The 113,715-nt window shown below is 71.7% G+C and carries 103 protein-coding genes and 3 pseudogenes (2 of these 106 cut by a window edge); 66 read left to right on the top strand and 40 right to left on the bottom strand.

Features of this window, described 5'->3' with window-relative positions; translation table 11 throughout:
• Window positions 1-410, bottom strand: the start of a protein-coding gene (locus IE264_RS09735) for a cytochrome P450 (RefSeq protein WP_032756967.1). It extends 958 nt beyond the left edge of the window; 410 of the gene's 1,368 nt are visible here — the first part of the coding sequence; it begins with the start codon at window positions 408-410; its stop codon lies off the left edge, out of view.
• A 222-nt stretch (window positions 411-632) separates the two neighbouring features.
• On the opposite strand from IE264_RS09735, the gene IE264_RS09740 reads away from it, so the two are divergent.
• Window positions 633-1,361, top strand: coding sequence for a GNAT family N-acetyltransferase (locus IE264_RS09740; protein ID WP_032756966.1), 729 nt, complete (start codon window positions 633-635; stop codon window positions 1,359-1,361).
• 46 nt (window positions 1,362-1,407) lie between these two features.
• On the opposite strand, the gene IE264_RS09745 is transcribed toward IE264_RS09740, so the two are convergent.
• From IE264_RS09745 to xylB, 4 genes are all read right to left on the bottom strand, one after another.
• Complete coding sequence (locus tag IE264_RS09745; RefSeq protein ID WP_032756965.1) at window positions 1,408-2,988, bottom strand: aspartate:alanine exchanger family transporter; 1,581 nt, start codon at window positions 2,986-2,988, stop codon at window positions 1,408-1,410.
• Between the two features lie 80 nt (window positions 2,989-3,068).
• Window positions 3,069-3,905 carry a hypothetical protein gene (locus tag IE264_RS09750; protein ID WP_106973100.1) on the bottom strand — a complete coding sequence of 279 codons (837 nt, stop codon included), beginning with the start codon at window positions 3,903-3,905 and terminating at the stop codon, window positions 3,069-3,071.
• On the bottom strand, window positions 3,905-5,185 hold the full coding sequence (locus IE264_RS09755) for a VWA domain-containing protein (RefSeq protein ID WP_032756964.1): 1,281 nt from the start codon (window positions 5,183-5,185) through the stop codon (window positions 3,905-3,907). Before IE264_RS09755 ends, IE264_RS09750 begins: the two co-directional genes overlap by 1 nt.
• Window positions 5,186-5,255: 70 nt before the next feature.
• Window positions 5,256-6,737, bottom strand: coding sequence for a xylulokinase (gene xylB, locus IE264_RS09760; protein ID WP_032756963.1), 1,482 nt, complete (start codon window positions 6,735-6,737; stop codon window positions 5,256-5,258).
• Between the two features lie 245 nt (window positions 6,738-6,982).
• Here xylB and xylA point away from each other — a divergent pair, with 245 nt between their 5' ends.
• The gene (xylA, locus tag IE264_RS09765; protein ID WP_032756962.1) at window positions 6,983-8,149 is read left to right on the top strand and encodes a xylose isomerase; all 1,167 of its coding nucleotides are present in this window, start codon (window positions 6,983-6,985) and stop codon (window positions 8,147-8,149) included.
• A 43-nt stretch (window positions 8,150-8,192) separates the two neighbouring features.
• On the opposite strand, the gene IE264_RS09770 is transcribed toward xylA, so the two are convergent.
• The 4 genes from IE264_RS09770 to IE264_RS09785 all read right to left on the bottom strand — a co-directional run bounded on the left by IE264_RS09770 (window position 8,193) and on the right by IE264_RS09785 (window position 11,420).
• A complete protein-coding gene (locus IE264_RS09770; RefSeq protein ID WP_032756961.1) occupies window positions 8,193-9,440 on the bottom strand; it encodes an ROK family protein in 1,248 nt (415 codons plus the stop codon).
• A 117-nt stretch (window positions 9,441-9,557) separates the two neighbouring features.
• A complete protein-coding gene (locus IE264_RS09775) occupies window positions 9,558-10,175 on the bottom strand; it encodes a DUF305 domain-containing protein (RefSeq protein ID WP_032757076.1) in 618 nt (205 codons plus the stop codon).
• Between the two features lie 35 nt (window positions 10,176-10,210).
• Window positions 10,211-10,861: a thioredoxin-like domain-containing protein gene (locus IE264_RS09780; protein ID WP_032756960.1), complete on the bottom strand. Its 651-nt coding sequence runs from the start codon at window positions 10,859-10,861 to the stop codon at window positions 10,211-10,213.
• Window positions 10,862-10,991: 130 nt separating this feature from the next.
• The gene (locus tag IE264_RS09785; protein WP_015612603.1) at window positions 10,992-11,420 is read right to left on the bottom strand and encodes a hypothetical protein; all 429 of its coding nucleotides are present in this window, start codon (window positions 11,418-11,420) and stop codon (window positions 10,992-10,994) included.
• Window positions 11,421-11,493: 73 nt separating this feature from the next.
• Here IE264_RS09785 and IE264_RS09790 point away from each other — a divergent pair, with 73 nt between their 5' ends.
• From IE264_RS09790 to IE264_RS09800, 3 genes are all read left to right on the top strand, one after another.
• Window positions 11,494-12,321, top strand: a complete 828-nt coding sequence (locus IE264_RS09790; protein ID WP_032756959.1) for an LURP-one-related family protein — start codon at window positions 11,494-11,496, stop codon at window positions 12,319-12,321.
• Between the two features lie 111 nt (window positions 12,322-12,432).
• Window positions 12,433-14,169 (top strand): FUSC family protein, encoded by a 1,737-nt coding sequence (locus IE264_RS09795; protein ID WP_032756958.1) that lies wholly within the window; start codon window positions 12,433-12,435, stop codon window positions 14,167-14,169.
• Window positions 14,166-14,672: a MarR family winged helix-turn-helix transcriptional regulator gene (locus IE264_RS09800; RefSeq protein ID WP_032756957.1), complete on the top strand. Its 507-nt coding sequence runs from the start codon at window positions 14,166-14,168 to the stop codon at window positions 14,670-14,672. Before IE264_RS09795 ends, IE264_RS09800 begins: the two co-directional genes overlap by 4 nt.
• 19 nt (window positions 14,673-14,691) lie before the next feature.
• Here IE264_RS09800 and IE264_RS09805 read toward each other — a convergent pair whose 3' ends face one another.
• Window positions 14,692-15,456: an IclR family transcriptional regulator gene (locus IE264_RS09805; RefSeq protein ID WP_032756956.1), complete on the bottom strand. Its 765-nt coding sequence runs from the start codon at window positions 15,454-15,456 to the stop codon at window positions 14,692-14,694.
• A gap of 567 nt (window positions 15,457-16,023) precedes the next feature.
• On the opposite strand from IE264_RS09805, the gene IE264_RS09810 reads away from it, so the two are divergent.
• The 6 genes from IE264_RS09810 (at window position 16,024) to IE264_RS09835 (ending at window position 22,179) form a co-directional block, all read left to right on the top strand.
• Complete coding sequence (locus tag IE264_RS09810) at window positions 16,024-17,667, top strand: sensor histidine kinase (RefSeq protein ID WP_032756955.1); 1,644 nt, start codon at window positions 16,024-16,026, stop codon at window positions 17,665-17,667.
• Window positions 17,664-18,071, top strand: coding sequence for a roadblock/LC7 domain-containing protein (locus tag IE264_RS09815; RefSeq protein ID WP_006128841.1), 408 nt, complete (start codon window positions 17,664-17,666; stop codon window positions 18,069-18,071). The genes IE264_RS09810 and IE264_RS09815 overlap by 4 nt, the downstream gene beginning before the upstream one ends.
• Window positions 18,068-18,439 carry a DUF742 domain-containing protein gene (locus IE264_RS09820; protein WP_015612609.1) on the top strand — a complete coding sequence of 124 codons (372 nt, stop codon included), beginning with the start codon at window positions 18,068-18,070 and terminating at the stop codon, window positions 18,437-18,439. The genes IE264_RS09815 and IE264_RS09820 overlap by 4 nt, the downstream gene beginning before the upstream one ends.
• Window positions 18,420-19,034, top strand: coding sequence for a GTP-binding protein (locus IE264_RS09825; protein ID WP_003964952.1), 615 nt, complete (start codon window positions 18,420-18,422; stop codon window positions 19,032-19,034). Before IE264_RS09820 ends, IE264_RS09825 begins: the two co-directional genes overlap by 20 nt.
• Window positions 19,035-19,157: 123 nt before the next feature.
• Complete coding sequence (locus IE264_RS09830; protein WP_032756954.1) at window positions 19,158-20,729, top strand: cytochrome P450; 1,572 nt, start codon at window positions 19,158-19,160, stop codon at window positions 20,727-20,729.
• A 103-nt stretch (window positions 20,730-20,832) separates the two neighbouring features.
• Window positions 20,833-22,179 (top strand): 6-phospho-beta-glucosidase, encoded by a 1,347-nt coding sequence (locus IE264_RS09835; protein ID WP_032756953.1) that lies wholly within the window; start codon window positions 20,833-20,835, stop codon window positions 22,177-22,179.
• A 13-nt stretch (window positions 22,180-22,192) separates the two neighbouring features.
• Here IE264_RS09835 and IE264_RS09840 read toward each other — a convergent pair whose 3' ends face one another.
• Window positions 22,193-22,618 carry a hypothetical protein gene (locus IE264_RS09840; RefSeq protein ID WP_015612612.1) on the bottom strand — a complete coding sequence of 142 codons (426 nt, stop codon included), beginning with the start codon at window positions 22,616-22,618 and terminating at the stop codon, window positions 22,193-22,195.
• Entirely contained in the window at window positions 22,612-23,070 is a 459-nt protein-coding gene (locus IE264_RS09845; protein ID WP_032756952.1) for an ATP-binding protein, read from the bottom strand. Before IE264_RS09845 ends, IE264_RS09840 begins: the two co-directional genes overlap by 7 nt.
• Before the next feature lie 207 nt (window positions 23,071-23,277).
• Here IE264_RS09845 and IE264_RS09850 point away from each other — a divergent pair, with 207 nt between their 5' ends.
• From IE264_RS09850 to IE264_RS09860, 3 genes are all read left to right on the top strand, one after another.
• Window positions 23,278-24,138, top strand: coding sequence for a Sco1979 family transcriptional regulator (locus IE264_RS09850; RefSeq protein ID WP_190167616.1), 861 nt, complete (start codon window positions 23,278-23,280; stop codon window positions 24,136-24,138).
• On the top strand, window positions 24,138-24,374 hold the full coding sequence (locus IE264_RS09855) for a DUF397 domain-containing protein (protein WP_030573999.1): 237 nt from the start codon (window positions 24,138-24,140) through the stop codon (window positions 24,372-24,374). The genes IE264_RS09850 and IE264_RS09855 overlap by 1 nt, the downstream gene beginning before the upstream one ends.
• A 155-nt stretch (window positions 24,375-24,529) precedes the next feature.
• Window positions 24,530-25,339, top strand: coding sequence for an SAM-dependent methyltransferase (locus IE264_RS09860; protein ID WP_032756950.1), 810 nt, complete (start codon window positions 24,530-24,532; stop codon window positions 25,337-25,339).
• A gap of 10 nt (window positions 25,340-25,349) precedes the next feature.
• Here the strand turns inward: IE264_RS09860 and IE264_RS09865 are convergent, their stop codons facing one another.
• The gene (locus IE264_RS09865; RefSeq protein WP_032756949.1) at window positions 25,350-25,775 is read right to left on the bottom strand and encodes a cupin domain-containing protein; all 426 of its coding nucleotides are present in this window, start codon (window positions 25,773-25,775) and stop codon (window positions 25,350-25,352) included.
• Window positions 25,776-25,827: 52 nt separating this feature from the next.
• Here IE264_RS09865 and IE264_RS09870 point away from each other — a divergent pair, with 52 nt between their 5' ends.
• The 3 genes from IE264_RS09870 to IE264_RS09880 all read left to right on the top strand — a co-directional run bounded on the left by IE264_RS09870 (window position 25,828) and on the right by IE264_RS09880 (window position 28,024).
• Window positions 25,828-26,793 (top strand): GlxA family transcriptional regulator, encoded by a 966-nt coding sequence (locus IE264_RS09870; protein WP_032756948.1) that lies wholly within the window; start codon window positions 25,828-25,830, stop codon window positions 26,791-26,793.
• A gap of 125 nt (window positions 26,794-26,918) precedes the next feature.
• The gene (locus IE264_RS09875) at window positions 26,919-27,365 is read left to right on the top strand and encodes a YchJ family protein (RefSeq protein WP_032756947.1); all 447 of its coding nucleotides are present in this window, start codon (window positions 26,919-26,921) and stop codon (window positions 27,363-27,365) included.
• Window positions 27,366-27,433: 68 nt separating this feature from the next.
• On the top strand, window positions 27,434-28,024 hold the full coding sequence (locus IE264_RS09880) for a GNAT family N-acetyltransferase (RefSeq protein ID WP_032756946.1): 591 nt from the start codon (window positions 27,434-27,436) through the stop codon (window positions 28,022-28,024).
• A gap of 9 nt (window positions 28,025-28,033) precedes the next feature.
• On the opposite strand, the gene IE264_RS09885 is transcribed toward IE264_RS09880, so the two are convergent.
• From IE264_RS09885 to IE264_RS09900, 4 genes are all read right to left on the bottom strand, one after another.
• The gene (locus IE264_RS09885; RefSeq protein ID WP_015612621.1) at window positions 28,034-30,127 is read right to left on the bottom strand and encodes an MDR family MFS transporter; all 2,094 of its coding nucleotides are present in this window, start codon (window positions 30,125-30,127) and stop codon (window positions 28,034-28,036) included.
• A 57-nt stretch (window positions 30,128-30,184) separates the two neighbouring features.
• A complete protein-coding gene (locus IE264_RS09890; protein ID WP_051821813.1) occupies window positions 30,185-31,045 on the bottom strand; it encodes a hypothetical protein in 861 nt (286 codons plus the stop codon).
• A gap of 110 nt (window positions 31,046-31,155) precedes the next feature.
• Window positions 31,156-31,419, bottom strand: a complete 264-nt coding sequence (locus IE264_RS09895) for a hypothetical protein (RefSeq protein ID WP_015612623.1) — start codon at window positions 31,417-31,419, stop codon at window positions 31,156-31,158.
• Window positions 31,420-31,620: 201 nt separating this feature from the next.
• Window positions 31,621-32,835, bottom strand: coding sequence for a PucR family transcriptional regulator (locus IE264_RS09900; RefSeq protein WP_031123478.1), 1,215 nt, complete (start codon window positions 32,833-32,835; stop codon window positions 31,621-31,623).
• 631 nt (window positions 32,836-33,466) lie between these two features.
• On the opposite strand from IE264_RS09900, the gene IE264_RS09905 reads away from it, so the two are divergent.
• The 20 genes from IE264_RS09905 (at window position 33,467) to IE264_RS10000 (ending at window position 54,261) form a co-directional block, all read left to right on the top strand.
• Window positions 33,467-34,399: a hypothetical protein gene (locus IE264_RS09905; protein ID WP_032756945.1), complete on the top strand. Its 933-nt coding sequence runs from the start codon at window positions 33,467-33,469 to the stop codon at window positions 34,397-34,399.
• Window positions 34,400-34,598: 199 nt separating this feature from the next.
• The gene (locus IE264_RS09910; RefSeq protein WP_032756944.1) at window positions 34,599-35,255 is read left to right on the top strand and encodes a hypothetical protein; all 657 of its coding nucleotides are present in this window, start codon (window positions 34,599-34,601) and stop codon (window positions 35,253-35,255) included.
• A gap of 310 nt (window positions 35,256-35,565) precedes the next feature.
• Complete coding sequence (locus IE264_RS09915; RefSeq protein WP_032756943.1) at window positions 35,566-37,113, top strand: DUF6801 domain-containing protein; 1,548 nt, start codon at window positions 35,566-35,568, stop codon at window positions 37,111-37,113.
• Window positions 37,114-37,440: 327 nt separating this feature from the next.
• Window positions 37,441-38,439, top strand: a complete 999-nt coding sequence (locus IE264_RS09920; protein ID WP_032756942.1) for an ABC transporter ATP-binding protein — start codon at window positions 37,441-37,443, stop codon at window positions 38,437-38,439.
• The gene (locus IE264_RS09925) at window positions 38,436-39,290 is read left to right on the top strand and encodes an MlaE family ABC transporter permease (RefSeq protein ID WP_015612629.1); all 855 of its coding nucleotides are present in this window, start codon (window positions 38,436-38,438) and stop codon (window positions 39,288-39,290) included. Before IE264_RS09920 ends, IE264_RS09925 begins: the two co-directional genes overlap by 4 nt.
• A gap of 5 nt (window positions 39,291-39,295) precedes the next feature.
• Window positions 39,296-40,099: an MlaE family ABC transporter permease gene (locus IE264_RS09930; RefSeq protein ID WP_015612630.1), complete on the top strand. Its 804-nt coding sequence runs from the start codon at window positions 39,296-39,298 to the stop codon at window positions 40,097-40,099.
• Window positions 40,099-41,379 carry an MCE family protein gene (locus IE264_RS09935; RefSeq protein WP_032756941.1) on the top strand — a complete coding sequence of 427 codons (1,281 nt, stop codon included), beginning with the start codon at window positions 40,099-40,101 and terminating at the stop codon, window positions 41,377-41,379. Before IE264_RS09930 ends, IE264_RS09935 begins: the two co-directional genes overlap by 1 nt.
• Entirely contained in the window at window positions 41,376-42,407 is a 1,032-nt protein-coding gene (locus IE264_RS09940) for an MCE family protein (protein WP_031123486.1), read from the top strand. Before IE264_RS09935 ends, IE264_RS09940 begins: the two co-directional genes overlap by 4 nt.
• The gene (locus IE264_RS09945) at window positions 42,404-43,420 is read left to right on the top strand and encodes an MCE family protein (protein ID WP_032756940.1); all 1,017 of its coding nucleotides are present in this window, start codon (window positions 42,404-42,406) and stop codon (window positions 43,418-43,420) included. The genes IE264_RS09940 and IE264_RS09945 overlap by 4 nt, the downstream gene beginning before the upstream one ends.
• 1 nt (window position 43,421) lies before the next feature.
• Window positions 43,422-44,564 carry an MCE family protein gene (locus tag IE264_RS09950; RefSeq protein ID WP_015612634.1) on the top strand — a complete coding sequence of 381 codons (1,143 nt, stop codon included), beginning with the start codon at window positions 43,422-43,424 and terminating at the stop codon, window positions 44,562-44,564.
• Entirely contained in the window at window positions 44,561-45,751 is a 1,191-nt protein-coding gene (locus IE264_RS09955; RefSeq protein WP_032756939.1) for an MCE family protein, read from the top strand. The genes IE264_RS09950 and IE264_RS09955 overlap by 4 nt, the downstream gene beginning before the upstream one ends.
• Window positions 45,748-47,037 carry an MCE family protein gene (locus IE264_RS09960; RefSeq protein ID WP_032756938.1) on the top strand — a complete coding sequence of 430 codons (1,290 nt, stop codon included), beginning with the start codon at window positions 45,748-45,750 and terminating at the stop codon, window positions 47,035-47,037. The genes IE264_RS09955 and IE264_RS09960 overlap by 4 nt, the downstream gene beginning before the upstream one ends.
• A complete protein-coding gene (locus IE264_RS09965; RefSeq protein WP_032756937.1) occupies window positions 47,034-47,555 on the top strand; it encodes a hypothetical protein in 522 nt (173 codons plus the stop codon). The genes IE264_RS09960 and IE264_RS09965 overlap by 4 nt, the downstream gene beginning before the upstream one ends.
• Window positions 47,552-48,181 carry a hypothetical protein gene (locus tag IE264_RS09970; RefSeq protein WP_032756936.1) on the top strand — a complete coding sequence of 210 codons (630 nt, stop codon included), beginning with the start codon at window positions 47,552-47,554 and terminating at the stop codon, window positions 48,179-48,181. Before IE264_RS09965 ends, IE264_RS09970 begins: the two co-directional genes overlap by 4 nt.
• 20 nt (window positions 48,182-48,201) lie before the next feature.
• Window positions 48,202-48,732: an Rv1363c family protein gene (locus IE264_RS09975; RefSeq protein WP_015612639.1), complete on the top strand. Its 531-nt coding sequence runs from the start codon at window positions 48,202-48,204 to the stop codon at window positions 48,730-48,732.
• Between the two features lie 52 nt (window positions 48,733-48,784).
• Complete coding sequence (locus IE264_RS09980; RefSeq protein WP_032756935.1) at window positions 48,785-49,543, top strand: hypothetical protein; 759 nt, start codon at window positions 48,785-48,787, stop codon at window positions 49,541-49,543.
• 37 nt (window positions 49,544-49,580) lie between these two features.
• On the top strand, window positions 49,581-50,912 hold the full coding sequence (locus IE264_RS09985; protein ID WP_032756934.1) for a lytic transglycosylase domain-containing protein: 1,332 nt from the start codon (window positions 49,581-49,583) through the stop codon (window positions 50,910-50,912).
• A gap of 177 nt (window positions 50,913-51,089) precedes the next feature.
• Complete coding sequence (locus IE264_RS09990) at window positions 51,090-52,769, top strand: PP2C family protein-serine/threonine phosphatase (RefSeq protein ID WP_078657450.1); 1,680 nt, start codon at window positions 51,090-51,092, stop codon at window positions 52,767-52,769.
• Window positions 52,766-53,860: a cobalamin B12-binding domain-containing protein gene (locus tag IE264_RS09995; RefSeq protein WP_032756933.1), complete on the top strand. Its 1,095-nt coding sequence runs from the start codon at window positions 52,766-52,768 to the stop codon at window positions 53,858-53,860. Before IE264_RS09990 ends, IE264_RS09995 begins: the two co-directional genes overlap by 4 nt.
• Window positions 53,857-54,261: an STAS domain-containing protein gene (locus IE264_RS10000; protein WP_015612644.1), complete on the top strand. Its 405-nt coding sequence runs from the start codon at window positions 53,857-53,859 to the stop codon at window positions 54,259-54,261. Before IE264_RS09995 ends, IE264_RS10000 begins: the two co-directional genes overlap by 4 nt.
• A gap of 14 nt (window positions 54,262-54,275) precedes the next feature.
• Here the strand turns inward: IE264_RS10000 and IE264_RS10005 are convergent, their stop codons facing one another.
• From IE264_RS10005 to IE264_RS10015, 3 genes are all read right to left on the bottom strand, one after another.
• Window positions 54,276-54,710, bottom strand: coding sequence for an ATP-binding protein (locus tag IE264_RS10005; RefSeq protein ID WP_032756932.1), 435 nt, complete (start codon window positions 54,708-54,710; stop codon window positions 54,276-54,278).
• Between the two features lie 109 nt (window positions 54,711-54,819).
• Window positions 54,820-55,785 carry a polyphosphate kinase 2 gene (ppk2, locus tag IE264_RS10010; protein WP_032756931.1) on the bottom strand — a complete coding sequence of 322 codons (966 nt, stop codon included), beginning with the start codon at window positions 55,783-55,785 and terminating at the stop codon, window positions 54,820-54,822.
• Window positions 55,786-55,889: 104 nt separating this feature from the next.
• Window positions 55,890-56,954: an ATP-dependent DNA ligase gene (locus IE264_RS10015; RefSeq protein ID WP_032756930.1), complete on the bottom strand. Its 1,065-nt coding sequence runs from the start codon at window positions 56,952-56,954 to the stop codon at window positions 55,890-55,892.
• 76 nt (window positions 56,955-57,030) lie between these two features.
• Here IE264_RS10015 and ligD point away from each other — a divergent pair, with 76 nt between their 5' ends.
• Window positions 57,031-58,053: a non-homologous end-joining DNA ligase gene (ligD, locus tag IE264_RS10020; RefSeq protein ID WP_229887483.1), complete on the top strand. Its 1,023-nt coding sequence runs from the start codon at window positions 57,031-57,033 to the stop codon at window positions 58,051-58,053.
• A complete protein-coding gene (locus tag IE264_RS10025; RefSeq protein WP_032756929.1) occupies window positions 58,050-59,141 on the top strand; it encodes an ABC-2 transporter permease in 1,092 nt (363 codons plus the stop codon). The genes ligD and IE264_RS10025 overlap by 4 nt, the downstream gene beginning before the upstream one ends.
• A gap of 18 nt (window positions 59,142-59,159) precedes the next feature.
• Here IE264_RS10025 and IE264_RS10030 read toward each other — a convergent pair whose 3' ends face one another.
• Both IE264_RS10030 and IE264_RS10035 read right to left on the bottom strand, forming a co-directional pair.
• On the bottom strand, window positions 59,160-61,397 hold the full coding sequence (locus tag IE264_RS10030; protein WP_032756928.1) for an OmpL47-type beta-barrel domain-containing protein: 2,238 nt from the start codon (window positions 61,395-61,397) through the stop codon (window positions 59,160-59,162).
• Window positions 61,394-63,898, bottom strand: coding sequence for a ThuA domain-containing protein (locus tag IE264_RS10035; RefSeq protein WP_229887485.1), 2,505 nt, complete (start codon window positions 63,896-63,898; stop codon window positions 61,394-61,396). The genes IE264_RS10030 and IE264_RS10035 overlap by 4 nt, the downstream gene beginning before the upstream one ends.
• Before the next feature lie 305 nt (window positions 63,899-64,203).
• On the opposite strand from IE264_RS10035, the gene IE264_RS10040 reads away from it, so the two are divergent.
• Window positions 64,204-65,229 (top strand): multicopper oxidase domain-containing protein, encoded by a 1,026-nt coding sequence (locus IE264_RS10040; protein WP_032756926.1) that lies wholly within the window; start codon window positions 64,204-64,206, stop codon window positions 65,227-65,229.
• A gap of 22 nt (window positions 65,230-65,251) precedes the next feature.
• Here the strand turns inward: IE264_RS10040 and IE264_RS10045 are convergent, their stop codons facing one another.
• Complete coding sequence (locus IE264_RS10045) at window positions 65,252-67,435, bottom strand: DEAD/DEAH box helicase (protein WP_190167617.1); 2,184 nt, start codon at window positions 67,433-67,435, stop codon at window positions 65,252-65,254.
• Between the two features lie 126 nt (window positions 67,436-67,561).
• The gene (locus tag IE264_RS10050; RefSeq protein WP_015612654.1) at window positions 67,562-68,344 is read right to left on the bottom strand and encodes an IclR family transcriptional regulator; all 783 of its coding nucleotides are present in this window, start codon (window positions 68,342-68,344) and stop codon (window positions 67,562-67,564) included.
• A gap of 202 nt (window positions 68,345-68,546) precedes the next feature.
• Between IE264_RS10050 and IE264_RS38635 the strand changes: the two genes are divergently transcribed.
• From IE264_RS38635 to IE264_RS10095, 10 genes and pseudogenes are all read left to right on the top strand, one after another.
• Complete coding sequence (locus tag IE264_RS38635; protein WP_309544405.1) at window positions 68,547-68,663, top strand: putative leader peptide; 117 nt, start codon at window positions 68,547-68,549, stop codon at window positions 68,661-68,663.
• Between the two features lie 202 nt (window positions 68,664-68,865).
• The gene (locus tag IE264_RS10055; protein WP_032756924.1) at window positions 68,866-69,891 is read left to right on the top strand and encodes an ABC transporter substrate-binding protein; all 1,026 of its coding nucleotides are present in this window, start codon (window positions 68,866-68,868) and stop codon (window positions 69,889-69,891) included.
• Window positions 69,892-69,908: 17 nt separating this feature from the next.
• Window positions 69,909-70,936: pseudogene (locus IE264_RS10060) on the top strand (NrtA/SsuA/CpmA family ABC transporter substrate-binding protein).
• Window positions 70,933-71,784, top strand: a complete 852-nt coding sequence (locus tag IE264_RS10065; protein WP_032756923.1) for an ABC transporter permease — start codon at window positions 70,933-70,935, stop codon at window positions 71,782-71,784. Before IE264_RS10060 ends, IE264_RS10065 begins: the two are co-directional and overlap by 4 nt.
• The gene (locus tag IE264_RS10070) at window positions 71,781-72,539 is read left to right on the top strand and encodes an ABC transporter ATP-binding protein (protein ID WP_032756922.1); all 759 of its coding nucleotides are present in this window, start codon (window positions 71,781-71,783) and stop codon (window positions 72,537-72,539) included. The genes IE264_RS10065 and IE264_RS10070 overlap by 4 nt, the downstream gene beginning before the upstream one ends.
• The gene (locus IE264_RS10075; protein WP_032756921.1) at window positions 72,540-73,445 is read left to right on the top strand and encodes an ABC transporter substrate-binding protein; all 906 of its coding nucleotides are present in this window, start codon (window positions 72,540-72,542) and stop codon (window positions 73,443-73,445) included. It begins immediately after the preceding gene.
• Between the two features lie 5 nt (window positions 73,446-73,450).
• A pseudogene (locus tag IE264_RS10080) lies at window positions 73,451-74,522 on the top strand (LLM class flavin-dependent oxidoreductase).
• Window positions 74,523-74,665: 143 nt separating this feature from the next.
• Window positions 74,666-75,463: a VOC family protein gene (locus IE264_RS10085; RefSeq protein ID WP_032756920.1), complete on the top strand. Its 798-nt coding sequence runs from the start codon at window positions 74,666-74,668 to the stop codon at window positions 75,461-75,463.
• A gap of 80 nt (window positions 75,464-75,543) precedes the next feature.
• Window positions 75,544-75,798: a WhiB family transcriptional regulator gene (locus IE264_RS10090; protein WP_015612663.1), complete on the top strand. Its 255-nt coding sequence runs from the start codon at window positions 75,544-75,546 to the stop codon at window positions 75,796-75,798.
• Between the two features lie 67 nt (window positions 75,799-75,865).
• Window positions 75,866-76,264 (top strand): annotated as a pseudogene (locus IE264_RS10095) (GMC family oxidoreductase N-terminal domain-containing protein); the annotation flags it as partial.
• Window positions 76,265-76,337: 73 nt separating this feature from the next.
• Here IE264_RS10095 and IE264_RS10100 read toward each other — a convergent pair.
• The 5 genes from IE264_RS10100 to IE264_RS10120 all read right to left on the bottom strand — a co-directional run bounded on the left by IE264_RS10100 (window position 76,338) and on the right by IE264_RS10120 (window position 82,681).
• Entirely contained in the window at window positions 76,338-77,312 is a 975-nt protein-coding gene (locus tag IE264_RS10100; protein ID WP_032756918.1) for an acyl-ACP desaturase, read from the bottom strand.
• Between the two features lie 191 nt (window positions 77,313-77,503).
• Window positions 77,504-79,801, bottom strand: a complete 2,298-nt coding sequence (locus IE264_RS10105) for an ATP-binding cassette domain-containing protein (protein ID WP_032756917.1) — start codon at window positions 79,799-79,801, stop codon at window positions 77,504-77,506.
• Between the two features lie 66 nt (window positions 79,802-79,867).
• The gene (locus IE264_RS10110; RefSeq protein ID WP_032756916.1) at window positions 79,868-81,499 is read right to left on the bottom strand and encodes an ABC-F family ATP-binding cassette domain-containing protein; all 1,632 of its coding nucleotides are present in this window, start codon (window positions 81,497-81,499) and stop codon (window positions 79,868-79,870) included.
• 235 nt (window positions 81,500-81,734) lie between these two features.
• Window positions 81,735-82,151 (bottom strand): spore wall synthesis regulator SsgD, encoded by a 417-nt coding sequence (ssgD, locus tag IE264_RS10115; RefSeq protein WP_015612668.1) that lies wholly within the window; start codon window positions 82,149-82,151, stop codon window positions 81,735-81,737.
• Between the two features lie 227 nt (window positions 82,152-82,378).
• Complete coding sequence (locus tag IE264_RS10120; protein WP_032756915.1) at window positions 82,379-82,681, bottom strand: YciI family protein; 303 nt, start codon at window positions 82,679-82,681, stop codon at window positions 82,379-82,381.
• A gap of 53 nt (window positions 82,682-82,734) precedes the next feature.
• Here IE264_RS10120 and IE264_RS10125 point away from each other — a divergent pair, with 53 nt between their 5' ends.
• Both IE264_RS10125 and mmpA read left to right on the top strand, forming a co-directional pair.
• Complete coding sequence (locus IE264_RS10125; protein ID WP_015612670.1) at window positions 82,735-83,427, top strand: endonuclease V; 693 nt, start codon at window positions 82,735-82,737, stop codon at window positions 83,425-83,427.
• Window positions 83,428-83,505: 78 nt separating this feature from the next.
• A complete protein-coding gene (mmpA, locus tag IE264_RS10130; RefSeq protein WP_015612671.1) occupies window positions 83,506-83,649 on the top strand; it encodes a morphogenic membrane protein MmpA in 144 nt (47 codons plus the stop codon).
• Between the two features lie 25 nt (window positions 83,650-83,674).
• Here mmpA and IE264_RS10135 read toward each other — a convergent pair whose 3' ends face one another.
• A complete protein-coding gene (locus IE264_RS10135; protein ID WP_032756914.1) occupies window positions 83,675-84,865 on the bottom strand; it encodes a saccharopine dehydrogenase family protein in 1,191 nt (396 codons plus the stop codon).
• Window positions 84,866-85,102: 237 nt separating this feature from the next.
• On the opposite strand from IE264_RS10135, the gene IE264_RS10140 reads away from it, so the two are divergent.
• The 4 genes from IE264_RS10140 to IE264_RS10155 all read left to right on the top strand — a co-directional run bounded on the left by IE264_RS10140 (window position 85,103) and on the right by IE264_RS10155 (window position 91,074).
• Window positions 85,103-86,245 (top strand): CaiB/BaiF CoA transferase family protein, encoded by a 1,143-nt coding sequence (locus tag IE264_RS10140; protein WP_032756913.1) that lies wholly within the window; start codon window positions 85,103-85,105, stop codon window positions 86,243-86,245.
• A gap of 210 nt (window positions 86,246-86,455) precedes the next feature.
• The gene (locus tag IE264_RS10145; protein ID WP_032756912.1) at window positions 86,456-87,598 is read left to right on the top strand and encodes an acyl-CoA dehydrogenase family protein; all 1,143 of its coding nucleotides are present in this window, start codon (window positions 86,456-86,458) and stop codon (window positions 87,596-87,598) included.
• A gap of 44 nt (window positions 87,599-87,642) precedes the next feature.
• Window positions 87,643-88,857: an acetyl-CoA C-acetyltransferase gene (locus tag IE264_RS10150; RefSeq protein WP_015612675.1), complete on the top strand. Its 1,215-nt coding sequence runs from the start codon at window positions 87,643-87,645 to the stop codon at window positions 88,855-88,857.
• Window positions 88,858-88,899: 42 nt separating this feature from the next.
• On the top strand, window positions 88,900-91,074 hold the full coding sequence (locus IE264_RS10155; protein ID WP_032756911.1) for a 3-hydroxyacyl-CoA dehydrogenase NAD-binding domain-containing protein: 2,175 nt from the start codon (window positions 88,900-88,902) through the stop codon (window positions 91,072-91,074).
• A 24-nt stretch (window positions 91,075-91,098) separates the two neighbouring features.
• Here IE264_RS10155 and IE264_RS10160 read toward each other — a convergent pair whose 3' ends face one another.
• On the bottom strand, window positions 91,099-91,830 hold the full coding sequence (locus IE264_RS10160; protein ID WP_032756910.1) for a MerR family transcriptional regulator: 732 nt from the start codon (window positions 91,828-91,830) through the stop codon (window positions 91,099-91,101).
• Between the two features lie 130 nt (window positions 91,831-91,960).
• Between IE264_RS10160 and IE264_RS10165 the strand changes: the two genes are divergently transcribed.
• Window positions 91,961-92,437, top strand: coding sequence for a macro domain-containing protein (locus IE264_RS10165; protein ID WP_032756909.1), 477 nt, complete (start codon window positions 91,961-91,963; stop codon window positions 92,435-92,437).
• Window positions 92,438-92,549: 112 nt separating this feature from the next.
• Window positions 92,550-93,425 (top strand): oxygenase MpaB family protein, encoded by an 876-nt coding sequence (locus IE264_RS10170; RefSeq protein ID WP_032756908.1) that lies wholly within the window; start codon window positions 92,550-92,552, stop codon window positions 93,423-93,425.
• Window positions 93,426-93,467: 42 nt separating this feature from the next.
• Here the strand turns inward: IE264_RS10170 and IE264_RS10175 are convergent, their stop codons facing one another.
• Entirely contained in the window at window positions 93,468-95,036 is a 1,569-nt protein-coding gene (locus IE264_RS10175) for a M1 family metallopeptidase (protein WP_032756907.1), read from the bottom strand.
• Window positions 95,037-95,342: 306 nt separating this feature from the next.
• On the opposite strand from IE264_RS10175, the gene IE264_RS10180 reads away from it, so the two are divergent.
• On the top strand, window positions 95,343-96,731 hold the full coding sequence (locus IE264_RS10180) for a M14 family metallopeptidase (protein WP_032756906.1): 1,389 nt from the start codon (window positions 95,343-95,345) through the stop codon (window positions 96,729-96,731).
• A gap of 73 nt (window positions 96,732-96,804) precedes the next feature.
• A complete protein-coding gene (locus tag IE264_RS10185; RefSeq protein ID WP_015612682.1) occupies window positions 96,805-98,550 on the top strand; it encodes a BCCT family transporter in 1,746 nt (581 codons plus the stop codon).
• Between the two features lie 35 nt (window positions 98,551-98,585).
• Here IE264_RS10185 and IE264_RS10190 read toward each other — a convergent pair whose 3' ends face one another.
• Window positions 98,586-99,509, bottom strand: coding sequence for an FAD-dependent oxidoreductase (locus tag IE264_RS10190; protein WP_032756905.1), 924 nt, complete (start codon window positions 99,507-99,509; stop codon window positions 98,586-98,588).
• 159 nt (window positions 99,510-99,668) lie between these two features.
• Between IE264_RS10190 and IE264_RS10195 the strand changes: the two genes are divergently transcribed.
• Window positions 99,669-101,306: an ABC-F family ATP-binding cassette domain-containing protein gene (locus IE264_RS10195; RefSeq protein WP_032756904.1), complete on the top strand. Its 1,638-nt coding sequence runs from the start codon at window positions 99,669-99,671 to the stop codon at window positions 101,304-101,306.
• A gap of 61 nt (window positions 101,307-101,367) precedes the next feature.
• On the opposite strand, the gene IE264_RS10200 is transcribed toward IE264_RS10195, so the two are convergent.
• Both IE264_RS10200 and IE264_RS10205 read right to left on the bottom strand, forming a co-directional pair.
• Window positions 101,368-103,818 (bottom strand): Tex family protein, encoded by a 2,451-nt coding sequence (locus IE264_RS10200; protein ID WP_032756903.1) that lies wholly within the window; start codon window positions 103,816-103,818, stop codon window positions 101,368-101,370.
• A gap of 189 nt (window positions 103,819-104,007) precedes the next feature.
• Window positions 104,008-104,874 carry an SCO6745 family protein gene (locus tag IE264_RS10205; RefSeq protein WP_032756902.1) on the bottom strand — a complete coding sequence of 289 codons (867 nt, stop codon included), beginning with the start codon at window positions 104,872-104,874 and terminating at the stop codon, window positions 104,008-104,010.
• A gap of 133 nt (window positions 104,875-105,007) precedes the next feature.
• On the opposite strand from IE264_RS10205, the gene IE264_RS10210 reads away from it, so the two are divergent.
• Window positions 105,008-105,982 carry a GlxA family transcriptional regulator gene (locus IE264_RS10210; protein ID WP_032756901.1) on the top strand — a complete coding sequence of 325 codons (975 nt, stop codon included), beginning with the start codon at window positions 105,008-105,010 and terminating at the stop codon, window positions 105,980-105,982.
• Window positions 105,983-106,024: 42 nt separating this feature from the next.
• Window positions 106,025-106,660: a DJ-1/PfpI family protein gene (locus IE264_RS10215; protein ID WP_032756900.1), complete on the top strand. Its 636-nt coding sequence runs from the start codon at window positions 106,025-106,027 to the stop codon at window positions 106,658-106,660.
• On the opposite strand, the gene IE264_RS10220 is transcribed toward IE264_RS10215, so the two are convergent.
• Window positions 106,650-107,414: an enoyl-CoA hydratase/isomerase family protein gene (locus IE264_RS10220; protein WP_032756899.1), complete on the bottom strand. Its 765-nt coding sequence runs from the start codon at window positions 107,412-107,414 to the stop codon at window positions 106,650-106,652. The two genes, IE264_RS10215 and IE264_RS10220, sit on opposite strands and share 11 nt — an antisense overlap.
• A gap of 80 nt (window positions 107,415-107,494) precedes the next feature.
• Between IE264_RS10220 and IE264_RS10225 the strand changes: the two genes are divergently transcribed.
• Together IE264_RS10225 and IE264_RS10230 are read left to right on the top strand one after the other, a co-directional pair.
• Window positions 107,495-108,172, top strand: a complete 678-nt coding sequence (locus tag IE264_RS10225; protein WP_032756898.1) for an HdeD family acid-resistance protein — start codon at window positions 107,495-107,497, stop codon at window positions 108,170-108,172.
• Between the two features lie 146 nt (window positions 108,173-108,318).
• Window positions 108,319-108,774 (top strand): ATP-binding protein, encoded by a 456-nt coding sequence (locus IE264_RS10230; RefSeq protein ID WP_015612691.1) that lies wholly within the window; start codon window positions 108,319-108,321, stop codon window positions 108,772-108,774.
• Between the two features lie 27 nt (window positions 108,775-108,801).
• Here the strand turns inward: IE264_RS10230 and idi are convergent, their stop codons facing one another.
• From idi to galE, 4 genes are all read right to left on the bottom strand, one after another.
• Window positions 108,802-109,395: an isopentenyl-diphosphate Delta-isomerase gene (idi, locus tag IE264_RS10235; RefSeq protein WP_015612692.1), complete on the bottom strand. Its 594-nt coding sequence runs from the start codon at window positions 109,393-109,395 to the stop codon at window positions 108,802-108,804.
• A gap of 146 nt (window positions 109,396-109,541) precedes the next feature.
• A complete protein-coding gene (locus IE264_RS10240) occupies window positions 109,542-110,807 on the bottom strand; it encodes a bifunctional class I SAM-dependent methyltransferase/N-acetyltransferase (RefSeq protein ID WP_032756896.1) in 1,266 nt (421 codons plus the stop codon).
• A gap of 246 nt (window positions 110,808-111,053) precedes the next feature.
• A complete protein-coding gene (locus IE264_RS10245) occupies window positions 111,054-111,995 on the bottom strand; it encodes a cation diffusion facilitator family transporter (protein ID WP_015612694.1) in 942 nt (313 codons plus the stop codon).
• A gap of 192 nt (window positions 111,996-112,187) precedes the next feature.
• Entirely contained in the window at window positions 112,188-113,177 is a 990-nt protein-coding gene (galE, locus tag IE264_RS10250; protein ID WP_015612695.1) for a UDP-glucose 4-epimerase GalE, read from the bottom strand.
• Window positions 113,178-113,494: 317 nt separating this feature from the next.
• Here galE and IE264_RS10255 point away from each other — a divergent pair, with 317 nt between their 5' ends.
• Window positions 113,495-113,715, top strand: the beginning of a protein-coding gene (locus tag IE264_RS10255) for a DUF5941 domain-containing protein (RefSeq protein ID WP_032756895.1). It continues 1,534 nt past the right edge of the window; the window shows 221 of its 1,755 coding nt (coding positions 1-221); it begins with the start codon at window positions 113,495-113,497; its stop codon lies beyond the right edge, outside the window.

Below are 113,715 nucleotides of genomic sequence, written 5' to 3' on the forward strand. Positions count from 1 at the left end.
GCCAGCTCCACCGCGGAGCTCGCCATGGTGGCCGCGTACGACTTGACCTGCTTGGGCCGCACCGAGGGCTGCACCAGCGAACGTTTGCGCCGCCAGTCCCGGCCCCGCGCCACGATGATCCCGTTGCCCATCACCGCCCGGAACGCGACGCCGAGCCGGGGCTGGTCGAAGGTGCGCTCCGTCTCGGTGAGCAGCTCGCCTATGCACTCCGGGTCGGAGATGAACACGCACCGGTTGCGCCCGAACCGCCAGCGCACCATGTCCCCGTGCCCCCGCAGGAGTTCGAAGAAGGCGAGGGGGTTCTTCCCGAACTGCGGCAGGTTCCCGAGCAGCGGCAGCCCCCTGGGGCCCGGTACGAGCGCATGGCCGCGAGACGGGGTGTCGAGCTCCGGGCCGGTCTGCGTGGACATCGAAAGGACTCCGCTCCCTGGGGTGCGCCACGGGGTGGCGCGCAATCGTTCGAACCTCATCGAACGTGATGAGGACGGCACTCCGCCAGGGCGTCGGACCGGCGTGGCCGGAATCCGCCATCAGCCGTGCGGAGTACGCGAGTTGTCGAGCGTAGCCGTACCGGCCTTCGGATTCGAACAGGGTGCGGCGGCAGAATTTCCGCCGCATGTGACAATCCCGTCATGTCGATCGACTCGCCGGCGGGCCGCGCCCGCGCGCTGTGGCAGGAACAGGCAGCCGCACCGGACGCCGTCTTCGGAACCCCCGGCCGCCCGGCGGTCCTCGTCTCCCCGGCCTCGTCCCTGGCACCGCCGTCCTGGGTGGGCGTGGTGACCATCGGGGACACGGCCCTGATCACCGCCCCCACCACCCGGGCCGCCGACTCCGTGACGACCGCCCTGGCCGGCCTCCCCACCGACCGGCTCACCGACCCCGCGACGGTCACCGGACTGCTCCCGGTGGCCGACACCCTCGGCCCGGCGGTGCTGGCCTACCTGGCCCCCAACGCCCTCCGCCCACCCAGGGCCACCGGCACCCCGACCGGACGCCTGACCCCCGGTCACGCGGTGCTGCGGGCGCTGTCGGAGGAGGCGGGCGAGGAGGAGGCGGGCGAGAGCGGGCTGGAGGAGATCACCTCACCGGTCTTCGTCGTACGGGACGGCGGCGCGGGAGTCCTCGCCGCCGCCGGCTACGCCCACTGGCCGCGCGACACCGCCCACCTCTGCGTGCTGACCGCACCGGGGGCACGGGGCCGGGGGTTCGCCCGGCAGGTGGCCTCGGAGGCCACCGCACACGCCCTCGCCGCCGGCCTGCTCCCGCAGTGGCGGGCCCGTCCGGCCGCCTCCCGCCGGGTGGCGGCGGCACTGGGCTACCGGGAGCTGGGTGCTCAGCTGAGCGTACGGCTGGTCTGAACGCGGTCCGACAGGGCACGCCCGACCGGTCCGGACCGGCACGGGCTCACAGTCCCACGATCAGCTGGATGCAGACGATCTTGACCAGGATGGCCAGGGCGAACAGCGTCGAGTAGCCGTTGTTGATCCGGCTGTCGCTCGCCCGGCTGTTGGCGTACGCCACGATCGCCGGGTTGCCGACATAGCCCGACAGCAGCCCCATCGTCCGCTCCCGGCTCTGGCCGAGCCCCTTGGCGACCAGCACCAGCAGGGAGTAGCTGACCACCGCGCCGATCGCCAGCACGGCCACCAGCTTCAGCCCGAAGAGCGAGAAGGCGTTCTCGCGGAACGAGTAGCCGGAGGTGAGGCCCACCACGGCGAGGAAGAGCAGCAGGCCGATCTGGCGCAGGGTCAGGTTGGCCCGGGTCGGCAGCGTCCACACCAGGGGGCCTGTGCGGCGGCGCCAGCCCAGGATCATGCCCATCACCAGCGGCCCCGCGCCCATGCCCAGCGCCAGCGTGGTGGAGCCGAGGGTGAGGGAGGGGATGCCGATCAGAAAGCCCAGGGCGAGGCCGACGCCCAGGCTGACCGCGCTCACCTCACTGACCTTCGCCTCGGTGTCGCCCAGGTACGTGGTGACCTCGCTCGTCCGCTCGCGCGGCATCACCACCCGTACCCGGTCGTCGAGCTGGAGCAGCAGACCGTCGTGGGCGAGCATGTCGAAGTCACCGCGCCGGACCCGGCTGACCACGGCCCCGTACTTCTCGCCGAGCCCCAGTTCGGCGACCGTGTGCCCGGCCAGGTCGGGGTTGGTGAGCAGGACCCGCCGGTAGTCCACCGCGCTGCGGTCGTCCAGCAGGTGGCGCGGGGCGAGGGACCCGAGCGCCTCCGTCGCCGCCCGTACGTCGTTCTCGCCGCCGACCAGGACGACCTGGTCGCCGGGGGAGAGGCGGTCCAGCTCCCGGGCGACCCGGGTGACGCCGTCGGCGGGGCGGTACTCGCTGGCCAGTACCCGGTGCGCGGTCACTCCGGGGACGTCGGCCCAGCGGGTTTCCCGGGCCACCTCGACCGTACGGGTGATGAGGGTGGAGGGGAGGCCCGAGTCGGGGTCGCGGCGGGCGGTCCAGGTGCGGCGGGCCGCGACCGCCGAGACGAACATGATCGTGATGACGACGGCGAGCGGGTAGCCGATGGCGTACCCGACAGCGGGCTGCGTCGGGTCGGCGGAGGCGTCCTGGGCGGCGGCGAGCCCCGGGGTCGTCGTCCCGATGCCCGCGTAGCCGCCCGCGAGGAACGGGCCGCTGATACCGAACCCGTAGTATCCGACCAGGCCGACCACCACGGCCGTGACGACCAGGGCCACCACCGCCCCCGCCATCACCGGGAGCTGGCCGCGCAGTTCACGGAAGAACGAGGGGCCCGACTCCAGGCCGACCGTGTACACGTACAGGGCCAGGCCCAGCGCCGAGACCCCGGCGGGTACGGCGGCGGCGATGTCCTCGTCCAGCGCCCCCACGAAGAGGCCGACGAACAGGACACCGGCCGCCCCCAGCCGTACCGGGCCGAAGCGCACCAGGCCGAGCAGCGAGCCGAGCGCGATCACCGCGAACACGGTCACCCACGGGTTGTCCGCGAAGAACTGCCACACCGGCGCTGCCTCCCCGTCTCGAAGCGATCCCGTCCAGGATCTTCGAGGGGCGGGGAGGCTGCCACCCGGCCGTAGGCCCGTCAGACTCCGTGCGGCACGTGCGCCGGGCGGCCCCGGCCCCGCGTCAGCGAGTAGCCGAACACGGCCGCGAGCGCGGCGAGCACACCGCCGCCGACCGTCCACAGCCAGCGGGTCGTCCACCAGCCCGACGCCCAGCCGTCCTCCGGCTCACCGGCGGCGCGGGCCTGGGAGGTTCCCGACGCACCGGTCACCGAGATGCCCGGTACCAGCGGCTCGGCGAGCGCGCCGTCCACGTGGTGGGCGCCGCCCTGGTCCACCGAGTCGGCCCGCACCTCGGCCTCGAACGGCAGCCCGAGGTCGTCGGCCGGGAGGTTCACCACCGTCAGCCGCACGTAGTAGCTGCCCGGCAGCGGGTCGTTCGCCCACGGCTCGGACCAGGACCGTACGGTGCGCAGCACACAGGAGAGCTCGACCGCCGAGGCGTCGGGTGCCGCCTTCCTGGTCTGGTGCCCGTACTGGCACGCCTGGCGGCGGCGCAGCCCGTCGTACACGTCGATCTGCCAGGTGGAGGCCGAACGCTTCGCCTCGCCCTCCGGCAGCTTCACCGTCGCCTTGACGGTGGGGCGCTGGCCGGTGTCGGCGGGGAACACCCAGTACAGGTAGTCGCCCGCCGATGCCTGCGCGGTGCCAGCCTGCCCCTGCTGGAGCGCGGTCGCCGTGCGGAAGGTGGTGCCGGCCTCGGTGGGGCCCGAGCCCTCGTCGCCGGGGCTCGCGCTCGCCGACGGGTCGTCGGCCACGGCCGCGCCCGCCGAGGTGAACAGGGTCAGCCCGGCGAGGAGCGCCCCGGCGAACGCGCGCCGCGCGCCACGGGTGCGGCGGGATGTCGTCGTCACCATCAGTTGGTCCTCCATACGGCGATGCGCCAGCGCGTGATCCAGCCGGTCAGCAGACCCGCGACCAGTCCGGTGAGGACGAGGACGCCGAGCAGCCACCAGCCGCGGCCGAGCCCGAAGGCCGCCACGTCGGACGCCTGGTCAGGTCCGTCCACGAGGTCCACGGTCAGCTCGACCGGCAGTCCGGGGGTCCGCTTCACGGATGCGGGCGCGGAGAAGGCGTTGGAGAGCTGGAGGCAGACGGTCTCGGCGGCGGGCTTGCCGCTGCCGTCGTCGCCGTCCTCGATCTCGGGGCTCGGGTAGCGCAGGCCGGAGGAGATCACATCCGTACGTCCGGTGCCGGACTCCGAGCCCCGGACGATCTCGCGCCCGTGGACCGTCACCGCGCGCAGCAGTACGCCGTAGTCGTTGTCGACGGCGCGGTCCGCCGCCACGCTCACCGAGGCGCGCAACTCCTGACCGGGCAGCACATCGACCCGGTACCAGCGGTGTTCGCCGATCTTCTCGCGGTCGGTGTAGAGGCCCGGCTCCAGCTTGGGCGCGGCGGAGCAGCTGCCCGCTCCCTCGGTCGCCACCGGGGTGATGACCGGCTCGGCCGCCCGGTCCACCAACTGCGTGACACGGCGGGAGAGTTCGTCCTTGTGCTGGACGGCCGTGTACGTGCCGCCGGTGGCCTCGGCGATGCAGGTGAGCTGCTGGCGGATCTTGGCGTTGGGCACCAGACCGAGGGTGTCGATGACCAGATGGGTGCCGCGCGCGGCGATCTCGCGGGCCACCTCGCACGGGTCGAGCGGACCGCAGGTGTCCTCGCCGTCCGTGATGAGGACGATCCGGCGGGTGGCCTCGCCGCCTTCGAGGTCGTCGGCCGCGCCGAGCAGCGCCGGGCCGATCGGGGTCCAGCCGGTGGGGGCGAGGGTGGCGACGGCGGTCTTGGCCTCGGTGCGGTCCAGCGGGCCGACCGGGTAGAGCTGCTTGGTGTCCTTGCAGCCGACCTTGCGGTCGTCGCCCGGGTAGTCGGCGCCGAGCGTGCGGATGCCGAGGTGGACCTCTTCGGGCACCGCGTCCAGGACGTCGTTGAACGCCTGCTTGGCGGCGTTCATCCGGGACTGGCCGTCGATGTCGCGGGTGCGCATGGAGCCGCTGACATCGAGGACCAGCTCGACCTTGGGGGCGGGGGTGGCCGGTGGTTCGTCGGCGGCTGCGGGGAGCACGGAGCCGAGCCCGGCGGCCAGGGTGGCCAGCGCTATGCACACCCCGGCCGTCAGCCGATTTCTTGTGATCATCGCCGGATCTTATGGAAAATCAGTTCGTATTCCCAACCGGGGCCGCCAACGGCCGTCTCCGGCTCATCCGTCAGCCTCCGAGCAGCGGTTCCGAGGCGCGGTCCAGCACCGAGGCGACCCGCTGCCAGGTCTCCATGTCCCGCTCCTGGGCGTCGAGTTGACTGCCCGTTGTGCCCGCACCCCAGGAGGTCGCCAGGGCCACGGGGTCCCCGCCGCCCGCGGCGGACGCGGCGAGCGCGGCCGCCCCGAGGGCGACCAGCTCGCCGCCCGCCGGGATGACGAGCGGGCGTCCGGAGAGCCGGCGGACCGTCTCCACCCAGCCGCGCCCCTGCGCCCCGCCGCCGATCAGCCGCAGCGGGCGGGAGGCGACCTCGGGGGCGTCGGGGTCCAGGCCGCAGGCCCGTAGAAGCGTGTCCAGCGCCCGCAGGACGGTGACGGCCGCGCCCTCGTAGGCGGCGCCGAGCAGTTGCTGCGGGGTGGTGTCGTGGCGCAGGCCGGTGAGGAGCCCCGACGCGGTGGGCAGGTCGGGGGTGCGTTCGCCGTCGAGGTACGGGAGGAGTACGGCTTCGCCGCCGGGGGCCGTGTCCTCGCGGTGCAGGCCGAGCAGGGAGGCGACCTTGTCCACGGCGAGGGTGCAGTTGAGGGTGCAGGCCAGGGGGAGGTACGTACCGTCGGCGGCGGCGAACCCGGAGAGCGCGGAGTCGGTGGAGCGGGTGAGGGAGGCGGCGAAGACGACGCCCGAGGTGCCGAGGGAGAGGACCGGGTGGTCCAGCAGCCCGGCGCCGCCGAGACCGAGGCCCACGGCAGCGCTCATGTTGTCCCCGGTCCCCGCCGCGACCGCGATGCCGGGCGGCAGCCCCAGCGCCTCGGCCGCCGCGTCGGTGAGCGAGCCGATCCTGGCCGCCCCGGTGGGCGCGACCTCGGGGAGGAGTGCCGGGTCCAGGCCGAGCAGGTCCAGCAGTACGGGGTCGTAGGCGCCGGTGGCGGTGGCGTACCAGCCGGTGCCGGAGGCGTCCCCGGGGTCGGTCGCGGCGACGCCCGCGAGCCGCTCGGTGAGGAAGTCGTGCGGCAGCCGTACCCCCACGGCGGCCTTCGCCGCGTCGGGGTCGTTCTCGCGCAGCCACTGCCACTTGGAGGCGGTGATCGAGGCGACCGGCACGGAACCGGTCCGCGCGGTCCAGGCGTCGGGCCCGCCGAGCCCGGCGGTGAGGGCGGCGGCCTGCGGGGCGGATCGGGTGTCGTTCCACAGCAGGGCGGGCCGCAGCGGACGGCCCGTACGGTCCAGCACGACGAGCCCGTGCTGCTGTCCGGCCACCGCGATCCCGGTGACCGAGCGGGCGGGCAGCCCCGACTCCTTCAGTCCGGCCGCCACCGCGTCGCCCAGCGCCCGCCACCAGACCTCCGGGTCGCTCTCCCGGGCGCCGCCCTCCCCGGTGACGACGTGCGGGGCGCGCCCCACGGCGAGCTGTTCGCCGGTCACGGCGTCGATCACGGCGGCCTTGGTGGACTGGGTGGAGCTGTCCACGCCGATGACGACGGTACGGGACGACATGGGCGGCCTCTTTCGGCTGGCGGAGTGGGGCTCATGCTCTTGCGGCGGGTGGGGCTCATTCGGCTGTACCGCGAACAAATTACGTGATCCACGGCCCGGGGAACAGGCCTCCGGCGGACTCGCCACCGACCAGGGGGTTACGCCGGACGGGGACCGTGTGCATGATTAGTCATGACACTGAACAAATAGGGGTGCCGGGCCTGTGGCCCCGGCTCCCGACGGCAGGCGAAGGCGGTCGGACGACGATGACGGAACGCTTCACCCCCACCCCCGAGGACAAGTTCAGCTTCGGCCTGTGGACCGTGGGCTGGCAGGGCCGGGACCCCTTCGGCGACGCCACGCGCGCGGCCATCGACCCCGTCGAGTCCGTACAGCGGCTCGCCGAGCTGGGCGCCTGGGGCGTGACCTTCCACGACGACGACCTGATCCCCTTCGGCTCGACCGACACCGAGCGCGAGGCCGTCGTCAAGCGGTTCCGGCAGGCGGTCGACGCCAGCGGTCTCGTCGTCCCCATGGTGACGACGAACCTCTTCACCCACCCGGTCTTCAAGGACGGCGGGTTCACCGCCAACGACCGGGACGTACGCCGTTACGCGCTCCGCAAGACCCTGCGCAACATCGACCTCGCCGTCGAACTCGGCGCCACCACCTTCGTCGCCTGGGGCGGCCGCGAGGGGGCGGAGTCCGGCGGGGCCAAGGACGTACGCCTCGCCCTGCACCGGATGAAGGAGGCCTTCGACCTGCTGGGGGAGTACGTCACCGAGCAGGGTTACGACCTCCGCTTCGCCATCGAGCCCAAGCCGAACGAGCCGCGCGGCGACATCCTGCTGCCCACCATCGGCCACGCACTCGCCTTCATCGAGCGGCTGGAGCGCCCCGAACTGGTCGGCGTGAACCCGGAGACCGGGCACGAGCAGATGGCCGGGCTCAACTTCCCGCACGGCATCGCCCAGGCGATGTGGGCGGACAAGCTCTTCCACATCGACCTCAACGGCCAGTCCGGCATCAAGTACGACCAGGACCTCCGCTTCGGCGCGGGCGACCTGCGCCAGGCGTTCTGGCTTGTCGACCTGCTGGAGAGCGGCTACGAGGGCCCGCGCCACTTCGACTTCAAGCCCCCGCGCACCGAGGACTACGACGGCGTCTGGGCCTCGGCGGCCGGCTGTATGCGCAACTACCTGATCCTCAAGGAGCGCGCAGCGGCCTTCCGCGCCGACCCCGAGGTGCGGGCGGCGCTCCGGGCCTCCCGCCTGGACGAACTGGCACGCCCCACCGCCGGGGACGGCCTCGCGGGACTGCTCGCCGACCGCACGGCGTACGAGGAGTTCGACGTGGACGCCGCCGCCGAGCGCGGGATGGCCTTCGAGGCCCTGGACCAGCTGGCCATGGACCACCTGCTCGCGGTGCGCTGACCCGGCCGGTGAGCCGTGGGGGCAGGCCGTCCCGCTCCCCGGCTCACCCCCCGGACGGCTCCGCGTACGCCACCGGGTCGTCCAGCACGTCCTGCACCACCAGCGCCGCCGCGCCCCGCGCCGCGTCCCCCGCCACCGACGACGCGCGGAGCCGGCCGCTGCCCGGGGACCAGAGCCCCGACACCACCCGGCCGGTCAGCTCCTCGTCGGCGGGCGGCGACAGCCACGGCATCAGGCCCCGGTAGATCCCGCCGAGCACCACCGCGTCCGGGTCGACCAGGTTCACCGCCCCCGACACCACCCTGCCCAGCATCCGGCCCGCGTCGGCGATCGCCGCCACCGCACGCCGGTCCCCGGCCCGGGCGCGCCGCTCCAGTTCCAGTACTCCGGCGCCGCCCCCGGCGCCCTCGATCCCGGCCGCCCGCAGGAGCGCGGTCTGCCCGGCGTACTGCTCCAGGCAGCCCCGGGACCCGCACCGGCACTCCGGCCCCTCCGGGTCCACCACCACATGCCCGATCTCCCCGGCGAACCCGTGCGCACCGCGCAGCAGTTCGCCGCCCAGCACGAGCGCCCCGCCGACCCCGATCTCACCGGTCAGATACAGGAAGCTGCGTACGTCACCGAGGCCGCCGAACCACAGCTCGGCCAGCGCCGCGAGATTGGCCTCGTTCTCCGAGGCGACCGGCAGCACCCCCTGCCCGGGGCGGAGCGCGGCGAGCGCGTCGGCGAACAGATCCTGCGCCGGGACCTCGTTCCAGCCGAGGTTGGGCGCCTGCCGCACCGCTCCGCCGGAGACCAGTCCGGGCAGCGCCAGCGCGGCGCCCACCGGGCGCAGCTCCTGCTCGCGCGCCGAGTCCAGGGTCCGCGCGGCGATCGCGGCCGCGCGGGCGAGGACCTCCCCGGCGGGTGCGCCCCGGTTGTCCAGGTGCTCGGTCTGCCGGACCCGGCCGGTACCCGCCAGGTCGACGACGCAGACGGAGACGTAATCGATGTTGATCTCCACGCCGAGGCCGGCGGGGCCGGTGCGGGCCACCTTGAGCGCGGTGCCGGGGCGCCCGGCCTGCCCGCTGAACGTCTTGCCCGACTCGGTGAGGAACCCGCTGTCCATGAGCTGCTCGACCAGCGAGGAGACCGCGGCGCGGGTCAGTCCGACCCGGGCGGCCACCCCGGCGCGGGTCGCCTCCCCGCTCTCGCCCTCGTCCCGCACGGCTCGCAGTACCAGGCTCAGATTGTGCCGTCGCACGGTGTCCTTGTCGGCCTTGGGCCCCAGCGGAGTGAGGATGCTCTTCATATCGTCGCCGAGCCTATGCGATGGCGGACGCCGTGGTCAGCACGGCGGAGGCGGCCCCTTCCGGTTCCGGGAATCCTCCGGTTCCGGAAAGGTCCCGGCGGAAGGGGCCACCCGTGCTCAGGGCTTCGCGCCCCGGGCCTTCAGCATGTCCGCCATCAGTCCGATCTCGGACTGCTGGCCGCTGACCATGCCCTTCGCCAGATTGCGGATGACATCCGTCCCGGCGGCTTCGGCCCCGGCCCGCGCCATGTCCACACCGGCGCGGTGGTGCACGGTCATCAGCCGCAGGAAGAGCACCTCGGCCGCCTTGCCCTCGGCGGCCTCCAGCGCCGCCAGCTCGGCATCGGTGGCCATGCCCGGCATCAGCGAACCGTCGCCGGCCGGCTCGACGGCGTGTCCCATCCACGCCATCGGCGGCTTCGCCGAACTCTTGGGCAGGCCCCACATCTCCAGCCAGCCCAGCATCATGCCGCGCTGGTTGGCCTGGGTGTTGATGATGTCGTACGCCAGGCGCCGAACGTCCTCGTCATCGGTGCGGTCGCGCACGATGAACGACATCTCCACCGCCTGCTGATGGTGGATCGCCATGTCCCGGGCGAACCCCGCATCCGCGGACTCCTCCGCCGGAGCGGACAGCGCCGCCTTCGCGGAGGGGGACGCCGCGGACGGCGGCCCCACCATCAGCACCACCAGGCCCACCGCCAGCAGCAGCACGGCGGCGCCCGCGAGCACCATCCGGCGGGTGGAGGAGAACGGACTCGTCACGGAGGTCACTTGTCGAGTCCGCCGGTGCAGGCGGCACCGGGCTCAGGGGTCTGCGGGCCCTGGATGTACTTGGTCATGAACTGCGCGACCCGGTCGTCGGTGGCGTTCTTGACCGTGACCTGCTTGCCCCAGGCGCTGAGCATCAGCGGTTCCTTCTGGTCCTTGACGGGGCTGATGAAGGAGTACGGGGTGGACTTGACCTTCTCCGTGAGGGCCTTGACGTCCGCCTCCGGGGCCTTGTCGTTGTACGTGATCCAGACCGCGCCGTGCTCCAGGGAGTGGACGGCGTTCTCCTTCGGTATCTCGGCCGTGTAGACGTCCGCGTTGCAGTTCATCCAGACCTGGTTGTGGTCGCCGCCGACGGGCGGGTTCATCGGGTAGTCGACCTTCTGGGCCACGTGCTCCCGGCCCAGGTCGTCCCAGCTGCGCTCACCGGTGACGGGGGAGGTCTTGGCCTGCTGCTCCTTCTCCTCCTTCTCGTTCGCCTGGGACATCAGGTAGCCGCCCCCGGCGACCAGCGCGGCGACCACGGCGACCGACGCGCTGATGGTGATGATGCGGACCCGGCGCTCACGGGCGCGCTCCTTGCGGCGGGCCTCTTCGAGCTTGGCGCGACGTGCGTTGGCGGGGGAGTTCTGGTTCTTGGCGGAAGCCATGGAAGGTCCTCGTCGTTCAGCGGATGCGGGGGATGCAGACGGTCGTGCAGGAAAGCAAGGGAAAACAGGGCACACGGGCAGCCGCTCCCGGGCTCCGGCACGAGGCGCGGAGAGGGGAGCGGACCCGGCTCTAGATCCGTTGGACCTGAAGACGCAGCTGATCGACGGAGTGGGCACCGTCGTGGGAGGGCCCCCGGATGGCGGCCGCCCCGGTGAGCGGGGCGACGGGCGCGAGGGCCACGGGGGAGGGGAGCGCCACGGGTGCGGACGACACCGGCAGCACGATGGCCGCCGAGTGGGTCGAGCCGCCGTGGCACGAGGTTCCGAGCCCCCGGTCCGCGGGGGTGGCCATGACAACCGGCTCGATGGTCAGGCCGGGCACCGGTGTCAGCGTCCGCACGGGGGCCGGAGCCTCCACCGTCACGGGCACGGCGGCGGCGGCCGAGGTGGTGACCGAGCAGCAGAAGAGCAGGGACAGCAGGGCGAACACCCAGCCCAGCGAGGTGGGCACACGAGAGCGGCACCGCTGCCGGTCGGTCCGAGCGCTCACCCTGGTCATGGCCCGTCATCGTAGTAGCTGCATGAAGATTCAAAGAATATGGGTCACCGATTCCGCGGGATAGTGTGCCTCAGTGACCACGCAATCGAACATAGCCGCGGGCTGGTTCCCGGATCCTCATGGCGCACCCCAGTTGCTGCGCTACTGGGACGGCGCCCGCTGGACCGAGCACACGCATCCGGCCGACGGGCAGCAGACACCGGCCGCCGCGGGGATCCCCGCCCAGCAGGCCGCCCCTCAGCAGGCCGCCCCGCACCAGCAGGTCGCCCAGCAGCCCGCCGGTCAGCAGGCCGTCTCCGGTGGCTCGCTCTTCGACCAGCCGGTCCTGGTGGTGAACCAGAAGGCCAAGCTGATCGAGGTGACGAACGAGTACCGGGTGTTCGACCAGCACGGTGCGACCGTCGGTTCGGTCGTCCAGGTCGGCCAGAGCGCGCTGCGCAAGGTGCTCCGCTTCGTCTCCAGCATCGACCAGTACCTGACGCACCGGCTGGAGATCCGCGACGCGTACGGCCGGCCGCAGCTCCTGCTGACCCGCCCGGCGAAGTTCATCAAGTCCCGTGTCATCGTCCAGCGCCCGGACGGGCAGCCGGTCGGCGAGATCGTCCAGCAGAACGCGATCGGCAAGATCAATTTCGCGATGACGGCCGGGGGTGTGCAGATCGGCGCGATCAGGGCGGAGAACTGGCGCGCCTGGAACTTCGCGATCGTCGACCAGCACGGCACCGAGATCGCCCGGATCACCAAGACCTGGGAAGGCCTCGCGAAGACGATGTTCACGACGGCCGACAACTATGTGCTCCAGATCCACCAGCGGCTGCCCGAGCCGCTGCTCAGCCTCGTCGTGGCCACGGCCCTGACGGTGGACACCGCACTCAAGCAGGACGCCCGGGGCCTCGGCTGATCCGCGCACGCCCTCACGGCGCCGCCGCCTCTTCGGGGGTGGCGGCGCTGTGCTGTCCGGGACCCCCGCCGCCAAAACGTTTACAGGTGTAATACCTGTTAATGTATATGGGTGAGTGATACATCCACCCGGGCCCGCAGGCCCTTCGCCCGCGGCCTCCCCCTGGCCGCCCCACTCCGCCTCGGCCGCCCCTCGGACACCTGGTTCAAGCCCGCGCTGAGCGTGGTCGTCGCCTCCGCCGTACCGCATCTGACGCTGCTGGCCACCGGCCGGCTCGACCTCGTGATGTACACGATGGCCGGTTCGCTCTGTGCGCTGTACGGCCACGCCCTGCCGTACGCCCGGCGCGCCCGAACCGTGGCGGGCGTCGTGCTCTCCATGTCCGCCGGGCTCGCGACCGCCCTGGTCACCGCCTCGCTCACGCACTCCACCGCCGTGCTCGTCGCGGTCGGCGCGCTCCTCGCCGCCGCCCAGAAGGTCCTCTGCGACGCGACCCGGATCGGGCCGCCCGGCCATGTCATCCTCACCTTCGTCAGCTCCGCCGCGCTGTTCGCCCCGCAACGCCTGGGGCAGGTCCCGGCCCATCTCGCCCTGACCCTCGCCGCGGGGGCGGTCGCCTGGCTCGTCTGCGTGGGGCCCGCGCTGATCCGCCGTGAGGGACCCGAGCGCCGGGCCGTCGCCCGCGCCCTCGAAGCCGCCGCCGACTGCGCCGCCGATCCCGGACCCCGTACCCGCAACGGCGCGGCCGCCGCGGTGCACGCCGCCTGGCAGTGCCTGCTCGTCTCCGGCCGGCCCACCCCCGTACGACGCTCCCTGGAACGGCTGGTGGCGCACGCCGAACAGGCCCTCGCCGCTCCGTCTCCCGACCCCGACCGGTTGCGCGCACGGGCCGCCCTGGTCCGCGCCCGGGGGCCGGTCCCCGAACCGCCGCCCGCCCCCGGCACGGCCGACGCGCTGTACGGGACCGAGGCCGAGCGGGCCGCACTGTACGGCATCGACGCCGAACGCGCCGCGCTGCGCGCATCCGGCGGCCGCCGCGCCGCCCGCCGCACGCTGCTGCGGAGCCTGGGCCCCGGATCGCACCTGCTGCCCGTTGCCGCCCGCACGCTGATCGGCTGCGCGCTCGCCGGGTACCTCTGCGCCGCCCTCGGGGTCGGCCGCCCCTACTGGGCGATCGTCACCGCCGCCTCCCTCTACCAGGCCAATGTCACCCTGACCTGGAACCGGGCCCTCCAGCGCACCCTCGGCAACCTCCTGGGCGTCCTCGTCTTCGCCGCCGTCCTGCCGCTCTCCCGCACCGGCCCGCTCGCCCTCGTCCTGTGCTGCCTCTTCTTCAGCTTCGCCGCCGAGGCCCTGATCACCCGGAACTACTGGCTCGGCTCCGTCGCCGTCACCCCGATGGCTCTCCTGGTCCTGGAGTTCGGCGGCTCCCACCCGGCCGGGGAGCTGATCGGCGACCGGGTCCTGGACACCGTCCTCGGCGCGCTCGCCGGGTTCCTCGCCGCCACGCTCGTCACCAACCGCAGGGCGACGGGCCGCGTCGAGCGGGCCCTCGAAGCCACCGCCCGGGCCCGCACCGAAGCCGAGACGGCGTACGCCGCCCCCTCCGCCGAGCTCGACCGGGCGCGCCGCGCACTGACCGCCAGCCTCGTCGAACTGCGCGAGGCCGGTGACGCCGCGGCGGGGGAGTGGTGGCAACGCGCCCTGCCCGAGCAGGAGCTTCTCGCGGCCGAGCAGGCCGGACACCGTACGCTCGCCGCGACAGCACAACGGCTGGGCCCGGCGGCCCGCGCCCCGGAAAGAGGGCGCGGACGGGCGGCCCACGCCCTTTCGATCGGAGCGGAGTGACCGACGACATCGTTGCCTCGGTGGTACGGCAGTGGCAGGCCGTCAACCCCGGGCTCGACACCGGCCCGATGGAACTCATCGGCCGGATCAACCGCTGCGCCGCCCTGCTCCAGCAGGCGGAGGACGCCCCGCTGCGCGCCGCCGGACTGACCCGCGCGGAGTTCGACCTCCTCGGCGCCGTACGCCGTACCGACCGGGAACTCACCCCGGGGGAGCTCGCCCGGGAGACCTTCTCCTCCGGCGCCGCCGTCACCAAGCGGCTGCGGGCACTCCAGGAACGCGGTCTGATGGACCGCCGGGGCGACGAGCGCGACCGGCGGGTCGCCCACGTCCGCCTCACCGACGAGGGCCGGGCCCTGGTCGACCGGCTGCTGCCCGAACAGCTCGCGTACGAGCGGGCGGTCCTCTCGGGGCTCGACGACGAGCGACGCGGTGAACTCAGCTCCCGGCTCAGCGAGCTGCTGGTCCAGTTGGAGGGGCGGCTCGGCGGGGCGCGTCGCTGAGCGGGCCGTACGAACGAGGTCAGGACGGTTGCGCGGGACCCAGCAGCGCGGCCGACTCCCGCAGCCGCTCCGCCCGTTCGGCCAGTGCGGCGTCGCCGGACCGGTCCGCCGGAGCCGCGGCCACCAGGGCGAGCCGGTCCCGCCAGCTGGACCCGGCCAGGGAGACGGCGACCGTGGTCATGCCCGGGACGGACATGCCCCGGCCGACCGCGTGGCCCCTCCGCCGGATCAGCGCCAGCTCGTCCAGGAGGGCCGCCCGCGAGGTGAGCGTGGCCGGGGTGACCGGCTCCAGCTCCTCGTGCGGATAGAGCGCGCACACCTGGTCCGCCGTCATCCGGGAGAGCAGCAGCAGCCCGCCCGACCCCGCGTGGGCCGGACCGGTCCGCCCCAACTCCAGTGCCACGCGCACCGGATGGGGTGACTCGCGGCCGTCCGTGACGATGACCTGGTCGCCGATGAGCGCCACACTCCACACCGTCTCACCGGTCCGCCCGGCCGCGTCCTCCAGTACGGGCCCCAGCCGCTCGCGGGCCGCGCGGCCGAATCCCGCGGGCCGGCCCAGCCGCACCAGCTCCGGGCCCGCCGCGTAGCCGCGCCCCGACGTGTCCCGGATTGCGAACCCCCGGCTCTCCAGCGTGCTGAGCACCCGGTGCGCGGTGGACCGTCCGACGGAGAGCCGCTCGGCGGCCTCGGTGACGGTGAGGGTGTCATGGGTGAGGAAGAGCCGCATGGCGCGGAGACCCGTATCCAGCGAGGCGATCGTGTAGTCACCTGTCGCAGTCATGCTTCCGCCCGCTCCCTCTCGTCACTCCGGGTATGCCGCCGACGCCCCCGCAAGGCGGTGTCCACCGCCATGATCCCCGCTGCCGCACCGTCCGCGCCGGGCACTCCAGGGGCCCGTGAAAACTGCGGTCGTATACGCGTCAGCCCAGCGATTTTCCGGGTCACCCCTGGAGTGGTCAGGAATCTGTTCCTTTCGATCCGGTTCGATCATCTGTGCCTCTGTCCTGTTCTGCGGTACGAAATCGAGGCCAGGGCAGGTCAATTGATCGGTTATCAGCCTTTTGGGGACGCATTTCGTCCCGCTCTCCAGTACAAGGGAAGACGAAGACCGCCGATTTCCAGCCACCGTCACTCCATGCGCACACTCCACAGCGCTGAGTGCGAAAACTGGCGAGTGTATTCCTCTTCGCGGGCTCCCGCAGGGGGTTGGGTGAATATGCCGATCCCCTGTTCTGATCTGGCTAAGCTCACGCGCAGTGAAGTCGAGTTGATGCGAATTCGAGCACTTGTTCATGAGTCTCCGCTCACGTGCGTATACATCCCGGAATCAACCGCCAGAGGGTTTTAGATGGTCCGTGTTGAATCACCGCCGACCGACAGAGAAGTACCCGTCGTCCGCGTAGTCCTGCCGCCCGTGGTCCTGCTGGCCGGCGCCACCGCCGCCGGTGCGGTCCTGGTGGTCCCGGCCGCGCGGATACCAGTCGCCGTGTGCGGCGCGATCACCACGCTCGTGGTCGCCGTACTCACCGTGGCGCTGCACCGCCGCCGTCGCGCCATGGGCGCCCAGCGCGCGGAGTACGAACGGCGCATCGCCTACCTGGAGCACCGCATCCTCTCGCACGACTCCGAGACCGTGCGGCTCACCAAGGAGGTCATGCCCGCCGCCATCCGGCGTCTGCGGGTGGGCAATTCGCCCGAGGAGGTCATGCGCGACATCGTCGACGCGGATGCGGCCAACCGCCATCTGCCCAAGGCGCTGCGCGAGCAGATCTACCAGGTCCTCGAAGTCATCGACAACGAGGAGGCCCGGCGTGACTCCGCGCAGCGCGCCTTCGTCAGCGTCGCCCGCCGCGTCCAGGCGATCGTGCACCGCCAGGCCAGTGAGCTGCGGGAGATGGAGGACCACTACGGGCGCAACCCCGAGGTCTTCGACGACCTGCTCCGCATCGACCACGGCACCGCGCTGATCGGCCGGCTCGCCGACTCCATCGCCGTCCTCGGCGGTGCCCGCCCCAGTCGCCAGTGGCCCAAGCCCGTACCGCTGTTCAGCGTGCTGCGCGGTGCGATGTCCCGCATCCTGGAGTACCAGCGCGTCGATCTGCACTCGATCGCCAAGGTCGCCATCGTCGGTACCTCGGTCGAGCCGCTCATCCACGCCTGCGCCGAACTCCTCGACAACGCGACCCGCTACTCGCCGCCCCAGACCCGGGTGCACGTCACCGCGGTCGAGGTGCAGACCGGCATCGCCATCGAGATCGAGGACGGCGGCGTCAGCCTCAGCGAGGAGGCCCGCGCCCGCGCCGAGAACATGCTCGCCCAGGCCCAGGCCGGCATCAACATGAACGACCTCGGGGAGTCCCCGCGGCTCGGCATGGCCGTCGTCGGCCGGCTCTCGCGGATGTACCAGCTCCAGGTGTCCCTGCGTCAGTCGGCGTACGGCGGGGTCCGCGCGGTCCTGATCGTGCCGCGCGACATGATCACCACCGGGCCCGCCCCGGGCATCGCCCACGGCATCGGCGCCACCTCGCGGCCCACCAGCTCGCTGGACATGTCGCAGCTCCAGCACGTGGTGCCGCCGCCCGGCAAGCGCAAGCCCAAGCCCGCCGCCACCGGCCCCGTGCCCTCCGTGGTCGCACCGGCCCCCGCCGGGGCCCCTGCCGCGACCGCGCGTCCGGCGGTGCCCGTGGCGCCCATGGAGGACGACCTTCCGGTGGTCACCGAGTGGACCGAGAACGGACTGCCGCAGCGCCGCAGCCGGGGCCGCGCCCCGCTCGGCTCGCACAACCTGCCGCAGCAGCCCCCGCCGGCGCCCGCCCCCGCCAACGGGGGACTGCCGAACAGGGGAGGCGGGGCCCCCGACGCCGGACACGGCGGCGAGAAGCCCCCCGGCCTCTGGCTGGAGGCCTTCACCAAGGCCGTCAACGGCGTACCGCAGGAACCGAAGCACGGCGAAGACTCCGATGACGCGTGGGACAAGGGAGACCTCAAGTGATCCAGCAGCGGGGAAACATGGACTGGATGCTCAAGGAACTGGCCGACGACGTGCCGAGCATCCACCAGATCGTGGTGCTCTCGTCGGACGGGCTGCGCATCGCCATGCACGGCGGCGACCCCGACGTCGCCGACCGGCTGGCGGCGGCCTGCGCCGGGCTGCAGAGCCTGGCCGCCGCGGTGGCCACCGAAATCCCCTACAGCGACGGTCTGATGAAGCTGGTGGTCATCGAAGTCACCGGCGGCTTCTTCTACTTGATGGCGGCCGGGACCGGCGCCTATCTCGCCGTGCTGGCGGGCGAGACCGTCGACGCGGGTCTGGTCGGCGCCAGGATGCGGGACATGGTCGTGCGGATCGGCGCCCACCTGACCAGTCCGCCCCGCCACGGCGGGCAGTCCGGATGAGCGGACCCCGACGAGAACGCCGCAAGACCGATCCGGCGCTCAGCGACCCGGAACGGCTGTACGTGATCACCGGCGATCTCGACGGCAGCGAACGGGCCGCCCTCGACCTGGTCACGATGGTCGTGGCCCAGGCCGAGCCCTCGCCGACGTTCCAGCCGGAGCAGGCCGCGATCCTGCGGCTCTGCCAGGCCCCGTTGTCGGTCGCCGAGATCTCCGCCTACCTCAGCCTGCCGTTCAGCGTGGTCACCTCGCTCCTGAGCGATCTGCTCGCGACCGAACTCATCGAGTCGCGTGCGCCGATCGTCCGCGCCACACTCCCCGACAGGTCCCTTCTCGAAGCGGTGATGCATGGACTTCAGAAGCTCTGACACGATCACCGGACCCCGCAGTGAGGACGTCCTCCCCACCACGGCCACCGCCGCGGTGAAGGTCGTGATCGTCGGCGGGTTCGGGGTCGGCAAGACGACCATGGTCGGCTCGGTCAGCGAGATCCGGCCCCTGACCACCGAAGAGACCATGACCCAGGCCGGCGTCGGCGTGGACGACAACGCCGGGGTGGAGACGAAGACCGCCACCACCGTCGCGATGGACTTCGGCCGGATCAGCCTCAGCGAGGAGCTGATCCTCTACCTGTTCGGCACCCCCGGCCAGGAACGCTTCTGGTTCCTGTGGAACGGCCTCTTCGAAGGAGCCCTCGGCGCCGTCGTCCTCATCGACACCCGGCGGCTCGAAGTCAGCTTCGACGTCATCGGGCGGCTGGAGGAGCGCGGAGTGCCGTTCGTGGTGGCCGTCAACACCTTCCCCGACGCACCGCACCACCCGGTCGAGGCCCTGCGCAGAGCCCTCGACCTGCCCGACGAGGTCCCGATGATCGACTGCGACGCCCGGCTGCGGGCCTCCAGCCGCGATGTGCTGATGACCCTGATGCGCTATCTGCACAGCCTGGCCGTCCCGCTCGCCTGACGTCTTCGGGACGGTTCCCGGCCGTCCCGAAGGCGCGGGCGCACGCCGTTCCCCCGACGCGCGCCCCGTACACCCCTGCCCGCCTGTGCTCGATCCTTGGCCATCCTGATCCCTGGAGCCACTGTGACAACCCCCTTCCACCACGAACCCGGCGTCTCCCCGCCGCCCCAGTGCCCGGCCCACAACCTCGGCACCGGCCCCGGCGGCCTGCGCCGGCTCTACGGTCCCGAGGCGGAGAACGACCCCGCCGGCCTCTACGACAAGCTCCGCGCCGAACACGGCACGGTCGCCCCGGTCCTGCTCCACGGCGACGTACCCGCCTGGCTGGTCCTCGGCCACAGCGAGAACCTCCACCTCACCCGGACCCCGTCCCAGTTCTCCCGGGACTCCCGGCGCTGGCGGGCCCTCCAGGACGGCAGCGTCGCCCCGGACCACCCGCTCGCCCCGATCTTCACCTGGCAGCCCGTCTGCGTCTTCGCCGACGGCGCCAAGCACGAGCGGCAGCGCGGCGCGGTCACCGACAGCATGGAGCGCATCGACACCCGCGGCGTCCGCCGCCACATCAACCGCTTCAGCAACCGGCTGGTCAACGACTTCTCCGAGAAGGGCAGCGCCGACCTCGTCAGCCAGTTCGCGGAACATCTGCCGATGATGGTGATGTGCGCGATCTTCGGCATGCCCGAGGAGTACGACGAGCGGCTCGTCCAGGCGGCCCGCGACATGACCCGCGGCACCGAGACCGCCGTGGCCAGCAACGCCCACATCGTCTCCGTACTGACGCGGCTGGTGGAGCGCCGCCGCGCCGAACCCGCCCCCGACTTCGCCAGCTGGCTCGTCGAACACCCCGCCACGATGAGCGACATCGAGGTCGTCGAGCACCTGCGGCTCATCCTCATCGCCGCGTACGAGTCCACCGCCAACCTCATCGCCAACGTGCTGCGCATGGTCCTCACCGACCCGCGCTTCCGCGCCCGGCTCAGCGGCGGCCACATGACCGTGCCCGAAGCGGTGGAGCAGACCCTCTGGGACGAGCCGCCCTTCACCGCCGTCTTCGGCCGCTGGGCGGTCGGCGACACCGAGCTCGGCGGCCAGCAGATCAAGGCGGGCGACGCCCTGCTCGTGGGCATCGCCCCGGCCAACACCGACCCCACGGTGCGCCCGGACCTCACCGCCAACATGGAGGGCAACCGCGCCCACCTCGCGTTCAGCGGCGGCCCGCACGAGTGCCCCGGCCAGGACATCGGCCGAGCGATCGCCGACGTCGGCGTCGACGCCCTGCTGATGCGGCTGCCGGACCTGGAGCTCGGCACCGAGGAGAGCGAGCTGCGCTGGGTGGGCAACATCATGTCCCGCCACCTGGTCGAGCTGCCGGTGAAGTTCGCCCCCAGCCCGCAGCAGAAGCTGGACTCCGATCCGCTCTCGGTGATGGCCCGCGCCGTCCGCCCGACGGGCGACTGGGAGATCTCCTCCCCGGCCCGCCCGGTCCCCGAGCCCGCGCACTCCATCGCGGGGATGCAGCCCGCCCACGCTCCGGGCGCGGCGCCGCAGCACCGCCCGGCTGCCGCTCCCGCGGAGACCCCCGCCCCGGCGACCGCCGAGCCGGCCCCGGGTACGGCCGTGATCCCGCAGCAGCGCCGCCCGGCCGCGCCCGCCCGGCTCTGGCAGGCGGTCTCCCGCTGGTGGAACGGCTACTGACCCGGCCGACGGCCCCGGACCCGTACACGCGTGCGGGTTCCGGGGCCTCGCCGTGCGCGAGCCACCACAACCGCGCCGAGCCACCCCCGTACCATCGAGCAGCGTGAAGCTGACAATTCTTGGCGGTGGCGGATTCCGCGTGCCTCTCGTGTACGGGGCCCTGCTCGGCGATCACGCCGAGGGCCGCGTCTCCCGGGTCACCCTGTACGACACCGACGCCGACCGGCTCACCGCCGTCGCCCGCGTCCTCGGCGAACAGGCCGAAGGCGTCCCGGACGCGCCCGCCGTCGTCGCCACCACCGAGCTGGACGAGGCGCTGCGCGGCGCCGACTTCGTCTTCTCCGCGATCCGCGTCGGCGGCCTGGCGGGCCGGGCCGCCGACGAGCGGGTCGCCCTCGACCTGGGTGTGCTCGGCCAGGAGACGGTCGGCGCCGGAGGCATCGCGTACGGGCTGCGGACCGCCCCCGTCGCCGTCGAGCTGGCCCGGCGCATCGCCCGGCTCGCCCCGCACGCCTGGACCATCAACTTCACCAACCCGGCCGGGCTGGTCACCGAGGCGATGTCCCGGCACCTCGGTGACCGGGTCATCGGCATCTGCGACTCACCGGTCGGGCTCGGCCGCCGCATCGCCCGGGTCCTGGGCGCAGACCCGGAGCGGGCCTGGATCGACTACGCCGGACTCAACCACCTCGGCTGGGTGCGGGGCCTGTACGTCGACGGGCGGGACGAACTGCCCCGGCTGCTCGCCGACCCCGCCCTGCTCGGCTCCTTCGAGGAGGGCCGGCTCTTCGGCGCGGAACTGCTCCGGTCGCTGGGCGCGATCCCCAACGAGTACCTGCACTACTACTACTTCAACCGCGAAGCCGTCACCGCCTACCAGGAGGCCGAACAGACCCGGGGTGCCTTCCTCCGCGACCAGCAGGAGGGGTTCTACGCCCGGATGCGGGAGCCCGGCACCCCGCCCCTGGCCACCTGGGACCGCACCCGCGCCGAGCGCGAGGCCACCTACATGGCGGAGAACCGGGACGTCGCCGGGGCGGGGGAGCGGGAGGAGAGCGACCTGGAGTCCGGCGGCTACGAACAGGTCGCCCTCGCCCTGATGCGGGCCATCGCCCGCAACGAACGCACCTCGCTGATCCTCAACGTCCGCAACCGCACGGCCCTTTCGGCCCTGGATGCCGAAGCCGTCGTGGAGGTTCCCTGCCTCGTCGACGCCAACGGGGCCCATCCGGTGGCCGTTTCGCCACTCCCGTACCACGCCGTCGGTCTCGTCACGGCGGTGAAGGCCGTGGAGCGGGCGGTGCTGGAGGCGGCGGAGAGCGGGTCGCGGGCGGCGGCCGTGCAGGCCTTCGCACTGCACCCGCTGGTCGACTCCGTCACGGTCGCCCGGCGGCTGGTGGACGGGTACACCGAGGCCCACCCGCAGCTCGCCTACCTCGACAAGCCCTGAGGAAAAGCTCGGTTCAAGGGGCGGAGACGACGCTCCTGGCCCAGGTCGGGACGACCCCCGCTACCTGACACACCATCAGGAAGAGCGGGATGGGCGGAGTGTACGGGGTGAGGCTGTCCGGCGAATGGATCAGGCGGGGGCGCACGGCGGGGACGTCGGCGCCCCGTGCGTACATCACCTGCTCGGGCCAGTCCAGATCGAGGTCGGAGCCGGCCGGGACGATCCACCACCAGCGGTCCGCGTCGGCGAACACGCAGCCGGTGCGCGGGAGATGGGACATCAGGCGGAAGCCGTGCCGGGCGGGCACGCCGACCGCGTCGCAGCCCAGGCTGGCCGACATCGAGGGCGGCAGCGACAACTGCACCCGGCCACCGCGGCCGTCCTCGGACGGGCGCGACCTGTGCGCACCGCGCAGCCGGGACAGCGCGTTCCTCAGCATGGCTGCTCCATGCCGTGCGGGAGCTCCGCCCACACGATGCGGCCGGAGTCGTCCCCGGCGTCGTGGGATCCCCAGGAGCTGCTCATCGTGTCGACCAGCAGCAGACCTCGTCCGTGCTCGTCGTCGGAACAGCGGCGCAGCCGCGGGCCGCCGGGCTGGTGCCCCTGGTCCTGGACGGCTATCCGCAGACGTCTGCCGAGACAGCGCAGCTCGCACACCACACGGGTGCTCGCGGTGTGCACGACCGCGTTGGTGACCAGCTCGGACACGATGAGAACGGCCGCGTCGTACACATCGCCGCCCAGCTTCCAGGTCTCCAGCCTGGCCCGGGTCAACTGCCGTGCGCCGGCCACCGACTCCGGGTGCGCGGGCAGCGCGAAGCAGTATCGGAGCGCTTCCGTCCCGGGGCTGAGATCCATGAGCCGGGGGATGAGCGCACTGCCAGGTGCCACGACCGATTCCTCACAGTGGGGGCTGCGTCACGCTTCGTTCCCCGGTGTGCGAGGAGCGGTCATGACTGAGCGAACTGGTTCGACAACCAACTCTCCCCCTGCCGAGGACACTTGGCAAGGGGCACTCTGAAATTTTCAGAGTGGCTGTGTCGTTGGGGGCGCACGCGTGGCACACTGCTCGCAAAACAGCGCATGGGGAGGTCTGAAGTGAGCGAACCGCGGTCCGCCCCGACCGTGGGCCAGGTCGTGCTCGGCAAGCGCCTGCAGGATCTGCGGGAGCGCGTCGGCCTGACCCGGGACCAGGCGGCGAAGGTGCTCAGGGTCGCTCCTGCGACGATACGACGGATGGAGACGGCCGAGGTCGGCCTCAAGATCCCCTATGTCCAGCTGCTGCTGAAGGCGTACGGCATCGCCGACGACGAGGCCGAGGCCTTCGTCGAACTGGCCGAGGAGGCGAACAAGCCCGGCTGGTGGCAGCGGTTCCACGACGTCCTGCCCGACTGGTTCAGCATGTACGTCAGCCTGGAGGGCGCCGCGAGTCTGCTGCGCATGTACGAGCCGCACTTCGGCCCCGGGCTGCTCCAGACCGAGGACTACGCGCGCTCCGTGATGCGCACCGGAGCCGTCGGCCAGACCCGGCCCGAGGACATCGAACGCCATGTCGCCCTGCGTATGGAGCGCCAGGCCCTGCTCGCCAAGGACGACGCCCCCCGACTGTGGGTGATCATGGACGAGACCGTCCTGCGGCGGCCGGTGGGCAGCGCGCAGGTGATGCGCGCCCAGATCGACAAGCTGCTCGAAGCCACCGAGCTCTCCCACGTCACCCTGCAGATCGCGGAGTTCGCGACCGGCCACCACCCGGGTACCTACGGGCCGTTCGTCCTCTTCCGGTTCGCCGTACCCGAACTTCCGGACATGGTCTTCAGCGAGTACCTCACCGGAGCGGTCTACTTCGACGCCCGCCCCGAGGTGGCCTCGTACCTCGAAGTCATGGACCGCATGGCGGCTCAGGCCGCAACTGCACAACGCACGAAGGAAATCCTCCGGGACTTCCGCAAGGAGCTGTGATGAACCACATATACAACGGCATGCCGGCCGCCGACCTCGGCTCCGAAGGCTGGTACAAGCCCTGGAGCGGCGGGAACGGGGGCAACTGCATCGAGGCCATGAAGCTCGCGGACGGCCGGGTCGCGGTGCGTCAGTCCGCCGATCCGGACGGCCCCGCGCTCATCTACTCCAACGGCGAGATCGCCGCGTTCATCCAGGGTGCCAAGGCGGGCCAGGCGGATTTCCTTCTCACCTGACGCGCCACCACTTATCCTGTCCCGCACCGAAGGACCCGGCCTCTCGGAGCAGTTGGGCTCGTCCCAGCCGGTACCAGCGTTCTGTTCCTTCCCCTGACCGCCGGCCGATCGCCCGCTGATCGGCGGCCCTCGGACCACTACCCATGGAGTGCGCCATGACCGGGCAAGACCCCCAGAGCACCGAGATCGACACCAGCAAGCCGCATCCCGCCCGGATGTACGACTGGTTCCTCGGCGGCAAGGACAACTACCCGGTCGACGAACAGATGGCACGGGAGCTGCTCAAGCTGGACGCCCGGGGCGGGGACATGGCGCGGGTCAACCGGGCGTTCATGCACCGGGCCACCCGCTGGCTCGCCGAGAGGGGGGTGCGCCAGTTCCTGGACATCGGCACCGGCATACCCACCGAGCCGAACCTCCACCAGATCGTTCAGCAGACCGCCCGCGACGCACGGATCGTGTACTGCGACAACGACCCGATCGTCCTCGCCCACGCGGCGGCCCTGCTGCGCTCCACGCCCGAGGGCGCCACGGAGTACATCCAGGCCGACGCGCGCAAGCCCGAGACGATCCTGGCCGAGGCCGGGAAGGTCCTGGACTTCGAGCAGCCGATCGCTCTCTCCCTGCTGGCGCTGCTGCACTTCATCGACGACGAGGACGGCGCGGCCGACCTCGTCGACAGGCTGGTGGAGCAGCTCCCGTCCGGCAGCTACCTGGTGCTCTCGCACACCACCGGTGACTTCAACCCGGAGGGCGCGGCCCAGGCCCGGGCCATGTACAAGGAGCGCGGGATGACCCTGCGCCCCCGCTCGCGCGCCGAGCTGACCGCCTTCTTCGACGGCCTGGAACTGGTGGACCCGGGCGTCTCGCTCTCCGCCGACTGGCGTCCGGAGCTCGGCGAGGTCATCGACGTACCGGGTGACGAACCGATCCCCGGTTACGCGGGAGTCGCCCGCAAGCCCTGAACGGCCCGCCTCACCGGGTGAGCGCGTGGCCCGTCGTCGCGTCCACATGGTCGGGTACGGGGTCGTGGGCGTCGCCCACCGTCGACGTACCCGAGGGTTCGAAGAGCATCAGGGAGGCACCGTCCGCCGAGCGCGGGCGGTGCCACGTGCCTTGCGGCACGACGAAGACCGCGCCGCGGCGGAGTGTCACGGTCCGCTCGTCCTCCGGGGTCTCCCCGTCGCGCAGGGCGATGTCCAGCACCCCCTCCACCACCAGGAAGAACTCGTCCGTGTTCTCGTGCACATGCCAGACGTGCTCGCCGAGAACCTTGGCGACGCGTACGTCGTAGTCGTTGACGCGGGTCAGGATGCGCGGGCTCCACAGCGCGTCGAAGGAGCTCAGCGCATCGCCGAGCAGGATGGGTCCGGTGGCGGGTCGTGCCGTGTCCGTGGTCATGCCTCCACCCTGCGCGCTGGACCGCCACGCCCGTGAGTGCTACGAATCGCATATGGCGAAAGAATCCTCGCACCGGGTGGTCATGATCGTCTCGGCCGGCTCGAACCCCTTCGAGATGGGCGTGGCGACCGAACTCTTCGGCCTGCGCCGCCCCGAGCTGCCCGTCGACTGGTACAACTTCACGCTCTGCTCGCCCACCCCCACGGTCCGGATGCACGCGGGCTTCTTCCAGCTCTCGGACGTGTCCGGGCTCGACGCCGTGGACCGTGCCGACACCGTCATCGTCCCCAACCGGCCCGACCCGCTGGAGGACCCAGGACCGGAAGTCCTGGCGGCGATCCGGCGGGCCGCCGCGCGGGGCGCCAGGCTGGTCAGCTTCTGCACGGGGACGTTCACACTCGCAGCGGCGGGTGTCCTGGACGGCAGGCGCGCCACCACGCACTGGCGCTGGGCCTCGGCCTTCACCGCCCGGTACCCGCAGGTCGACCTCCAGCCCGACGTCCTCTTCGTCGACGACGGCCAGGTGATCACCGCCGCGGGCAGCGCCGCCGCCCTGGACACCGCCCTCCACCTCGTCCGCGCCGACCACGGGGCCGAGATCGCGGCGGCCGTCAGCCGAAGGCTGGTCCACCCCGCGCACCGGGACGGCGGCCAGCGCCAGTTCATCGAGCACCCGCTGCCCGAGGTCGCCGATGCCTCGCTCGCCCCGCTCCTGGACTGGGCCGCCGGACACCTGGCCGAGGGCCTGGACGTGTCCGGCCTCGCTGCCCGCGCGGCTGTCAGCCCCGCCACCCTCCACCGCCGCTTCCGGGCCCAGCTGGGCACGACCCCGCTGGCCTGGCTGACCGAGCAGCGCACCACCCTGGCCTGCCGCCTCATGGAACGCGGCGAGGACCGCCTGGACGTGATCGCCCGCACCAGCGGCCTCGGTACGGCGACCAATCTGCGCACCCAGCTCCGCCGCCGCACGGGGCTGACGCCCACGGAGTACCGCCGCCGGTTCGCCGCGGGGGGCTGAGGCGGGGCGGGGCCGCGGTGCGGGCGCCGGAGCACGGGGGCGCATGCGCCCGGCCCGCTGAACCGGACCCCCGGGGCACCCACGCCCCCCGGCCCCCTCCCTCGCCCCCGGGCCACAATGGACCCATGTCACGACGCACCTCCCGCCCCAGGCAGCCCGCCGCCGCCCCGCAGGCCCCCCGCATCACCCCCGCCTCGCCCTGCCCCTGCGGCCTCACCGCGACCTACGGGGAGTGCTGCGGCCGCTTCCACTCCGGCAGCGCCGCCGCCCCGACCTGCGAGGCCCTGATGCGCTCCCGGTACGCGGCCTTCGTCGTCCGGGACGCCGCGTACCTGCTGCGCACCTGGCACCCCGAGACCCGGCCGCCGGGCGTCGACTTCGACCCCGCGATGCGCTGGACCGGGCTGGAGATCCTGGCAACGACCGAGGGCAGCGCCTTCCACACCACGGGGACTGTCACCTTCCGCGCCCACTACACCGACGACGGGCGCCCCGACTCCCTCCACGAGCACAGCCGCTTCGTCCGCCACGAGGGCGCCTGGGTCTACGCGATGGCCGTCTTCGTGGACTGAGACCGGGTGCGCGCGTCGGGCCCGAAACCCCTTTCCCACCAGGGCGGAAGGCCCCGTACGATCCGCGCATGAACGAGGACGAAGCCGAAGCGCCGTACGCCGCGCGGGAACGATTCTGGCGCGGCGAGCACGTGGCCTTCACCCCCCTGGAGCCGGACGACGCCGAGCTGCTCCAGCACTGGCGCGCCGACCCGGTCGCCGCCCAGGAGATCGGGATCTGGCCGGGCCCGCTCCACGATCTCCGCGAACGGCTCGTCTCCTACGTCGAGGACCGCACCCGCGACGACTTCATCGTCCTGCTCCCGGACGACACCCCCATCGGCCACATAGCCCTCACCGACGAGGACTTCGTCGACGGCACCGCCGAGGCCTACCTCCTGCTCGCCCCCGAGCACCGGGGCAAGGGCCACGCCGCCGACGCCCTCGCCGCCCTGACCGACCTGGCCTTCGGTGAACTGCCCCTGCAGCGGGTCGAAGCCCTCACCCACACCGAGAACGCGGCCGCCCTCGCCACCCTGAAGGGAGCGGGGTTCACACAGGAGGGCGTACGCCGGTCCTCCTGCCTGCACCGGGGCCGCCGCCACGACAACGCGCTCCTCTCCCTGCTCCGTACGGAGTGGGAGGCGCAGACCCGCCCCCGGTCCTGGGACCACGTCTGACCCGAGGGGTCAGGCCGGTGCCCCCACCCGGGTCGAACCGCCCGGGTGGGGCGCCGGCGACAGCTCCTGGGCCAGGTCCTCCGCCAGGAGCCGCTTCGCGATCGTGTCCACGGCGACCCGGAGCCGGCCGTCGTCGGGCGGGGCCCCGTCCTCGGCGAGCCGTTCGTTGAGCCAGCGGCCCCAGGCGTCGGAGATCACCGTCGCCTCGCGCCGCCCCGCCGCCGTATGGGAGAAGATCCGGCCGTCCCCGGTGAGGTAGCCCTCCTCGATCATCCGGTCGAAGACCGGCACCAGGACCTCCGGTGGCAGGCGGTGCCGGGCCGCGATCAGTCTCAGGCCCGCGTGGCCGACCATCCGGGTGAAGAGGTCCACCTGCATCACCGCCCAGGCCCCGGCCATGTCGAGCCGGGTGTCGGACCCCGCGGTGATCCGCCGGGCGGTGTCCGGGCCGGCGCTGTGCAGGATCGTGGCCACCGCGATCTCCAGGAGCTTCTCGGAGTCGCCGCTGCCGGGCTGGGCGAAGCCGTCACCCATGTCCGTCGACGCGAGCCGGGCCGAGTCCCGCAGCTTCACCTCCTTGAGGAACAGCGCGACGACGAAGCCGATCAGCGCCACCGGAACCGTCCACAGGAACACGGTGTGCAGCGTCTGCGCGTACGCCTGTGCCAGCGGTTCCGCCTGGGCGGCGGGCAGCGCGTGCAGGGCCTGCGGGCTCTGGGAGGCCCGGGCCAGGACCGCCGGGTCACCGCCCGCGGCCACGGCCCGGCCGATCCCGTCGGCGAGGTTGGGCCCGAGCGCGTTGGCGTAGATCGTCCCGAAGACGGCCGTGCCGAAGGCGCTGCCGAGCGTACGGAAGAACGTCACGCCCGAGGTCGCCGTACCCAGGTCCGCGTACTCGACGGTGTTCTGCACGGCGATCGTCAGCACCTGCATCGCGAGCCCGATGCCGAGCCCCAGCACCACCATGTAGAGCGACTCCACCCACACCCCGGTGCCGGGCCCCATCCGGGAGAGGAGGAACAGCCCGGCCGCCATGACCAGCGTCCCGACGATGGGGAAGATGCGGTAGCGGCCCGTCTTGCTGACCACGTTGCCGCTGAAGATGGAGGCGACCAGCAGGCCCACCACCAGGGGCAGGGTCCGCACGCCCGAGAGGGTCGCCGAGTCCCCGTCCACGTACTGGAGGTAGGTCGGCAGGAAGATCATCGAGCCCAGCATCGCGAAACCGACGATGAAGCTGAGGATCGAGCAGACGGTGAACACCGGGTTCCGGAAGAGCCGCATCGGCAGCATCGGTTCCTTCGCCCGCGTCTCCACCCGGCGGAACAGCGCCAGGGCGACGATCCCGGCGACGAACAGCCCGATGATCATGGGCGAGCCCCAGGCGTACTCGTTCCCGCCCCAGCTCGTCGCGAGGATCAGCGCGCTCGCCCCGACGGCGACGAGCGCGATGCCGGTGTAGTCGATGACCGGCCGTCCGGCGGCCTTCACCGACGGGATGTTGCGGGCGGCGGCGATCACCACCACGATCGCGATCGGCACATTGACGTAGAACGCCCAGCGCCAGGTCAGATGGTCGGTGAACAGCCCGCCGAGCAGCGGCCCGATCACCGTCGAGATACCGAAGACCGCCCCGATCGCCCCCTGGTACTTGCCGCGCTCACGCAGCGGGATCACATCGGCGATCAGCGCCATCGACGTGACCATGAGGCCGCCCGCCCCGATGCCCTGCATACCGCGCCAGATGATCAGCAGCAGCATGTCCGAGGCGAGACCGCAGAGGAACGAGCCGGTGATGAAGACGATCGCCGAAATCTGGAAGATCAGCTTCCGTCCGAACAGGTCACCGAACTTGCCGACCAGGACGGTGGCGACCGTCTCGGCGAGCAGATACGAGGTGACCACCCACGACACATGCTCGGCGCCGCCCAGCTCCGAGACGATCGTCGGCAGGGCCGTCCCCACGATCGTCTGGTCCAGCGCCGCCAGCAGCATGCCGAGCACGATGGTGGCGAAGACGATGTTGCGTCGCCGCCGGTCGAGGAGGGGCGGCGGCGCGGCGGAACTCTGCGCGGCGGGGGCTTTCTCGCTGGCAGTGGTCACGTCTGCACCCTCACACCGCCCCCCGCCGCCCGCATGCGGGGGCAGTCCGGACGGGGGTCAGCCGGTCAGCGAGGCCAGCGACCTCTTGAGCCGCGCGACGAACGCCTCCCTGACCTCCTCGTCCACCCGGTCGAGCGAGAGATACGGATTGAGGTCCTCCAGCTCCACGAGCAGCAGCTCGCCCTCCGCCGTACGGCAGGCGTCGACCCGCTGGATGCCGTGCGCGAGGGAGTTCCACTCGATGAAGCGCCGGGCGAACGCCAGGTCCGCCGCGTCGGCCGCGTACGGCTCCAGCACCCACCGCCGCTCCGGGTCCGGCGCGTACAGCGCGTACTGGAAGTCGTGGTCGACGAAGTAGAAGGACACCTCGTAGCGGAAGTCGATCCGAGGCTGCACGAGCAGCGCCCCCGCACCCTCCCGCTCCACCTCGCCCGCGACCTCCGCCCCACCGACGAACCGCAGCCCCACCGAGTCCGCCCCCAGCTTCGGCTTGACCACGTACTCCCGGGCCTCCGGCAGCAGCCCCAGATCCGCCGCCCGGTCCACCGTCGGGATCACCGGGAACCCGTCCCGGCTCAGCTCCACCAGATACTCCTTGCCCGCCACGTCCCCGCGCCCGTCCAGCGGGTTGTAGACCGGCACCCGCAGCTCCAGGGCCCGTGCGCGGAACGCGTCGTACGCCTCCCGGTAGTGCAGGACGGGCCCGCTGTTGCGTACGAGGGCGATCTCGAAGCGGTCCAGCAGCGCGGCCGCGTCCCGGGGGTGGCAGAGCGCGACGTCGAACTCCTCGCGCAGCCGGGAGGCCAGGAAGATGTCCTCGTCGCAGTAGCGGCGCCCGCGCGCCTCGTAGGCGAGATCGGTGACGAGGAGGAGGGCGGGGCGGCGGCCTTCGCTGCCGGTCAGGAGCACGGGGGACATGGGGATCTCCGGGGTGGTCGGGGAGGGAGGATCACTATCCCTGACGGCCCCGCCCGGGCCCCCGCCGGGCCCGGCTCCGACACCGAGCGGTCCGGTGCGCCCACGTCCGGTCAGGAGAACGAGCCGGGACCCACCGCCAGCCTGGGGTGATGAGCGGCCAGGATCTTGTTGGCGCGGGCCAGTTCGGACAGGGCCTGTTCGCGGTCGGCCTGGTCCTCGATGCCCAGCCGGGGGCCCCGGAACCTGCGGACCTCGCGGGCCGCGCAGTCGGCCTCGAACTCCGCCTCCAGGATGTGCGGCGGGATGCACGAGCCGATCAGCGCGGCGACCCGGTCCGGGATCGGCACGGGGACGAGGAGGTGCGAGGCGGTCATGGGGTGTTCCCTCTCGGATGGTTGGCCAGGAGGCGGTACGTGAGTGCTGCCGCCGGATGAGCGGCAGACTCCTCCCTGTGTACGGGACGCGGTTCCGGATTTCTCGTCGGATACGTCTCCGTGTCGCAACCGTTTGGGACTGACCGTCTATTTCGCCTTACGCACGGGTAAGTTGACCTGTCGCGCCGAACGTGATCCGGATCAGGGGGATGTGCCGGACGGGCGGGCGCGCAACCGCAGCGCGCGCAGCACGGCCTCGGTGGCGAAACGGCTCTCCGGATCGACGAGTTGATCACCGAAAATGGTCTCCAGGCTGCGCATGCGGTAGCGCACGGTCTGTGGGTGCACATCGAGCAGTTCGCCCATCTGGGCCGCCGTGCCCCGGGTGTCGAGCCAGATCCGGAGCGTCTCGATCAGCCGCTCACGGCGGGTGGCGCTGATCCCCGCCACGGCGGCCAGTTCCCGCTGGGCGAGCTGGTCCAGCAGGGCGGGGTCGGAGAGCAGCCACAGGGTGATGAGGTGGTCCTCGCAGCGGATCAGCGGGGCGTCGTCGATCACGCCGGCGTCGACGAGTTCCAGCACCCGGCGGGCCCAGCGGATCGAGTCGCAGGCCAGGGCGGTCGGGACGGTGAGTCCGATCGCCGCGTGGCTGGCCGGCAGGGCCTGTTCCAGCATCGATCTTCGTGCGGTGTCCAGGGCACCGGGGATGAGTAAGTGCGGCTGCGGGTCGCTGAGATCGAGGAGGATGTCCCGGTCGGCGCTGAGCCGGTCCAGACCGGCCGGGGCGCGTACGGCGACCAGGGTGACCTCGTCGGGCAGCGCCCAGCCGGTCTGTTCGCACAGGTCGGCGATGGCGCTGCGGGGGGCGGGCCGCCCGGCGAGGATGAGATGGAGCAGACGGCGGCGCAGCGCCTCGCTCTGCTCCCCGGACTGCGACTGGACCTCCAGGAAGCCCTCGCGGGAGAGCGATTCCAGCTCGTCGACATAGGCGAAGAGCGCGTCGGCGAAGCTGAGCATCAGGGTGGGGGAGAGGTGGTAGCTCTGCCCCACCTTCTTCGCCCGCCGCAGCGCCACCCGCGCGCCGAGCCGGTAGGCGCCCTGGAGGGTGTCCATGGTCCGGCCCTCGTACGCCTCGAACCGCCCGAAGCGCCGGCACATGTCGTCCCGCAGCGTGGTGGGAGCGGTGGGCTCGGCCACCAGGTCGACGAACGAGGAAAGGCTCTGCTCCACGCCGACCCGGATGGCCTGGCCGTTCGGTCCGTCCAGCAGCCGGGCGTATTCCGGATAGGCGCGGGTGACCTCCACACCGATTTCCTTGATGAGACTGGGGAGTTCGGGCCGCATGATCGCGGCGAATTCCTGGGGGAGCGGCCCCAGGGGGTCATCGGTGTCCAACGGCTGTATGAGGTGTGCCATGCCATGTCCCCTCTGCTCTCGGCGCCCGGTGGTGGGGTGAGACGGTGGGGGAAAGCGCTCCCACGAACCGACAGGTGCGGACCAAGTCCGCGACGAAGATAGACCACGGAACAGGCACTGCACACCACTTGGACAAGATCGGAGTGCAGGGGGCACGCATCGTGTCCGTGCGGCGGGACTTCCGTGCAGGTCGGGCGGTACTACGCGCTTTCGGACAATGAATTTCGGCCGTCTGCTCCGCCGGTGACAAGGGCGCCGACGCGGGCCGGAGGGCGTTCCCGGTGGACGCGGGAGGCCGGGCTGCGGCAGCCGGCCCGTATTCCGGAGCCTCCGGATGCGCATTCCTTGATAAAGGGGTGACCCGCGGTTACTCATTTACGGATCAAAAACAGGGCTGCGCAAAAATTCTTGTACGGACGGATTGTGTCGCTGTGTTTCCCGCGAGTAACATCACGCTTCGTTCAATTCGGACATGAAATCTGCCCGAAATTTGACGCTCAGATCTTCCTCCCCCGGGTCCACCCCGCGGCTCCACCACTGCCGGCATCTGTGCCGCGGTGCGGGCATGCGTCGGAGAACCGGTCAACTTCGCGCACGAGGCCGCAACCCGGCGGCCACAAGAGGGGACGACATGAGATCCGTTTCCAACCGCACCCGCATAGGGCTGCTCGCCGCATTCACGGCGTTCAGCGCCGTGCTCTCCACCGGCTCGGCCGCCGCGGCGACCGAGCTCAACGGCGACTGGGCGCCGTTCGACCGCTGCCCGGTGGACGCGCCCGCCATGCTCGCGGCGGACGGCATCACCAACATCGCCACCTGCATCTCTTCGAGTTCGGTCACCGGCTCCATCACGCTCGGCAAGAGCGTGGTTCCCACCGGCAACAGCGATCTGCAGCTCGGCGTCATCCAGCACAACAACGGCACCAGCACGCTGGTGGCGCCCCCCGAGGGAGCCCTCACCGCCGATCCGGCCGTCGTTCCCGGGGGGCTGCTCGGGCTGATGTGCCCCAGCGCCATTCCCTTCGTCACCGCCATCTGCCGCCAGTTGACGGACAACAACCTCAACCGGATCACGGCCACCATCGAACCTGCGGGCGCGCCGAGAGACTTCAATATGGTGGCGGCCTTCTCCACCGGTGAGCCCATTCTCACCATTCCGGTCCGCATCCATCTCAGGAACCCGTTCCTCGGTGACAAGTGCTACATCGGCACCACGGCCAATCCCGTGCTTCTCAAGCCGCAGAATCTGAACGCCCCGAGCCTCTCGCTCCAGCGGTTCGCGGCCGACGGAACCCGCGACGACGAAGGGGAGATGGGCCGGTACACCTTCGCCGGCGCCGACCAGGGCGATGCCACGTTCGCCGTACCGGGGGCGAGCGGTTGCGGAGCCGGACTCCTGGACTGGGCGGTCAACCTCAAGACCGGTCTCCCGTCCGCCGCCGGCAAGAACAGCGTGAAGCTCAACGACACCTCGACCTATTTCGGCAGCCCCTACGACCCGGTCGGCCTGGCGCCGAACGAGGGCAGGAAGCTGTCCGAATTCTGGCACTCCGCGGTGCGGTAGCGGCCGATGCCCCCGAACCCCCCGAGGGCATTGCGGAACCGGAAGAAGGAGGTGGTGCGACAGCCGCCTGATCGCTCCTGACAGAAGGCGAACCGGAACGAGCCGCGCCTTCTCCGGTCCAGTTCGAAGCGTGCCGCCCGGATTCCCGGCGCGCACGTCCACTCGTATCCCCAACGGGACAAGAAAAGGGAGTAATTCCATGATCAAGCGATCCGGTGTACTGACCGCGATAGGTGCCGCTGTGGCATCCGTCGCCCTGGCCGTTCCGTCGGCCGTCGCCGCGCCGACCAGCTGGACCATCACGCCGACCGGTGCCTTCACCGGCAGCGCGGGCGTGACCGTCCTGACCGACAACAACGGCAACAAGATCCAGTGTGCGACCTCCGCGGCGTCGGGCTCCGCCCCCACCTCCCCGGTGGCCGGCTCCCCGGCGCAGCTCGCGTCCATCTCGGCGATCTCGTTCAACTCGCCGTGCACCGGGCCGTTCAGCTCGACGTGGACCGTGACCACCACGCCTCCGTGGCAGATCTGGGGTCTCGACTACACGGCGGGCGCCGGCACCAACTCCACCGGCCAGGTGACCGGTGAGATCCGGGCGATCAAGGCGAAGGTGACCGGGAGCAGCCTGCTGGGCCCCTGCACCTTCGACGTCACCGGCAAGGTGGCGGCCAAGTACAACAACCCGAGCACCGGCGGGAGCAACGGCACGCTCAACACGGCGGGCGGCGGTCTCACGCTGGCCATCGCCAACAAGGTCGGCGGCGGCTGCGGCATCGTCGGCACCACCGCCAGCTTCCAGGGCCTGTACACCATCGTGAACACGGCCTCCGGCAAGTCCCCGGTCATCAGCGGCTGATCCACGCCGGTGACGAGCGGCAGATGAGCGTGGTGCCCGGCCGTGCGCCCTCGGCGGCCGGGTACCACCACTTTTCTCCACTCACGCGATGACAACTCCGCAGGGCGGAATTGTCATCGCGTGCCAAAAACCTTGCTCCCGTGAAACGGCGGAATTCCCGGCTCTTCCCAGGTGCCCGATGGTGTGCGTAGCGTACCGGTCGGTAGGAGGATCATTCCGAGTCCGCCCGAAAGGCCGTTGCCGAGAAGTGGACCCCATTTCGCAGCCATCGAACCGATGGGCCCGCGCGCGCCGGAAGGACACCATCCGTATGACCGTCGATGCACGCGCCGCAGCGAGACGACCGCTCCATCTGGCCGTGGGCGGGGCGCTCGTCGTCGCCACCGCGCTCATTCCGAGCGCCGAATCGGTGGCGGCCGATCAGACGTCCGAGGTCACCATCCCCTATACGTGCCAATTTCCCTCCGGCGCGGAGAAGGCGGACGTCACGATCAAGGCGGTACTGCCGGTCTCGGCGGGGGCGGGGGAGGTGATCCGCCCCGCCGACGTCTCCGTCGAAGTGGGCCTGGAGCGGTCGGCGCTCGTCCGGTTCACCGCACTGGAGGCGACCACCCTGTCGGCCGTCGCCGAGCTGACCGTACGCAACTCCGTCGGCGAGCACGCCGCCGACGCCTCGTGGCAGCAGCTCGAAGCCCCCGCGGTCGACCTGCCGGCCGAGGACGAAGGGCAGGTGGACAGCCAGGGCGTAGGCGATGGTCAAGGCGCAGGTGGCGTCGTGCTGACCGCCACCGGAGACGTCCCCACCGTCGCGTTCGGCAGCCCCGGACGTGCCACGATCACGCCCGCCGGGCTGGGCCTCACCCTCGCCTCCTTCACCCAGGACGGCACCCCCACCTCGCCCCCGGAGCTCGCCGTCACCTGCGAGCCCGCCGACGACGAGGAACGCCCGCTCGCCCGCATCACCGTCCGCGACAGCACCGGCCCGGCGGCCCCTTCACCGAGCGACCCCGCCCCCGGTGAAGGTGCCTCGGAGCCTCCCGCGAAGCCCGACCGGCCGGCCCCCGGTGTCGACCCGGACGCCCACCGGAAGATCGACGACCTCACCGAGGCGCGGCTCGGAGCCCTCGACGACGAGGACCCCGGAAGCTGCCCGATCGAGATCCCGCCCGAGTGGGTGATGACCACCGCGGAGACGTACGCCGCCGGGTACGCCAACGCCGTGAAGCTGGACGGGGCAGCAGCGCTCGGGCCCGCGTTCATGAAGGTGGTCCTGAACAAGCGGTACATCAACGACTCCTGCGCCTCGACCGTCGACGTCACTTCCGAGGTGGAGTTCGAGTACGAGGGGAAACGGCAGCTCCCGCCGACGAAGGCGACCTTCCTCAGCTACGGGTTCATGCCGACCACCGCCACGATGGTGCTGGAACAGGTGGGGCCCCCGGCCGTCGTCCAGACCCACACGGTCACCAACACCCCGACCTACCCCGAGGAATCGACGGTCACCGCCCAGCTCTCCATGCGCCTGTACGACGTGAAGGTGAACGGCGTACCCCTGGACGTGGGCCCCGACTGCCGCACCGAACGGCCCTTCGAGCAGGTCCTGAAGGGGTACGGCCAGAGCTATCCGCCGGCCGGCTATCTCGTCGCGTACGGCGGAAACCTCACCGGCTACGCGCACATCCCGCCGTTCAAGGGGTGCGGGGTCGGCGAGGACCTCGACCCGCTCTTCACCTCGGCCATCTCCAGCGTCGGCAAGAAGGCCGACAACTACACCAAGATGACGCAGGCACCGCTCTGCGTGGCGACCAACCCCGAGGGCCCGGACTGCCCGCCGAAGGTGCCGAAGCCCGAGCGGTGACCGCGCCGGCGGTGAGGTGAACCGGCTCCCGCAGCCCTTCCGGTCGTCGTCCGACCGGGAGGGCTCCTTGGTGCGGAATGACACCGGCCACCGCGCCGGAACTCATCACCGATTAACAGGTTTGGCGCGCCGATCACTCACTCGGAAACAAGTAATCCGGACGCCGCGATCACGCCGCAGAAAGTTCTGTATCCAGTATTGCGAAGTCAGGTTACCGAGCCGTAGCGTCCCGGGTGAGCGGCCCGAAACCCTTCCGTACCTGCTTGTTTTCCGACAGCCGGAGCGCTGACAGATGACCAAAGTCACCACCACTTCGAAGGAGGGCCGATGGGAATCGAAGTAGTCGTCGAGGGCCTGACGAAGTCCTTCGGCAAGCAGAACATCTGGCAGGACGTCAGCCTCACCCTCCCCGCCGGTGAAGTGAGTGTCATGCTCGGTCCTTCCGGTACCGGAAAGACCGTGTTCCTGAAATCCATCATCGGACTGCTGAAGCCCGAACAGGGACGCGTCCTCATCAACGGCGTCGACATGGTGAACAGCTCCGAGCGCGACATCATGGAGACGCGGAAGCTCTTCGGCCTCATGTTCCAGGACGGGGCCCTCTTCGGCTCGATGTCCCTCTTCGACAACATCGCCTTCCCGCTGCGTGAGCACACCCGCAAGAAGGAGTCCGAGATCCGCCGCATCGTCATGGAGCGGATCGACATCGTCGGACTGCTCGGCGCCGAGGGGAAGCTCCCGGGCGAGATATCGGGCGGCATGCGCAAGCGGGCCGGCCTCGCCCGCGCCCTCGTCCTGGACCCGCAGATCATCCTCTGCGACGAACCGGACTCCGGACTGGACCCGGTGCGCACCGCGTACCTCTCGCAGCTCCTCATCGACCTCAACGCGCAGATCGACGCGACGATGCTGATCGTCACCCACAACCTCGACATCGCGGCGACCGTCCCCGACAACATGGGGATGCTGTTCTGCCGCAACCTCGTCACCTTCGGCCCGCGCGAGGTACTGCTCACCAGCGACACCCCGGTCGTCTCCCAGTTCCTCGCCGGACGCCGCGAGGGGCCCATCGGGATGTCCGAGGAGAAGGACGCCGCGACCCTCGCCGCCGAACAGCAGCTCAGCGACTCCCTCGGCGGATCCCGCACGATCGCCGCGCCCCGGACCGTCGTCCCGCAGCTGGAGCCCTCGCCCGGGATGCCCGTACGCCAGGGGGCGCTGCGCCGCCGCGAGCGGGTCATGGCGATGATGGGCCAGCTGCCGGAGGCCGCCCGTACGGCCATCCTCAACAGCTACGCCCCGGCCGCGGGGGGTGCGAGAGCGTGACCGCCCCGATGCCGGTGCGACCGCCCGAGCCGCCCGAGAAGCTCCCACCGGCCCCCTCCAAGGCCCCCGAACAGCGGCGCCCCAGTCGGCTGCTCGCCCCGCTCCGGGAGACCGGGAAGCTGTTCGCGCTCGGCATCGCGGTGGCCCGCGCCATCTTCCGCAGGCCCTTCCAGTTACGTGAGTTCATCGAGCAGTTCTGGTTCGTCGCCAGCGTCACGATCCTGCCCGCCGCCCTCGTCTCCATCCCGTTCGGCGCGGTCATCGCCCTCCAGGTCGGCTCGCTCACCCAACAGCTCGGCGCCCAGTCCTTCACCGGCGGCGCCAGCGTCCTCGCGGTGATCCAGCAGGCCAGCCCCATCATCGTGGCGCTGCTCATCTCCGGCGCCGCGGGCTCCGCGATCTGCGCCGACCTCGGCTCCCGCAAGATCCGCGAGGAGCTCGACGCGATGGAGGTCATGGGCGTCTCGCCCATCCAGCGCCTCGTCGTCCCCCGCGTCCTGGCCACCATGCTCGTCGCCGTCCTGCTCAACGGCCTGATCTCCGTGGTCGGCACCCTCGGCGGCTACTTCTTCAACGTGATCATGCAGGACGGCACCCCGGGCGCCTACCTCGCGAGCTTCTCCGCCCTCGCCCAGCTGCCCGACCTGTACGTCAGCGAGTTGAAGGCCCTCATCTTCGGCTTCATCGCGGGCATCGTCGCCGCCCACCGCGGCCTGAACCCGCGCGGCGGCCCCAAGGGCGTCGGCGACGCGGTCAACCAGTCCGTCGTCATCACCTTCATGCTGCTGTTCTTCGTGAACATGGTCCTCACGGCGATCTACCTCCAGATCGTCCCCGCGAAGGGGGGCTGAGGGAGATGGCGATGCTCAGCTGGCTCGACCGGTCCGGCGACCAACTCACCTTCTACGTCCGGGCCCTGGTCTGGATCCCGCGCACCCTGCGCCGCTACCTCAAGGAGGTGCAGCGGCTGCTGGCCGAGGTCGCCTTCGGCAGCGGCGGGCTCGGAGTCATCGGCGGCACCATCGGTGTGATGGTCGCGATGACCCTCTTCACCGGCACGGTCGTCGGCCTCCAGGGGTACGCGGCCCTCGACCAGATCGGCACCTCGGCGTTCACCGGGTTCATCTCCGCCTACTTCAACACCCGGGAGATCGCCCCGCTGGTCGCCGGGCTCGCCCTCTCCGCCACCGTCGGCGCCGGCTTCACCGCCCAGCTCGGCGCGATGCGGATCAACGAGGAGGTCGACGCCCTCGAAGCGATGGGCGTGCGGTCCATGCCCTACCTCGTCACCACGCGGATCATCGCCGGGGTCGTCGCGATCATCCCGCTGTACGCGATCGGGCTGCTCTCCTCGTACCTCGCCTCCCGCTACATCACCATCTTCTTCAACGGGCAGTCGGCGGGCACCTACGACCACTACTTCAATCTCTTCCTCTCCCCGACCGACGTGCTGCTGTCGGTGCTCAAAGTGCTGATCTTCAGCGTGCTGGTGATCCTCGCCCACTGCTACTACGGCTTCCACGCCACCGGCGGCCCCGCCGGAGTGGGCGTGGCCGTCGGCCGGTCGGTGCGCAACGCGATCGTCATCATCAGCGTCACCGACTTCTTCCTCTCGCTCGCCATCTGGGGCGCCACGACGACGGTGAAGGTGGCCGGCTGATGAGTCCACGCACCGCACGAACCGTCCGCCGCAGAGCCGCCGGAGTCGCCTTCCTCCTGGTCCCCGCCGTCCTGGTGTGGGTCTCGGTCTCCGTGTACGACAAGGACTTCACCGACGACGCCACCGTCACCGTGCGGACGGGCCCGGTCGGCAACGAGATGCACGACAACGCGGATGTGAAGCTGCGCGGAGTCGTCATCGGGCAGGTCCGCTCCATCGCCACCGACGGCGAAGGGGCCCGCCTCACCCTGGCCATCGACCCGGACAAGCTGGAGCACATCCCCGCCGACGTCACCGCGCAGATGCTGCCCACCACCCTCTTCGGCCAGCGGTTCGTCGCTCTCGTCCCGCCCCGCATCCCCTCCGCGCGGACCCTGAGCGCCGGAGCGGTGATCCCGCAGGACCGCTCCAGCAACGCCATCGAACTGGAAGAGGTGCTGGGCAACGTCCTGCCGCTGCTGACCGCCGTAAAGCCGGAGAAGCTCTCCGCCACCCTCGGCGCCGTCTCCCAGGCGCTCGAAGGGCGCGGCGAGAAGCTCGGCGAGACGCTGACCACGCTGGACGCCCACCTGAAGAAGTTCAACCCCCAACTCCCCACGCTCAACGAGGACATCAAGCAGCTCGTCAAGGTCAGCACGCTCTACGCGGACGCGGCCCCGGACGTGCTCGACGCCCTCACCGACGCCACCACCACGAGCTCCACCATCGCCGAACAGGAGGCGCAGCTCGCCGCGTTGTACGGCACCACCACCGCCTCCGCGCGCGATGTCACCTCCTTCCTGCGGGAGAACAAGGAGAACCTCATCCGGCTCTCCTCCACCGGCCGCCCCACGCTCGAACTCCTCGCGAAGTACGCCGATTCGTTCCCCTGCACGCTGCGTACGGTCGCCGGGTTCGTGCCCGCCATGGACAAGGCGCTCGGCAAGGGGACCGACGAGCCGGGGCTGCACGTCACGGTCAAGTCCGTGCCCGCCAAGGGGAAGTACGTCCCCGGCAAGGACACCCCGGTCTACGACGCCACCGGCGGCCCCCGCTGCTACTCGGTGCCGTACGTCGGCAAGGGAGTCCCGACCGCGGACTCCCGCAGGGCCGCCGACGTCACCGCACCGCCCCCCGCCGCCCAGGACACCGCCCTCGGCCTGCCCAACTCGCCCCAGGAGTCCCAGCTCGTCAACGAGCTGGTCGCCCCCTCACTGAAAGTCCAGCCGCAGACCCTGCCCGACTGGAGCAGCGTGCTCATCGGTCCGGCCTTCCGCGGTGCGGAGGTGAAGCTCAAGTGAAACGCCGCTCCCTCGCGGGACCGCTCACCAAGTCCCTCGTCTTCGTCCTGGTGACCGTCCTCGCCACCACCGTCCTCGGGCTCTCCATCGCCAACACGGGCGTGGGCGACACCACGACGTACAGGGCGCGGTTCACCGACGCCACCGGGCTCATCCCCGGCGACAGCGTCCGCATCGCCGGGGTGAAGGTCGGCCAGGTCGAGTCCGTGCGGGTCGCGGACCGCAGGGTCGCCGAGGTCACCTTCGGCGTACGCAAGGGGCGTACGCTCCCCGCCTCGGTGACGGCGTCCATCAAGTACCTCAACATGGTCGGCCAGCGCTATGTCGACCTGGACCGGGGCGCCGGGCCGGTCGGCCGGACCTTCGCCGCCGGGGCCACCATCCCGCTCTCCCGCACCACCCCGGCGCTCGACCTCACCCAGCTCTTCAACGGCTTCCAGCCCCTGTTCGAGGGGCTGTCCCCGCCCGACGTCAACCAGCTCGCCGGCTCCATCGTGCAGGTCCTCCAGGGCGAGGGCGGCACCGTCGACTCCATCCTGCGCCACGTCGGCTCGCTCACCACCACCGTCGCCGCGAAGGACAAGGTGATCGGTGAGGTGATCAAGAACCTCAACACGGTCCTCAAGACGGTCAACGACCGGGAGGCCGGATTCGACGACCTCGTCGTCACCCTGGAGAAGCTCGTGTCCGGCTTCTCCGGCGACCGCAAACCGCTCGGTGAGGCCGTGACGGCGATGGGCGCCCTGACCACGGTCACCGCGGACCTCTTCCAGGACGGCCGCAAGCCGCTCAAGGACGACATCCGCCAACTGGGGCGGCTCAGCGACCAGTTGGGGAAGAACACTCCGCAGATCGAGAACTTCCTGATCAAGACCCCGGCCAAGATGGCGGCGATCAGCCGCCTCACCTCCTACGGGTCCTGGCTCAACCTCTACCTCTGCGAGGCCAAGGTCGGCGGGGTGGCCACCGACGACGGCTCCACGCCCCCCACCGGCATCGCCATCACCCAGCCGAGGTGCCTGGCATGACCCTCACCCCCATCCGGGAACGCAACCCGGTCGCCGTCGCCCTCGTCGGACTCCTCGTCCTCACCCTCCTCGCCCTCACCGCCTGGCGCGCCGACTCCCTGCCCTTCATCGGCGGCGGCACCACGTACAGCGCCGACTTCACCGAATCCGCCGGGCTCTCCGACGGTGACGAGGTGAGGGTCGCCGGAGTGAAGGTCGGAGAGGTCACCGGGGTCTCCCTCGACGGCCCCCGGGTGAAGGTCGACTTCAAGGTCGAGGACGCCTGGATCGGCAACGCCTCCACCGTGGGCATCGCCATCAAGACCCTCCTCGGCGAGAAGTACCTCGCCGTCGACCCCCTCGGCAACGCCCCCCAGGACCCCGGCTCCCGCATCACCGCGAGCCGCACGACCTCCCCGTACGACGTCACCCAGGCGTTCGACGGGCTGGGGGAGACCATCGGGGAGATCGACACCGAGCAGCTCGCCAGGAGCTTCGAGACGATCTCCGCCACCTTCAAGGACTCCCCGCCCCACGTCCGCAGCGCCGCGGAAGGGCTCTCCGCCCTCTCCCGTACGGTGTCCGAGCGCGACGCCCAGCTCGCCACCCTGCTCCAGGGCAGCAAACGCCTCACGAAGACCCTCGCGGGGAAGAAGAGCAGCTTCGAGACCCTCCTGGAGGACGGGAACCTGCTGCTCGGCGAGATCAAGGCCCGCCGCGACGCCATCCACCTGCTGCTCACCGGCACCCGCGACCTCGGCACCCAGCTCACCGGTCTCGTCGAGGACAACGACCGGCAGCTGGGGCCGACGCTGGCCTCGCTCGGCCGGGTCACCGCCGTCCTTGTGAAGAACCGCAAGAGCCTGGACAAGGTGCTCGCGATGGCCGGCTCGTACAGCCGGCTCGTCGGCAACACCCTGGGCAACGGCCGCTGGTTCGACACGTACGCCTGCGGGGTCGTGCCCAGGAACTACCTCCCCGCCGGCACACCCCCGGCGACCGGATGCATGCCACCGAAGCAAGGCGGCCGCTGACATGAGACGCACACGCATCATCGGCATCGGCGCCGGACTCGCCGTCGTCGCCGTCGCCGCCACCACCGGGGTGAGCGCCCTGGAGGAGGACTCCAGGACCACCGTCACCGCCTACTTCGAACGGGCGACGGGCGTCTACGCCGGGTCCGACCTGCGGGTCCTCGGCGTCCGGGTCGGCACAGTCGCATCCGTCACCCCCAAGGGCGAGGAGGTCGAGGTCGTCCTCCGCCTGGACGAGGGCGTCAAGGTGCCCAAGAACGCGCACGCGGTCGTCGTCGCCCCCAGCCTCGTCGCCGACCGGTACATCCAGCTCGCCCCCGCCTACGACGGCGGACCGCTCCTCACGGACGGCGCCGAACTGCCCGCCGCGCGCAACGCCACCCCCGTCGAGGTCGACCAGCTGTACGCGTCGATCACCGAGATCACCACGGCGCTCGGCCCGAACGGGGCCAACGCCGACGGGGCACTGGCCCGGCTGCTGGAGACCGGGGCGAAGAACATGGACGGCAACGGGAAGGCCATCGGGGACTCCGTCGAACAGTTCGGCAAGGCCGCCAAGACCCTCGACAACAGCAGCGGCGACCTGTTCGACACGCTGGCCTACCTCCAGTCCTTCACCACCATGCTCAAGGAGAACGACAGCGAGGTCCGCACCGCCGAACAGCAGCTCAACTCGGTCACCTCGTTCCTCGCGGACGACAAGAAGAACCTCAGCGCGGCACTCAAGGAGCTCGGCGCCGCGCTCGGCCAGGTCAAGACGTTCATCGCGAAGAACCGGGGCGCGCTGAAGAAGAACGTCGACGCCCTGGTCCCCATCACCCAGGCCCTGGTCGACCAGCGGGCCTCGCTGGCCGAGGCGATGGACACCCTGCCGCTGGCGGCGGGCAACGTCCTGAACGCGTACGACCCGGCCAACCGGACCCTGAACGGCCGGGCCAACCTCAACGAACTCTCCATGGGCGGCCCCCTCGTCGACCCGGACGCGGCCTCCGGCCCGCCGCCCGGCCTCGCACCCGTCGACGCGAACCGCCGGAAGGCCCTGCCCGTCCTGCCGCTGCCGGAGGTCGGGACGGTCTTCGGGACCCCGGAGAGACAGCCCGCGGAGAAGAGTCCGAAGCAGCGGAAGAAGGGGGCGGGAAGATGAGCGGTTCCCTGCGCACCACCGGCGTCCGGGCGGCCACCGGAGCGGTCGCCCTGCTGGCCACCGGCGCCCTGATCGCCCTGGTCGTGGTCCGTCCCGACGGCCCCGCCTTCACCGGCATCGAGCAGATCCCGCTGCCCGGCGGCGCCGACCTCGGCGACCGCCCGTACGAGATCACCGCCGAGTTCGGCGACGTCCTCAGCCTGGCCCCGCAGTCCTCGGTCAAGGTCAACGACGTCTCCGTCGGGCGCGTCACCGGCATCGCCCTCGCCGCGGACGGCTGGAGCGCCCGGGTCACCATGCGGGTCAACGGGGACATCGACCTCCCCGCCAACGCCTACGCCCGCCTCGAACAGTCCAGCCTCCTCGGCGAGAAGTTCATCCAGCTCTCCCCGCCCGCCGAGGGCACCGCCCGCGGCTCCCTGGCGGAGGCCGGCCGCATCCCGCTCACCCGCACGAACCGCAACCCCGAGGTCGAGGAGGTCTTCGGCGCCCTGTCCCTGCTCCTCAACGGGGGCGGGGTCAACCAGCTGAAGACCATCACCACCGAGCTGAACAAGGCGCTCACCGGCCGCGAGCCGCAGATCCGCTCGATGCTGAACCGGGTCGACACCCTCGTCACCAACCTGGACACCAACAAGGGCGACATCACCCGGGCCCTCGACGGCGTCAACCGGCTCGCCGCCACCCTCGCCACCCGTAAGCAGGACGTCGGAACGGTCCTCACCGGGCTCAGCCCCGGACTCAAGGTCCTGGAGAAACAGCGCGGCTCACTGCTCACCATGCTGCGCTCCCTCGACACCCTCTCCACCGTGGCCGTCGACACCATCAACCGGAGCAAAGCCGACATGATCGCCGACCTCAAGGCGCTCGCCCCGACCCTCAAGGCGCTCGCCGACTCCGGCAAGGACCTCCCCGACGCCCTCCAGGCCTCGCTCACCTACCCCTTCACGGACGAGGTGCTGCGCGGGGTGAAGGGCGACTACCTGAACGTCTATCTGGACGTCACGGCCGCACCCGGCACCCGCATCATTCCTGCGCTCACCCCGGACGACCCGAACCAGCCCCCGCCGCCGCACGAGCCCGGCGCCGAGGGCGCGGCGGCGGCCCGCAACGCGCTTCCGCTCCCGCTGCCGGCCGTTTCGGGTACATCGGGGCCCCAGGCGCCGGAGAAGGGCGGCACCCCGTGATCACTCCCGCCATCCGGCTCAAGAACATCGCCTTCCTCGTCGTCGCCGTGCTGGTCCTCGGCTATCTGGGAGTGCGGTACGCCGGTCTCGGCCACTACGTCGGGCTGCGCAGCTACTACACCGTCACGGTCCAACTCCCGCAGACGGGCGGCCTCTACACCCACTCCAACGTCACCTACCGGGGCGTCTCGGTGGGCCGGGTCGGCCCCATCGAGCTGACCGGCGACGGCGTGGAGGCCGAGCTGCGGATCGAGAAGGACACCCCGCCCATCCCGGACAGCCTCCAGGCCGTCGTCGCCAACCTCTCGGCCGTCGGCGAGCAGTACGTCGACCTGCGCCCGACCCGCTCCGACGGCCCCTACCTGGGCAACGGTTCGGTGATCGACGAGGCCGACACCACCCTCCCGGCCCCGCCCACCACCGTCCTCACCAGCGTCAACGACTTCGCGAGCTCGGTCGACCTGGAACATCTGCGCACGGTCGTCGAGGAGTTCGGTACCGCCTTCGAAGGGCGCGGCGACGACCTCCAGGTGCTGCTGGACAGCGGATCCGAGTTCATCGGCGCGGCCGACCGGGCCCTGCCGGTGACCACCCGGCTGATGGCCGACGGTGAGACCGTGCTGCGCACCCAGGCCGAACAGGGTGCGGCGCTCAAGGGGTTCGCCTCCGGGGCCAAGGAACTGGCCGCCGAACTCAAGGGATCCGACGCGGACCTCCGGCGGCTGATCGCGACCACGCCGGACGCCGCCGTACAGATCAGCGGACTGTTGCGCGACCTCGACCCCGGCTTCGGCGTCGTCGTCGCCAACCTGCTCACCACATCGGAGGTCGCCGTCACCCGCCAACGAGGCCTGGAGGAGCTGCTGGTGAAGCTGCCGGCGGTGGTGGCGGCCGGATCGAGCGCGGTCGACGAGGACGGCGCCCGGTTCGGGATGTCCGTCACCTTCTTCGAGCCGCTGCCCTGCACCGCCGGGTACGGCGCCACGACGTATCGCAACGGACTCGATACCTCACCCGCACCCGCCCTCAACTCCGTTGCCCGGTGCGCCTCTTCACCCGGCACCGGCATCAACGTCCGGGGCAGCGCCAACGCCCCGAAGGGCGGCCCGGTCCCCGCACCCGCCAAGCCCGGCTCGATGCTGCTCGGCGACGACGGTGACGGCAGCGGCAGCGGCGACAGCGCGGATGCGAAGGGCCGGCTGCCCGGAGCGCTGGGCACCGCGCCCCGCACCGCACCGCCCGCCCCCGGCATGGCCGGGCTGCTCGGCCTGGGAGGCGGCTCATGACGCTCCGGACCCGGCACCTCGGCGGCTGGGCCGTCCTGCTCGCCGCCGCCCTCGTCTGCTCCCTCGGCACCTGGTCGTACGCGCAGGCCCGCAGCGACCGCACTCTCTCCTACGCCAAGGCACGCGACGCGGCCCTGGCGCAGGGCAAGCGGCACCTCGCCACGCTGAACAGCCTGGACGGCAAGGACGCCACCAGCGTGACCACCGGTCTGCGGGCGTGGCGCGACTCCTCCACCGGACCGCTCCACGACCAGCTGAAGCGGAGCTCGGCCACCGACGCGAGGACGCTCACCACGGCGGGCGACACCGCCCGTGGCAAGGTCACATCGGCGGCGCTCACCGCCCTGGACGACCGGACCGGCACGGCGGAGCTGATCGCCACCGTCGACGTCCGGGTCACCCCGCGCACCGGCACCCCGGGCATCCAGCGCAAGCGCTTCACGGCGACGCTCGCCCGCACCGGGCACGGCTGGAAGGTCAAGGCACTCACGGCGATGAGGGCGGGAGACGGCGGATGAACGAACGAACAGCGCTGGAGAGCAAGCCGGTTGAGGACGAGGACCGCGCAGACGACGCCGAACCGGACAGCCAGGAGAGCCCTGAAGGTCCCGAAGGCACCGACGGCACCGATGAGCACGGTCGCCGCCCGCGGTGGCCCCGCATCCTCGGCGCCCTCCTGACGGTCGCCCTGCTCGCGACCGGCGGGGCCCTCTTCGCCGAGGGGCAGCAGCTGCGCGACACCCCGGCCACCGCCAACCTCGCCCTCACAGACGCCGAGGCGACCACCCGGGTGACGGGCGACGTCAGCAACGCGCTCGGCAGGATCTTCTCGTACGGCCCCGACGCCACCGCCCTCACCAAGGACGCGGCGCGGCAGGTCCTCGCGGGCAAGGCGCTCCAGCAGTACGCGGCACTGTTCGGCCAGGTCGAGAAGCAGGCCGCCGACCAGAAGCTGACGCTCACCACCCACGTCGTACGGGCCGGAGTGACCCGGCTGACCGGCAGCAGCGCCCACCTCCTGGTCTTCCTCGACCAGGTCTACGAGCGCCGGGGCCGGCCCGCCACCACCGCCTCCGCACAGCTCTCCGTCACCGCCGAACTGCGGGACGGACAGTGGCGGATCGTCGAGATCGGCTCCATATGACGGCACGGGAGAGGCAGCGCATGGCACGCGCAGGAACGACGAGGAACCCGCTGGTGATCGCGGCGACTGCGCTCGCGGTCGTCGCCGCCGCGGCGGCGGGCTGGGGCGGCTGGGATCGCTATGACGCCTCCCACGACGACGCGGCCTCCTACGCCCAGGCGCGGGACGACGCCCTGGCGGCGGGGGAGCAGGCGGTGCAGAACATGAACACCCTGGACCACCGCACGCTGGAGAAGGGGCTCGACAGCTGGGAGGAGTCCACCACCGGCGACCTCCACCGCCAACTGGTCGAAGGCCGGGACGCGTTCGCGGAACAGATCGTGGCGGCGAAGACGGTCAGCACCGCGAAGGTCCTCTCCGGCGCGGTGACCGAACTCGACGAACGGGCGGGCCGGGCCGGGGTGATGGTGGCGCTGCGGGTCACCGTCGCCGCGCCCAAGGGCGAACCGGCGGTGAAGGAGAGCCGGATGCTCGGCACCCTCACCCGGACCGCCGAGGGGTGGAAGCTCAGCGCGCTCGGCCAGGCGCCCGTCGGCTCCACGGCCGGCTGAACCCGCGCCCCGGCCCCGCCCTCCCCGCCCCGCACCCGAGAGGACCCCTCGTATGTCGACGACCCGTCACCTCGTCAACCGCCGCCGCAGACTGGCCACTTCCCCGTCACGTGCGACGGCCGCCCCGGTAGCGGGTGAGGAGGTGGCGGAGGAGACCACCGCACCACCGGGCCTGCCGGAACCGGAAGCCGGACACGAAGCCGGACACGAGGCCGAACACGAGCCCGAGCGCGAGCCGGACCTCGTACCCGAGCCCGAGCCCGGAGCGGACGCCGTGACCACGTCCCCGGGGCGGCGCCTGCGCCCCCGGCTCCCCGCCGTCCTCTGCGTCCTCACCGTCCTCCTCGGAGCCTTCGCCGCCTGGGCGTTCGCCTCGGCCGCGAGCCTGCGCGACGAGCCCGCCCGGCAGAACACCGCGCTCACCGACATCGGGGCGACCAGCGAGGTGAAGGGGCGGATCAGCGAGGCGGTCGGCGCCGTGTTCTCGTACGACTACGCCTCGCCCGCCCGCTCCGACCGCGCGGCGAAGACCTATCTGACCGGCAGAGCGGTTCAGCAGCACAAGGACATGCTCGCCGAGGTACGGGCCCAGGCACCGAAGCAGAAGCTCGTCCTCACCACGACCGTGACCGGGAGCGGGGTGGAGTATCTGGACGGCGACCGCGCCCGGCTGCTGATCTTCGCCGACCAGAGCAACACCCGTACCGGCAAGGACGAGGAGACCACCTACGCGGCGGCCATGTTCGCCGTCGACGCCGTCCGCAACGGGGACACCTGGCGGATCGCCGCCATCGACACGTTCACCCGCTGAACCGTCGGGCCCGGACAACAGGGAGAGGGGACCACCTATGAGGTTCAACGGCACGGTACGCCGTCAGCTCACCGGCACGGTCACGGCGGTGGCCGCGATGGCCGCGCTCACCGCGTCCCAGGCGCCCGGCTTCGCGGACGCGGTGGCGGCCGCGCGGTCGGAGCGGGCCGCGTCGGACACGGACGACGTGGTGTGGAGCGAGGTGCCGGGCGACGACTCGTACCACACCGAACTGCCGCCGCTGGAGAGTCCGGAACCGCCGGCGCCGCTGAAGCCGCCACGCGCCGGGGCGGAACCGTCGCCCCCGCTGCTCGACCGTGTCCGCTCCGAGGCGGGCATCCCGGCGACCGTGCTCGCCGCGTACCGCAACGCCGAGCGGTCCTTGCGCCGCAGCGACCCCGGCTGCCGGCTCCCATGGCAACTTCTCGCCGCCATCGGCAAGGTCGAGTCCGGGCAGGCGGCGGGCGGTCGGGTCGACGCGCGGGGGACCACGCTCACCCCGATCCTGGGACCCGCGCTCGACGGCGTGGGCTTCGCGCTGATCCGGGACACCGACAACGGGGTGTACGACGGCGACCGCACGTACGACCGGGCCGTCGGGCCCATGCAGTTCATCCCGTCCACCTGGGTGAACTGGGCCAAGGACGGCAACGGCGACGGCCGCAAGGACCCGGACAACATCTACGACGCGGCCCTCGCCGCCGGGCACTACCTGTGCGCCGGAGGCCGGGATCTGGGCGTCCGGGCCGATCTGGACCGGGCGGTCCTCAGCTACAACCGCTCCGACGCCTACCTCCGTACGGTGCTGTCCTGGCTGGAGTTCTACCGCAAGGGCACCCACCCGGTCGCCGACGGCCAGGGCGTCCTGCCCACCAGCCCCGGACCGGGTGGCCCCGACCGCCCCAAGGCGCCGGTCGGCTCGGGCGCCCCCGCCGCACCGGGCAAGGGAGGTGGCGGCATCGTCATCGGGCCGCAGCCCACGCGCCCGCCGAGCCCCACGCCGACGCCGGGCCCCACGAAACCCGGTACACCGAGCCCGAGCCCCGACCCGACCGGCCCCACGGACCCTGGCCCGACTCCGACTCCGACCCCGACGGATCCCACCCCCGGCCCCAGCCCCGATCCCACCGACCCCGGTCCGACCGACCCGGGCCCCACCGATCCCGGCCCCACCCCGACACCCGACCCGACGGACCCGACGCCCGGCCCGAGCCCCGACCCCGGAACCACCGACCCCGGCTGCCCCGCCGGCGACCCCACCCCGCCCGAGCCCTCGACGGAAGCCGGGATCCGCGCCGCAGAGGCCGGAGGGTCCGCAGAGACCGGAGACGGCGATCCCTGTGCACCGGCCGGCGGAGAGGACGCTTGAGGCGATCATGTGAAGGCCTCGAAAGAGTGACGTGATCATCCTGTGCCACAGAGCACCCGCTCAGGGGACGAGGCCCGGATCGGGTTGATATTTCGGACGCCCTCCGAGATGTTTGCCTGAGGGAAACAGTTCGTCCAGCCGGAAGGTGGTGCGACTCGCCGCAGGCGGGTCACCCACATGGTTTCACCCGAAGGAAAGACCACCACGCCCACAAAGAACACGAGGGTCACGAAGGAGCGGTTCGCTCCGGCCTCCTGGGGCAGGCCACCGCACGCGGTGATCGTCGTCGACCCGGCCGGTACCGCCGCGCGGGTCGACGGGGAGACGAGCCTGCTCCCGGGCGTCGAACAGGGCATGCCGCTGCCGGACGGCCTCGCCTGGCTGGCCCGGGCGACGGCGGAGGCTGCGGCCGACGCCGTGCACCGGGGCGACCCGGAGCCTCCCGCCGTCGCAGGCGAGTTCCGGGGCCGCCGCTTCGAGGCCCATCCGACCCGGTGCGCGGACGGCTCCGTCGTGTGGTGGCTGGTCGACCACACCGCCCGGTACGCCGCCGAGGAGGCGCTGACCGCCGAACGGGAACGCACCACGTTCCTCGCCGAGGCCTCCAACGTCCTGCTGTCCTCGCTGAACGCGGAGCGGTGCATGGCCGCCACCGCCCGGCTGGCCTCCGGATTCCTCGCCGACGCGGCCGTCGTCGTGGCTCCCGCCGAGGGGCGCCAACTGCCCGTGACCCGTGCTGTGCGGGGCGGAGAGGCCGCGCAGGCCCTGATCGCGGCCGACCCCTCCACCGTGCCGGGCCTGGCCGAGGCGCTGAAGGGCTTCCCGCCCGTCCCGTCGCGGTGGATCGACCCCACGTCCCTGCCCGACTGGCTCGTCCCCGACGGTTTCGGCACCACGGTCGGCTCGGTCGTCGTCACCCCGCTGCCCGGTCACGGCGTGCCCGCCGGAGCGCTGATCCTGCTCCGTACGGACACCCGGCGCGGGTTCAGCGAGAACGAGGAGACGTTCGCCCGGCTGTTCGCGGCCCGCTCCGGAGCCGCCCTGTCGGCGGCCCGGCTCTACGCCGAGCAGCACAGCATCACCCGGACCCTGATGCGCGATCTCCTGCCGCCCCGTCTCCACCGGGTGCACGGAGTGGAGTTCGCGGGCAGCTACCGCTCCTCCGACGCCCGCGACCGGGTCGGCGGCGACTTCTACGACGTCCACCCCGGCCGCACGGCCTCCGAGCCGTCCCTGGTGGTGCTCGGGGACGTCTGCGGCAAGGGCCTGGACGCCGCCGTCCTCACCGGGAAGATCCGCAACACGCTCCAGGCCCTGATGCCGATGGCCGGTGACCACGAGCGGGTGCTGCAACTCCTCAACGGCGCCCTGCTGAACTCGGACAACACCCGGTTCGCGACGCTGGTCCTGGCCTCCGTCCGGCGCGCGGAGAACCAGGTGCACCTCCGGCTCACCTCGGCCGGCCATCCGGCGCCCCTCGTGGTGCGCAACGACGGCCGGGTGGAGGAGATCCCCACCCACGGCAGCCTCGTCGGGGCGCTGGAGCAGATCACCGCCCACACCGTCGGGACCACCCTGCTGCCCGGCGAGACGTGCCTGCTCTACACCGACGGGATCACCGAGGCGCGGGGCGGCCCGCTCGGCGGCGAACTCTTCGGCGATGAGCGGCTGAAGCGGGCCCTGGCCGAGTGCGGCGGCATGCCCGGTGAGGCGCTGGTGGAGCATGTCCGGATGCTCGCCTCGCAGTGGCTCCGGGACGGCGGCCACGACGATCTTGCGGTCGTCGCCATCACCGCGCCGCAGACCACCCATCTCAGTGCGGTGGACGGGCACACACGGGGCAGGTACACCTCATGACCACCACCACCGTCGACGCCACCGGTCTCGACACGCTGCGCGGTGACCTGTGGGCCGCGGTGACCGGCCGGGACGAGTTCCGGGCCGCGGACGTCGTGCTGCGCGCCCTGGACGCCGGGACCCCCGCCGAGACGGTCCTGCTCGACGTGATCGCCCCGGTCCAGTCGCGGGTCGGCCGCGCCTGGCAGGCCGACCGGCTGACCGTCGCCCAGGAGCACGCCGCGACCGCGATCGCCGAACGGGTCGTCGCCGCCCTCGCCCACCACTCCGCACACCGCCCCGAGCCCTACGGCGGCCGTATCACCGTCGCCTGTGTGGACCAGGAATGGCACGTGCTGCCCGCCCGCCTCCTCGCCGAAGTCCTCACCCTGCGCGGGTGGAAGGTCGACTTCCTCGGGGCCCAGGTGCCGACGCCGCACCTGGTGGCGCATCTGCACAGCACCGGTGCGGACGCGGTGGCCCTCTCGTCGTCCATCGCCACGCGGCTGCCCACCGCGCACACCGCGATCACCGCGTGCCAGGCCGTGGGCGTGCCCGTCCTGGCGGGCGGCGCGGCCTTCGGGGTGGACGGCCGCTACGCCCGCCTGCTGGGCGCCGACGCCTGGGCCCCCGACGCGCGCGCCGCGGCCCGGCGGCTGGCCGACGGCATCCCGGCCCCCGACCTGGCGGCGGGCCGCCGGGAGACCGACGGACTGGCGCACCTCGCCGACCAGGAATACACCCTCGTCGTACGGTCCAGGGCCCGGCTCGTCGGGGCGGTGCTGGCGTACCTGGAGAAGAACTTTCCGGCGATGGCGGAGTACTCCGCCCCGCAGCGCGAGCGCACGGCCGAGGACATCGCCCACATCGTGGAGTTCCTCGGCGTCGCCCTCTACACCGACAGCGACGACCTCTTCACCGACTTCGTCCGCTGGACCGCCGCCGTCCTGACGGCCCGCAAGGTCCCGGCCCGCTCACTGCGCCCCGCACTGGACGCCCTGGGCGTCGAGCTCAAGGACTTCCCGCGGGCCACCCGCATGCTCGGCCGTGCGTGCGGGCACCTGGACGAAGCAGTGCCCACCACCGATCAGCACCCCGGAGCTTCCGCATGACCGCCCTGCCGAGTCCGTTCTTCACCGTCACCGCCGAGGAGGGCCGGGGCTGGGTCCGGCTGCGGCTCACCGGCGACCTGGACTACGACACCAGCCACGAGCTCGTGGCGCGGGCGGCGGAACGGCTGGCCGACCGGCCGGACCTGCGCGACCTGTACCTGGACTGCGCGCAGCTGCGACTGTGCGACTCCATGGGCGTCTCCGCCCTGCTGCAGGTCCACCGGGACACGACGGCCCGGAGCGTGTGCCTGCACGTCGAGGACGCGCCGCCCTTCCTCGACCGGATCATGCGGATCACCGGAATCCAGCACCTCTTCGCCCGCCAGGAGGAGCAGCGGCCCGCCCGGGGCGCCGGCGAAGAGGCGGCGTCCGCCGAGCAGCGCCCGTCACCCGCTCCCTGAGCCCGGAGCCGACTTCAGTACAGGGACACCACGGCGACGATGCGCTTGCCGCTCCCATGAGACGTCACGGACAGCCGTGCGGTGAGCCGGTGGACCAGTGGCCAGCCGTAACCGCCCTCGCCGACCGACCCGGGGGCCGGCTCGTGCAGGACGGGATGCCGGGGGTCCGCGTCGTCGACGACGAGGCGGAGCCCGCCGTCGGTGACCCGGGCCGAGAAGCCGGTGAGGCCCCCGCCGTGCCGCAGTGCGTTGGTCACGATCTCCGAGGTCACCAGGAGGGCGTCCGCCACGACCACATTCGAGAGGATCTCGTCCGACAACTCGCTGAACTCCGCCGCCAGCAGCCGTGTCACGGCATCGCGTGCCTCGCCCGCGCTCCGCGGCACCGGCGCGGCCGCGCCGCCGGCCGGTGAGTTCTCCGCGTGACGTTCGGGAGGGGTGCTGTGCACGCCCGTACTTCCTTCCGTGCCGTCGGTGCTTTCTGTTCCCGTCGAAACCACCGCATTCCCGCTGTTGCCGGGTCCACACATGAAGCGGCTCGGGCGGGCCCGGGAGCGCTCAACTCCGCTCGGGGTGGTCGCCCGGACCGTGGGCCCGGGTGGCCAGCGGGGTGGGGGAGAGGTCCGCGGGTTCCTCGCCCGGCTCCAGCAGGGTGTCGGCGGGACCGACGATCAGCGGGTCCGGGGCGCCGACCGCCTTCTCGTCCTTGCTGTCGTAGCCGAACCGCCCCAGCAGGCTGCGCATCGCCTCCAGGCGGCCGCGCTTCTTGTCGTTGTTCTTCACCACGGTCCACGGGGCGTGTTCGGTGTCCGTGGACCGGAACATGTCGACCTTCGCCGCGGTGTAGTCGTCCCAGAGGTCGAGCGAGGCCAGGTCGGTCGGTGACAGCTTCCACTGGCGCACCGGGTCGACCTGCCGGATCGCGAACCGGGTCCGCTGTTCGTTGCGGGAGACCGAGAACCAGAACTTCACCAGCAGGACGCCGTCGTCCACCAGCATCTGTTCGAACTGCGGCGTCTGCTTCAGGAAGTGCGCGTGCTCCTCGGGCGTGCAGAAGCCCATCACCCGCTCCACCCCGGCCCGGTTGTACCAGGACCGGTCGAAGAAGACGATCTCGCCGGCGGTGGGCAGATGGCCCACGTACCGCTGGAAGTACCACTGCCCGGCTTCCCGCTCGGTCGGCTTCTCCAGGGCGACCACGCGCGCCCCGCGGGGGTTGAGGCGCTCCGTGAACCGCTGGATGGTCCCGCCCTTGCCCGCCGCGTCCCGGCCCTCGCAGAGGACGACCAGCCGCTGCCCACTCTCCCGGACCCAGCGCTGCATCTTCAGCAGCTCGATCTGGAGGATGCGTTTCTCCTGCTCGTACTCCCTGCGCCGCATCCGCCGCTCGTACGGATAGTTCTCCCGCCAGGTCTCCAGCGGGCGGCCCCGTTCGTCGAGCAGCACCGGCTGCTCGGGCCGCCGTCCGTCGACGGTCAGCCCCTTCAGCAACTCCGCCGGATCGTCCTGCGGACCGTCACTCATCGGTATGTCCCCCTTCTCCTCGCCATGTTCCCGCCCGCAGCCTGGTGCCCCCGTCGCCGCCTCCCATGTGCGCCGGAGCCGACGGCTGTCGCGGGGCCGTCGGTTCAGCCGCCCCCCGACAGCACCTCGGCCAGGTCGTAGGAGACGACCTCCTCCAGCTGCGCGTACGTGCAGCCGGCCGGGTCCCGGTCCGGGCGCCACCGCCGGAACTGTGTCGTATGGCGGAACCGGTCGCCCTCCATGTGGTCGTACGCCACCTCGCAGACCCGTTCCGGCCGCAGCGGCACCCACGACTGGTCCTTCTTGCCGGACCAGCGGTTCTGCGTCCCCGGCAGCCGGGAGGCCTCGTGCGCCGCCGCGTCCGCCCACGCCCCCCACGGGTGGTCGGCGAACTCGCACCGCAGCGGGGCGAGTTCCTCGGCCAGCTCGGCGCGCCGCTTCATGGGGAAGGCCGCGCAGACCCCGACGTGCTGGAGCACGCCCCCGGTGTCGTACAGGCCGAGCAGGAGCGAGCCGACGACCGGGCCGCTCTTGTGCTCCCGGTACCCCGCCACCACGACGTCGGCGGTCCGCTCGTGCTTGATCTTGTACATCACCCGGGTGTCGGGCCGGTACGGCAGATCCAGCGGCTTGGCCACGATCCCGTCGAGCCCCGCGCCCTCGTACCGCTCGAACCACTCCTGGGCGACCTCGATGTCCGTGGTGGACGGGGCGAGGAGTACGGGCGCGGAGGCGCCGGAGAGGGCGGCCGTCAGCACCGCCCGCCGGTCCACCTGCGGGGTGCTCAGGAGCGAGGTGTCGTCGACCGCGAGGATGTCGAAGGCGATGAGGCTCGCCGGGGTCCGCTCGGCGAGCATCCGCACCCGGGAGTCCGCCGGATGGATGCGCTCGCTGAGCCGGTCGAAGTCGAGCCGCCCGTCGTACGCGATGACGAGCTCGCCGTCGATCACGCAGCGCGGCGGCAGGTTCTCCCGTACGGCGTCGACCATCTCGGGGAAGTAGCGGGTCAGCGACTTGCCCGTACGGCTGCCGATCTCGACCTCGTCGCCGTCCCGGTAGACGATCGCGCGGAAGCCGTCCCACTTCGCCTCGTAACTCATGCCCGGCGGGATCTTGGACACCGACTTGGCGAGCATCGGCTTCACGGGCGGCATCACCGGCAGGTCCATGGCCCGATTCTGGCCCGCCGCCCCGCCCATGTCTCCCGATGTGCGGCATATGTGCGACCGGCCTACGGTGGCCGACATGGGAGCAGCGGTGGAGCTGGACGCGGGCGGACGAGCGGTGCGGCTGTCCAACCCGGACAAGGTGTACTTCCCGGAGAAGGGCTACACCAAGAGGGATGTGGCCGAGTACTTCCTGGCCGTGGGGCCCGGGATCACCCGCGCCCTGAACCACCGGCCGACCACCCTCCAGCGCTTCGTGGACGGGGTGGAGTTCTTCTACCAGAAGCGCGCCCCGAAGAACCTTCCCGAGTGGATCCCCACAGCCAGGATCGCCTTCCCCAGCGGCCGCCCCGCCGACGAGCTCTGCCCCACCGAGCTCGCCGCCGTGATCTGGGCGGCCAACCTCGGCACGCTCACCTTCCACCCCTGGCCGGTCCGCGCGGGGGACACCGACCACCCGGACGAGCTCCGCATCGACCTGGACCCGCAGCCCGGCACCGACTACGCCGACGCGGTCACCGCCGCCCACGAGCTGCGCTCGGTCCTGGAGGAGCACGGCGTACGAGGCTGGCCCAAGACCTCCGGCGGGCGCGGGATGCACGTCTTCGTCCCCATCGAGCCCGCCTGGACCTTCACCGAGGTCCGGCGCGCCGCCATCGCCGCCGGGCGCGAGCTGGAGCGCCGGATGCCGGAGCGGGTGACGACGGCCTGGTGGAAGGAGGAGCGCGGCGAGCGGATCTTCGTCGACTTCAACCAGACCGCCCGCGACCGCACGATCGCCTCCGCCTACTCCGTACGCCCCTTTCCGCACGCCCCGGTCTCGGCGCCGCTGCGCTGGGAGGAGATCGACGACGCGGAGCCGCGCGACTTCGACATCGTCACGCTCCCGGTGCGGTACGCCGAACTCGGTGACGTCCACGCCGACATGGACCAGGAGGCGTTCCGGCTCGACGGGCTGCTGGAGCTGGCCGACCGGGACGAGAAGGAGCGGGGGCTCGGGGACATGCCGTACCCGCCGGAGTACCCGAAGATGCCCGGCGAGCCCAAGCGCGTCCAGCCCAGCCGCGCCCGGCACGATGACGACGACGGCGAGATGGCGTGAGCGGGAGCGGGAGCGGCGAAAAGGGCGGGAGCAGCGAGAAGCACGGGGCTCATGGGCGGCCCCTCACCCTCCGCGAGCGGTGGGAGGCGTACAAGAACAGCCCGTTCCTCCCCGCGACCGTCCTCGTCCTCATCGTCGCCGCCGCGGCCGGCCTCTTCGCCGGCTCCTACACGTACGCGATGGCCAACCCCACCCCGCACCGCATCCCGGCGGCGCTGGTCACCCAGCCGGAGGTGGAGCGCGGCGAGGCGTTCGTCGCCGGGATGGAGAAGGCGCTCGACGCCTCGCTCGAACTGCGCGACTACCCGGACGTCGCGGACGCCCGCCGCGCCCTGGACGAGCAGAAGGTCTTCGCCATCGTGCGCGCCTCGGACGACGGGGTGGCGCTGGATGTGGCCGGGGCCTCGGGGGCGTCCGTGGCCGAGCTGCTCGGCAAGGCGGGGATCGAGGTCGGTGACGCCACCGGGGTCGAGGTCACCGTCCGGGACATCAAGCCGCTCCAGAGAGGCGACCCGCGCGGGCTCGCCCTGTTCTACATCTCGCTGGCCGCCGTCATCATGGGCTTCCTCGGCGCGATCCAGCTGAGCGTCCACGCCCATGGCCTCAACCCGGCGGAACGCATCGCGTTCACCGCCGCGTACGCCCTGCTCGGCGGCTTCGCCATCGCCGCGGCCGTCGACTGGTGGCTCGGGGCGGTGGACCTGCCGTTCGTGCAGTCCTGGCTGATCCTGGCGTTCACGATGTTCACCTCGGGCATGGTCTTCACCATGTTCAACACCCTGATGGGCCGGTGGGCAATGATCCCCACCTGGGGCGTCATGGTGCTGCTCGGCAACCCGTCGTCCGGCGGCGCGGTCTCCTGGCCGCTGCTGCCCTCCGCGCTCGGGCACATCGGCCGCTGGCTGCCGCCGGGCGCCTCCGTCAACGCCCAGCACACCGCCGTGTACTACCAGGGCCACCAGTTCCTCTTCCCGTACCTGGTGCTCGCCGCCTGGGCGCTGGTCTCCTGCACGGTCTTCTGGGTGTGGCGGCACCGGCACCCAGGAGGCCGCGCCCGCACGCCTGAGCATGCGGCCACGGCCTCCTGAGAGAGCGTCGTGCGTGGGTTACAGCTCCTTGATCCGGATGTCGCGGTACGAGATGACGTCCGAGACCCCGTGCACCTGGAGCCCGATGTAACCGGAGGCGAACCGCCGGCCGTCGGTGCCCGGGTCGTCGCCCCGGGGCGGCTCGAAGAGCTGGCCGCCGGTGTTGTCGAACTCGTTGATCAGGACACCGTTGCGGTAGATCTCGTAGTGCTGGTCGACCACCTTGATCTCGTAGTCGTTCCAGGTGCCCTTGGGTGTGACCCCGGCGCCGCCGAGACCCACCCGGTCGAATCCGTAGACCGAACCGGTCTTGTACATGTCGCCGTCCGGCCGGTCGTTGACCTGGATCTCATGGCCGTACTTGATGGCGACCCACTCCGGACGTGACTCCTCCGGGTGGTCGTGGACCTTCGGGAAGCGGACGAAGACCCCGCCGTTGGCGTTGCCCGCGCCCGGGGCGTCGTCCCGCCACTGGAGCTTCAGCGAGAAGTCCCCGTACGCACGGGTCGGGAACCAGAGCATGCCCATGCCGTCCACCGTGGTGGAGCTGGTGATCGACCCCTCCTCCTCGTTCAGGCCGAACTTGCCGCCGCCCACGTGGCTCCACTTGGCGAGCGAGGCCGCCGTACCGTCGAAGAGCTTGGTGTACCCCTCCGACTGGCCCGGCTTCCCGATGCCCGACTGCTTGGCGGCCTGGTTGATCGCCTTGCGCTCGCGCTGGTCGATGACGCCGTCGGTCTTCAGCCTGTCGAGGACCGTCGTCACGTGCTTGAGGAACAGCGCGTGGGAGGACCAGTCCTTCTCGTCCTCGATCAGCTCGTTGATCGTGCAGCGGTTACGGGTGATCCGGTTCGGGACGCCCGTGTCGACCGTGCCGACGAAGACGGTGTGCCGCTCGTCGAACTCCGCGCAGTTCGGCGCCGGGACCCCGCCGCCCTGGGCGATGGTGAAGGACACCTTCTTCGCCTCGGAGGTGTTGCCCGCCTTGTCCGTCGCCCGGTGCGCCACCGTGTGGTGACCGACCCGGTCGACGATCACGGGGGTGGTGTACGCGAGGTAGGGACCGCCGTCGAGGGAGTACTCCACCTTGTCCACGCCCGAGTCGTCGTCGGTCGCGGTGACGGTGGCCTTGGCGCTGGTGATGAACGCGCCGTCGGAGTTCTTGCTCCCCTCCAGCTTCACCGAGGTCTCCGGAGCCGTCTTGTCCTGCGACGGCGGCTCCACCACGGTGAACTCGACGGTCTTCTCGGCCGCCACGTTCCCCGACCGGTCGGTGGCCCGGTAGCGGACGGTGTGCTCGCCCACCTCGTGGACCATGACCGGTGCGGTGTACGGCTTCCACTCACCGGCCGCGCCGATCGCGTACTCGATGGTGTTGACGCCGGACCCGGTGTCGGACGCGGTCACGGTGACCGTGGCCATGCCCAAGTAGGCCCCGTCGGTGTCCTGTTCACCCGAGACGGTCGCCGAGGTCTCCGGCGGGGTCTCGTCGTCAGTCGGCGGTGCCGCCACCGCGAAGTCGACGGATTTCTCCGCCGCCGCGTTGCCGGCCTTGTCGGTGGCCCGGTAGCGGACCGTGTGGTCGCCGACCTCGCTCACCACGACGGGCGCGGTGTACGGCTGCCACTCGCCGTCCGCCCCCAGCGCGTACTCCACGGTGTCGACGCCGGAGCCCTCGTCGGTCGCCGCCACGGTGACCGTCGCCTGACCGATGTAGGCGCCGTCGCCGTTCTTGTCGCCGTCGACCTTCGCCGAGGTCGCGGGAGCCTCGGTGTCCTCCCCGCTGCCCTCGGTGACGGTCAGGATGCCCTGCATCTGGCCGTGGCCGGGGATCGTGCAGTGGTAGAAGTACCGGCCGGGCGTCAGCGTGACCTCCACGCTGTGCTTGCCGCCCTCGGCGTCACCGGGGTTGGCCAGGATGTTCAGCTGGACGTCGTTGTTGAACTCCGGGTCCGACACGCTGAACGTCAGCGTATGCGGCATGCTCGTCGTGTTGCCGGTCGCCGTGCTGTTCTCGAAGACGATGGTCGCCTTGCCGGCCACCGCCGTCGTCGGCGCGGTCAGATAGCGGTCGATCGGGTCGCCCGCGGTCCAGGTCAGCACCTGGTCGGCGGCCTTCGCCCCAGGCGCGTCACCGCCCTTGCCGTACGCGGCCGTCGAGGTCAGCCCGAGGACCATGAGCAGGGAGGCCAGCAGGGCCACCCAGTGACTCGGCGGCCGATGCCGCCGCTGCCGGAGGAACAGGGGGTGTCTCACTTGGCTGCCGCCTTTCCGACCAGGTCCTCGGCGACCGGAGTTGCCCCGCCGCCCTTGTAGGTCACGCGCCACAGCGCGGACTTGGCGTCGGAGGTGAAGAACCCGCGGCCGTAGTCCAGGACGTACAGCGAACCGTCCGGCGCGAACTTCCAGTCCATGAGATTGCGGATCCCGTCCGCGCCGACCGGAATGATCTTCTTCAACGACTCGGCGTGCGTGGGCAGTCCGCCCTTCCCGACCGTCTTCGGGTCGGTGATCACCGCGTGGCGCGGCTGCGTGTCGTCGTAGAAGTCACCGACGAACCACTTGCCGTCCCAGTACGCGGGCCACTTGGCGGTGGAGTCGCTCTGCGCGTCGTAGCGGTAGACCGGGCCGTTCATGGTCGCCTGGCCGCCGCCCTTCAGCCAGGGCAGCAGCTCCTTCTGCTCCTCGGCCTTGTAGCTGGGGACGCCGTTGGCGTCACGCGGGTAGTCGACCCCGCCGCCCTGCGGCGAGTACCAGATGGTGTTCGGGGTCACCGGCGGCAGTTTGACCAGGCCGTCGTTGTTGGGCGACTCGTTCTTCGGGGCGTTGCAGTCGTACCAGCCCAGCGGCTTGGACGGGTCGGGCAGATTACGGTCCCGGTAGGGCTGGTTGTTGCCCATGCAGAACGGCCAGCCGTGGTTGCCCGCCTTGGTGATCTCGGCGAACGTGTCGTACTTCGCCGGGCCCCAGGTGGTGGAGGCCGAGCCCGCGTCGGGGCCGACCCAGCCCGCGTACAGCGTGTCGGTCGAGGTGTCGACCGAGATCCGGGCCGGGTTGCGCACGCCCATCACATAGATCTCGCCCCGGGTCTTCCCGCCGCCCTCGTCCGGCTCCTTGCCGGTGAAGAGGTTGCCGGCGGGCAGGGTGTACGTACCGTCGTCCTCGGGGTGGATCCGCAGGATCTTCCCGTTGAGGTTGTTGGTGTTGCCCGAGGTGCGCCGGGCGTCGGCGAAGGAGACGCCCTTGTAGTTCGGCTGCGGGTTGTTGCCGGAGTAACCGTCGCTGAAACCGGAGGAGTTGTTGTCACCGGTCGCGATGTACAGGTTGCCCTTCGAGTCCCACGCCATCCCGCCGCCCGCGTGGCAGCAGCTGTTGATCTGCACCGGCCAGCCGAGCAGCACCTTCTCCGAGGCCAGGTCCAGCTTGGTGGTCGCCGGGTCGAAGGTGAAGCGCGAGACCTGACGGACCGCCATGCGCTTGTCGCGGTCGATCTTCGCGTGCGGGGTGTAGTGCAGATAGACCCAGCCGTTGGAGGCGAAGTCCGGGTCCAGCTCGATGCCGAGCAGCCCCTCCTCCACCTTCACCAGCTCGTCGCCGCCGCCCTTGTTGCCGAAGACGTCCAACGCACCGGCGAGGGTGACCTTCTTGGTCTTCGGGTCGTAGACGTGGATCTCGCCCTTGCCCTTGCCGATGTTCGGGTTGTTCCAGTCGATGACGACCGGGACACCGCTCGCGGCGCCGCCGCGCCCGATGTAGAAGACCTTGCCGTCCGGAGCGGTGACGAGCCCGTGCGGCTCACCGATCTGGTCGTTCTGGCCCGGCTGGTTGGGCTGGGTGAGGCGCTCGGCGGTGTAGTTGGAGGTGATCGTCGCCTTGCAGTCGGCCTGCGAGGTCCGGTTGGTCCAGGCGAGGGCGCCGCGCAGATGGTCGCGGAAGTCGGTCTCGGCGAAGCTGTCCGCCGTACCGCCCATCGCCGTGTAGAAGGAGCGCCCGCCGTCGTAGTCGCGGCACCAGGAGACCGGGTGGTCCCAGCCGTTGGCGCTCGCACCCGGCTTGTACGTCAACTCCCTTACGCGCGCCACGGTGTGCACGTCACCGGACGGGTTCTTCGTCCAGTTCAGCCACTTGTCGGGGCGCTTCCACTCCAGCGGCAGGCTCTTGGTCGCCGGGTGGACCCGGTCTCCGATCTCCACGGTCGCCCGCTGCACGGTGGCCGGGCTGTTCGCCGCCGGACGGGCGCCCACCAGGCCGGTGAACCAGTCCGAGTACGGCTCGGTGCGCGCCGCGTCATGGACGCCGAGGAAACCGCCGCCCGCCTCCATGTACGCCTCCAGGCCCGCCTCCTGCTCCGGGTCCAGGACGTCACCGCCGCCGGTGAGGAAGACGACCGCCTGGAAGGAGCCGAGCCGCTTGCCGTTGGTGAAGACGTTCGGGTTGGCCGTGGCCACGGTGGTGAACCGCCCGGCCTCCGGACCGGTCAGCCCGATCTTCTCGATCGCCGCGATCCCGGCGTCCGTGTACGGTGCCTCGTCGCCCGCCGATGCGTGGAAGACCAGCACCTTGACCTGGTTCTTCGCACCCGGCGGAGATGGCAGGGACAACGTTGTCGCCATCTTCTCGACCAGATCCCGGTCCGGCGACGTACCCGCACTGGCCGGTCCGCCGCTGCCCAGCATGGACACGGTCAGTGCGCCGGCCGCCACGGCCGCCGCGAGGCCGCGTCGTGATCTGGACCGGTGATGTGATGCGCGCTGCATGTGGTCACCCACCCCTTCGTGGTCACTGCACCTCTCGGTGACTGTGGGTCGCTAACTCTTCTTCGCTGCCTCTGTGTTGACCGCGATTCCTCTGTGTCGACTGTGACAGCGCACGAAGCTAGACCTCTTTTCGCGGTCCGCCAATAGCTATGGCAGCAATCGCACCAACTTTGTCCTGGGTGTGGATAAACGGTCGGCCCCCGGCTACGGTGTGGCCCGTTCCGGGGCGCGCCCGAGGTCCCTTCCGGGAGCACCGAGGCCCGTTCCGCCTCCGCCAGACTCGTTATCGCAGTGGGGAGTTCGACATGGACCGAAGGACCTTCAGCCGGCGGATGCTGGTCGGCGGCGCGGCCGCGGCAGCGACCGGTGTGACATCGTTGTCGCTCGGGGCGGTGGAGGCAAGCTCGGCGGAGAACCCGCCGCGCACGGCCCCGGCCGGGGGAGTGGTGCGCCGACTGAAGGTGTACGCCGAGAAGCTGGCGAACGGTCAGCTCGGCTACGGCTTCGAGAAGGGCAAGGCCTCGATCCCCGGCCCCCTCATCGAGCTCAACGAGGGCGACACGGTCCACATCGAGTTCGAGAACCTCACCGACGTGGACGCCAGCCTCCATGTCCACGGCGTGGACTACGACATCGCCAACGACGGCACCCGGATGAACAAGAGCCACGTCGAGCCCGGCGGCACCCGTACGTACACCTGGCGCACCCACGCCCCGGGCCGCCGCAAGGACGGCACCTGGGAGCCGGGCAGTGCGGGCTACTGGCACTACCACGACCATGTCGTCGGCACGGACCACGGCACCGGGGGCATCCGCAAGGGGCTCTACGGGCCGGTCATCGTGCGCCGCAAGGGCGACATCCTGCCCGACAAGACGTTCACGATCGTCTTCAACGACATGACGATCAACAACAAGGCCGAGCACAACAGCACCAACTTCGAGGCCACGGTGGGTGACCGGCTCGAAGTCGTGATGATCACGCACGGCGAGTACTACCACACCTTCCACATCCACGGGCACCGCTGGGCCGACAACCGGACCGGGATACTGACCGGCCCCGACGACCCCAGCCGGGTCATCGACAACAAGATCTGCGGGCCCGCCGACTCCTTCGGCCTCCAGTTCATCGCGGGTGAACGGGTGGGCGCGGGCGCCTGGATGTACCACTGCCACGTACAGAGCCACTCCGACATGGGGATGGCCGGGCTGCTGCTGATCAAGAAGCCGGACGGCACGATCCCGGGTTACGAGCCCCACCATGTGGCAGGCGCCTCCGAGCCGAAGAACGCCGAGGAGAAGGCCGCCGAGGGCGCGGCGGAGCACCAGCACTGACCGGAGCGTCCGGTCCCTTCGGTCACTCCGGGCGGGCCAGCCGCAGCTGCTCCTCCTCGACGATCCGCCGGGCGATGTCGGCGTCCGACACGTCCACGGCGTCCGGCGCGGCCTCCGCCAGGTCGCTGCGCCGGGCGTACGTGTCGAAGAGCCGGTCCTTGCGGGTCAGCAGGTCCACCATGCGCTGGTCGACGCTGTCCGCCGCCAGCAGCCGGTGCACCTGGACCGTGCGCACCTGGCCCATCCGGTGGGCGCGGGCGACGGCCTGGTGCTCCAGCGTCGGCTTGATCTGCGGCTCGCAGAGGATGACCACCGAAGCCGCCTGCATGTTCAGCCCGGTGCCGCCGGCCTGGATCTGGCTCAGCAGTACCGCATGGCCGTCCACGGCGGAGAAGGTGTCGACCAGCTCCTGCCGCCGGGCGGCCGGCACGCTGCCCGAGACCGGTCCCAGCGCCTCCGGGCCCAGCGCCTCGCCGACCGTGGCGAGCACCTCGCGGAAGTAGGAGAAGACCACGACCTTGAGCCCGTTGTCCCGTGCCTCGTCCACCAGTTCGCGCAGCCGCTCCAGCTTGGCGGAGGTGGCGGGCACGGGATAGGCCGCCCGGCGCATCCGCATGAACTGTCCCGACGCCACCGCCTCGCGGTACACCTCCAGGTCCCCCGCGCTGAACTCCTCCCACTCGTCCACGTGCACCAGCGTGGGGAGTTCGGCGAGGACGTCCACCTGGTTGCGGCGGAGATAGGCGGGGGCGACGGCCCGCCGGAAGGCCTGCGAACCGGCGGCCCCGTGTGTCGTGCTCACCGCATCGGCCAGATCGGGGCGGAGCTGGCGGACGAGGCTGCGGAACTCCTCCACCCGGTTCTCCATCGGCGTCCCGGTGAGGAACAGGACGTGGTCCGCGCGCTCCGCCCACGAGGCGACCGCCTGCGACCGCCGGGTGGCGGGGTTCTTCACGAAGTGGGCCTCGTCCACCACCAGCATCGCCGGGGCGACGGTGCTCGCCACGTCGTCGGGCAGGGTGCGCAGCGCGTCGAACGTGGTGAGGGCGACCCCGCCGCCCGCCAGCCACTCCGCGAACGCGTCCAGCCGCTCCGCCCCGTGCACCGGCAGCGCGCGCAGGGTGGAGCGGGCCCGGATCTCCCGGCTCCAGTTGATCAGGACGCTCGCCGGGCACACCACCAGGAAGTGGCTCTCGCCCCGCGCGGCGAGATGGGCGAGGGCGGCGATCGCCTGCACGGTCTTGCCGAGCCCCATCTCGTCCCCGATGACGACCCGCTTCTGCGCCAGGGCGAAGCGCGCCCCGAACGACTGGTAGCCGCGCAGGGAGACCCGTAGCCGCGAGTCGTCGAGCCGGAGCGCCCGCACCCGGTCCGCGATCCCGGCGGGCAGGAACCCCTCGGCGGCGTCCCGGTCCGGGCCGCCGCCCGACAGCTCGGCGAGCAGGCTGTAGTACTCGGCGGACCGCAGCTCGAAGTCCACCCACGCCCCCGGCGCCGACTCCGGCGCCCGCAGCAGGTCGACCGAGACCTGGCCGAACAGCATCGGCAGCTCCTGCTCCGCCGCCTCCGCGAGCGCCGTACGCAGGGCGGCCACGGCGGCGAGCGCCCGGGTCCGGGACTCCTTGCCGGTGAACAGCATCCGCAGCAGGCTCCCGGCCGGTGCGGCGGCGGCCGTCAGCGGGTCGAGCCGTTCGGCCAGCCGCCGCGCCGCCTCCACCGCCCGCCGCGCGTCCGGACCGGCCTCGACCAGCCGGTGCAGGGCGACGACCAGCGCGGTGGCCGGGTCGTCCGGGGCGTCCATGTCGATCCGTACGGAGACGGTCTCGCGCACCGCGTCGGCGATCTGGCCGGCGGCCGCAAGCGCCTGGTCGGCGGTGTGGGCCCCGACCCCGGGAATCAGCCGGAGCTCGTGGCGGGCGGTGCCGTGGACCTGCCCGACCGTGGCGAATCCGGCCTGTTCGAGGGCGGTGAGGCGCAGCCGGCCCTCGGTGACGTCCTTGAGGCGGGAGACGGGGATGGCGGCCAGCTCCCGGTCGACCAGGGAGGACAGGAGCGGGTCGAGCACGGCCCGTACGGCATCGACGGCCCGGGTGTGGTCCTCCCGCACCGTGCGGGCCCGGCCCAGCAGGGCCGCCGCCTCGGCCAGCAGCTCACGGGCGGCCCGGCCCGTGGCCGCCGGGCGGGCCCTGGCCCCCGTGTCCGTCATCGTCGCTCTCGCCGCCGTCGGAATGTGGTCTTCTCGCTGTACGCGCCATCGTCCCACGGCCCACCGACAGTCCCCCCGGCCCACCGGCAGCCCCACCCCGTCGACGTTCCCGGCGCCCCGGGTCCGCTACCGGGCGGGCGGCCGCCGCTCCGCCGGGGAGAGCAGCAGCACCTCCAGGGCCCGCGCGCAGGACCGGGCCTCGGTGAGCAGCCACTCGGTGCGCTCGGCGGTGATCAGGGACGGTGTGGCCCGTACGGCGAGGGCGAAGCGCGCATACCCCGCACCGTCGAGGACCGGCACGGCCAGGGTCCGCACCCCGTGCGCCGACTCACCGTCGTTGAGCGCGTAGGCCTCGGCCCGTACCCGTACCAACTCCGCCTCCAGTGCGGCCGGTTCGACGATGGTCCGGTCGGTGAAGGCGGGCAGCGGCGGCAGCGACTCGGGGCCCCCGTCGCCCGGACGCGCCCAGGCGAGGAGCACCTTGCCCAGCGCGGTGGAGTGCAGCGGCCGGCGCAGCCCCACCTTCGGCGTCACGGAACCGCCCGCCACGATCACCGCGTGCGGCCCGCTGCGCAGCGCCAGGTCCGCCGTCGCGCCCGTCCGCTCGGCCAGGTCCGCCAGCTCGGGAGCGGCCAGATGCAGCCCGCGCTGGTGGTAGGAGAGCCGGCCCAGCTCGGTCACGGCGGGCCCCAGTCGGTACCGGGCGGTGCGGGGATCCTGCTCCAGGAACCCCGCACCGAGAAGCGTGCGCGCCAGCCGGTGGGCCGTGGACACCGAGAGCTCCAGACGCCGGGCGAGGTCGGAGGCGCTGAGGTCGGGCCCGTTGTCGTGGAAGCAGTGCAGGACGTCCAGCGCGCGCCGGACGGCCTGGGCGCCGCCCGGTGCGCGTGCTGTCACGGCCTCGGTCATGTCGCGTCACTCTCCGCTCGTCGAAGGGGGCACAGGGGTGCGTTCGGTTGCCACATTACGGGAGTTGGGGAAGCGTTCAACCCTGCTGAGAAACACTCCGTTCACATGCAATCCCACATCATGGGAAGCAAGTTGTCGGACCCGGCATGGCCGTGGCAGGCTGCGGCCATCACCACCGACGAGCGGGAAGGAGCAGCGAGCCATGGCCCGACGTACCGCCGTGCACGCCTCCTCCGCCCCGGGCGCCCCCGTGCCGCTCGCCCTCACCGTGCGCCGCCACATCGACCTGGCGCGCGTCTCCAGCGCAGCCTGTCGCTGACCCCTCGCGGTACCCCCTCCCGCACCTGCCCGGCCGCCCCTCGCGCCGCCGTGGACCCGCTCCACCACCGCTGATCCCCGTGCGGGGCACGGTGGGGCCGCGCCCTGTCCCCGTGTGCCGCCGTACGCGCCATGGGGGCCCCTGGGCCACCCCCGTCACCCCACGCACCACACCGCCCCGACCCCTGTGGAGACACACCCCCATGACGTCTGCCCCCGCCCTGCCCCCGACGCTCTGGTTCACCCGCTGTCCCGTGCCCACCGCCACCGGGATCGCGGCCGACCGGCACTGGCTCACCGACGAGTTCGCCCCCGACGGCATCACGGTCCGCTCCCTCCAGGACGCCGAACCGGACGCGGACCGGGAGGCCCACTTCACGCACGCCCTGCCCGGACTCTTCCGCGAGGGCGGCAACGTGCCTGCCCTGTGGGCCCGTTCACGCGGTGAGCGGACCCGGCTGGTCGGCCTGACCTGGATCGAGGAGCGCCAGGTCGTCCTGGTCGCCCCCGGTTCCGGCATCCGGTCCGCCGGTGACCTGCGGGGGCGGCGGATCGCGCTGCCGGCGCACTCCATCGCCATCGACTTCTGGCGGGCCATGGCGCTGCGCGGCTTCGAGGGCGCCCTCGCGTCGGCGGGCCTCTCCCTGGCGGACACCGCCCCGGTCGACGTACCGGCGGACGGGCACGCGGGGCAGTGGGCCGCCGAGCTGGCCGCACTGCGCCGGGGCGACGTCGACGCGGTGTACGTCAAGGGTGCCCTCGCGGTCGAAGCGGCCCGCAGGTCCGGGGCCGAGGTGGCGGTGGAGCTCGACGACCTGCCGGACCGCCGCTTCCGCATCAACAACGGAACCCCGCGCCCCATCACCGTTCACCAGGACCTCCTGGACGAACACCCCACGCTCGTCGACCGCTTTCTCGCTGTCCTGCTCCGGGCCGCCGACTGGGCGGGGGGCAGCCCGGCGGAGGTCGACCGGATCCTCGGCGCCGAGACCGGGGCCGGGGCCGAGGGGGTCGCCGGCGCCTACCGCCCCGGCACCCACCGCACCCTCCACCCCGACCTCTCACCGGAGCGCCTCGCCCTGCTCGCCGAGCAGGAGAGCGCCCTGCGCGCCCACGGCTTCCTGCCCGAGCCGGTCCAGGTCACCGCCTGGGCCGACCCCGAACCGCTCCGCCGAGCCGCCGCGCTGAACGCCGCCCACCCGAAATTCCCCCAGCCCGCCGCCCCTTGAGCCCGAGGACCACCACCATGAACCTCACCCGACCACGTCTCCGTACGGCCGCCCCGACCGCTCTCCTCGCGGCCGCCGCACTCCTCGCCCTCTCCGCGTGCTCCGCCGCAGGTGCCGACAACGACAGTGCACCCGCAGGCAGTTCGGGCAAGACCATCGACGTCCGTATCCCCGACCCGGGCAACTCCGGCGTCCTCGCCCTCGCCAAGAAGGACGGCAGCCTCGACAAGGCGCTCGGCAAGGTCGGCGCCAGGGTGAAGTGGACCGGCAGCGCCGGCCCGTTCGCCCCGGCCGCCCAGGCGATGAACGCCGACCAGCTCGACATCGCCACCGGCTCCATCACCTCCGGCATCACCTCGCTCTCGCAGCGCCCCGGCTTCACGTTCTTCACCGCGTCGACCCCGACGCGAAGGGCGAGGGGATCCTCGTCCGCGACGGCTCCGGCATCGGCTCGGTCGCCGACCTGGTGGGGAAGAAGGTCGCCGTCAACCAGGGCGGCACCGGCGAGTACCTGCTGCTCAAGGCGCTGGCCAAGGAGAAGATCCCGGCCGACAAGGTGGAGCGGGTCTACCTGCGCCCCGACCAGACCGCCGCCGTCTTCAACGCCGGACAGGTTGACGCCTGGGCGGTCTGGGCCACCTACGCGGTCGCGGAGATCGGCAGCGGCAAGGCCCACTTCCTCGCCGACGGAGAGGCGATCGGCTCCGACAACTACAGCCTCAACGCCGTCCGTACGGGCTTCGCGGAGAAGCACCCCGCCGTCCTCAAGGCCCTCTACGACTACCTGCATACGGCCAGCGTCAAGGAGAAGAAGGACCCGGCCGCCTACCTCAACGTCTTCACCGACGTCGGCCCGACCGCCGTCACCGGCAAGGCCAAGGAGGTCCAGACGGAGATCACCGCGCAGTCCGGCACCGTGGACCCGATCGGTCCCGAGGACATCGCCCGCTTCGAGTCCGTCGCCGCCTTCTACGCCGAGCAGAAGGTCACCAAGGAGAAGGTGGATGTCGCCGCGCACCTCCTCGACGTCGAGAAGCTGACATGAGCGACACCCGTGTGAAGGCCACCGACTCCCCGCCACCCCCGGGACTCGTCACCCCGCGCCCCCAGCTCCGCAAACCCCGCAGCCGCCCCTACGCCCTGACCGTCCGCGCCCTCGGCCCCTTCGCCCTGCTCGGCCTCTGGTGGGCGGCCTCCGCAACCGGCCTGCTCACCCCGGACGTCCTCGCCTCGCCCGCCGAAGTGCTGCGCGCGGTGGGGGAGTTGTGGGGCAACGGCCAGCTGCCCGACGCGCTCACCACCTCCCTGACCCGCTCCGGGCTCGGACTGCTCATCGGTCTCGCCGCCGGACTGACCCTCGGCATCACCACCGGGTTCACCCGGCTCGGCGACGAGCTGCTCGACTCGTCCCTCCAGACCCTGCGCACCATCCCGTTCCTCTCCCTGGTCCCGCTGTTCATGGTCTGGTTCGGCATCAACGAGACCGCGAAGATCCTCCTCATCGCGGTCGCCACGACCTTCCCCATGTACGTCTCCGCCTCCAGCGGCGTCCGCAACACCGACCCCAAACTCGTCGAGGCCATGCGCTCCTTCGGCATGAGCCGCCTCGCCATCGTCCGCGAGGTCGTCCTGCCCGGCGCGCTGCCCTCGCTGCTGGCCGGACTGCGGCTCTCCATGACCCTCAGCGTCATCGCCCTCATCGCCGCCGAGGACATCAACGCCACCGCCGGCATCGGCTACCTGATGTCCCAGGCCCAGAGCTACGCCCGCACCGACATCCTCGCCGTCTGCATCCTCGTCTACGGGCTCCTCGGCCTCACCGCCGACATCCTGGTGCGGCTGCTGGAACGCGTCCTGATGCCGTGGCGCACCCCGCAGGGAGCCCGCCGATGACCGAGAACGCCCACCAGCAGGCCGCTGTACGGGTACGGGGGCTGCGCCGGGTCTTCGGTACCCGGGCCGTGCTCGACGGCCTCGAACTGGACATCGCGCGCGGTGAGTTCGTCGCCCTGCTCGGTGCGAGCGGCAGCGGGAAGACGACGCTGCTGCGGATCCTCGGCGCACTGGACGGCGCCGACGGGGGAGAGGTGCTCGTCCCCGAGGCCCGCACCATCGTCTTCCAGGAACCCCGCCTCGTACCGTCCAAGAGGGTCCTCGCCAACGTCACCGTCGCCCTGCCGCGCGGCCGGCGCGAGGACGGGCTGCGGGCCCTCGCCGAAGTGGGCCTGGAGCGGCACGCCGACACCTGGCCCGCCACCCTCTCCGGCGGCGAGGCCCAGCGCGTGGCCCTGGCACGGGCACTCGTGCGGGAGCCCGAACTCCTCCTCCTGGACGAGCCGTTCGCCGCGCTCGACGCCCTGACCCGGCTGAAGATGCAGGACCTGGTGGACGAGCTGTGCCGTAGACACCGGCCCGCCGTCCTCCTGGTCACCCACGACGTCGAGGAGGCCGTACGCCTCGCCGACCGGGTCGCCGTCCTGCGCGACGGAAAGCTCGTCACCGACGAGAAGGTGACCGTCGCCCGCCCCCGCGACCCCGGTGATGCCGCCTTCGCCGCCCTGCGCCGCCGCCTCCTGGACGACCTGGGCGTCCCGGCCGCGTCCCACCCCGTGAGAACCCCCGAACTCGACCGTGTCGGAGTGATCTGAATGACCATCACCATCGGTGTGCACGCCAGCAACCCGTCCCTGTTCCACCTCTACCACCTGACCCGGCTCGGCTTCGCCCAGCAGGAGCTGGAGCCCCTCGGCGAGAGCGTCGCCTTCCACCCGTACAGCAACGGCGTCCGCACCGGCGAACTCCTCACCCAGGGCGTCATCGACTTCGGCGGCACCGGCTCCACCCCGCCCGTCACCGCCCAGTCCGCGGGCCACGACCTCGTCTACACCGCCGTCTCCGCCCCGCGCCCCGAACACGGCGCCCTGCTCGTTCCCGAGGACAGCCCGGTCCGTACCGTCGCCGACCTCAAGGGCACCACCGTCCACCTGGCGATCGGCTCCTGGCAGACCCACCTCGTCGCCAAGGCCCTCGACGACGCCGGACTCTCCTACGCCGACGACATCACCGCCGTACGCTCCACCGAGGAGAGCGAGCAGCTCCTGCGGACCGGCGCCATCGCCGCCTGGGTCGCCCAGGGCCCCCAGCTCGCCGCCGCCCGCCGCACCGGTGGACTGCGCACGCTCATCCCCACCGGCGACGTCATCAGCGACCGGTCGGTGTTCTTCACCCGGCGCGAACTCGCCGAGCAGCGGCCCGAGATCGTCGAAGCCCTGACCCGCGCCCTGCAACGCGCCGACGACTGGGCCGCCGCCCACCCCCGGGAGGCCGCCCGACTGGCCGCCGCCGACCTCGGCGGCGACGTGGACGACTGGGAGAGCGCGCTCACGGCCCTGCCCTGGCGGATCGAGCCGGTGAGCGAGGAGTTCCTCGCCGAGCAGCAGGAAGCGGCCGACATCTTCCACCGCACCGGCTTCATCGAGCACCCGGTCACCGTGGCCCGCGCCGTCGCCCACACCTCCGCGACCGCCCCGGCCTCCGCCCCGAAGGCGGTCTGAGACCCATGGCCCCCGAAGTCCTCTGGTACATCATCCCGCGCGAGGGCGCCTACCCGTGGGAACCCGCCGGCCGCCGCAGCACCGACCTCGGCTATCTCACCCGCCTCGCCGGAGCGGTCGAACACCTCGGCTACAGCGGGGCGCTGCTCGCCCGACCTGTACGACGTCTGGCCGCTCGGCAGCGCCCTGTCCGCCGCCACCAGCACCCGCTTCAAACCGCTGCTCGCCGTCCACCCCGGGCTGATCTCCCCCACCCTGCTGGCCAAGATGGCGCTCAGCTTCGACCAGCTCTTCGGCGGACGGCTGCGCTTCAACGTGGTCAACGGCTCCACCAAGTCCCTCCAGGAGTACGGGCTCCATGTGGAGCACGACGAGCGGTACGAGCTGAGTGCCGAGTACTGGTCCATCGTCAAACGGCTCACCGCGGGCGAGGTCTTCGACCACCGTGGCCGGTTCTACGACCTGAAGAACGCGGGTGCCTCGTTCCGCGAGCTGAAGCCCGTCCAGGAACCGCACGTCCCGCTCTGGTTCGGCGGCTCCTCGGCGCCCGGCATCGAGATGGCCGCCCAGCACGTCGACGTCTTCCTCACCTGGGGCGAGCCCCCGCACCTGCTGAAGGAGAAGCTGGAACAGGTCCGGGCCCGGGCCGCCGCCCACGGTCGCACCCTGCGCATCGGGCTGCGGCTCCACCTCATCGTCCGGGACACCGAGGACGAGGCGTGGGCGGCGGCCGACCGGCTGCTGGACGTCACCAGCGAGGCGACATACGCCCGGCAGCTCGGCGACCGGGCGGGGGAGGACGGCGTCGGCTGGCAGCGCCAGTTCCGCCAGCACGGCGGCAGGGTCCCGGCCCGCGCCCGCGAGCTGGAGACCCACCCCAACCTGTGGCCCGGCATGAGCCTCTTCCGCCCGGGCCCCGGCACCGCCGTCGTCGGTTCGACAGCCCAGGTGATCGAGCGGTTGAAGGAGTACCAGGAGCTGGGCGTCGACACCTTCATCCTCTCCGGCAACCCGCTCCTGGAGGAGGCCCACCGCGTCGCCGAGACCGTGCTCCCGGCCCTGGGGCTGCGGCGCTGACCTGGGCGGGAGCGGGGCGGTGGCCCCCGGTCGGCCCTCTGCGGACTGCGGTTGTCAGTGGCGGGTGCGAGACTCGGCGGGACAGGGAACAGCCCCGTACCGCCGTGCGCGCGGGGCCACGGGATCCGCTGAAGGAGCACACCATGCTCAACCCCGCCTTCCCCGACGGAGCACCCAACTGGGTCGATCTCGGCACGCCCGACCTCGACGGGGCCACGGCCTTCTACGGCGCCCTCCTCGGCTGGGAGCTCGTCCCCGGCGGCCCCGAGGTCGGGGGATACGGGATGTTCACCCTGGACGGGCACACCGTCGCCGGAGTCATGACGGTCCCCGAGGAGCAGTCCGCCAGCGCCTGGTCGGTGTATTTCCAGTCGCCCGACATCAATGCCACCGCCCAACTGGTGACCCGGGCGGGCGGGCGCTCCGCGTTCGAGCCGATGGATGTCCTCGACTACGGCCGGATGGGCGGCTTCACCGACCCCGGCGGAGCCTATTTCGGCGTCTGGCAGCCGCGGCGGAACCCCGGCCTCGGCATCATCCAGCAGCCGGGCTCGCTCCTCTGGGCCGAGCTGTACATCCCGGACGTCCCGGCGGCGGCCGCCTTCTTCGCCGAGGTGTTCGGCTGGAAGACCGAGGCGCTCAAGGTGGAGGGCACCGAGTACGTCTACACCACGGTCCACCCGGCGGGCACCGGACCGGAGCTGTCGTTCGGCGGCCTGGTCACGATGAGCGACGTCCCGGCCGAGGCGGCGCGTGGCCCGCACTGGATGCCGTACTTCGCGGTCGAGGACGTCGAGGCCACGGTGGCCGCCGCCAAGCGGCTCGGCGGCGCGGAGGCGCTTCCCGCGATGGAGGTGCCGGGCGTCGGCACCATGGCCAACGTCACCGATCCGTACGGGGCGGTCTTCGCGGTGATGAAGCCCCTGCCACGGCAGCAATAGGGGGGAGCGGCGGGGCAGGGCGCCGGCCGGTTGATGAATCGTTGATCAGTCGTTTATCGCGGCCGGGCACGGTGTCTCCCATGCTGATGAATATGGTGACCGAGGACGCGCTCGACTGGCAGGAGACCGCGTTGTGCGCGCAGGCCGGACCCGAGTTCTTCTTCCCGGCCCCGGGCAGTTCGACGCGCGAGGCCAAGCAGTTGTGCGGCGCCTGCGAGGGGCGCGTGGCCTGCCTGGAGTACGCACTGGCCAACGACGAGCGGTTCGGCGTCTGGGGCGGGCTCTCCGAGAAGGAGCGCGAGCAACTGCGCCGGGAAGAGCGCAACCAGGGCTGAACCACCCCCGTACAGGCCGGAATTCCGCTGTCCGCCACAGGCATCCGCACCGGGCAGGGGAGTCGCGATGACCACCACCCACGACTACATCGTCGTCGACGCCGGATCGGCGGGCTGCGTCCTGGCCGCCCGGCTCTCCGAGGACCCGACGGTCTCCGTCGCGCTCGTGGAGTCCGGCGGACCCGACCGGAAGCCGGAGATCCGTATTCCGGCCGCCTTCCCGAAGCTGTTCAAGACCCCGTACGACTGGGATCTGCACACCGTGCCCCCGCCGGGCCTCGGCGGCCGCGAGCTGTACTGGCCGCGCGGCCACTGCCTCGGCGGCTCCTCGTCCATCAACGCCATGATGTGGGTGCGCGGACACCGGGACGACTACGACACCTGAGCCCGGAGCGCGGGGGAGGAGTGGTCCCACGACGCGCTCGTACGGTACTTCCGGCGCGCGGAGCAGTGGACAGGACCCACCACCGAACGACGGCAGGCGAGTGCCCGGCGGGGCGGCGGGGGCGGTGGGGCAACGGGGCGGTGGGGCGGCGGCGTCAGGCGCGGCCGCGCGCGATCATCCGCGCCTTGCGGGCGGCGAGCTTCTCGTCGAACTTCGACGCCTCGCTGTCCAGCCCGCCCATGTACAGGCCGAGCTCCTCCTGCGCCTTCATGCCCTCCGGGCCGAGCCCGTCGATGTCCATGACCTTGAGGTAGCGCAGCACCGGCTGGATCACGTCGTCGTGGTGGATGCGCATGTTGTAGATCTGGCTGATCGCCATCTGCGCGGCGGCCCGCTCGAAGCCCGGCATGCCGTGTCCGGGCATCCGAAAGTTGACGACGACATCGCGCACGGACTGCATGGTCAGGTCCGGGGCCAGCTCGAAGGCGGCTCCCAGCAGGTTGCGGTAGAAGACCATGTGCAGGTTCTCGTCGGTCGCGATCCGGGCCAGCATCCGGTCGCAGACCGGGTCGCCGGACTGGTGGCCGGTGTTGCGGTGGGAGACGCGGGTGGCCAGCTCCTGGAAGGCGACGTACGCGACGGAGTGCAGCATCGAGTGCCGGTTGTCCGACTCGAAGCCCTCCGCCATGTGCGCCATGCGGAACTGCTCCAGCTTGTCCGGGTCCACGGCGCGCGAGGTGAGCAGGTAGTCGCGCATCACGATGCCGTGGCGGCCCTCCTCGGCGGTCCAGCGGTGCACCCAGGTGCCCCAGGCGCCGTCGCGGCCGAAGAGGGAGGCGATCTCGTGGTGGTAGCTGGGGAGGTTGTCCTCGGTGAGGAGGTTCACCACGAGGGCGATCTTGCCGATGTCGGTGACCTTCGACTGGTCGGCCGACCACGCCTCGCCGTCCTCGAAGATGCCAGGGAAGTTCCGGCCGTCGGAGAAGGGGACGTACTCGTGGGGCATCCAGTCCTTGGCGACCTTGAGATGGCGGTTGAGTTCCTTCTCCACCACCTCTTCCAGCGCGTACAGCAGCTGGGCGTCGGTCCACGCCTTCGAACTGCCGAGGTGGGGAGAGGTGATCGTCACGGGGAGCTCCTGGGGACGGGAGTGGGGACGGGAATTACCTACGGATTCGTAGGTTACGTGACCGTAGGTTAAGGCGACGGTAAGGGCTAAGCCAAGCCCGTCCCCGCGGGCACCCGATTACGTACCGTTATGCGTGCAGCTCACGGCGGAATTCGGCGGGCCTCAGGAGGTCTCCGGCGGGTCTTCGCAGGTCAGCGGCGCCCCTTGGGCAGGACCGTGTCGAGGCCCAGATCCCGGCGAAGGTATCTGGCGGTAACCGAGGCGCGGTCCGCCAGCAGCCCTTCCGGCGTTCCCTCGAAGACCAGCTCGCCGCCGTTCCTCCCGCCGTCGGGACCGAGGTCGATCACCCAGTCCGCCCGCTTGAGCACCTCCAGGTTGTGTTCCACGCAGATCACCGTGTTCCCCGCGTCGACCAGCCGGTCCAGCAGATCCACCAGCGCCCCCGTGTCGGCCAGGTGCAGCCCGGTCGTCGGCTCGTCCAGGACGTACACGCTGGAGGTGCGGTGCAGCTGGGTGGCGAGCTTGATCCGCTGGCGCTCACCGCCGGAGAGCGTGCTGAGCGGCTGCCCGAGCGTGAGGTAGGTGAGGCCGACCTCGTCGAGCGTGCGCAGCTTCCGCAGCAGTGCGCGGTCCTCGAACAGCCCGACCGCCTGGGCCGCCGTCATCTCCAGCACGTCGACGATGGACCGGCCGCCGACCCGGTGGGTCAGCACGTCGTCGTGGAACCGGCGGCCCTCGCACTCCTGGCACGTGGTGGTGACCGGGTCCATGAACGCCAGGTCGGTGGAGATCACCCCGCGGCCCGAGCAACCCGGGCAGGCGCCCGCGGAGTTGAAGCTGAACAGCCCCGCGTCGACACCGTTCTCCCGGGCGAAGACCTTGCGGATGGTGTCCAGTGCGCCGATGTACGAGGCCGGGGTCGAGCGGGAGGAGGCGGTGATCGCACTCTGGTCGACGACCACCGCCTGCGGGTGGGCCGCCGTGAACACCTCCGAGACCAGCGTCGACTTGCCCGAACCCGCCACACCGGTCACCACGGTCAGCACGCCGGTGGGGAACGACACGTCCAGCCCCTTGAGGTTGTGCAGATCGGCTCCCCGGACCGGGAGACGGCCGGTGGGGGAGCGGAACTCGCCCTTGAGCGGGGTGCGTCGGCGCAGGCACCGCCCGGTGAGCGTGTCCGCCTCGCGCAGCCGGTCGAACGGCCCCTCGAAGACCACATGCCCGCCCTCCGCCCCGGCGCGCGGCCCCATGTCGACGATGTGGTCCGCGACCGCCATCACATCCGGGTCGTGCTCGACGACCAGCACCGTGTTGCCCTTGTCCCGCAGCCGCACCAGCAGATCGCCGAGCCGCCCGACGTCACGCGGATGGAGCCCGACGCTGGGCTCGTCGAAGACGAAGGTCAGCCCGGTCAGCGAACTCCCCAGGTGCCGCACCATCTTGAGCCGCTGCCCCTCACCGCCCGAGAGGGTGGTCGTCTCCCGGTCCAGACTGAGGTAGCCGAGCCCGATCCCCACGAGCCGCTCCAGCCGCTCGCGGGCCGCCGCCGCGATCGGGCCGCCCACCGGATCGTCGATCCTGGCCAGCACACCGACGAGATCGGCGACCTCCATCCGCCCGTAGTCGGCGGGCGAGAGCCCGTCGACGCGGGTGGCGAGCGCCGCCGCGTTCAGCCGCGCCCCACCGCAGGAGGCACAGACCCGCTCGACGGTGAACCGGTCGGCCGCCGCACGCCGCTTGTCCGACAGCGACGCCGTGTCGCGCTTGAGGTAGAGCCGCTCGAACCGCGTAACCACCCCCTCGAACCGCATGTCCGCCGAGCCCGTGCGCAAATCGAGCCGGACGGTGAACCCGGATCCGTACAGCAGGAGTTGACGTTCCTCCTCGCTGTACGCGGAGAGCGGCAGATCGTTGTCGAACCGCCCCGACCCGCCGTACAGGCTCCACTCCCAGCTGCCCACCGAGAGGCCGGGCAGCAGCAGCGCCCCCTCGTTGAGCGACTTCGACCAGTCCACCGCCCGGTCCAGGTCGAGCCGGACCGTCCGCCCCACTCCGTCGCACCCGGGGCACATGCCCGCCGGGTCGTTGAAGGAGTACGCGGTCGCCCCGCCGGCGCTCGGAGTGCCGTACCGGGAGAACAGCACCCGCAGCACCGACCAGATGTCCGTCGCCGTGCCCACGGTCGAGCGGACGTTGCCGCCCAGCGGCTTCTGGTCGATGACGACGGCCACGGACAGGTCCTCCATGGACTCGGCCCGCGGCCGCTCGTACTTCGGCAGCCGGTTCCGCAGGAACGAGGTGAAGGTCTCGTTCAGCTGCCGCTGGGACTCCACGGCGATCGTGTCGAAGACGACGGACGACTTCCCCGAACCGGAGACCCCGGTGAAGACGGTGATCCGCCCCTTCGGAAGGGTGAGGGAGACATCGCGCAGGTTGTTCTCGTGCGCCCCGGTGATGACGATTCCGCGCTCGGTGCTGTGATCCATGGCGACGACGCTAGGCGGGATACCCGACAGCTTCTGTCGCCTTTTCCGTGGATCTTCCCCGGCCGCTCACCTCCCCGCCCGGACCTCCTCCGCCGAGGTGTCCCGCAGCTCCCCGTCCAGCCGCAGCCACCGGGTCACCCCGATCGACTCCAGGAACGGTACGTCGTGGCTCGCCACGATCAGCGCCCCCTCGTACGCGTCGAGGGCCTCGGTCAGCCGTCGTACGCTCGCGAGATCGAGGCTGTTCGTCGGCTCGTCGAGCAGCAGCAGCCGGGGTGCCGGATCCGCGAGCAGCAGCATGGCCAGCGTCGCCCGGAAGCGCTCCCCGCCCGACAGCGTCCCGGCCGGATGGTCGGCGGCTCCCCCCTTGAAGAGGAAGCGCGCGAGCCGGGCCCGGACACCGTTGTCCGTCAGCCCCGTGGCCGACCGCTTCACGTTCTCCGTCACCGACAGCGCGTCGTCCAGCGTGTCCAGCCGCTGCGGGAGGAAGCCCGTCGGCAGCAGCGTCGTGGCCTCCCCGGAGAGCGGGGCCAGCTCGCCCGCGATGGTCCGCAGCAGCGCGGTCTTGCCCGCTCCGTTGCGCCCGGTCAGCGCGATCCGCTCGGGCCCGCGCACCGTTAACTCCCCGCGCAGCGGCGGCCCGTAGGGCGGTACCGGGTCACGCAGGAGGATCACCTCGGTCCCCGGATGCACCCGCGTCGTCGGCAGCTCGATCCGGATCTCCTCGTCCTCGCGCACCGCCAGCTCCGCCTCACCGAGCCGCTCCCTGGCCTCCGCCAGCCGCTCGGTGTGCAGGATGCGGTGCTTGCCGGCCGACTCCTGGGCGGACCGTTTGCGCTGGCCCATCACCACCTTGGGCTCCCGCTTGGTGTCCCACATCTTCTGTCCGTACCGCCTGCGCCGGGCCAACTTCATGTGAGCCTCGGCCAGTTCGCGCTTCTGCCGCTGCACATCGGACTCGGCGGCCCGCACCATGCGCTGCGCCGCCTCCTGCTCGACCGCGAGCGCCTCCTCGTACGCCGACAGGTTTCCGCCGTACCAGGTGACCGAGCCGTCCCGCAGATCCGCGATCCGGTCGACCCGCTCCAGCAGCTCCCGGTCGTGGCTGACCACGAGCAGCGCCCCGGTCCAGGCGTCGACCGCGTCGTGCAGCCGCCCGCGGGCGACCGTGTCCAGGCTGTTCGTCGGCTCGTCCAGCAGCAGCACCCCCGGGCGGGCCAGCAGCAGGGCCGCCAGCCGCAGGAGCACGCACTCGCCGCCGGACATCTCCCCGGCGGTGCGGTCCAGCCCGATGCGCCCGAGGCCGAGCCCGTCCAGGGTCGCGCGGGCGCGCTGCTCGACGTCCCAGTCGTCGCCGATCACCGCGAAGAGCTCCTCGCGTACGTCACCCGCCTCGACGGCGTCGATCGCTGCGCGCCGGTCCGCGATCCCCAGCACCTGATCGACCCGCAGCGCGGTGTCCAGGGTCACGGTCTGCGGCAGGTACCCGAGTCCGCCGCGGGTCCTGATCTGCCCCTCCAGCGGGGCGAGTTCACCGGCGATCAGCCGCAACAGGGTGGATTTGCCGCACCCGTTGAGCCCGATGAGCCCGGTACGGCCGGGGCCCACGGCGAGGTCGAAGCCGGAGAGGACCTCGGTGCCGTCGGGCCAGGAGAAGGAGAGGGAGGTACAGCTGATATGGGTGTCGGACGTAGACATACGGATCTCCCGGGTACGTCGGGGAACGAGCTGAGGACGGCTGACGAGCTGAGATCGCACACGGGCGCCTTCGGCCACGACGGGGCGCGGCGGCGCTGCACGGTGCAGGGGACCTCAGATCAGCAACGTCCTTCTCCGATCCGACGACAACAGGAACATCACGAAGGTAGAACCGGGGCGCACGTCCCGGCAACGGGTTTTTACGGCTGCAGTGCGGAGGAGCCGTGCCGCCTGGTCAGCAGGTACCGCCGAGCAGATCGGTCAGGTTCCGGTCCAGCTCCAGATAGCGGTACTCGTCGCCCACCGGCACCAGCTCCTGCGCCCGCTCCAGGAAGCGGCGCAGCTCCGCCGTGCGTACGTGGACCATGGCGATGCCCTCGGCCGCGTGGAACTCCAGCACCGTCCGCTCGTACCCGAACGGCCTGACCCGGACGTCGCCCTCCCCGGCGGGAGTGTCGACCCCCGCGGTCAGCAGCTCGCGGGAGAACTCCCAGGACACCTCGGTCCCCTCCAGGGTCGCCGGGGCCGGGAACGCCATCCGCACGGCGAAGGGGTCCTTGCGGTCGTACTGCAGAGTGGCGGGCAGGGTTTCCATCCGCGGTGCGGACGCGACCATGCGGGCCTGCACGGACTGCTCGATAACGCTGGACAAGACCTGCTCCCTCTCGCGGCTGGGTGAACGGTTCCCGGCATTGGAGTAGACGACGGAACGCGTCGATCCGTGCACCGGCGGGTGGCGTGAGCTGCGTCACCGCCCACGCCCCGCCCCTCCTCCGCACTTCCCCGCACCCCGCCCTCCTGCCCGCTTCTCGGCCGCGCATCCTGACCGGCATGCGCTCCGGCCAGGGACAAGGCCGGGGAGAGCGTGGTCCGACCGGTCTACCGGCCGGGCAACTCCTGCTTGAACGGGGCAAGTTCGGGGGCGGTCCTGGTCGCGATGAATTCGGTGATCCGGTAGGCGCAGACCCCGTGCGCGGCGAAGGGGTCGGCCGCGGCGATCTCCTCGATCCGCTGCCGGTCGTCCCCGACGGCGAGGATCACCCCGCCGTCGCGGGGGTTCTTGCGGCCGGATGCGATGAAGGCGCCCGCCGCGTAATTCTCGTCGAGCCAGGCGATGTGCTCCCGCATCAGCGCGTCCGCGCGTTCGACCGGGGCCGTGTAGGTCAATTCGAGTACGAACATGATCGCCAGGCTACGGGACCGGGGGTGGACCGAAACCGCCTAAGCTGCTGGTCATGACTACGCAGCCCACCCCCGCCCATGAGACCCCCGCAGACGAAGCCGAGGGCCGGGCGATCCAGGACCGCCTGCGCGGCCTGGTGGTGCTGGACGAGCCGGGTCCGCCGCCCGGAACCGGCCGGGTGACCGGGGTCGACGTGGCGTACGACGACGAGAAGGACGTGGTCGTCGCGGCGGCCGTGGTGCTGGACGCCGAGACGCTGGAGACCGTGGACGAGGCCACCGCCGTCGGGAAGATCACCTTCCCCTACGTTCCCGGGCTGCTGGCCTTCCGCGAGATGCCCACCGTGCTGGAGGCCCTGGAGTCGCTGGGCGTCGACCCAGGCGTCGTCATCTGCGACGGCTACGGCCTCGCCCACCCGCGCCGCTTCGGGCTCGCCAGCCACCTGGGCGTGCTCACCGGGCTGCCGGTGATCGGCGTCGGCAAGAACCCGTTCACCTTTTCGTACGAAGCCCCCGGCCCCCGGCGCGGTGACTTCTCCCCGCTGGTGGACGGCGAAGAGGTGGTGGGCCGGGCGCTGCGCACCCAGGAGAACACCAACCCGGTCTTCGTCTCCGTCGGCCACCGGATCAGCCTCGACAACGCCTGCGCGCACACCCTGCGCCTGGCCCGCCGCTTCCGCCAGCCCGAGAGCACCCGCCGGGCGGACGCCCTGTGCCGGCAGACCCTGCGGGAGGCGACCGCCTGAGGGGCACCGCTTTCGGCCGGATTCGAATGAGTATCTGTACGGATGGCGTAAAGCGATCTTGCTGGGCAGGCTGAACACATGAACGCCACTCGCACAGCCGTCCGCACCGCGCCCCTCGACCCCGCCCAGCGCCGCATGGCCCTCGGTATGGCCCTCGGCGGGGTCGTCGGCCTCGTCTGGCTGGGCGCGATGCTCTACACGCTGGCCAGCTGGATCTTCTAGAGCGCCGCCCCGGCCCGGTACTCCTTCACCGCACCGACGCCACCCGGAACCGCAGCCCCGCCGCCGTCAGGCGCTCCAGCAGGGCATCGCCCATCGCCGTCGCCGTGGTGACCTGGCCGGAGGTCTCCGGGAGCTTGTCCAGGGCGAGGCACAGGGCCGACTCGGCGAGGATCTTCGCCGTCTCGTCGTAGCCCGGATCGCCGCCGGACACCTCGGTGAAGACCCGCCGGCCGCCGCCCTCCCCGACGAAGCGGATGGTGAACCAGCTCCGCTTGCGGCGCTCCGCGTCCGGCCCCTGCCCCGCCTCGTACCGCCCCATGAGCCACTCCCGTACGCCTTCGATCTGCGCGGCGGCGACCAGCGCACCCACCGCCACCGGGCCGCCGAGGGCCATCGGCAGGGTCTTGACCGAGGCGAAGTGGCGGTAGCGGAAATCGGGGCCGTACCGCTCCAGCGCCCGTGCGGAGCGGCCCACGATCGCCGGGTCCACGGTCGGCAGCGGCAGCGCCCAGGTGCCCGTGGCCCCGTTGAAGTGCGGAGAGCCCGCCGGGGTGCGGACCCGGCGGCCCACCTGGCGGGGCTCGTGCAGCCGCCGCTCCCGGGCGGCCCGCAGCATCTGCGGCCCGCGTCCCATCGCGGTGAGCGCCGAGGCGAACGTACCGCCGGAGAAGACGGCGTTGCTGCGGACGAAGCCGTCGACGGTCAGGGGCACGTCCTCCGGCAGCTGCTTGACCGTGAAGTACGCCCCGAGGTCATGGGGTACGGAGTCGAAGCCGCAGGCGTGCACGATACGGGCGCCGGTCTCCCGGGCCCGCGCGTCGTGGCGCACGAAGGTCCGGTCGATGAACTCGGCCTCGCCGGTGAGGTCGAGGTAGTCCGTCCCCGCCTCGGCACAGGCCGCGACGAGCTTCTCGCCGTACAGGATGTACGGGCCCACCGTGGTGGCCACCACCCGTGCGGAGGAGGCGAGTTCGCGCAGCGCGTCCTCGTCGTCCGCGTCGGTCTCCAGCAACGGCAGCCCGGCGCAGCCCGGTTCGATCGCGGTGAGCCGTCTCCGCAGCCGCTCCAGCTTGGCGCGGCTGCGGCCGGCCAGGGCCCAGCGCAGCCCTTCGGGGGCGTGCGCCGCCAGGTACTCCGCCGTGAGCACCCCCACGAAGCCGGTGGCACCGAAAAGGACGACGTCCAGGGGGCGTGCCGCCCCGTTCTGGCTGTTCACGAGTACCTCCGGGCACGGGGACGGGTGGAGACGTGGCAGGCAGGCTAGCGGAGGGGTCCGGCCGGTGTGCGGCCGGGCGGGGCGTCCTGCCCGCGCCTGGGAGGCCGGGCCGGGATGCGAGAGGATCGCGGGGGAGAAACTAAGCGCTTGCTCGGCCCGGGGGGTTGTGCCGGGCGGGGCACGTTCTTAGCATCGTTGATGTTACATCGGTTGTGTCACACCCCTGGGGGCTCACAGATGGCGAAAGGCCCAAGGCCCGGGCACGGTCCGCTGACCGGTGTCCGTGTCGTCGAGCTGGCGGGGATCGGCCCCGGACCGTTCGCGGCGATGCTGCTTGCGGACCTCGGAGCCGATGTCGTACGCGTCGACCGGCCCGGCGGCCCGGCGCTCGGCATCGACCCCGCGTACGACATCACCAACCGCAACAAGCGCTCCGTCCTCGTCGACCTCAAGGACGAGAGCGGCGCCGGCCGCGTCCTCGACCTGGTCGAACGCGCCGACATCCTGATCGAGGGGTACCGCCCCGGCGTCGCCGAACGGCTCGGCGTCGGTCCCGGTGCCTGCCTCGCCCGCAACCCGAAGCTGGTCTACGGGCGGATGACCGGCTGGGGCCAGGACGGGCCGCTGGCCGAGCGGGCCGGGCACGACATCGCGTACCTCGCACTCACCGGCACCCTCTCCATGATCGGCAGGCCGGACGAGCCGCCCGTGGTCCCCGCCAACCTGGTCGGCGACTACGCGGGCGGCTCCCTCTACCTCGTTGTCGGGGTCCTCGCCGCCCTCCAGCACGCCCGCACCCCCGGCGGCTCGGGCCAGGTGGTGGACGCGGCGATCGTCGACGGCGCGGCCCACCTCGCCTCGATGATCCACGGCATGCTGGCCGCCGGGAGCTGGCAGGACCGGCGCGGCGCCAACCTGCTGGACGGCGGCTGCCCCTTCTACGGCACCTACGCCACCTCCGACGGCGGCCACATGGCGGTCGGCCCGCTGGAAGGGCAGTTCTACGCCGAGTTCGCGGGCCTCCTCGGCATCGCGGACGCCTTCCCCGACCGGTGGGACCTCGCCCGCTGGGACGAACTCCGCGCCGCCGTCGCCGAACGCTTTCTGACCCGTACGCGTGCGGAGTGGACCGAGGTGTTCGACGGCACCGACGCCTGCGTGGCCCCCGTCCTCTCCCTCCGTGAGGCGCCCCACCACCCGCACCTCGCCGCCCGCTCCACCTTCGTCGAGCACAGCGGCATCACCCAGCCCGCCCCGGCCCCGCGCTTCTCCGCCACCCCCGGCTCCGTCCGCAGGGGCCCCGCCCAGCCGGGCGCCGACACGGAGGCGGTCGCCGCCGACTGGGACGTACCGGGGCTCCGGCCCCACCCTCACGACTAGGGAGGTGTCTTGCCGACCACGCCGGGCTCGCGTGCCCTGGCACCGCACCTCGCGGCGTTGTCGTCACTCGCCATGGCTCCTTCCCCAAGCTCTCAGCTCCGTTCGAGCAGGGGAGACCCCATCTGACTCCCTCCTCCGCCTTGCGATGCACGGCACCAGACCCCGCTCCCTGATCCGGCCTGACCGACAAGACACCCCCTAGGAGACCCCGTGCAACGCCAGATCTTCACCGAGGAGCACGACGCGTTCCGCGAGACCGTCCGGGCCTTCCTGGCCAAGGAGGTGCTCCCGTACTACGAGCAGTGGGAGCAGGACGGCATCGTCTCCCGCGACGCCTGGCTGGCCGCCGGACGCGCCGGGCTGCTCGGCCTCGCCGTCCCCGAGGAGTACGGAGGCGGCGGCTCCAGCGACTTCCGCTACAGCGCCGTCCTCGCCGAGGAGTTCACCCGGGCCGGGGCGCCCGGACTCGCGATCGGCCTGCACAACGACATCATCGGCCCCTACCTCACCGGCCTCGCCACCGAGGAGCAGAAGCAGCGCTGGCTGCCCGGGTTCTGCTCCGGCGAGACCATCACCGCCATCGCCATGACCGAACCGGGCGCCGGCTCCGACCTCCAGGCCATCCGCACCACCGCCGAGGACAAGGGCGACCACTGGCTGCTCAACGGCTCGAAGACCTTCATCTCCAACGGCATCCTCGCCGACCTGGTGATCGTCGTCGCCAAGACCACCCCGGACGGCGGCGCCAAGGGGCTCTCGCTGATCGTCGTCGAGCGCGGCGCCGAGGGCTTCGAGCGCGGCCGCAACCTCGACAAGATCGGCCAGAAGTCGCAGGACACCGCCGAGTTGTTCTTCAACGACGTCCGGGTCCCCAAGGAGAACCTCCTCGGCGAACTCGACGGCGCGTTCATCCACCTGATGACCAACCTGGCTCAGGAACGCATGGGCATAGCGGTCGCCGGGATCGCCGCCGCCGAACACCTGCTGGAGATCACCACCCAGTACGTCAAGGAGCGCGAGGCCTTCGGGCGCCCGCTCTCCAAGCTCCAGCACATCCGGTTCGAGATCGCGGAGATGGCCACCGAGTGCGCCGTCACCCGCACCTTCCTGGACCGGTGCATCGTCGACCACTCCGACGGCGTCCTCGACGCCGTCCACGCCTCCATGGCCAAGTGGTGGGCCACCGAACTGCAGAAGCGCGTCGCCGACCGCTGCCTCCAACTCCACGGCGGCTACGGCTACATGAGCGAGTACAAGGTCGCCAAGGCGTTCACCGACGGCCGTATCCAGACCATCTACGGCGGCACCACCGAGATCATGAAGGAGATCATCGGCCGCTCGCTGCTCGCCTGACCACCTCTTCGCCTCCTCCCAACCACCCTCGAAAGGCAGCTGTCTTGAGTACCGAAGCATTCGTCTACGACGCGATCCGCACCCCGCGCGGCCGCGGCAAGGCCAACGGCGCGCTGCACGGCACCAAGCCGATCGACCTGGTCGTCGGCCTCATCCACGAGATCCAGGGCCGCTTCCCGGACCTGGACCCGGCCGCCATCGACGACATCGTCCTCGGGGTCGTCAGCCCGCTCGGTGACCAGGGCTCCGACATCGCCCGCATCGCCGCCATCGCCGCCGGGCTGCCCGACTCCGTCGCCGGCGTCCAGGAGAACCGCTTCTGTGCCTCGGGCCTGGAGGCCGTCAACCTGGCCGCCGCCAAGGTCCGTTCGGGCTGGGAGGACCTCGTGCTCGCCGGGGGCGTCGAGTCGATGTCCCGGGTGCCGATGGGCTCGGACGGCGGGGCCTGGGCGATGGACCCGATGACCAGCTTCGAGACCGGCTTCGCCCCGCAGGGCATCGGCGCCGACCTCATCGCCACCATCGAGGGCTTCAGCCGCCGTGACGTCGACGAGTACGCCGCCCTCTCCCAGGAGCGCGCCGCCGCGGCCTGGAAGGACGGCCGCTTCGCCCGCTCCGTCGTCCCGGTCAAGGACCGCAACGGCCTCGTCGTCCTCGACCACGACGAGCACCTGCGCCCCGGCACCACCGCCGACTCCCTCGCCGGCCTCAAGCCCTCGTTCGCCGCCATCGGGGACATGGGCGGCTTCGACGCGGTGGCGCTGCAGAAGTATCACTGGGTCGAGAAGATCGACCACGTCCACCACGCGGGCAACTCCTCCGGCATCGTCGACGGCGCCGCCCTCGTCGCCATCGGGTCGCAGGAGGTCGGTGAGCGCTACGGACTCACCCCGCGCGCCCGCATCGTCTCCGCGGCCGTCTCCGGCTCCGAACCCACCATCATGCTCACCGGCCCCGCCCCCGCCACCCGCAAGGCGCTCGCCAAGGCCGGGCTCACCATCGACGACATCGACCTGGTGGAGATCAACGAGGCCTTCGCCGGAGTCGTCCTGCGCTTCGTCAAGGACATGGGCCTCTCCCTGGACAAGGTCAACGTCAACGGCGGCGCCATCGCGCTCGGCCACCCCCTCGGCGCCACCGGCGCGATGATCCTCGGCACCGTCATCGACGAACTGGAGCGCCGCGACCAGCAGTTCGGCCTGGTCACCCTCTGCGTCGGCGGCGGCATGGGCGTCGCGACCGTCGTCGAACGCATCTGACCGTCCTGCCCCGGCCACCCCTGCTTACGGAGAAGACACCACATGACCGAGAGCACCACCATCCGCTGGGAACAGGACGAGACCGGCGTCGTCACCCTCGTCCTGGACGACCCCAACCAGTCCGCCAACACGATGAACCAGGCCTTCAAGGACTCCATCGCGGCCATCGCGGACCGCGCCGAGGCCGAGAAGGACTCCATCCGCGGGATCATCTACACCTCCGCCAAGAAGACCTTCTTCGCGGGCGGCGACCTCAAGGACATGATCAAGGTCGGCCCCGAGAACGCCCAGGTCGCCTTCGACACCGGCACCGCGATCAAGCGCTCACTGCGCCGCATCGAGACCCTCGGCAAGCCCGTCGTCGCCGCCATCAACGGGGCGGCCCTCGGCGGTGGTTACGAGATCGCGCTCGCCTCCCACCACCGCGTCGCCCTCGACGCCCCCGGCTCCCGCATCGGCCTGCCCGAAGTCACCCTCGGCCTGCTCCCGGCGGGCGGCGGCGTCACCCGTACCGTACGCCTCATGGGCATCGCGGACGCGCTGCTCAAGGTGCTCCTGCAGGGCACCCAGTACACCCCGCAGCGGGCCCTGGAGAACGGGCTGATCCACGAAGTCGCCGCCACCCGCGAGGAGATGATCGAGAAGGCCCGCGCCTTCATCGACGCCAACCCCGAGTCCCAGCAGCCCTGGGACGTCAAGGGCTACCGCATCCCCGGCGGCGCCCCCGCCAACCCCAAGTTCGCCGCCAACCTGCCCGCGTTCCCCGCCAACTTGAAGAAGCAGATCGCGGGCGCGCCCATGCCCGCGCCGCGCAACATCCTGGCGGCGGCCGTCGAGGGCTCCCAGGTCGACTTCGAGACCGCCCTGACCATCGAGGCCCGGTACTTCACCGAGCTCGTCACCGGCCAGGTCTCCAAGAACATGATCCAGGCGTTCTTCTTCGACCTCCAGGCCGTCAACTCCGGTGCCAACCGCCCCAAGGACGTCCCCGAGCGCCCGGTCCGCAAGGTCGCCGTGCTCGGCGCCGGGATGATGGGCGCGGGCATCGCCTACTCCTGCGCCAAGGCCGGCATCGACGTCGTCCTGAAGGACGTCTCCACCGAGGCGGCCGCCAAGGGCAAGGCGTACAGCGAGAAGCTGCTCGCCAAGGCGCTCTCCCGGGGCCGTACGACGGAGGCGAAGCGCGACGAGCTGCTGGCCCGGATCACCCCGACCGGCGACCCGGCCGACCTCGCGGGCTGCGACGCGGTGATCGAGGCCGTCTTCGAGGACACCGCGCTCAAGCACAAGGTGTTCCAGGAGATCCAGGAGATCATCGAGCCCGACGCCCTGCTCTGCTCCAACACCTCCACCCTCCCGATCACGGCCCTCGCCGAAGGCGTCACGCGCCCCGCCGACTTCATCGGCCTGCACTTCTTCTCGCCCGTCGACAAGATGCCGCTGGTCGAGATCATCAAGGGCGAGCGGACCGGCGACGAGGCCCTGGCCCGCGCCTTCGACCTCGTACGGCGCATCAAGAAGACGCCGATCGTCGTCAACGACTCGCGCGGCTTCTTCACCTCGCGCGTCATCGGCCAGTTCATCAACGAGGGCGTCGCCATGGTCGGCGAGGGCGTCGAGCCCGCCTCCATCGAGCAGGCCGCCGCCCAGTCCGGCTACCCGGCCAAGGTGCTCTCCCTGATGGACGAGCTGACCCTGACCCTGCCGCGCAAGATCCGCATCGAGACCAAGCGGGCGGTGGAGGAGGCCGGCGGCACCTGGCCCGGCCACCCCTCCGACGAGGTCATCGACCGCATGGTCGACGAGTTCGGCCGCCCCGGGCGCAGCGGGGGAGCGGGCTTCTACGACTACGACGAGGACGGCAGGCGCACCGGTCTCTGGCCGGGCCTGCGCGAGCACTTCACCACCAGGTCCGACGCAGGCGTCCCCTTCGAGGACATGAAGGAGCGGATGCTCTTCTCCGAGGCACTGGACAGCGTCCGCTGCCTGGAGGAGAACGTCCTCATCTCCGTCGCCGACGCCAACATCGGCTCCATCATGGGCATCGGCTTCCCGCCGTGGACCGGTGGCGTGCTCCAGTACATCAACGGGTACGAGGGCGGCCTGCCCGGCTTCGTGGCCCGCGCCCGGGAGCTCGCCGAGCGCTACGGCGACCGGTTCCTGCCGCCCGCGCTGCTGGTGGAGAAGGCCGAGAAGGGCGAGACCTTCCACGACTGAGCCCGTTCCGGAGCGCGTTGACCGTCACTCGGCGGTGAACGCGCTCCGCAGCTCCTCCTTCAGTGACCGCTGAAACGCCGTCACCAGGGCCTGCACCACGATCGGTTGCATATGAGCCGAGAGCGACTTCATCGCCGCCACATGCTCCGGATCCCCTTCGCGCTTCCGGTACGGGCTCCACACCTCGTCCCGGAACAGCCGCGTCAACTCCTGCGCCGCGGAACGGGTGTGCTCCAGCAGCACGGTCCGCGCCGCCAGGATCGTCTCGTGCGCGATCGGCACGTCCAGCAGCTCCACCCCGAGCCGCAGCAGCCCGAGGTCCACCCGGTACGCCCCGCCCTCCTCCTGCGGCCGCACCAGCACCCCCATCGCCGCCAGCCGCTCCACATCCGGCTCCGCCAGCACCCGCCCCGCCCGCTTCTCCAGCTCCGCCCACGACATGTCCTCCGCTGTGTCCGGCGCCCAGGACGCCACCAGCGCCCGGTGGATCGCCAGATCGTGGGCGCTCAGGTCGGGCGGCAGCTGCTCCAGATAGCGTTCGATGGCGGCGAGCGTCATGCCCTGGTGCTGGAGCTCCTCGATCAGCGCGAGCCGGGAGAGATGATCGGCTCCGTAGTGCCCCACCCGGCGCGGCCCGATGACCGGGGGCGGCAGCAGACCCCGGGTGCTGTAGAACCGCACGGTACGCACGGTGACCCCGGCACGCGCCGCCAGCTCGTCCACCGTGAGCGTGGGCTCGTCGGTCCCCGTCGCCATCTCTGCTCCCCGCCGTCGAACCCTTGTATCGGACAGTGCCGCTGTCTCACCACTACTGCAAAAGTCTCCGGCACCGGAGCCCCGCCGTCCACCCCGGCCCGCTGTCAGTGCCGGGCCGTACGGTGAAGCCATGTCGGGGATCACGTATGTACGGGGGGACGCCACCGCACCGCAGGGCAAGGGCGTCAAGGTGATAGCGCACGTCTGCAACGACCTGGGCGGCTGGGGCAAGGGGTTCGTCCTGGCCCTCTCCCGCCGCTGGCCCGAGCCCGAGGCCGCCTACCGCCGCTGGCACCGGGAGCGCGCGGGCAACGACTTCGCCTTGGGGGCGGTCCAGTTCGTGCAGGTCGGCCCGTATCTCTGGGTGGCCAACATGGTCGGCCAGCGGGGGATGCGCACCGGCAGCAAGGGCGTGCCCGTGCGGTACGAGGCCATCGACAAGGCCCTCGGCGCGGTGGCCGCGCGGGCGGGCGAGCTCGGGGCCTCGGTGCACATGCCGCGCATAGGCTGCGGCCTCGCGGGCGGCAAGTGGTCGCGCGTCGAGCCGATCGTCCAGGGGCGCCTGACAGGGGAAGGCGTGCCCGTGACGGTGTACGACCACGACTGACCGGGGCACCGGCCGCCAGGCACCCCGCCACCACGGCCTCCCGTCCGCGAGGGATCATGGGGGAAGGGACGGGCAGCGCACGGCAGGCCCGCCGGACGGCCGGGAGCACCTGATGAGCAGCGTGAAGGACGCGAAGGACCCCCTGCCGCCCCCGCCCGGCGGCGTCCTGTGGAGCCTGTCCGGGGATGTCCGGGCCCTCCTCATGCTGCCCGCCGCCCTCACCCTCCAGGTCGCCCACCCGGCTGTCGGTGCGGGCGTCGACGAGCACTCCGTCTTCCGTACCGACCCCTGGGGGCGCGGCGAACGCTCCCTGCGCTCGCTCCAGCTCTGGGTGTACGGCGGCGCGGAGGCCGCAGAGGAGGGCCGCAGGCTGCGCCGGCTCCACCGCACCATCCAGGGCACCGACACCCGGGGCCGCGCCTACCACGCGCTCACGCCCGCCAACTACGCCTGGGTGCACGCCACCGGCTTCCCCGTCTACCGGCACGCGGCGCGCTATCTGATCCGGCCGATGAGCCCGGCGCAGGAGCGCGCCCTGTACGGGGAGTGGCTCCAGGTCGGCCGGATCCTCGGCATCCACGACCGGGACATGCCGCAGACGATCGAGGAGTTCTGGCCGTACTGGGAGAAGATGCTCGCCGGGGAGATCGAGGCGACGACGGTGGTGCGGGAGCTCGTCGATGTCGACCAGCCCGTGCCGCCGCCGGACCGCGGCCCCCTGCTCCTGCGGATGGCCCTGCGGGCGCTGTGGCCGGTGCTGCTGCCGCCGCTGGCCCGCTTCCGCCGGTTCGTCACCATCGGGCTCATGCCGCCGGACGCCCGCGATGCGATCGGCCTGCCGTGGACGGCGGCCCAGGAGAAGCGGCTGCGGCGCCTCTGCGCGGTGCTGCGGGCCGTCGTCCCCGTACTCCCGGAGCGGCTGCGGTACCTGCCGATGGCACGGGCGGCCCGTGCCGCGCACGCCACCGGGGGCCGTCGGAGCGGCTGAACTCCACCGCTCCGACGACCCCCGATTCAGCGCGTGCGGCGGTCAGCGGTGACCGTGACCGCTGTGCTCCCCGTGCCCGTGGACACCGTCGTCCCCATCCCCATCCCCGTGGATCGTGTTCGTCGCCGCGATCTTCTTCCAGGACGCCGGCCGCTCCGGCCCGACCGCCGCAGCCCGGGACGACAGCGCGCTCTTGGAGAGTCCGGCGGCAGACGCCGCCGGGAGCGCGGGCCGCTTCGGCTGGTACAGCCAGGTGTCGAAGAGCGTCGCCAGCGGCTTGCCCGAGACCCGCTCCGCGTACCGCAGGAAGTCACCCACGGTCGCGTTGGAGTGCGCCTTCTCGGTCGGCCACCCCTTCAGCAGGGCGAAGAAGGTCTCGTCGCCGACCTCGTTGCGCAGCGCCTGGAGCGCCAGAGCGCCCCGGTCGTAGACGGCGATGTCGAACTGGTTGTCCGGACCCGGGTCGCCCGGCTTCACTTTCCAGAACGGGTCGTTCGCCGGGTGCTGGGCGTAGACGTAGTCCGCCAGCTGCTGCGCGGTGCCCTCGCCCTCCTTCTCGGACCAGAGCCACTGGCTGTAGCGGGCGAAGCCCTCGTTGATCCAGATGTCCTTCCAGCCGTCGACCGACACGCTGTTGCCGTACCACTGGTGCGCGATCTCATGGACGACGACCGACACGTTGGCGCCGTTCGCGAACTGCCGGGGGCTGTAGAAGGGCCGCGTCTGGGTCTCCAGCGCGAAGCCGCTCGTCACATTGGGCACATAGCCGCCGAGCGCGTTGAACGGATACGGACCGAAGACCTCCGTCAGCCACTCCGCGACCTCGGTGGTCCGCTCGATGCTCGCGCGGGCGGCACCCGCGTTGGCGCCGAGATCCTTGCTGTACGCGTTCAGCACCGGCAGACCGTCGGCCGTCCTGTCGGTCGTGATGTCGAACTTCCCGACCGCGAGCGTCGAGAGGTACGTGGCCTGCGGCTTGTCGGAGCGCCAGTTGAAGCGCGTCCAGCCCAGCTTGGAGCTCTGCGAGACGAGCACTCCGTTGCTGATCGCCTGCGTGCCGTCCGGCACGGAGACCGAGATGTCGTACGTGGCCTTGTCGAGCGGATGGTCGTTGCTCGGGTACCACCAGACCGCCGACTCCGGCTCCTGCGCGGCGACGCCGCCGTCCGGGGTCCGCGCCCAGGCGGTCCAGCCGTTGATCTTCAGCTCGGAGGGCTTCCCGGCGTACCGGACGACCACCGAGACGTCCTTGCCCTTCGCCAGGGTGCCCGCCGGGGTGATCTCCAGCTCCTGGGTACCGCTCTTGGTGTAGGAGGCCTTCTTGCCGTTGACCCGCACCTCGGAGACGGCGAGCCCGAAGTCGAGGTTGAAGCGCGTCAGATCCTGTGTGGTGGTGGCGAGGATCGTCGCCGTGCCCTCCAGCAGGTCGGTCGCCGGCCGATACGTCAGCCGCAGGTCGTAGTGGGAGACGTCGTAGCCGCCGTTTCCGCTTGCCGGGTAGTAGGGGTCGCCGATACCCGGGGCGCCCACGGTGCCTGAGGAGGCCGATGCCGGGATCGCCAGCAGAAGGGTGGCCGCGAGAGCGCTGGGGACGATGAATCTGCGGTGCACGCATACTCCAAGTCGTCGGAACGGTCGACCGGGCGGAGGGTCGTTCCGGCCGGTCAGGAAAAAGGCTAAGCAGTCCGCCGGGCAGGGCGGTCGATTCCGGGCATTCCTGTCACACGATCGCCATGCCCTCGTCACGACCGGTAGTGATCGCCCCCTGTTGCACAGGAGTTCACCCGGGTAACGTCCGCTCCACCGACAGACCGGCGTGCAACGCGGTGTCCGCCGCGCGCACCCCCACCCGCGCTCCGCCCGTGCCCCGCTCGTGCTCAGCGCGCACTCCGGTCGCACCCCGGGAGGCAGCCGCTGATGACCCCTCGCATCACCCGCGCGCTCCGCATGCTCAGCCCGCACCCGTGGCTCGGACCGGTCGCACAGCCCGGACGCCCGCCCTCCGGTGCGCGCCGCCGCGGCCCCGCGGTCCGGCGCCGGAGCGCGGTCGTGGCCGCGGTGCTGGCCGCGCTGGCCGCCCCCTTCGCCATCGCACCCGCCGAGGCCGCGCCCCACCCGCCGCGCACGGGGTTCGAGACGAGCGACGGGGCGCGCTGGACCGGGCTGGGGGAGGAGCGGGCCTTCCTCGGAGCGGTGGACCGGGGGAGCGACCGGGTCGCCGTGGACCGCGTCGGCACCACGAAGGAGGGCCGCCCGCTCCAGCTCGTACGCATCGGCAAGCAGCGGCCCGCCGCCACCACGGTCCTGCTGATCTGCAGTCAGCACGGGGACGAGCCCGCCGGCCGCGAGGCCTGTCTGACCACCCTGCGCGACCTGGCCTTCGCCGAGGACCGCGCCACCCGCGCCTTCCTCTCCCGTACGACGGTGCTGGTGCTGCCCACCGCCAACCCGGACGGGCGCGCGGCCGACACCCGGGGCAACGCCGACGGCGTCGACGTCAACCGGGACCACATCGCCCTGGAGACCGCGGAGGGCAGGGCGATCGCGGCCGTCGTCCGCGACGAACGGCCGGATGTCATCTACGACTTGCACGAGTACGGCGCCACGCCGCCGTACTACGACAAGGACCTCTTCGTCCTGTGGCCCCGCAACCTGAACGTCGCGCGCGGCGTCCACGACGTCTCGCGGACCCTCTCGGAGCAGTACGTACGGCCTGCCGCGACCGAGGGCGGCTACACCAGCGGCCACTACGGCATCTGGACCGATCCGGTCACCGGCGACCCCATCAAGCAGACCGCGGGGGACGGCCAGGAACGCATCCTGCGCAACACCTCCGGCCTCAAGCACGCGGTCGGCCTCCTCATCGAGTCACGCATCGACGCCCTGAGCGAGGGGGAGAAGGCCGACCCGGCCCTCAACCACCGCCGCAGGGTCCACTCCCAGCAGACGGCGCTCGGCGGTCTCTTCGACTTCACGGAGGAGCAGCGCGCCCGCATCCGCGCGGCCACCGCGCTCTCGCGCCTGACCGGGTTCGCCGACCGCGGCCCCGTATATCTGGGCGGCGCCGACAACGATCCGGCCGAGCCCGCCGAGATCCTCGCCGACCCGCCGTGCAGCTACCGGCTGGACGCCTCCCAGTACGCCGCCGTGCGGGACGAGCTCGCGCTGCACGGCGTCCGGTCGCAGCGGAGCGGAGATGGCGCGTTTGTGCCCCTCCGTCAGTCGGCCAGGAACCTGATTCCGCTGCTCCTCGACCAGCGGGCGACATATTCCCTCACATACGGTCAAGCCAATACCGCTTGTTGATCCTTAGAGATCGTGGGCAGGTGTGGTACTGCCTACAGAGAGCGTTTTTCGGACTCGGTGAAAGGTGCCATTTGTGTCCCAGGACGACCAGCCGGCGGGGGACCGGGAGGAACTGTCGGTCACGGCAGACCTGCCCCCCGAACCGGTCAGCACGCGGGCCCCGACCACCGACCGGGTGGTCTTCGGCGTCACGGCGGTCCTCACCCTCGCCTTCGTCATCTGGGGCGCGACCGCCACCTCATCGCTGGAGACCGCCTCCGGCAAGCTGCTCACCGGGCTGATCCACAACGGTGGCTGGGCCTTCATGCTCGCCGCCTCGGGCTTCGTCATCTTCGCCCTCTGGCTGGCCATCAGCCGCTACGGGAAGATCTGCCTCGGCCAGGAGGGCGAGGCACCGGAGTTCCGGACCATCTCCTGGGTCGCGATGATGTTCAGCGCCGGTATGGGCATCGGGCTGATGTTCTGGGGCGTGAGCGAGCCCCTGGCCCACTTCCGTACCCCGCCGCCCGGCACCGACCCCGCCGACTCGGCCGAGGCCATGCAGACGGCGATGGCCACCACCCTCTTCCACTGGACGCTCCACCCCTGGGCGATCTACGCGGTGGTCGGACTCGCCATCGCCTACAGCGCCTACCGGATGCGCAGGCGGCAGACGATCAGCGCGGTCTTCGAGCCGCTGATCGGCAAGCGTCACGCGTACGGAGGCGTCGGCCGCGTCATCGACATCCTGGCCATCTTCGCGACCCTCTTCGGCTCGGCGGCCTCGCTGGGCCTCGGCGCGCTCCAGATCGGCAGCGGGATCCAGGAGCTGGACTGGCTGGAGAAGGCCGGCACCGGCCTCCTCGTCGCGATCATCGCCGTGCTGACGGTCGGCTTCGTCGCCTCCGCGGTCTCCGGTGTGGAGAAGGGCATCCAGTGGCTCTCCAACATCAACATGGTGCTGGCCCTGCTCCTGGTCGTGTTCGTCTTCATCGCCGGTCCCACGATCTTCGTGCTCGACCTGGTGCCCACCTCGCTGGGCGCCTACATCAGCGACCTCGGACAGCTCGCCGGCCGCACCGAGGCGACCGGCGGCGGTGAGGTGGCCGACTGGCTCGGCGGCTGGACCGTCTTCTACTGGGCCTGGTGGATCTCCTGGACGCCCTTCGTCGGCATGTTCATCGCCCGGATCAGCCGCGGCCGCACCATCCGCCAGTTCGTCGGCGGCGTCATCCTGGTGCCCAGCACGGTCAGCCTGATCTGGTTCGCCGTCTTCGGCGGCACGGCCATGAAGCTGGACGAGGCGGGCAAGCTCACCGGCGCCGACACGCCCGAGGCGCAGCTGTTCGGCGTCCTCCAGGAGTTCCCGATCGCCACCGTGACGAGCATTCTGGTGATGATCCTCGTCGGCATCTTCTTCGTCTCCGGTGCCGACGCCGCCTCGATCGTCATGGGCACGCTCTCGCAGAGGGGCGTCCTCGAACCGGCGAAGTGGGTCGTCATCTTCTGGGGTGTCGTGACCGGGGCCGTGGCCGCCGTCATGCTGCTCATCGGTGACGGCAAGGAGAACGCTCTGGAGGGGCTCCAGAACCTCACGATCCTGGTCGCCGCCCCCTTCGTGATCGTGATGATCGGCATGTGCGTGGCCCTGATGCGGGACCTGCGCAAGGACCCGCAGATCGTCCGCCAGGAGTTCGGCGTGGAGGCGGTCGAGTCCGCGGTGATCGAGGGGCACGCCAAGTACGACGGCGACTTCGAGATCCGTATCGGCCCCGGCACGACGGTCACCACGGACGAACGCCACAAGGAGGACCCGGCCGGGAAGCGCCCCCAGGACTGATCCCGGGGACCATCTCGTACGTGTACGGCGGCGGCTCAGCCCACCAGGGCGGCCGCCGCCCGTGCGCAGCCCCAGGCCACGGTCACACCCGCGCCGCCGTGCCCGTAGTTGTGCACCAGCAGCCCACCGCCCGGCAGGGCCTCCGCCTCGATCCGCACCCCGGCCTCCCGCACCGGCCGCAGCCCCACCCGGTGCCCCAGCACCCGGGCGCCCGCGATCTCCGGCCGGACCCGCGCGCACCGCGCCACGATCTCCCACGCCGTCCCCGGATCGGGCTCCCGGCGCTCGTCGTCCGCCTCCGCCGTACCGCCCAGCACCAGGCCGGCCGGCTGCGGGAAGAAGTACGTCGTCGCGGCGGACGCCGGATCCGCCTCGGTGAACCACTCCGCCACCCCCGGGTTCTCCACCACGACCAGCTGTCCCCGCACCGGCCGCACCCCCGCGTCCGGCACCAGCTCGCGCGCCCCGAGACCCGTGCAGTTCACCACCACCGGGCTCTGCGCCGCAGCCTCCGCGAACCCCGTCACCGCCCGCCGCTCCACCGCACCGCCCGCCGCCACCAGCCGCCGCTCCAGCCACGCCAGGTGCACCGGCATGTCCAGCAGCGGCAGCACCACCCGCAGCCCCTCCGCCACCTCCACCGCACCCTTCAGCTCCGCCGCCCACGCCCCCAGCGCCGCGAACCGCTCACCGCCGTGCACCCCCGCCACCAGCCGTACGCCGGTTCCGCCGGGCCCGGCCGCCAGCTCCTCGTACACCGCGAGCGTCTCCAGCGACCAGTCGCCGACCCGCTCGGCCGGCTCGATCCGGTACGGCCACCACAGCGCCCCCGCCACCGCCGACGTCGTCGCCCCGGCCGGATCCCGCGACCAGACCCGCACCCGCAGCCCGCGCTCCGCCAGGGTCACGGCGGTGGTGAGGCCGACGACCCCACCGCCCACCACGATCACATCCGTCATCACGGTCACTCCCGTCCCTCGATACACGCCGTCGCCGCACGGAACACGCGCCCGTCGCTGCACGGACGCTGACGACGGACGCTAACGGATGCCGGAAACCGGAGGCCAGGGGCACAGGGCGAAGGGCACGGAGAGCCGGAGACTAGGATCGGCACCCTGATGACTGCCACCCTCGTCGCCAAGGACCTCGCCGCCGGACACGGCGACCGCACACTCTTCGCCGGACTCGACCTCGTCGTCGCGCCCGGAGACGTGATCGGTCTCGTCGGAGTCAACGGCGCCGGTAAATCGTCCCTGCTCCGCCTGCTCGCCGGACTCGACCGCCCGGAGGAGGGGGAGCTGCGGCTCTCCCCGCCCACCGCCACCGTCGGCCACCTCCCGCAGGAGCCCGAGCGGCGCGAGGGCGAGACCGTGGCCGCCTTCCTCGCCCGCCGCACCGGCGTCGCCGACGCCCAGCGCGCCATGGACGAGGCGACGGAGGGCCTGGTCGCGGGGGCCCCGGGCGCCGACGACGCGTACTCCGAGACCCTGGAGCGCTGGCTCGCCCTCGGCGGCGCGGACCTGGAGGAGCGGGCCGCGCAGGTCGCCGCCGAGCTCGGTCTCACCGTGAGCCTGGACCTGCCCATGACGGCGCTCTCCGGCGGCCAGGCAGCGCGCGCCGGGCTGGCCTCGCTGCTCCTCTCCCGCTACGACGTCTTCCTGCTGGACGAGCCCACCAACGACCTCGACCTCGACGGCCTGGAGCGCCTGGAGCGCTTCGTCTCGGGGCTGCGGGCCGGCACCGTCGTCATCAGCCACGACCGCGAGTTCCTGATGCGCACGGTCACCAAGGTGCTGGAGCTCGACCTCGCCCAGCAGCAGATCAACCTCTACGGCGGTGGCTATGCGGCCTACCTGGAGGAGCGCGAGACCGCGCGTCGGCACGCCCGCGAGGGCTTCGAGGAGTACGCCGACAAGAAGGCCGCCCTCGAAGCGCGCGGCCATATGCAGCGGTCCTGGATGGACAAGGGCGTCAAGAACGCCCGCCGCAAGGCCACCGACGGCGACAAGCTCGGCCGCAACGCCCGCAGCGAGGCGAGCGAGAAGCAGGCGGCGAAGGCCCGGCAGACCCAGCGCATGATCGAGCGCCTCGACACCGTCGAGGAGCCGCGCAAGGAATGGGAGCTGCGGATGGAGATCGCCACCGCCCCCCGCTCCGGCTCGGTCGTCGCGACCCTGCGCGAAGCCCGTGTGGTGCGCGGCGACTTCTCCTTCGGCCCCGCCTCGCTCCAGATCGACTGGGCCGACCGGATCGCCATCACCGGCGCCAACGGCGCGGGCAAGTCCACCCTGCTCGCCGCCCTGTTGGAGCGGCTCCCGCTCGACTCCGGCCACGCCACGCTCGGTTCGGGCGTCGTGGTCGGCGAGGTCGACCAGGCCCGCAGGCTCTTCCTCGGCTCCCAGTCGCTGCTGGAGGCGTTCTGTGCGGCCGTGCCCGACACGGAACCGGCCGAAGTCCGCACGCTGCTCGCCAAGTTCGGCCTGCGCGCCGACCATGTGATGCGCCCGGCCACCAGCCTCTCCCCGGGTGAACGCACCCGCGCCGCCCTCGCCCTGCTCCAGGGCCGGGGCGTCAACCTCCTGGTGCTCGACGAGCCGACCAACCACCTGGACCTGCCCGCCATCGAGCAGCTGGAGGCGGCCCTGGAGAGCTACACGGGCACGCTGCTGCTGGTCACCCACGACCGGCGGATGCTCGAAGCGGTCCGCACCACGCGCCGCATCGAAGTCGCGGACGGCCAGGTCAAGGAAGTCTGAGCGGAGTCACGAAGGTGGGGGCGGGCCGCACACGGCGACCCGCCCCCACGGCCTTTCGGGGTCAGCGCCCCCGGCCGCCCTGCTTCGGGTCGGTCAGCCCGGCCCGCCGCAGCGCGTCGGCCATCGCGCTGTTCGCCGGAGCCGGAGCGCCCTGGCCCTGCCGGGATCCACCGCCACCGGAGCCGCCGCGCCGGTCCCGGCCGCCGCCCTGACCGCCCTGACGGGCCTGTCCACCGCCGGACCCCTGGCCCTGGCCCTGCCGCTGCTTCGGCGGGCGGGCGCCCCGCTCACCACGGCCCTGCTGCCCGCCGCCGGACCCGCCGCCCGCGCCCGGCTCGTCGTCCAGCCGCAGCGACAGCGAGATCCGCTTGCGCGGAATGTCGACGTCCATGACCTTGACCTTCACGATGTCCCCGGGCTTCACGACATCGCGCGGGTCCTTCACGAACGTCTTCGACAGCGCCGACACATGCACCAGACCGTCCTGGTGGACGCCGATGTCGACGAACGCGCCGAACGCCGCCACATTCGTCACGACGCCCTCCAGCACCATGCCGGGCTCCAGGTCGCCGAGCTTCTCGACACCCTCCTTGAAGGTCGCCGTGCGGAACGCCGGACGGGGGTCGCGGCCCGGCTTCTCCAGCTCCTTGAGGATGTCCGTCACGGTCGGCAGACCGAACATGTCGTCCACGAAGTCCGCCGCCCGCAGCGACCTCAGAGCCTCCGCGTTGCCGATCAGCGAGGCGACCTCGCCGCCCGCCGTCTTCCCCATCCGCCGCACCACCGGGTACGCCTCGGGGTGCACGCTGGAACCGTCCAGCGGGTCGTCGCCGCCGCGGATGCGCAGGAAGCCCGCGCACTGCTCGTACGCCTTCGGGCCCAGCCGCGCCACGTCCTTGAGCGCCTTGCGGGAGCGGAAGGGGCCGTTGGTGTCGCGGTGCGTGACGATGTTCTCGGCGAGCCCGGAGCTGATCCCCGATACCCGCGAAAGCAGCGGAGCGGAGGCGGTGTTGACGTCCACACCGACCCCGTTCACACAGTCCTCCACGACCGCGTCCAGCGAACGCGACAGCTTCACCTCGGACAGGTCGTGTTGGTACTGGCCGACCCCGATCGACTTCGGGTCGATCTTCACCAGCTCGGCCAGCGGGTCCTGCAGCCGCCGCGCGATCGAGACCGCGCCGCGCAACGACACGTCCATGTCGGGCAGTTCCTGCGAGGCGAAGGCGGAGGCGGAGTACACCGAGGCGCCCGCCTCCGAGACCATCACCTTGGTGAGCTTCAACTCCGGGTGCTTGTCGATCAGTTCACCGGCGAGCTTGTCCGTCTCGCGGGACGCCGTGCCGTTGCCGATCGCGATCAGGTCGACCGCGTGCTCCTTCGCGAGGTGCGCGAGCTTTGCCAGCGCCTGGTCCCACTTGTTGGCGGGCACATGCGGGTGGATCACATCGGTGGCCACCACCTTGCCGGTGGCGTCGACGACGGCGACCTTCACCCCCGTACGGAAACCGGGATCCAGGCCCAGGGTGGCCCGCGTACCGGCCGGGGCGGCGAGCAGCAGATCGCGCAGGTTCGAGGCGAAGACGCGTACCGCCTCGTCCTCCGCCGCCGTGCGCAGCCGCAGCCGCAGGTCGATGCCCAGGTGCACCTGGATCCGGGTCCGCCACGCCCAACGCACGGTGTCCGCCAGCCACTTGTCACCGGGGCGGCCCCGGTCGCCGATCTCGAAGCGGCGGGCGATCATGTTCTCGTACGTGGAGGGGCCCGGCCTCTCCGCGGCCTCCGGCTCCTCCGGCTCCAGGACCAGGTCGAGCACGTTCTCCTTCTCGCCCCGCAGCATCGCGAGCACCCGGTGCGAGGGCAGCGCGGTGAACGGCTCCGCGAAGTCGAAGTAGTCGGCGAACTTGGCGCCCGCCTCCTCCTGGCCCTCGCGCACCTTCGCCGTCAGCCGGCCGCGGGTCCACATGCGCTCGCGCAGCTCGCCCGTCAGGTCGGCGTCCTCGGAGAACCGCTCGGTGAGGATCGAGCGCGCGCCGTCCAGGGCCGCGGCGGCGTCCGCCACGCCCTTGTCGCCGTCCACGAACGCGGCCGCGGCGGCGAGCGGATCGGCCGACGGGTCGCCGAGCAGGCCGTCCGCCAGCGGTTCGAGCCCCGCCTCCCGGGCGATCTGGGCCTTCGTCCGCCGCTTCGGCTTGAACGGCAGGTAGATGTCCTCCAGGCGCGCCTTGGTCTCGGCACCCCGGATCGCCGCCTCCAGCGCCTCGTCGAGCTTGCCCTGCTCGCGTACGGATTCGAGGATCGACGTACGCCGCTCCTCCAGCTCCCGCAGATACCGCAGCCGTTCCTCCAGCGTGCGCAACTGCGCATCGTCGAGCGATTCGGTCGCCTCTTTGCGGTAGCGCGCGATGAACGGCACGGTGGAACCGCCGTCGAGCAGCTCGACGGCCGCCCTGACCTGTCGCTCACGTACGCCGAGCTCCTCGGCGATCCTGCCTTCGATGGACGTCGTCACGGTTTTCCCGACTCGCCTTCTCGTACTGGCTGTGCTGGCCGTGCCCGTGTTGCGATGAGCACGCTCTTACCGGGGGCATCCCCTTCGTCTGCATTCTGCCGGGTGGCCGGGGCCCATGTCGCGCGACCTCGGGGAACACGCCCGGAGCCCCCGCCACCGCCTGCGAGGGCTCCGGTGCGGCAGCAGGGGTCAGCGCCCGGTCGCCTCGGCCGGGAAGGCGCCGTTCGAGGCGGCCGTGAACAGGAAGCCGCGCCCCAGCTCGGTGAGCCGCTCCACGCCCTCCGCGCCCAGGTGTTCGTACGGGGCCCTGTCCATCCGGTCCGTGGCCTCCTCCACCTCCGCGCGCAGCGCCGTCCCCGCGTCGGTCAGCGCCGGCTCCTCGCCCGCGACGAGCAGCCCGCGCTCCCGCAGCCGGTCGGAGGCCGCTTCCCAGTCGGTGCGGCGCCAGCCGCGTGAGGACAGGATCCAGCGGATCGCCATGCCCTTGCCGGTCGCGGTGTGGCTGACGAGCGACTCCACCGGGTCCAGGCCGGCGGCGAGCAGGGCGGCGAGGTGCGCGTCACCCCGGTGCTCGCGCAGCAGGGTCGCCGCGTGCCAGAACGCCAGGTGCGGCTCGTCGGGCACCGGCAGCTCCGCGTGCGCCGCGTACAGCGGCCGGGCGTGCGGGGTGCAGGCCTCGGTGGCGCGCAGCGCGAGCCGGGCCGCCTCCGCCATCTCGTCGGAGGCGATGATCTCCTCGCCGAGCAGCCGCCGCAGTGTCGCGTCCGCCGCCCGCAGCCGGGCCCCGAGCACCTGCTCGGGCGAGGCCACGGACCAGACGGCGGGCACATGCTCGGCCACCAGGGCGGGGTTGAAGTTGTAGAACGTGGCGGTGACGGTGCCCGCCCCCACCGGCCCGAACGCGGCGGCCCGGGTGGCGAAGTAGACGGCGCTCGGGTCCTCGAAGCCGAGCTTGCCCAGCTCGGCGCCCAGGTCGGGGGAGAAGAAGAGGCACGAGTGCAGCGGGTTGACGGCGTTGTGACAGCGGCGTTCCGCGCGGGCCGGAAGAGTACTCATACCCGCACGTTACCGACTGGTCGGTACGTCGGGAACCCCGGGGAGCGGTGAAGCGCGGGGAACGCGGCGATGGCAGGAAAGGAGGACTATTCGTCATTGCGGCCACCATCGCCCGCCGCCCAGGATGGCAGACGTGATCCAGCGAACCGTGCTCGTCGTCCTCTTCGACGGTGTCCAGAGCCTCGACGCGACCGGCCCGATGGAGGTCTTCGCCGGCGCCTCCAGGGCGCCGGGAGTCTCCTACCCCCTGCGCACCGCCTCGCTCGACGGCGGACCTGTCCGGGCCACCAGCGGGCTGACCCTGATGCCCGACAGCAGCCTCGCCGAGGCCCTCGTACCGCACACCCTGCTGGTCCCCGGAGGACACGGGACGCGCGGTTCCCACCCGGAGCTGACCGCCTGGCTGCGGGCCCACGCGCCGGAGGCCGAGCGGCTGGTCTCCGTCTGCACCGGGGCCCTGCTGCTGGCCGAGGCGGGCCTCCTGGACGGACACCGGGTGACGACCCACTGGAACTACTGCGCACAGCTCGCCCACGACTTCCCGGCCGTCGAGGTCGACCCCGACCCGATCTTCGTACGGGACGGGCGGCTGGCCACCTCGGCGGGTGTCACAGCGGGCATCGACCTGGCGCTCGCCCTGGTCGAGGAGGACCACGGCCGGGACCTCGCCCTGACTGTCGCCCGCCACCTCGTCGTCTTCCTGCGCCGCCCCGGCAACCAGGCCCAGTTCAGCGCCCAGCTCAGCGCGCAGACGGCACAGCGCGAGCCCTTGCGCGAGGTCCAGCACTGGATCACCCAGCACCCGGACGCCGACCTCGCCGTGGACGCCCTCGCGGCCCGCGCCCGCCTCTCGCCCCGGCACTTCGCCCGCGCGTTCCGGGCGGAGACCGGTACGACCCCGGGGCGGTACGTCGACCGCGTACGCCTGGAGCACGCCCGCAGGCTCCTGGAGGACACCTCCGACCCCGTCGGGCGGATCGCCCGCGCCAGCGGCTACGGGACGCCGGAAGCCATGCGCCGGGCCTTCGTGAAGGCGCTCGCCACGGCACCGGCCGAGTACCGCCGCCGCTTCCGTACGCCCGCGTCCGCGGGCCCCGCAGCCGACTGACCGCACCCGAAGCCACCGCCGTACCGACCGAGAGGCAGCCCCGTGCAGATCGCCATCCCGCTCTTCGACCGCTTCACCGCCCTGGACGCCGTGGGACCCTACGAGATCCTCAGCCGCACCCCCGGCGCCGAGGTCGTCTTCGTCGCCGAACGGACCGGTCCCGTGAGCAACGACAGCGGCAGCCTCCAGCTCGTTGCCCACAAGACCCTCGCCGAGGTCCCGTCACCCGATCTGGTGATCGTGCCGGGCGGTCCGGGACAGGGCGACCAGATGGAGAACGCCACGCTGCTCGGCTGGCTGCGCACGGCCGACGCCGCCACCACCTGGACGACCTCCGTCTGCACCGGCTCCCTGCTGCTGGCGGCGGCCGGGCTGCTGGAGGGCCGGCGGGCCACCTCCCACTGGCTAGCGCTGGAGGCCCTGAAGGAGTTCGGCGCCGAGCCGACGGGGGAGCGGGTGGTGTTCGACGGCAAGTACGTCACCGCCGCCGGCGTCTCCTCCGGCATCGACATGGGCCTCGCCCTGCTCGGCCGGATCGCGGGCGACGACACCGCGCGCTCGGTGCAGCTGCTGACCGAGTACGACCCGCAGCCGCCCTACGACTGCGGGTCCCCCGAGAAGGCCCCGGCGGCGCTGGTCGAGGAGTGGCGGGCCAGGAGCCGCCACGTCATGCGGTAGGGGCCGTCGTGTAGGTGAAGTGCGGCGCGCGCCGCTCCAGGAAGGCGGCGACCCCCTCCGCGGTGTCGCCGCTGCCCTGCGCCTGCCCGGTCCAGTAGGCGTCCCGGTCCTGCCGCCCCGCCGCGAACTCCTTCGCCGCCGCCTGCGTCAGCTGGGAGCGGGAGGCCAGCACCGCCGCGTACGCCGGCACCCGCTCGTCCAGGCCGCCGACCGGGAGCACCTCGTCCACCAGGCCGGTGCGCAGGGCCCGTTCCGTGTCGATCAGCTCGCCGGAGAAGAGCAGGTGCTTGGCGGCGGCCGGGCCGACGAGGGCCACCAGCCGTCGCGTGGAGGAGGACGGGTAGACGATGCCGAGCTTGGCCGGGGTGACGCCGAACAGGGCGCCCTCCTGGGCGAACCGCAGATCGCAGGCGGCCGCGAGCTGGCTGCCGCCGCCCACGCAGTAGCCCCGCACGGCGGCGAGCGTCGGCCGGGGGAAGGCGGCCAGCGCCTCCTCGGCCGCCACCGCGAGCGCCTGGGCGTCCCCGGCGCTCTCCCTCAGCGTGGAGATGTCCGCCCCGGCGCAGAAGGTGTCCCCGGCCCCCGTCAGCACCAGCACCCGGACCGCCGGGTCGGCGGCCAGCCGCTCCAGCAGCCCGGGCAGGCTCCGCCACATCGCGGCGGTCATGGCGTTGCGCTTGGCGGGGTGGCTGATCACGACGGTGGCGGCACCGCCGTCGACGGAGCAGAGCAGCTGGGATTCCATACGGTCCATGCGCCGGATGCTATCCGCAGGGTTCGAACCTATGATCAAGAAGGGGTCGCGAAGCGGACACGCACCGTAAGGAGCTGTCGATGAACGGACCCACCGCCGAGGGCAGGAAGCACGGACGCACCGCCCGGGGCGGGAGACGCGGAACCTCCGCCGAGGGCAGGAAGCTCACCCGCAGTTTCAGCTGGCTCGCCCTGCTCGGCACACTGCTGGTGATCGCGGGGATCGTCGGCCTGATCTACACTGGCGTCGCCACCCTCACCTCGATGCTGCTCTTCGGCTGGCTGCTGCTGATCGGCGGTGTCGTCGGTCTGGCGCACGCGATCGAGTCGCGCGGCACCAACTACTTCTGGCTGGGTGTCGTGGTCGCCGCCCTGAACCTCGCCGCGGGCGTGGTGGTGATCCGCCACCCGGAGGGCACCGCGGAGGCGCTGACCATGTTCGCCGCGCTCCTCTTCTTGACCGGCGGGGTGTTCCGGCTGGTCGGCAGCGTCGTCGTCCGAGGTCCCCAGATGGGGTGGACGCTGCTGCAAGGGGCCTTCGGGCTGCTGCTGGGCCTGCTGGTGCTGTTCGACTGGCCGCACAGCAGCCTGTACGTTCTGGGCACCTTCTTCTCGCTGGCCCTGCTCTTCGACGGCCTCGGCCTCATCGCCGTCGGGATCGGCGGCCGCCGCATCGTCAGCATGGTCTCGGATCGGCTCGATGCACCCGGCCTGGCTACGGACAGTCCGCCCAAGGCCCCGGAAGACGGGCAGAAGTAGTCCACCACCTGGCGTCATCGTGCACCTTCGGTCAAATAGCGCCGATACACAGCTATTTCCGATCAGTGGCACGGTACGGACCAAGCCATTCCCAACACTCTTTACTCGACGGTCAGTGCAGTGCGAGTGAGAGCTGGTGCCGGACGATGGAGAGCCTCGGGAGTGCCCCTGCCGATCCCGTGTCCTACGAGGGGGTGTGGCGCTTCACCGCCCCCGCCGTCGAAGTGTCCGTGCCCCAGGCCCGGCACGCCGTGCGCGACCTCCTGGGCCGCCAGGGCGTGCCGATCGAGGAGGACATCCTCCAGGGTCTGCTGCTGATCGTCTCGGAGCTGGTCACCAACGCCGTCAAGCACGCGGCGCTGCTCTCGCCCGAACTGGCGGTCGAGGTGGCCATCGGTGCCGACTGGGTCAGGGTGTCGGTCGAGGACAACCACCCCTACCGGCCCACCGCCCTGGAGACGGACTACGCCCAGACCGGCGGACGCGGTCTGCTGCTGGTCAAGGAGATCACCGCGGAGGCGGGCGGGACCTGCGACGTGGAGCACACCGCGAGCGGCGGCAAGATCATCTGGGCGGCGCTGCCGTTGAAGACGCAGCTCTGACCGCCCCGTACACGGTCCGCAGCGGGGTCACCAGCCTGCGGACGGCCCCGTCAGCTCACGGATCGCCGGGCGCGCCGCGTCCAGCACCGTCATGAACCACGCGGAGAACGGCGCCTGCGCATGCCGCTCCGCGAGCTCCGCCGCCGTCACGAAGGCCGTCCCGCCGACCTCCTCCGGGTCCGGCTTCAGCTCCTCCTGCGCCATCCCCACGAACAGGTGGTTGAACTCCTGCTCCACCAGGCCCGAGGCCGGGTCCGGGTGGTTGTAGCGGACCGTGCCCGCCTCCGCGAGCAGCGAGGGCGCGATCCCCAGCTCCTCGTACGTACGCCGCGCGGCCGCCGCGAAGGGGGCCTCGCCCGGGTAGGGGTGCCCGCAGCAGGTGTTCGACCAGACGCCGGGGGAGTGGTACTTGCCGAGCGCTCTGCGCTGGAGCAGCAGCCGTCCCTGCTCGTCGAAGAGGAAGACGGAGAACGCGCGGTGCAGCTGCCCGGGGGCCTGGTGGGCCGCCAGCTTCTCCGCGGTGCCGATGGTGGTGCCGTTCTCGTCGACCAGTTCGAGCATGATCGCTTCTGCGGTGCCGTTCGACGAGCTGTGCGTCGCGGTGGCTGGTGTGGTCGGCATACCCATCCTTGTCTGTGGTCCCCGGCCTCGTGCGTCGGACCCCTGGCGTCCGGTCAAGTCTGCCGTACAAAAGCCGCTTGTCCGCACTGCGGGTCCGGGCATGTCCGCCCCGCCGCGCTCACGGGCGCGGCGGGGCGGACGGGGCGTCAGACCCCGAAGGCCGCCGGATAACGGATCATGCCCGCGGGAACCGGGACGGAACCGTCGAGCACCAGCGCCATCATCGCCTCGTCCGGCACCTCGAATCCCGGCCGGATCCCGTGGCGGGAGGCCGGTCCGAAGCCGAAGCGCGGGTAGTAGTCGGGATGCCCGAGCACCACCACCAGCGCCTCGCCGCGCACCCGGGCCGCATCGAGCACCGCCCGCACCACGGCCTGCCCGGCCCCCTGCCGCTGATGGGCGGGCGAGGTGGCCACCGGGGCCAGTGCGAGCGCCGGGGCGTCACCGACCCGGCACCGGGTCAGCAGCGCGTACGCCGCCAGGGAACCGTCCGGCGCCTCGGCGACGTACGAGAGACCGGGCAGCCAGGCGTCGGCGTCGGCGCGCAGCGCGTCCACGAGGTCGGCCTCCTCCCGGGTCGGGAACGCGGCCGTGTTGACCGCGTGCACGGCTTCCCGGTCCGCCGCCGCCTCCGGCCGGGTGGCCCAGCGGGGATCGGCCGGGCGCAGCACGTACGCGGCGTAGCCGTACTCCGCGCCGTGGTCACGCCGCACCGCCAGCTCCTCACGGGTGGCCGCGAGCGCCCACTCCATGCCGGGAGCCGTCGGGTCGGCGCTCCGGATCCGCTCGGCGAGCGGGACGTAGTACTCGTCCCAGTCGCTGTCGGGCTGGACCAGCACCTCCGCGACCGTGCAGCCCTCGGCGACGGCCACCGCTGTGGTCTCCGACAGGGTGCGCAGGGAGCCGTTGCGGTCCCAGAAGCCGCGCGCCCCGGCCGATGGTGTGTCCGTGGTCCAGACGCACTCGGAGATCATCATGGCGCCGCCCGGGGCGAGCAGCCGCTGCCAGTCGCGTACGGCGGTGGCGAACCCGATGCAGTACGCGGACCCCTCGGCCCAGACCAGGTCGAAGGAGCTCGCAGGGAACTCCGGACCGGTGAGGTCGCCCATGTCGGCGCGGACCGTACGGATACGGTCGCCCGGACCGCGCGCCTCGGCCGAATCGCGCAGCTCGTCCAGGAACGGCTGGTGCAGGTCGACCGCGGTCACCTCCGCGCCCGCCTCGGCGGCGAGCAGCAGGGCGGCACGGCCGGGGCCGCAGCCCAGGTCGAGGACGCGCGGACGGTCGGGCAGGGGGCCGGCCGCCGCGAGCAGCCGGCGCGTGGTCGCGTCGGAGCCGGGGCTCTGCCGGGGAAGACGGTGGTGCAGGGTGAAGAACGCCTCGGTGCGCGAGGCGTCGGTGTGGTCGGTCAACGTGGGAACCCTTGTGTGTGAGGGCTCCGGCCCGATCCGGAAAAAAGAGGTGGACCTAGCCGGAAACCCGGGAGATGAGGAAGGACCGATTGCCGCGCCGGGAAGGCGTCGTCGCGACCGTCATCAACCTCAGCTCCTCTCGAAAGGGTCCCGGTCCACCCGGGCCGTCCACCGCGAGACTCGAACGTCTCAGCGAAATCACCCTAGCACCGCCGCCGCGCCCCGCCCGGTGGCGTCCGGTGGCGCTCAGTGGCAGAGATGCGCCTCGTGCTCCGCGTGACCGCTCGGCTCCAGCTGGAAGGTGCAGTGCTCCACGTCGAAGTGGTCCCCGAGGCACCCCTGCAGCTCGTGCAGCACCTTCTCGTGCCCTATCGAGTCGAGCATCTCCTGGCGCACCACCACATGTGCGGAGAGCACCGGCATCCCCGAGGTGATCGTCCAGGCGTGCAGGTCGTGGACGTCCAGCACACCGGGGAGCGCCGTGATGTGGGCCCGTACCTCCGCCATGTCCACACCCTTGGGCGCCGCCTCCAGCAGCACGTTCAGGGTCTCCCGCAGCAGCTTCACCGTCCGGGGGACGATCATCAGGCCGATCACCAGGGAGGCGATCGGGTCGGCGGCCTGCCAGCCGGTCGCCATGATGACGCCGGCCGCGACGATCACGGCGACCGAGCCCAGGGTGTCGGCCAGCACCTCCAGATAGGCGCCGCGCACATTCAGGCTCTCCTTCTGTCCGCGCATCAGCAGAGAGAGGGAGACGATGTTGGCCACCAGACCGACGGCGGCGAACGCGATGGCGAGGCCGCCCTTGGTCTCGGCGGGAGTGATGAACCGGTCGACCGCTTCGAAGACCAGGAAGCCGCCGACCCCCAGCAGCAGCAGACAGTTGGCGAGCGCCGCCAGGATCTCGGCGCGGGCGAAGCCGAACGTGCGGTTCGGCCCGGCGGGCCGGTTGGCGAAGTGGATGGCGAGCAGCGCCATCCCGAGCCCCAGGGCGTCGGTGGCCATGTGGGCGGCGTCCGCGATCAGGGCCAGCGAGTCGGAGAGCACCCCGCCGACGATCTCCATGACCATCACGCTCAGCGTGATCCCCAGGGCGACCCGGAGCCTGCCCCGGTACGCGGCGGCCGCGGTGCCCGTCGGGGGCGGCCCGCCGTGTGTGTGCCCGTGATCGTGGCCAGCCCCCATGCGAAACGCCTCCAGGTCCGTGCGACGGCGCCGGGGCGAAACCGCCCGACCAGGCCAGTGAACTACGGGTGGGGGGTATCGGGCAACACGGCACTGAACACCGTTGTCATGTGCCCTGACCTGCGGAAACGTTCCGCAGGTCAGAGCCCCCAGGTGATCACGGACGCTGCTCGGCGCGGCGGCCGGCCATGATCACGGACGAGCCGCTGCGCGGGCCTCGGGGTGACGCAGGCACCAGCCCTCCCAGGCCGACTCCACCATCGAGCGGACGTCCCGGCGGGCCGTCCACCCCAGCTCCTGAACCATCCGGGCGTCCGACGCCACGGCCTTCGCCGCATCCCCCGCACGGCGCGGTTCCACGACCGGCTCCACCGGGTGCCCGGACACCTCCCGGATCACATCGACCAGCTCCCGTACCGAGACGCCTTCGCCCCGGCCGATGTTCAGCGTCAGATCCCCGCCCTCGCGCACCGCCAGCTTCCGGGCCACGGCGAGGTGGGCGTCGGCCAGGTCGGCGACATGGATGTAGTCACGGACACAGGTGCCGTCGGGCGTCGGGTAGTCGTCCCCGAAGATCCGGGGCGCCTCACCGCGCGTCAGCCGGTCGAAGACCATCGGGACGATGTTGAAGACCCCGGTGTCGGCCAGCTCGGGCCCCGCCGCACCCGCCACGTTGAAGTACCGCAGACAGGCGGTGGAGAGCCCGTGCGCCTTCCCCGTCGCCCGCACCAACCACTCCCCGGCGAGCTTGGTCTCGCCGTACGGGTTGATCGGCAGGCAGGGCGTCTCCTCGGTGATGAGCTCCACATCCGGTACGCCGTAGACGGCCGCCGACGACGAGAAGAGGAAGCGCCGCACACCCGCCGCGACCACGGCCTCCAGCAGCACGCCCAGCCCGGCGATGTTCTCCCGGTAGTACAGCAGCGGCTTCTCCACGGACTCGCCGACCTGCTTCTTCGCCGCGAGATGCACCACACCGCTCACCGCGTGCCCGGCCAGCACCCGGTCCAGCAGCGCCCGGTCCGAGGCCGAGCCCTCCACCAGCGTGACGGATTCCGGCAGCCGGTCCACGACACCCGTCGAGCCGTCGTCGAGCACCACGACCCGCTCTCCCGCCCCGGCCATGGCCCGCGCCACATGTGCCCCGATGTATCCCGCCCCGCCTGTGATCAGCCATGTCATGGCAGTCAGCCTAAGGGCCGACCCACCCCGGCCCGACCGGCGGTTTGTGGCCCGGGGTACCGATCGATCATGATGACCGCGGACGGAACCGGCCCGATCAGGTCCACCCGAACGGCGCACAAACGGGTGGTGAACTCGGCCTTCCGTTCATCCGATAGCCTCAGCCGACACGCCGCCGGCCCGTCTTGTGGCCGTGCTGCCGTGTGTCGTCCACCGTCAGTGCCAAGGAGTGAGTTCGTCTGTCGACCGCCATCCTCACCGGTACGCCGGTACCCGGCTCGTCGCTCACGGACGATCTGAGGTCCCTGGGCTTCGATGTGCTCACCGCCGTCGACGCCGGTGACGCCGCAGCACTCCTCGCCGCCGTCCCGGCCGGCCGCCGGGTCGCCCTCGTCGACCCGCGCTTCGTGGGCCACGTCCACGCACTCCGGCTCGGACTGACCGACCCGCGCTTCCCCGCCGCCACCGTCCCCGGTGCGCTCACCGCCCGGCCCGAGGCCCGCGGGGCGCTGCTGCGCGCGCTGCACCGCACCGCGGC

The organism is Streptomyces microflavus, assembly GCF_014650075.1.
GTDB lineage: Bacteria > Actinomycetota > Actinomycetes > Streptomycetales > Streptomycetaceae > Streptomyces > Streptomyces microflavus.

What these genes read in the sequence shown, in the direction of transcription:
- galE (WP_015612695.1), bottom strand. Translation starts at nt 113,177, where the DNA reads ATGACATGGCTGATCACAGGCGGGGCGGGATACATCGGGGCACATGTG.
- IE264_RS09890 (WP_051821813.1), bottom strand. Translation starts at nt 31,045, where the DNA reads ATGTCCCCCGTGCTCCTGACCGGCAGCGAAGGCCGCCGCCCCGCCCTC.
- IE264_RS10000 (WP_015612644.1), top strand. Translation starts at nt 53,857, where the DNA reads ATGACCGCCCTGCCGAGTCCGTTCTTCACCGTCACCGCCGAGGAGGGC.
- IE264_RS09970 (WP_032756936.1), top strand. Translation starts at nt 47,552, where the DNA reads ATGAACGAACGAACAGCGCTGGAGAGCAAGCCGGTTGAGGACGAGGAC.
- IE264_RS10065 (WP_032756923.1), top strand. Translation starts at nt 70,933, where the DNA reads ATGAGCGACACCCGTGTGAAGGCCACCGACTCCCCGCCACCCCCGGGA.
- IE264_RS10160 (WP_032756910.1), bottom strand. Translation starts at nt 91,830, where the DNA reads ATGGCGACGGGGACCGACGAGCCCACGCTCACGGTGGACGAGCTGGCG.
- IE264_RS10245 (WP_015612694.1), bottom strand. Translation starts at nt 111,995, where the DNA reads ATGGGGGCTGGCCACGATCACGGGCACACACACGGCGGGCCGCCCCCG.
- IE264_RS10105 (WP_032756917.1), bottom strand. Translation starts at nt 79,801, where the DNA reads ATGGATCACAGCACCGAGCGCGGAATCGTCATCACCGGGGCGCACGAG.
- IE264_RS09780 (WP_032756960.1), bottom strand. Translation starts at nt 10,861, where the DNA reads ATGGCTTCCGCCAAGAACCAGAACTCCCCCGCCAACGCACGTCGCGCC.
- IE264_RS09825 (WP_003964952.1), top strand. Translation starts at nt 18,420, where the DNA reads ATGGACTTCAGAAGCTCTGACACGATCACCGGACCCCGCAGTGAGGAC.
- IE264_RS09755 (WP_032756964.1), bottom strand. Translation starts at nt 5,185, where the DNA reads ATGATCACAAGAAATCGGCTGACGGCCGGGGTGTGCATAGCGCTGGCC.
- IE264_RS10170 (WP_032756908.1), top strand. Translation starts at nt 92,550, where the DNA reads ATGAGCAGCGTGAAGGACGCGAAGGACCCCCTGCCGCCCCCGCCCGGC.
- IE264_RS10190 (WP_032756905.1), bottom strand. Translation starts at nt 99,509, where the DNA reads ATGACGGATGTGATCGTGGTGGGCGGTGGGGTCGTCGGCCTCACCACC.
- IE264_RS09965 (WP_032756937.1), top strand. Translation starts at nt 47,034, where the DNA reads ATGACGCTCCGGACCCGGCACCTCGGCGGCTGGGCCGTCCTGCTCGCC.
- xylB (WP_032756963.1), bottom strand. Translation starts at nt 6,737, where the DNA reads ATGTCGTCCCGTACCGTCGTCATCGGCGTGGACAGCTCCACCCAGTCC.
- IE264_RS38635 (WP_309544405.1), top strand. Translation starts at nt 68,547, where the DNA reads ATGGCCCGACGTACCGCCGTGCACGCCTCCTCCGCCCCGGGCGCCCCC.
- IE264_RS09920 (WP_032756942.1), top strand. Translation starts at nt 37,441, where the DNA reads ATGGGAATCGAAGTAGTCGTCGAGGGCCTGACGAAGTCCTTCGGCAAG.
- IE264_RS09990 (WP_078657450.1), top strand. Translation starts at nt 51,090, where the DNA reads ATGGTTTCACCCGAAGGAAAGACCACCACGCCCACAAAGAACACGAGG.
- IE264_RS10110 (WP_032756916.1), bottom strand. Translation starts at nt 81,499, where the DNA reads ATGTCTACGTCCGACACCCATATCAGCTGTACCTCCCTCTCCTTCTCC.
- IE264_RS10165 (WP_032756909.1), top strand. Translation starts at nt 91,961, where the DNA reads ATGTCGGGGATCACGTATGTACGGGGGGACGCCACCGCACCGCAGGGC.
- IE264_RS09930 (WP_015612630.1), top strand. Translation starts at nt 39,296, where the DNA reads ATGGCGATGCTCAGCTGGCTCGACCGGTCCGGCGACCAACTCACCTTC.
- IE264_RS09785 (WP_015612603.1), bottom strand. Translation starts at nt 11,420, where the DNA reads ATGACCAGGGTGAGCGCTCGGACCGACCGGCAGCGGTGCCGCTCTCGT.
- IE264_RS10050 (WP_015612654.1), bottom strand. Translation starts at nt 68,344, where the DNA reads ATGACCGAGGCCGTGACAGCACGCGCACCGGGCGGCGCCCAGGCCGTC.
- IE264_RS09950 (WP_015612634.1), top strand. Translation starts at nt 43,422, where the DNA reads ATGAGACGCACACGCATCATCGGCATCGGCGCCGGACTCGCCGTCGTC.
- IE264_RS09975 (WP_015612639.1), top strand. Translation starts at nt 48,202, where the DNA reads ATGGCACGCGCAGGAACGACGAGGAACCCGCTGGTGATCGCGGCGACT.
- IE264_RS09820 (WP_015612609.1), top strand. Translation starts at nt 18,068, where the DNA reads ATGAGCGGACCCCGACGAGAACGCCGCAAGACCGATCCGGCGCTCAGC.
- IE264_RS09910 (WP_032756944.1), top strand. Translation starts at nt 34,599, where the DNA reads ATGATCAAGCGATCCGGTGTACTGACCGCGATAGGTGCCGCTGTGGCA.
- IE264_RS10120 (WP_032756915.1), bottom strand. Translation starts at nt 82,681, where the DNA reads ATGTTCGTACTCGAATTGACCTACACGGCCCCGGTCGAACGCGCGGAC.
- IE264_RS10205 (WP_032756902.1), bottom strand. Translation starts at nt 104,874, where the DNA reads ATGAGTACTCTTCCGGCCCGCGCGGAACGCCGCTGTCACAACGCCGTC.
- IE264_RS10225 (WP_032756898.1), top strand. Translation starts at nt 107,495, where the DNA reads ATGAACGGACCCACCGCCGAGGGCAGGAAGCACGGACGCACCGCCCGG.
- IE264_RS09985 (WP_032756934.1), top strand. Translation starts at nt 49,581, where the DNA reads ATGAGGTTCAACGGCACGGTACGCCGTCAGCTCACCGGCACGGTCACG.
- IE264_RS10180 (WP_032756906.1), top strand. Translation starts at nt 95,343, where the DNA reads ATGACCCCTCGCATCACCCGCGCGCTCCGCATGCTCAGCCCGCACCCG.
- IE264_RS10090 (WP_015612663.1), top strand. Translation starts at nt 75,544, where the DNA reads ATGCTGATGAATATGGTGACCGAGGACGCGCTCGACTGGCAGGAGACC.
- IE264_RS09860 (WP_032756950.1), top strand. Translation starts at nt 24,530, where the DNA reads ATGACCGGGCAAGACCCCCAGAGCACCGAGATCGACACCAGCAAGCCG.
- IE264_RS10195 (WP_032756904.1), top strand. Translation starts at nt 99,669, where the DNA reads ATGACTGCCACCCTCGTCGCCAAGGACCTCGCCGCCGGACACGGCGAC.
- ppk2 (WP_032756931.1), bottom strand. Translation starts at nt 55,785, where the DNA reads ATGAGTGACGGTCCGCAGGACGATCCGGCGGAGTTGCTGAAGGGGCTG.
- IE264_RS09870 (WP_032756948.1), top strand. Translation starts at nt 25,828, where the DNA reads ATGGCGAAAGAATCCTCGCACCGGGTGGTCATGATCGTCTCGGCCGGC.
- IE264_RS09955 (WP_032756939.1), top strand. Translation starts at nt 44,561, where the DNA reads ATGAGCGGTTCCCTGCGCACCACCGGCGTCCGGGCGGCCACCGGAGCG.
- IE264_RS09805 (WP_032756956.1), bottom strand. Translation starts at nt 15,456, where the DNA reads ATGACTGCGACAGGTGACTACACGATCGCCTCGCTGGATACGGGTCTC.
- IE264_RS09995 (WP_032756933.1), top strand. Translation starts at nt 52,766, where the DNA reads ATGACCACCACCACCGTCGACGCCACCGGTCTCGACACGCTGCGCGGT.
- IE264_RS09875 (WP_032756947.1), top strand. Translation starts at nt 26,919, where the DNA reads ATGTCACGACGCACCTCCCGCCCCAGGCAGCCCGCCGCCGCCCCGCAG.
- IE264_RS09810 (WP_032756955.1), top strand. Translation starts at nt 16,024, where the DNA reads ATGGTCCGTGTTGAATCACCGCCGACCGACAGAGAAGTACCCGTCGTC.
- IE264_RS09895 (WP_015612623.1), bottom strand. Translation starts at nt 31,419, where the DNA reads ATGACCGCCTCGCACCTCCTCGTCCCCGTGCCGATCCCGGACCGGGTC.
- IE264_RS09740 (WP_032756966.1), top strand. Translation starts at nt 633, where the DNA reads ATGTCGATCGACTCGCCGGCGGGCCGCGCCCGCGCGCTGTGGCAGGAA.
- IE264_RS09980 (WP_032756935.1), top strand. Translation starts at nt 48,785, where the DNA reads ATGTCGACGACCCGTCACCTCGTCAACCGCCGCCGCAGACTGGCCACT.
- IE264_RS09900 (WP_031123478.1), bottom strand. Translation starts at nt 32,835, where the DNA reads ATGGCACACCTCATACAGCCGTTGGACACCGATGACCCCCTGGGGCCG.
- IE264_RS10015 (WP_032756930.1), bottom strand. Translation starts at nt 56,954, where the DNA reads ATGGACCTGCCGGTGATGCCGCCCGTGAAGCCGATGCTCGCCAAGTCG.
- IE264_RS09915 (WP_032756943.1), top strand. Translation starts at nt 35,566, where the DNA reads ATGACCGTCGATGCACGCGCCGCAGCGAGACGACCGCTCCATCTGGCC.
- xylA (WP_032756962.1), top strand. Translation starts at nt 6,983, where the DNA reads ATGACGGAACGCTTCACCCCCACCCCCGAGGACAAGTTCAGCTTCGGC.
- IE264_RS09775 (WP_032757076.1), bottom strand. Translation starts at nt 10,175, where the DNA reads ATGGTGCTCGCGGGCGCCGCCGTGCTGCTGCTGGCGGTGGGCCTGGTG.
- IE264_RS10085 (WP_032756920.1), top strand. Translation starts at nt 74,666, where the DNA reads ATGCTCAACCCCGCCTTCCCCGACGGAGCACCCAACTGGGTCGATCTC.
- IE264_RS10045 (WP_190167617.1), bottom strand. Translation starts at nt 67,435, where the DNA reads ATGACGGACACGGGGGCCAGGGCCCGCCCGGCGGCCACGGGCCGGGCC.
- IE264_RS10055 (WP_032756924.1), top strand. Translation starts at nt 68,866, where the DNA reads ATGACGTCTGCCCCCGCCCTGCCCCCGACGCTCTGGTTCACCCGCTGT.
- IE264_RS09770 (WP_032756961.1), bottom strand. Translation starts at nt 9,440, where the DNA reads ATGAAGAGCATCCTCACTCCGCTGGGGCCCAAGGCCGACAAGGACACC.
- IE264_RS10075 (WP_032756921.1), top strand. Translation starts at nt 72,540, where the DNA reads ATGACCATCACCATCGGTGTGCACGCCAGCAACCCGTCCCTGTTCCAC.
- IE264_RS09945 (WP_032756940.1), top strand. Translation starts at nt 42,404, where the DNA reads ATGACCCTCACCCCCATCCGGGAACGCAACCCGGTCGCCGTCGCCCTC.
- IE264_RS09750 (WP_106973100.1), bottom strand. Translation starts at nt 3,905, where the DNA reads ATGGTGACGACGACATCCCGCCGCACCCGTGGCGCGCGGCGCGCGTTC.
- IE264_RS09840 (WP_015612612.1), bottom strand. Translation starts at nt 22,618, where the DNA reads ATGCTGAGGAACGCGCTGTCCCGGCTGCGCGGTGCGCACAGGTCGCGC.
- IE264_RS10155 (WP_032756911.1), top strand. Translation starts at nt 88,900, where the DNA reads ATGACCGAGAGCACCACCATCCGCTGGGAACAGGACGAGACCGGCGTC.
- IE264_RS10040 (WP_032756926.1), top strand. Translation starts at nt 64,204, where the DNA reads ATGGACCGAAGGACCTTCAGCCGGCGGATGCTGGTCGGCGGCGCGGCC.
- IE264_RS09905 (WP_032756945.1), top strand. Translation starts at nt 33,467, where the DNA reads ATGAGATCCGTTTCCAACCGCACCCGCATAGGGCTGCTCGCCGCATTC.
- IE264_RS10230 (WP_015612691.1), top strand. Translation starts at nt 108,319, where the DNA reads ATGGAGAGCCTCGGGAGTGCCCCTGCCGATCCCGTGTCCTACGAGGGG.
- IE264_RS09935 (WP_032756941.1), top strand. Translation starts at nt 40,099, where the DNA reads ATGAGTCCACGCACCGCACGAACCGTCCGCCGCAGAGCCGCCGGAGTC.
- idi (WP_015612692.1), bottom strand. Translation starts at nt 109,395, where the DNA reads ATGCCGACCACACCAGCCACCGCGACGCACAGCTCGTCGAACGGCACC.
- IE264_RS10220 (WP_032756899.1), bottom strand. Translation starts at nt 107,414, where the DNA reads ATGGACCGTATGGAATCCCAGCTGCTCTGCTCCGTCGACGGCGGTGCC.
- IE264_RS10035 (WP_229887485.1), bottom strand. Translation starts at nt 63,898, where the DNA reads ATGCAGCGCGCATCACATCACCGGTCCAGATCACGACGCGGCCTCGCG.
- IE264_RS09855 (WP_030573999.1), top strand. Translation starts at nt 24,138, where the DNA reads ATGAACCACATATACAACGGCATGCCGGCCGCCGACCTCGGCTCCGAA.
- IE264_RS10140 (WP_032756913.1), top strand. Translation starts at nt 85,103, where the DNA reads ATGGCGAAAGGCCCAAGGCCCGGGCACGGTCCGCTGACCGGTGTCCGT.
- IE264_RS09865 (WP_032756949.1), bottom strand. Translation starts at nt 25,775, where the DNA reads ATGACCACGGACACGGCACGACCCGCCACCGGACCCATCCTGCTCGGC.
- IE264_RS09880 (WP_032756946.1), top strand. Translation starts at nt 27,434, where the DNA reads ATGAACGAGGACGAAGCCGAAGCGCCGTACGCCGCGCGGGAACGATTC.
- mmpA (WP_015612671.1), top strand. Translation starts at nt 83,506, where the DNA reads ATGAACGCCACTCGCACAGCCGTCCGCACCGCGCCCCTCGACCCCGCC.
- IE264_RS10125 (WP_015612670.1), top strand. Translation starts at nt 82,735, where the DNA reads ATGACTACGCAGCCCACCCCCGCCCATGAGACCCCCGCAGACGAAGCC.
- IE264_RS10070 (WP_032756922.1), top strand. Translation starts at nt 71,781, where the DNA reads ATGACCGAGAACGCCCACCAGCAGGCCGCTGTACGGGTACGGGGGCTG.
- ligD (WP_229887483.1), top strand. Translation starts at nt 57,031, where the DNA reads ATGGGAGCAGCGGTGGAGCTGGACGCGGGCGGACGAGCGGTGCGGCTG.